This is a genomic window from Nocardia brasiliensis ATCC 700358 (assembly GCF_000250675.2).
Lineage (GTDB): Bacteria > Actinomycetota > Actinomycetes > Mycobacteriales > Mycobacteriaceae > Nocardia > Nocardia brasiliensis_B.
The window spans coordinates 2,870,861-2,986,203 of sequence record NC_018681.1 but is presented as its reverse complement, the minus strand read 5'-3'; the positions used below and the strand labels follow the sequence as shown (position 1 = coordinate 2,986,203).

The window sequence follows — 115,343 nt, the reverse complement described above, 5'->3', positions numbered from 1 at the left end:
CGTGATCTGCACCATGACTACATCGGCGCCGAGCATATGCTGCTTGCTGTCCTCGACCTGTGCGAGCGCGAACCGACCCTCGGCGCCGCAGAGGCGTTGGCGCAGCTCGGCATCGAACCGAAAGCAGCGCGGGCCCGGATCGCGCTGCAGCCGGGACCAGATAACCTCAACGTGTCCGGCTACATCCCGTTCACCAAACAGGCCAGGAAGGTACTGGAGAACAGCCTGCGTGAGGCGCAGGCCCTCGACGACGCGCACATCGGTCCGAGCCATCTGCTCCTGGCGCTGACCAGCGCGGCGGCCGCCGATCCCGAAACACCCATCGGCACCGCGATCACGGCGTTGGCGCTTTCACACGAGAACCTCCGCGCGGCGCTGCGGGCCGGCACCGCGGCACGGGCCGCCGCCTTGGTGACGCCGCAGTTCGCACCGCAGGCGATCAAGGCGCTGGCCGTCGCCAAGGTGCACGCCCAGCAATCCGGCAGCAGCACAGTCGATCTCGGTCACCTGCTGCTCGGCCTGCTCGCACTGGACGACGACGTGGTGCGCCCGGCTCTCGACGCCGTGGAGGTGGATCGGGACCGGCTCGCCGACGAGGTGCTCGGCAGGCTGCCGCGCCGCGAATGACGCGGTTCTAGTGTTTGTGCACCACCCGCTCGCCCTGTCCCGGCTTCCAGATCGTGATGTCCAGGTGATCATCGATCACCTCCACCGTGGAGGCACTGCTCAGGTCGGCGATGTAGAAGTGGTCGAACTTCTGGCCGCGGATGTCGAACCCGGATTCGTCGAACAGGTGCTGGGCGAACCGCTCGTGCAGTTGCTGGTCGGGTAGATCGACCACGGTGCCGAACAGTTTGGCGTCACCGTCGCCGACCTGGGTGTCGACCGTGGCGGTGTGCAGGCAGAACCGCGGATCACGCGCCAGGTCACGGAATTTCGTCGTGTCGGGCATCCCCGAGATCACCAGATTGCCCTCGAAGAACCGCGGTTCCACCGGGCTGATCCGCGGGAATCCGTCCGAGCGGAGCGTGCCCAGCATGCACAGGTTGCCGGTCGCGGTGTGCCGGCGCACGAACAGTTCGGCGATATGCGGTGCTTCTTCGGCGAAATCACTCCAAGTGGTCATGCGCTGGACAGTACGCGCAATCCTTGTCATCTCCTGTCAACTTTTCCGGTTAGTCTCGAATCCATGCGCGCGAGCCGATTGGTGCAACTACTGCTGCTGTTGCAGACCAGAGGGCGATCGACCGCCGGCGAGCTCGCCAAGGAACTCGAGGTGTCGGTGCGCACGGTGTACCGCGATATCGAGGCGCTGTCCGCGGCGGGCGTGCCGGTGTACAGCGAGCCGGGCCGGGCGGGCGGCGTACAACTGGTGCACGGCTACCGAACCCGGCTCACCGGGTTGACCATCGACGAGGCCGACGCGGTACTGCTCACCGGATTGCCCGGCGCGGCAGCCGATCTCGGCCTCGGTACGGTGCTCGCGACCGCACAGCTCAAGGTTCTCGCCGCGCTGCCACCCGAATTACGCGGCCGCGCGACCAGAATCGCCGAGCGAATCCACATCGACGCACCGGGCTGGTTCCATCGCCCCGACGAGACGCCCACCCTCAACACCGTCGCGGACGCGCTCTGGCACGACCGCCGCCTGCACCTGCGCTACGGCCGCAAAGACAAGGTCGTCGAGCGCCTGCTGGATCCGCTCGGCCTGGTCATGAAGGCGGGCACCTGGTATCTCGTCGCCCGCGACGGCGGCGCGGTCCGCTCCTACCGGGTCAGCCGGATCGTCTCGGCCGAGCCGAACGGCGAAACCTTCACGCGGCCGGACGATTTCGATCTGGCCGCGCGTTGGTCCGCGGCGGCGGACGATTTCGCGCAGTCGATGTTGCGGGTCCGGTCCCGCTGTCGGATGGCCGCGACCCAGCTGCGACTGCTGCGCCTGTGGCACGAGCCCGCCGCGGTCGCGGAGGCGCTGGCGTCGGCGACCGAACCCGATGCCGAGGGCTGGGTCGAACTGACCCTGGCCTCGGAAGCCTGGGACGTTCTCGCGCACGCCATCCTGCCGCTCGGTGAGTTCATCGAGGTGCTGGACCCGCCGGAACTGCGCGCGCGGTTGGCCGAGACCGCCGCCCGCATGCACGCCCGCTACCATCCAGGTTAGGACCGTAACGTTCCTAAGCCGATGGCAAGGTGAAGCAATGTTGGAGACGTCGGCACGGCTGCTGAAACTGCTGGCCCTGTTGCAGACGCACCGGGACTGGACCGGAGCGGAACTCGCGCAGCGGCTCGGCGTCACCGGGCGCACAGTGCGCCGCGATGTCGAGCGCCTGCGGGAACTCGGCTATCCGGTGGACGCCACGCAAGGGACCGGGGGCTATCGGCTCGGGGCGGGCGCGACGCTGCCACCGCTACTGCTCGACGACGAGGAGGCCGTCGCGGTGGCGGTGGGGCTGCGCAGCGCCTCGGACGGGACGGTGGCGGGCATCGAGGAGTCCTCACTGCGCGCGCTCACGAAGCTGGAACAGGTGCTGCCGCCGCGACTGCGGCATCGGGTGCGCACCCTGCGCGCGGCCACAGTTCGGGTCGGGACGCCGGGCGCGGCGGTGCGGCCGGAAACCTTGATGGCGGTCGCGGAGGCCTGCCAGCGGCACGAGGGTCTGCGCTTCGACTACCGCGCACACGACGGCACGTCGACCCTCCGCAAGGTCGAACCACACAGCCTGGTCCATTTCAGCCGCCGCTGGTACCTGGTCGCGTGGGACATCGATCGGGCCGGCTGGCGCACCTTCCGGGCCGACCGCCTCACCCCGCGCATCCCGACCGGCCCCCGCTTCACCCCGCGTGAGCCACCGGAAGGCGATGTGGCCGAGTATCTTTCGCGGCAATTGTCCACGAACGCCTGGCCGTGCCGGGCGACCGTCCTGCTGCATATCTCCGCGGCGGCCGCGACCGATCGCATCTGGCCGGGCATGGGCGTGCTGGAACCGGTGGACGCCGATTCCTGCCGCCTGCTCGTCGGTGCCGAAACTCCCGCGGACCTGGTTTGGATGATCACGTCGAGCAATCTGGACTTCACGCTGCTCAGCGGCCCACCGGAACTGGTCGCCGCGTTGCGTACCCAGGCCGCGCGCTGCACCGACGCCCTGCGCGATTTTCCCGGCTAGCCGGGTCAGCAGGTCCAATCGAGGACCGGGGCGAACGATTTCGTCTGCACTGCGGCGGGCGTCAGCCGCAGTAGCAGGTTGCGCGCGAATACCGCAGGCGCCGAAGACAGTTGAGCGACGGTGCCGACCCGGCGCGAGCGGGTGACGATCATCTGGGTGCGCGGCCTGCGTTCCCGGTCGTACCGGGCGAGGCCGGTATCCGTGGCGGCGACGCGGGCCAGGATCACCGCGTCTTCCAAGGCCTGGCAGGCACCTTGACCGAGGTTGGGGGTCATGGCGTGCGCCGCGTCACCGAGCAATGCGATGCGGCCCGCGGCGAAGGTCGGCAGCGCGGGCAGGTCGTAGAGATCGTGCTGCAGCACGGCGGATTCCGTTGCGGCCGCGAGCAGTTCCGGAATCGGCGCGTGCCAGTCGCCGAATCGGCGGCGCAGTTCGGCGAGTCCCCCGCCCGGTGCGCCCGCGGGCATATCGGCGGTGGCGAAACAGTAGACGCGGCCATCGGCCAGCGCACCGTAGCCGAAACGTTCACCGCGACCCCAGGTTTCGGCCATCCCCGAGATCGGCTCGGTCGGCGTCACCACGACCCGCCACGCGGTGTAGCCGCTGTAGCGTGGCGCGACGTCGCCGCACACCGCCCGCCGCACGACGCTGCGGATACCGTCCGCGCCGACGACCAGGTCGCCCGTCGAGGTGCCCGCGTCGTGCACGACGGTGCCGTCGAGGCGGGCCTCGCGCACCGAAATGCCGGTGCGCAGCACCTTTTCGGGCAGCTCGGCGCGCAGGAGATCGAGCAGGTCGGCGCGATGCAGCATGATCGGGCTGCCGTAGCGCGCCCGGATCGCCGCACTGTCCACGCGCGAGAGCCAGACTCCCCGGCTGTCCCGGATCCCGGCCGAACCCCCTTCGATCGCCCGGGATCGCACCCGCGCGCCCAGGCCCAGCGCATCGAGCGCACGAAGGGCGTTGGGCCACAGCGAGAGTCCCGCTCCGACCGCGGTGATCGCGGCGGCTCGTTCGAGCACCTCGACCTCCCACCCTTGCCGGGTGAACGCGACCGCGGTCGCCAGTCCCCCGATGCCACCGCCGACAATGATCACCTTTGCCATCGCCCGACTCCTCCCGCTCTCAGCTGACGACAAAGTTACTACATATGTAGTTCAAAAACTACTTTTGTAGTGCAATTCACTACCGATGTAGTATCCCTGACGTGCCTACGAAGCGGGAAATCGTCCTGGATGCCGCGATCGAACTGCTGGGATCGCGTGGTTCCCGCGCGCTCACCCACCGCGCGGTCGACGAGGCGGCGGGCATGCCGTCCGGCTCGACCTCGAACTATTTTCGCTCGCGGGACGCCCTGCTCTCCGGTCTGGCCGAGCGCCTGGAAGAGCGCGACTACGCCGACTGGGACGCGCTGAGCCGGGTACCGGCGCCGAGCACCGTCGACCAGCTCATCGACAGCCTCGCCCTGTTCGTCACGCATGCGATCACCACCGACCGCACCCGCACCCTCGCCAGATACGCCCTGTTCCTGGAGGCACAGGCCGCCCCGGCAGCGCAGGCCGCGGTGCGGCGCGGAAACGAACGGCTGACCGACTGGATTCGCACCATGCTCCGCAACGTCGACGCGGGGCCGGACGTGGCGAAGCTGCTCGTCGACTGTCTCGACGGCGTGGTGCTGCACCAGTTGGCCGGCCCCGCAACGGAGTTCGACGCTCAGCGGGTGGTGGACCGGTTGGTCCGCGCGCTGCTGCTCAGCTGACGATGGCGAACAGCACCGCGGCGACCGCGAAACTCACCACCGAGAGGATGGTTTCGAGGACGGTCCAGGTCTGCAGGGTCTGCTTGACGGTCAGGTTGAAGAACTTCGCGATGATCCAGAAACCACCGTCGTTGACGTGGCTGAGGATGATCGAGCCCGCGGCGATCGCCATGGCGATCAGCGCGATCGACATCTGCGAGTAGCCGTGCTCGGTCACCAGCGGCGCGACGATGCCGCCGGTGGTGACGATGGCGACCGTCGCCGAGCCCTGCGCGATGCGCAGACCACAGCTGATGATGTAGGCCAGCACGATCACCGGCAGCCCGGCCGCGGACATGGTGTCGGCCAGCGCGGTGCCGATCCCGGTGGCGGAGATGACCTTTCCGAAGAACGCGCCGGCGCCGACCACCAGCAGCAGCATGCCGACCGGTCGCAGCGATTCGGCGGTGAGCTCGCTGAGCTCCTGCACGGTGGAACCACGGCGCACGCCGAGCACATAGAACGCGATGAGCACCGCGATCAGCAGCGCGACGGCGGGTGTGCCGAAGAAGGTCAGCACCTGCAGCAGCTGAGAGTCCTTGTCCAGCAACTGGGTACCGAAGGTGGCGCCGAGGATCAGCACCAGCGGGATCGCGATGATCGCGCCGATCAGGCCCACCGACGGCGGTGTGGCCGTCACGGTCCTGGTGGCCGTGCCGGTGCCGCCGCCGGCGCCGTCGGAAATCCGCTCCCCCTCATCGGGAGCGGTTTCCTTCTCCTTGGTGACCAGGAACTCGTCCGGCACCTCGACGTGCACGCGCTTGCCGATGTAGCTACCCCAGACGATGCCCGCCGCGACGAAACCCGGTAGACCGCAGACGAATCCCATCAGGATCAGCCAGCCGAGGCTCACCCCGAGCAGGCCGCCCAGCGCCACCGGACCCGGGTGCGGCGGCAGGAACGCGTGCGTCATCGACAGACCCGCCAGCATCGGCATCGCGTACAGCACCAGCGAACGCCCGCCACGCTTGGCCGCCACGTAGATCAGCGGCGCGAGCACGAAGATGCCGATATCGAAGAAGACCGGGATACCGAAGATGAGCCCGAGCAGTCCCATCGCGAACGGGGCGCCCTTTTCGCCGAACAGGTTCAGCAGCTTGCCGGTGAGCACGTCGGCGCCGCCGGAGCGTTCCAGGATCGCGCCGAGCACCGTGCCGAGCCCGATGATGACGGCGATATGCCCGAGGATGCCGCCGAATCCGGTCTCCAGCAAGGAATCACCGGCTTTGATCGCCGTGCCGACGATCTTCGACACCGGCAGACCGGCGGCCAGCGCCAACCCGAGCCCGGTGAGCAGCAGCGCAATGAACGGCTCCAGCTTGACCTTGATGATGGCGAACAGCAGCACTGCGATCGCGAGCCCGCAGAGCACGAGCAGCCCCGGGGTACTGGTGCGCAGCCAATCTACGGTGGCGCCCATGGGTAGACCTCTCAATTCATGGATCGAACGAACGAGGCCGCGCGGTCGGCGATTTCGGTCCACCGGCCCGCCGCGACATCGGAAGGGGCAACGACGTCGGTGCCTGCCGTGACGGCGATTGCGCCGGCGGCCAGGAATTCGGCGGCGTTGCCCGCGTTGACGCCACCCGACGGGATGAGCGCCACATCTGGAAACGGACCACGCAGGTCCTTCAGGTAGCCGGGCCCGAGTGCCCGCGCGGGGAAGATCTTCACCGCAGCCGCGCCGAGATCGAGCGCGGTGAGCACTTCGCTCGGCGTGAAAGCGCCCATCACGACCGGAATGTCGTGCTGCGCGGCCACCTCGGCGACCTCGGTGCGCAGACCCGGCGTGACCAAGAACTGCGCGCCACTGTCGATCGCGGCCTTGGCCTGTTCCCCGGTGAGCACGGTCCCGACGCCGAGCACCGCGTGCGCGGCGGCCCGCGCGGCCGTGAGATAACCCAGCACACCCGGCGTGGTGAAGGTGAGCTCCAGCGCCCGGATACCGGACGACGCCAGCGCCTCCGCCAGCGCCACCGGATCGGGAATCTCCGGCGCGCGAACCACACTCAGCACCCGGTCGGCCCGGATGGCCGCCATGGCGGCACTGCTCGAGGTCATCAGACTGTCTCCTTTCGCGCGGCGTCCATGCGCAGCGCCCGCCCGGCGAGCGTGCCGGTGGGTGCGCCGTCGTCGATGGCGAAGCGCCCGTTGACGAGCACGTGCGTGATGCCGCGCGCCTGCTGTTTGGGGTCGTCGAAGGTGGCCGTATCGATCACCGAGGCCGGATCGAACACGACGAGATCCGCGGCGTACCCGGTGGCTACGAGGCCGCGATCGCGCAGTCGCAGGCGTTGCGCGGGCCGGCCGGTCAGGTGGTGCACGCAGTCCTCCAGCTCCAGCACGCCGAGCTCGCGCACGTACCGGCCGAGGTAACGCGGAAAAGTGCCCCAGGCGCGCGGGTGCGGACGGGCGGGCGCGAGCAGCGCGTCACTGCCGCCCATGTGCCCGGGGTGCACCATGATCACGCGCACGTTCTCCTCGTGCCCGACGTGCTGCAGGATGCCGGTCGCGAGCTGATCACGTTGCAGCAGTTCGAAGAACACCTCGACCGGCGCCACCGCGCGTTCGGCGGCGATCTCGTCGATCCGCTTGCCGACGTACTCGTCGAGGTCCGCGTTGCCGACCCCGCTGATCTGGATGGTCTCCCATTCGACGGTCACGCCGTGACAGCCGTCGGACCCGTGCACGTCGACATCCTCGGCGATGCGCGCCCGGGTCGCCGGATCGTCGAGCCGGGCCAGCGCCGCGTCCGGACCGCCGGACATCGCCCAGCTCGGTAGGAGTGCCGAAAGCGTTGTGGCGCCGGGCAGGTAGGGGTAGGTGTCCAACGTGATGTCGCAACCTTCGGCCCTGGCTTCGTCGATCAACGCCAGGAACTCCGGTGCGCGACCGCGGTTCACGTGGAAGTTCATGGTGGCGTGCGTGAGGTGCAGCGCGCAGCCGGTGCGCCGGGCCAGGCCGATCATCTCCGCGTACGCCTCGAGCGCGCCCGCACCGTAGGAGCGGGTGTGCGGCGCGTAGAAGCCGCCGAACTCCGCGACCACCTCGCACAGGGCGGCCAATTCGCCGGTGTCGGCGTACATTCCGGGCGTGTAGGTGAGCCCGCTCGACATGCCGACCGCGCCCTCGCGCAGTCCCTGCGCGAGCAGCTCCCGCATGCGCCGGATCTCGTCCGCGGTCGCGGGACGCTGATCCGCGCCGACCACCAGCAGCCGCAAGGTGCCCTGCGGCACGAGATAGGCGGCGTTGGGCGTGATTCCGCGGTCGAGACGGTCCAGGTACTCGGCCACGCTGCGCCAGGAGAAGTCGAGGTCCGCGGGATTGCCGTTCCACCCGGCGATCTGGCGGCGCACCACGTCGAGGGTGGCGTCGTCGATCGGGGCATAGGACAGCCCGTCCTGTCCGATCACCTCGGTGGTCACACCCTGGCTGATCTTGGCGAAATGCCCTGGCTCGGTGAGCAGATGCAGATCCGAGTGCGCGTGCATGTCGATGAAACCGGGGCACAGCACGGCACCGGGCCCGGTCTCGACGACCCGGTCGGCCTCGGCGAACGAGCCGGGGGCGGTGATCTGGGTGATGCGACCGTCGGCGACGCGCACGTCGCCGCGGAAGCGCGGCAGACCGGTGCCGTCGATGATGTCGATCTCGCGAAAAAGTATGTCCGTCATGGCATCCGGCTCGTCAGAAGAAGGTGTGCAGGAAGTCGACCACGCGCGGGGACTCGGCATCCGCGTCGTCGATCACCGGGACGAGCCGCCACTTGTCGAACGCGGTGCACGGGTGCGAGAGCCCGAAGCGCACGACGGTGCCGATCGGCAGGTCCGCGTCCTCGGGCAGGCGCAGGAACAGGTGCTGGTCGTTGAGCGCCGACGTCCGTGCCGCCGGGTCGACCGGCGTATCTTCCGGTCCCGCAATACGTTGCGGGACCGGAAGACCCTCATCGAAGGGCAGATCACGTTTGCCCGCGTCCAGCAGGGCCAGTCCCGGCTCCGGCCGGGAAATGGTGCGTGCCCAGCCGTGCATGGCCGAGCGCAGCGGCTTGTCGCTGCGCGCCGCCGCCAGCGGTGAGATGCCCGCGTAGAAGCCGTCGTCGTGGATGAGGTACGCGCCGGAGCGCAGCACGACGGTGGTCGGCACACCCTGCGCGCCTTGCTCGTCGGCCGATCCGGCGAGTCGCTCCACCACCAGGTCGGGGTAGGCACTACCGCCCGCGGTGATGATCGCCTCGCCCGGATACTTTCCGGCGGCGGCGATTTCGCGGTGCAGGCGGGCGAGCTCGTCCAGGTAGTGCCGCACGGTGTCCACCGCTTCGGGGGTGCGATCGTGCGCGAGCGCGCCTTCGTAACCGCCGACCCCGCCCAGCGTCAGCCGCTGCGCGTCGGCGATGGCGGCCGCGATGGCGTGCGCCTGCTCGACCGTGCGCGCACCCGTACGGCCGTGCGGCCCACCGAGTTCGACCAGCACCCGGACCCGTGCCGCGCCGGGCGCGGTACTCAGGTGCCGGTCCATCAGGGCGACCGTCTCGACACTGTCCGCCCAGCAGACGAACTCGAACGCCGGGTCGTTCGCCAATTCCTCGGCCACCCAGTGCAATCCGACCGGATCGACGAGCGCGTTGGCCAGCAGGATCCGGCGCACGCCGAAGGAGCGGGCGACCTGGACCTGCCAGATGGTCGCCAGCGTGATGCCCCAGCAGCCGGCGGCGAGCTGTTGGGCCCACAGCTGCGGCGCCATCGTCGTCTTGCCATGTGGCGCGAGTTGCACACCCGCGGCGCTCACCCAGTCGGCCATCAGGGCGAGGTTCGACTCGACGGCCGCCCGGTCGATGGTCAGCACCGGGGTTTCGAGTTGCGCGAGCGTCGGTGCGGTGGCGAGGAATTCGCGCACGGTGCGCCCCCAGGCGGCGGGCGGCAGCCCTTTGTGCTCGGGACCGAGCCTCCGGTCTCCGAGTGCTGCTACGACGTCGTCGTCGATCACCACGGCGTTCCTTCCCGCGAATTCCCGCATCAATCTACATAGCTTCTCGCTATTGCATATTCTGCAATGCTTGTTGCGTATCGTGTTTCGTGTGGTTATTCTGCACGGGATGGCCTCTGGCCGCAAGCACAGGAAGGAGATCGGTGTGACGTGGCCTACGTCGACCCGCCCACGAGCGGTGACCGTCGGCGAGGGACTCGCCGTGCTGGTGGCACAGCCGGGTCCGCTGGAAGAGTCGGACACCTTCGAGCGGACCGCGGGCGGCGCCGAAGCGAACGTGGCCACCGTGCTGCCGCAACTGGGGGTCGACACCGCCTGGCTGTCGCGGATCGGCAGCGACGGCTTCGGCCGATACCTGATCGCCCACCTCGCGGCGCGCGGCGTCGACGTGTCGGCGGTCGTCACCGATCCGACCCGGCCGACCGCGGTGTACGTCAAAGAGCGCGGCAGTGGTTCCGGCAAGGCGACCGACCTCGCCGAACGCGCCAGCCGCATGCTGTACTACCGCACCGGCTCCGCGGCCAGCGCGATGTCGCCCGCCGACCTCGGCGCGACCGCCGCGGCCCGCTTGCTCGCCCACTGCGACCTGGTGCACTTCACCGGGATCACCACGGCACTGTCCGATTCGACGACCGAGCTCACCGAGGCTTTGCTCGCCCTCCCCCGCAACGGCCGGCTGGTGAGCTTCGATCTCAACTTCCGTCCCGCGCTGTGGGCACAGCGACTCGATCTGGCCGCGGAGGTGCTCGCGCGACACGTCCGCGGCAGCGACGTGGTGTTCCTCGGCGCCGACGAGGCCGCCGCCGTCTTCGGCACCGGCGATCCCGACGCACTGCGGGCCCAGTTCCCGGAACCCGCGCAGCTCATCGTCAAGAACGACGAGCACACCGTCACCGGATTCGCGGGGGCCGAACGCGTCGAAGTGCCCGCGCTCGGCCTGGAGGTCACCGAGCGGATCGGCGCGGGCGACGCGTTCGCGGGCGGCTACCTCGCGGCCCTGCTGCACGGCAGGCCGCTCGGCCAGCGGCTGCGCTTCGGGCACCTGTGCGCTGCCGCCGCACTCACCGGCACCGGCGACGGCGCCGAGCTACCCCACCCCTCGGTCCTGGAACGGCTCGCCGGCCTGGACGAAAAAGGTTGGGCCGAACTGCATTACAACGAGACCGTCATCGAGAATGTGGTCCTGTGAACCACCCTAGAGTCTGTGAGACGCCGTCATGAGTCAGAGTTTGTCGCGTGCCTTGACCATTCTGGTTGCGCTCGGCGAGGATTCGCGGTCGCTGGACCAGCTGGCCACCCAGCTCGGCGTGCACAAGTCGACCGTGCTGCGGTTACTCCAGACGATGGAGGCGCAGCGCTTCGTCACCCACGACAGCCAGCACCGCTACATGCTGGGGTCGCGGCTGTTCGAACTCGCCAACCGCACATTGGAACAGCGCGACGTGCGCACCCTGGCTCGGCCGCATCTGAGCGCGTTGAACGCCGACACCAGGCAGACCATCCACCTCGCCACCTACGAATCCGGTGAGGTCGTCTACATCGACAAGCTCGACGCCACCCAGAGCGTGCGGATGTACTCCCGGGTCGGCAGGCCCGCGCCGCTGCACTGCACCGCCGTCGGCAAGGTGCTCATCTCGTCGCTGCCCCGCGCCGAATGGCGGGTGATCGCCGAGAAACTCGACTATCACCCGTTCACCGAACGCACCATCCGCACCCCCGAGCGGTACCTGATCGAACTGGAAAAGGTTGCCGCCCTGGGCTATGCGGAAGACCACGAAGAACACGAGAGCTTCGTGAACTGCATCGGCGTGCCCGTGCGCAACGGCACCGGGGCGGTCGTCGCCGCGGTCTCGATGTCAGTGCCGGACATGCTCCTCGACCACGACCAGGTGTTGGCCGAACTACCCCGCGTGCGCGCGGCCGCCGACGCCATCTCCGCCGAACTCGGCTGGGCACCCAGCCGCACCCCCACCGCAACGAAAGGCTAACTGTTCCATGAGTGAAAAGATCGCCGTCCGCACCACCGATGCACCCGCGCCCGCGCACACCTTCTCCCAGGGCGTGCGCAAGGGACCGTTCGTGCAGGTCTCTGGACAGGGTCCGGTGGACCCGGTCAGCAACGAATACCTGTTCCCCGGCGACGTTGCGGCACAGACGATCCGGACCCTGCAGAACGTGAAAGCGATCATCGACGCGAGCGGTGCGACGTTCGATGACGTGGTCATGCTGCGCGTCTACCTGACCACCCGCGACGACTTCGCCGCGATGAACGAGGCGTACGGCGAATTCGTCACCGCCAACACCACCGGCGACGTCCTCCCCAGCCGCACCACCGTCTTCACCGGTCTCCCACGCGCCGAAATGCTGGTCGAGATCGACGCGATCGCCATCGTCACCGAATAGGTCCTTCTGTCCGGCTCGACCAGCTCCCCGGCCGGTCGAGCCGGATCGGCCGGTCCAACCGAGCCGGTCCAACCGGAGCCAGCCGGTCGAGCCTGACCCGGCCACTCGAGCCGGGCCCAACCGGTCCAACCGGGCCAGGCCAGCCGGTCGCGCAGGAGTCGACCTCAGCTTTCCATGGTCGAGCCGGATCGGCCGGCTGTTGTAATCCCTTGCCGTCCCACGGCTCGTCGCTGGGAACACGCTCGGCCCCGGATGTTTTCGGTAGCCGACCCGACCGGTCCGACCCGCTCGTGCGGCGGGTCGGGCCGGTCCGGCCCTCAGGCTTCCGTGGGTGACCCGCTGCCTGGGGAGGCAGCCTCCTTAGGGTCGCCGGGGGAAGCCGGCTTTTCGGCTGCGGGTGCTGCGGCCTTTTTCGCGGGGGTCTTCTTTGCTGCGGGAGTCTTTTTTGCGGCCGCGGTCTTCTTAGCTGCACCAGCCGATTTGGTTGCGCCGGCGGACTTGGTCGCACCGGCAGATTTGGTGGCAGCGGTCGTCTTGGCCGCACCCGTCGCCGTGGACTTCTTTGCCGCAGTGGTCTTCTTCGCTGCGGCTGTCTTCTTCGCCGCACCGGTCGACTTCGCTGCGCCAGTCGACTTGGTTGCCGCCGCCGACGTGGTTGCCGCCGATTCGGACGCTGCCGACGGTTCGGCCGCTGCCGCAGATGTCGTCGCTGCTGCGGCTCCCGCGGATTCGGGCGCGGTGGGTGCCGCGGCAGCGCCGGTCGCGCCCGCTGATGCGGCAGCACCTGTCGCGGTCGCTTTCTTCGCCGCCGTCTTCTTTGCCACGGCAGTCTTCTTGGCCGGGGCCGCCTTTCGCGCAGTCCCCGTCGCCGTGGTCTTCTTCGCCGCCGCGGCCTTGCGTGGGGCACGCCCACCCGCAGCCTTCTTCGCAGCCGCACCACCGGCTGCCGCAGCCGCACCGCCGGCCAGGGCCGCTACCTCGGGAGCACCGGAAACATCCGCCCCCGTGGCCTTTTCAGCGCCCTCGGCTTCCGTGGACGATTCCTCGACCACAGCCGCACCACCGGCCACGGCCTCAGGAGTACCGGAAGGATCGGCGCTCGTGGACTTTTCATCCGCAGCAGCCTCGGCAGTGGTCTCCTCGACTACCGCCGCGCCGGGCTCAGTCGCCGCGTCACCATTCACCGCGACAGGTTCTGCCGCGACGTGCGGGTCGGTACCAACTGCCGACGCCGAAACCGTCTCCGCACCGGACTCGGCAGGCGCGACCGCCTCCGCAGCATCCACCGCGTTGTGCCCGGCGGCTTTTTCGGTGGACGTCACCGAAACCGACTCGGCGACAGCAGCTTCAGCCGCATCGGTGGCGGTGCCGGTCTCAGCGCGGCCGACCCCGTTCTCCGCCGCAGCAACCTCCGGCTCGGTGCGACCCACGCCCGACGCTTCGCCCTCAACAGCGACGCTCTCAGCGGGAAGGTCAGCAGCAGCAGGGGCCTGCGCTGGCTCGGCAGCCGTGTCCGCCTCGTCGGACTCGACCACGGTAGCCGAACCATTTTCCGCCGCAACCTCTTTGGCGGACCCAGCCGCGACGGCGGTCGAACCGGACTCGGCCGAAGCCGCACCGTTTTCCACCCCAATCGTGGGCGTCGCAACCACTGCGGCGTCAGGTCCGGCGGTGCCGTTCGCCGACACGTGGTCGGTGGCAGGCGCTTCCGGCTCTGCGGCGGCACCGTCGGCCGGGACGTCTTCGGCGAAGGCTTCTTCGAGTTTGGCGAGGGCGGCGGCTTTGGCCGAGTCGACCTCGGGGACGACCTTTTCGGTCACGGCGGTCGATGCCTCGGTGGGCTTCACCTCGGCGGCGGGCTCGTCCGCTGGGGCAGCATCCTCGTCCGGCACCACCGCGACCGAATCCGACTCGGCGTCACTCTCCGCCGGGACGACCGCGGCCGTACCCTGTGCCGAATCCGCTTCGGCGACAGCCTCTTCCGCCGAGAACGCGGCAACGTCAGCCTCCTCTTCGGAGACGACTGCGGCCGCCGCCTCCTCGAGGGAGGGAAGCTCGCCGAGGTCGATGTCGTCGACCAGGCTGACGCCGGGGATCGCGTCGAGGAGCTGGCGGGTGTAGAGGTCGGACGGGGTGGAGAGGACCTTCTCGACCGGGCCCTGTTCGACGACCTTGCCGTTGCGCATGACGAGGACGTCGTGCGCGACGGCCCGCACGACCGCGAGGTCGTGCGAAATGAACAGGTAGCTGACGCCTAGCTGCTGTTGCAGCGAGGAGAGCAGGGTCAGGATCTGGTCCTGCACGAGCACGTCCAGCGCGGACACGGCTTCGTCGCAGACCACCAGCGGCGATCCGACGGCCAGCGCGCGGGCGATGGCCACGCGCTGGCGCTGCCCGCCGGACAGCTCGTTCGGATAGCGGTGCGCGACCGCCACGGGCAGTGCGACTTGCTCGAGCAGCTCGGCGACCCGCGCCCGCCGGGACGCGCGATCGCCGACCCCGAAGGCCCGCAGCGGCTCGGTGATCAGCTTCTCCACGGTCCACATCGGATCCAGCGAGGCGTACGGATCCTGGAACACCGGCTGCATCGCACGCCGCGCCGCACGCAGTTGCGCGCCGCGCAGCCCACCGAGTTCGGCGCCGTCCAACCGCACGGTGCCCGCGGTCACCGGCACCAGGCCGAGCACCATCCGCGCGGTCGTGGTCTTGCCCGATCCCGATTCGCCGACGATCGCCGTGGTGCGCCCGCGCTCGATCGTGAACGATACGTCGTCCACCGCCTTGAGCACCCCGCCGCGCCCGCGGATCCGGTACTCCTTGCTGATGTGCGAGACCTCCAGGATCGGAGAAGTCTTGGCGGACTTGCCGGTTGGGGCGACACCGTTGCGCGAGGCGGTCTCCCCGTCGGCGAGCGCGGACGCCGTATCGCCGGCCGTCTCGTCGGTGTCCACGCTGCCGACTGCGACGCCCTCATCGCGCCGCGGTCCGATCAGCGCGGGCGCGGCCGCGACCAATCGCTGCGTGTACTCCTCCTGCGGTTCGGTCAGCACCTGCCGGGCCGGTCCGGTCTCGACGATCCGCCCGTCCGACATCACGATGACCCGGTCGGCCCGCTCGGCAGCCAGCCCGAGGTCGTGGGTCACCAGTAGCAACGCGGTACCGAGTTCCTGGGTCAGCTTCTCCAGGTGGTCCAGGATCTGCCGCTGCACGGTGACGTCCAGGGCCGAGGTCGGCTCGTCGGCAATGAGCAGGTCCGGCCGGCAAGCCAGGCCGATCGCGATCAGCGCGCGCTGGCGCATACCGCCGGAGAACTCGTGCGGGTACTGCCGGGCGCGGCGCGCGGGTTCGGGCAGCCCGGCCTGGCCGAGCAGTTCGATGGCCCGCCCCTTCGCCTCGCGACGCGAGCAGAGCCGGTGTGCCAGCAGGGTTTCCGATACCTGGCGACCGACCCGCGACACCGGGTTCAGGTTCGACATAGGGTCCTGCGGGACGAGTCCGATCTCGCGGCCGCGCAGCTTGCGTAGTCGCTTCTCGTCCGCGTGCGTGATGTCCTCGCCGCGCCACCGCAGGGTGCCGCCGGTGACCCGGCCCGCGCCGGGCAGCAGACCCATGATCGCGTGTGCCAGTGTCGATTTCCCCGAGCCGGACGCGCCGACCACGGCGACCCGCTCGCCTGGCTGGATGACCAGATCCGCGCCGTGCACGGCGGTCGTGTCCCCGAAGGCCACGCGCAACGCACTGACCTCGAGTAGTGGTTGTGTCATAGTCGTTTTTCCCTCAGCGCCTTGTCTTCGGGTCGAGCGCGTCCCGCAGGGCGTCGCCGAAGAGGTTGAATCCCAAGCAGATGATCGCCAGTGCCACACCGGGGAAGATGCCGGGCCACGGCGTGCGGAGCAGGTACTGCTGCGCGTCCGACAGCATGATGCCCAGGCTGGGCGCGGGCGGTTTGATGCCGAGCCCGAGGAACGACAGGATCGCCTCGCCGAGCACCGCGGTCGGCATGATCACCGTGGCCTGCACGATGATCGGGGCCAGCGAGTTGGGCAGGATGTGCTGGCCGAGGATGCGCAGCGGCCCGACGTGCATGGCCTGGGCGGCGAGCACGAAGTCGGTTTCCTTGAGCCGCAACGTCTCCGCGCGCACCACCCGCATCATCACCGGCACCTGCGCGATGCCGAGCGCGATCGCCGCGTCGGTGAGTCCGCCGCCGTTGATGGCGGTGAGCCCCACCGCCAGGATGACGAACGGGAACGCGAGCAGCACGTCGGAGACCCGCGACAGCACCATGTCGAACCCGCGCCAGTACCCGGCGAGCAGGCCGAACGGCACGCCGATGATCACCGCGCACAGCACCGAGAGCACGCCGACCTCGAGCGAGGCGCGGGTGCCGTAGAGCACGCGGGACAGGATGTCGCGGCCGAGATCGTCGGTGCCCAAGGCGAATCCGACGGTGCCGGGCTGCTGGAACGGGGTCGAGAAGTGCACCTCGGCGGGCGAGTACGGGGCGAGCAGCGGCGCGAACACCCCGACGAAGATCACGATCAGCAGCAGCACCGCGCCGACCATGCCGAGCGGGTTGCCCCACAGCTGGCGCAGCACGCGCCCGCGCACCGCGGTCAGCGGCGGTGTCGCCACGGCGGGCGCGGGCCCGGTGTCGGTGACGGTGGGGCGGGGTTCGGTGACTGTCATTGCGCCCTCCCGGACACTCGAACGCGGGGGTCGATCACCGTGTACAGCACGTCGACCAGCAGATTGATCACGATGTAGGCGGCGGCGATGACCAGCACGACCGCCTGGATCACCGGATAGTCGCGGGTGAACACCGAGTCGAGGGTGAGCTTGCCCATGCCGGGCAGGCTGAAGATGCGTTCGGTGACCACCGCGCCCGCGATGAGCCCGCCGAGCTGCAAGCCGACGATGGTGGTCACCACGATCAGGCTGTTGCGCAGGCCGAAGCGGAAGATCACCGCGCCGCGGCCCAGGCCCTTGGCCCGCGCCGTGCGCACGAAGTCGGCGGTGAGCGTCTCCACCATGGACGAGCGGGTCTGGCGCTGCACCACCGCCGCGTGCGCGAGACCCAGGATCAGCGCGGGCAGGGTCAGGAAGTAGATGCCCCGCAGCGGATGTTCCAGCGGGGACACATATCCCGAGGCCGGGAACCAGTTCAGCTGCACCGAGAGGTACAGCACGGCGAGGATGCCGACCCAGAAGGTGGGCACCGACAGGGCGACCAGGGAGAAGCCGTTGGCGGCCCACTCCGGCCAGCGGCCGCGGTACACCGCGGCGATCACGCCGCCGATCACGCCGGCCAGCACCGCGATGAGCATGGCGTAGACGGCCAGCTGGAAGGTCACCGGCAGGGTGGTGCCGATCATGTCGCGTACGGGGGTGCCGGTGCGGATCGAACGCCCGAAATCACCGGTGGCCGAATGCTTCACGAACTCGATGTATTGCGCGAACACCGACTTGTCCAAGCCGAGATCGGCGCGAACCGCGGCGATGGCCTCCGGATTCGCGTCCTCGCCCGCCATCGTGGTGGCCGGATCGCCGGGCAGCGCCCGCACGCCGGCGAAGACCACCATCGAGGCGAGCACCAGCGTGACGGCGGACTGCCATAGCCGATGGAACACGTACTGCAGCATGGGTTTTCAGCCCTTCCGATCAGCGACGTATGCGGCCTTGCCAAGCCGCACCGTGTCGTCGGCGTATACCTCGATGCCGGTCACCCAGGTCGAGTGCACGGTGAGGTTACGCAGACGGTAGGTGTAGATATAGGGGTTCTCCCGCTGGATGAGCCGTACCGCCTGCTCGTACAGCGCGCCGCGTTGCGCGGCGCTGGTGCTGTGCGCGGCCCAGCCGAGCAGATCGTCCAGGGTCGATGAGTTGAATCCGCTGTAGTTACCGGACGAACCGGTGGTCAGGAAGCGAGAAGTGTTGCCGTCCGGGTCGAGTCGGCCCGACCAGCCGAGATACAGGATCTCGTAGGTGCCCTTCTTCTGCGCGTCCAGCATGCTGGAGTATTCGGCGGGCACGAGCTTGAGGTCGAATCCCCCCTCCGCGACGACCGCGCGCATCTCCTGGGCGTACTCGAGCTGATCGGCGACGTTCATCACCTGCATCGTCACCGGATACGGAATCTGCACGCCCGCTTCGGCGAGCAGCTCGCGGGAGCGCTGTGGATCGAAGGTCGGGCATACCGTGCTCGCCTTGGTGGCGTAGGAGGTGCGCGGCGCGATCGGGGTACACGCGGGCTCGTACCAGTTGTGGAAGGCCTTGTCGACCAGGGCTTCCCGGTTGATGCTCAGCGAAAGCGCCTGCCGCACCTTGGCATCGCGCGCGATCGGGGTGTTGATCTGCTTGACCGGCTTGCCCGCGCCGTCGACATTGCCGATGTTGATATAGAGCCCTTGGAAACCGAACGATCCCGATTGCAGCACCCGCAACTGCGGCATTTTCGACAGGGCGTCGATATCGTCCGGGGACATCGTGTCGGCGACCTGGATGTCACCGGCGCGCAGGCTCTGCGCGCGCATCTTGGCATCCGGCATGATCCGGTAGGTGATGCTGTCGAAGTGCACGTTCTTCGCGTCGTAGTACAGCGGATCGCGGGCCACGGCGATCGAGGTCTGCGGCACCCGCTTGACGAACTTGAACGGCCCGACGCACACCGGGTTGTCGCCGAAGTTGTTGCCCGCCTCCTTCAACGCGGCGGGTGACATGATCATGCCCGCGCGGTCGGCGAGCGCCGCGGTGATCGGCGCGAACGGCTGGTGATACCGGATCACCACGTGCGAGGAATCCTCGGTGTCGATCTCGCTGATCGGGCCCATCTCACCGGTGCGCTGCGAACCCGGCATCGTGAGGTGACGCTCCAGGCTGGTCTTCACCGCGGCGGCGTTGAACGGTGTGCCGTCGGCGAATTCGATGCCGGTGCGCACCGGAATGGTCACCGACAAGCCGTCCGGGGAGATGGTCGGCAGCGCGGTCGCCAACTGCGGCACCAGATTTCCGGAGGAATCGTTGTCGTAGAGCTTCTCGCAGATCGTGCTCATCACGTAGCGCATGTAGAGCGAGCTGGACGTGGTCGGATCGAGCTTGTCCGGATCGTTCGACAGACCCATGATGAGGTCGCCACCCTCGCGGACCGGCTGCGAGCCGACCGGCGTGCCGTAGTCGTCGACGTGCGTGACGATCGGGGTGACGGGTTGCGGCGATGCACAGGATGCGAGCGCGACGGCTACCACGCCGAGGATCGCCATCCGTGTGAAGCGAGCGAGCATGCGCTACAAGATACTTCACCTTGTTGCACTTTTCTCACTCTCTATTCCTTTTTGTACATTGTTCTCATTATGGTCATCGGATGAAATCGGCCGAGCCGAAAAGAATGGTACGGAAAACAGCGATCCGGCGTTTGCCGGACCGCTATTTCCTGAAACAGGTGAAGCTAGCGTCCCCCGATTCGACTGTTCAGCTTTTCCCGCCTGCGACGAAGGCGGCCTTGCCGAGCCGCACCACGCCGTCCTGGTACGCCTCGATGCCGGTCACCTGCTTCGAATGCACCGTCAGCACGCGGATGCGATAGGTGTAGACGTACGGGTTGTCCTGCTGGATCAGCGCGGTCGTCTTGCCGTACAGCTCGGCGCGCTGCGCGGGATCGGTGCTGCGCGCGGCCTTTCCGAACAACTCGTCCAGCTCGGGATTGCTGTATCCGGCGTAATTGCCGTTCGAGCCGGTGGTGAGGAATTTGGTGATGTTCGCGTCCGGGTCGAGCCGGCCCGACCAGCCCAGGTACAGGATCTCGTAGGTACCGCGCTTCTGCACGTCGAGCAGGGTCGCGTATTCGGTGGGCACGATCTTCAGATCGAATCCGCCCTCGGCCAGGCTCGCCTGCCAGGCCTGCGCGTAGCGCAGCTGATCCGGGGTGTTGGTGACCTGCATGGTCACCGTGTACGGCAGCTGCACGCCCGCCTCGGTCAGCAGTTGCTTGGCCCGCTCCGGATCGTAGGCGGGGCAGGCGATCCCGGCCTCGGTCGCGTAGGTACTGCCCGGCACGATGCCCGAGCAGGCCGGTTCGAACCAGTTGTTGAAGACGGTGTCCACCAGCGTCTTACGGTCGGTGGCCAGCGAGAACGCCTGCCGGATCCGTGGATCCTTCGCGATCGGGGTATCGATCTGCTTGGTCGGCTTACCCACACCGTCGACGTTGCCGATATTGATGTAGGCGCCGTAGAAACCGAGCGAACCCGATTGCAGCAGCCGCAGATCCGGGTCCTTGGCCAGCGCGTCCACATCCTGCGGCGAGATCGTGTCGGCGACCTGGATATCGCCCGAACGCAGGTTCGCCGCACGGATATTGGCGTCGGTGATGATCCGATAGGTGACCTTGTCCAGGCGCACCTTCTTCGCGTCGTAGTACAGCGGGTCGCGGACCACCTCGATGGAGGTCTGCGGCACCCGCTTCACGAACTTGAACGGCCCGACGCAGACCGGGTGATCGGCGAAGTTCTTGCCCTCGTCCTTGGCCAGCGCGGCGGGCGACATGATCATGCCCGCGCGGTCGGCCAGGGCCGCGGTGAACGGCGCGAACGGCTTCTTGAACTTGACCACCACGTGCGCCGGATCGGCCACCTCGATGCCCGCGATCGGCCCCATTTCGCTGGCTCGCTGCGAGGTTTTCATCGTCTGGTGCCGCTGCAGGCTGGTCTGCACGGCGGCGGCGTCGAACGGTGTGCCGTCGGCGAATTGGATGCCGGTGCGCACCGGGATGGTGACGGTGAGGCCGTCCTCGGAGATGGTCGGCAGCGCGGTCGCCAGCTGCGGCACCAGCTTGCCCGCGGAGTCGTTGTCGTAGAGCTTCTCGCAGATCGAGCTCATGACGTAGCGGGTGTAGAGGGAGCTGGAGGTGGTCGGGTCGAGCTTGTCGGGTTCGTTGGACAGGCCCATCACCAGGGCACCGCCGTCGCGGACCTGCTGCGTACCCACGGGCGTGCCGAAATCGTCTGTATGCGTTGCGGTTCCAGCGGGATGCTGTACCGGTGCGCAGGAAGCGAGCGCGGCGGCGGTGACGCCGAGCACGATCATCCGTGTGAAGCGAGCGAGCATGCGCTACAAGATACTTCAATACGCCGAATTTTTCGCACCCACCATTCCTTTTCGTACATTGTTCTCCCGGCGGTAGCGGCGGGAAACCACGCGGGCGAAAGAATGGCACGAAAAATAGCGGTCCGGCTGTGCCGGACCGCTATTTTCATGACGTGTTGAGTTATCGCCCCGCGGCGTAGCCCTGCATGCCGCGCGGATTGGCGCCCGCGGAAAGGACCCCGGCCTCGGGATCACGGGCCACCGCGCACAACCGGCCCTCCGACCACGGCGGCCCCACGTTGACCTGGTGGCCCCGTCGTTCCAGGTCCGCGATCACCTCCGGATCCATCCGGGACTCGACGAACACCGCACCCGGGCTCATCGCGCGGGGATAGAACGACCCGGGGAAGCTTTCCTGGTGCCAGTTCGGCGCGTCGATCGCGCCCTGCAGATCCAGCCCGCCGCGCACGCGCTCACGCAGCACCACCGACAGGAAGAAATGCACGCTCCACTGATCCTGCTGATCGCCGCCCGGCGTGCCGAACGCCATCACGGCTTCCCCGTCGCGCAACGCCATCGAGGGGCTGAGCGTGGTGCGCGGACGACGGCCCGGCTGCAGCGAATTCGGTAGTCCCGGCTCCAGCCAGGACATCTGTAGTCGGGTGCCGAGCGGGAAACCCAGTTCGGGCACAACGGGATTGGACTGCAACCAGCCACCGCTGGGCGTCGCCGCGATCATGTTGCCCCAGCGGTCGACGATATCGACCTGACAGGTGTCGCCCTTGGTGGCGCCGGAGGTGGCGACCGTCGGTTCGCCCGCGCCGAGCGGAACCTCGGTCGCGCCAACGGAATTCGTCTGGACATAGCCACTGAGTCGGGGCCGCAGGCCGTCCGGGCTGCCGGGACGCAGCTCGAAGGAGGCCTGCGGCCCGATCAGCGCACTGCGTTGTGCGTTGTACCAAGGAGAAAGCAGTGTCGACATCGACACCTGTGCGCTGTCCCCGTACCACGCCTCTCGATCGGCCATCGCCAGTTTCGAGCCTTCGATGAGAGTGTGGTAGTACTCCGGCGTGCCGTATTCGAGCCGGTTCGGCAGCAATGCCAACTGCTGCAGGAACACCGGACCCTGGCTCCACAGTCCCGGCTTGGCCACGGTCCAGCCATTCCAGGTGTAGGTCACCGGATTTTCATACGACGCAGTGAAGTTCGCGAGGTCGTCACCGGTCAGGGTGCCGACGTGCCGCTCGCCCGAGGTGTCCATGGTCGGGCGGTCGCTGGCCGCGACCAACGCCTCCGCGATGAACCCCTCGCGCCAGATCTTGCGCGCGGCCTCGATCTGGCCTTCCCGGTCGCTGCTCGCCGCCTCGGCTTCGGCGATCAGGCGGCGCCAGGTGGCGGCCAGCACCGGGTTGCGCAGCAACGCGCCCGCGGCGGGCGGCTTTCCGTCACGCAGGTAGAGCTCGGCGGAGGTGGTCCACTCGTGCTCGAACAGCTCGGCGACCGTCGAGACGGTCTCGCCGACCCGCTCCACCGCCGGGTGGCCGCGCTCGGCGTTCCAGATCGCGAACGACAGCACCTCGGACAGGCGCTTGGTGCCGTGGTCGCGCAGCAGCAGCATCCAGGCGTCGAACGCGCCGGGCACGGCGGCGGCGAGCGGGCCGGTGCCGGGCACCAGATCGAGACCGAGGGCGTTGTAGCGCGCGATCGTCGCGGCGGCGGGCGCCGGACCCTGACCGCAGAGCACCCGGGGCGGCAGGCCGGCGGGCGCGAGGATGATCGGCACCTCACCGGCCGGGCCGTTCAGATGCGGCTCGACCACATGCAACACGAAACCCGCGGCGACCGCCGCGTCGAAAGCGTTGCCGTCGTCCTCGAGCACCGCCATGGCGGCGGCGGAGGCGAGCCAGTGGGTGGACGACACCATCCCGAAGGTGCCCTGCAGGGTCGGTCGCGTGGTGAACACCTGATGAGTATCACCCGACGATCTTGGTTACGTCCAAGACATCTATTGCACCAAACCGATAGCCTATGGTTATGGAACGCCAGCAGCTCGAGTACTTCGTCGCGATCGTCGAGCACGGTGGATTCACGCACGCCGCACGGGCGCTACGGGTAGCCCAGCCGTCGCTGTCGCGGGCCATCGGCAAGCTCGAGCGCGAGCTGGAAGTGCCGCTGTTCCACCGGGTCGGCCGCAATGCCGTGCTGAGCAACGCGGGCCAGCTGATGGTCGACCGCGCACGGCAGGTGCTGCGCGATCTGGACGCGCTGCGCGCAGCCGCCCAGGCCGTCGGCGCTGGTGTCGTCGGTCGGGTGGATGTGGCGGCCACCTCATCCTCCACCTTGGAGCCGGTGATCGGCACCATAGCCGCGCTACGCGAGCATCACCCCGGCGTGACGGTCGGCACCTGGTCCGCGCTGTCCGCCGCCGAGGTGGTCGCCATGGTGTTGCGCGGACGCTGCGAGGCGGGTGTGTGCGGCAGCGCGGAGCGGCCCGCCGGACAGGGTTTGGTGGCCCATCACCTGCGCGACGAACAGTTCCTGCTCGTCGCGCCGCCGGGTACCGAGATCGGCACGGACGGCACCGTGGCGCCGAAAGATCTGCGCGGCATGAGCTTCGTGCTGCCGCCGCCGGCCACCGCGGTCCGCGCCCGCTTCGACCGGCTCGCCGCGACCGTCGGCGATCTGCGCATCGTCGCCGAGGTGAGCGACCGCAGCGTGGTGCTGCCGATGGTGCTGCGCGGCATCGGCGCCGGCCTCATGCCCGACGGGTGGCACGACCTGGCCTGCCGGGCCGGCGCCGCGGTCTACCGGTTCTCCCCGCCCGAACAGCTGCCCCAGTGGCTGGTCTATCGCAGCGGACCCTTGACCGCGGCAGCCCAAGCCTTCGTCGAAACCACCCTGACCCAAGCCGCGGCGGTGCGGACCCCCACCAAATCGCCCGCCTGAGCCCGTCCCGCCGCCGGGCTCTCGCACCCCTTCTGACCTCCCGCACCACTTCCGCGTTCGCGCACCCGCTACGACCGGCCACAGCGGGTGCGGGAACACGAAACCGGTGCGCGAACCACCGCGACGCGGGCCGTGCAGTCCGGGGGCGCGCAGGTGCCTAACCCGAGTTGCGCAGGGCGGTGGCGAGGCCGTTCATGGTCAGCAGGATGCCACGCTTCACCAACTCGGAGTCGTCGCCGGCGCGGAGCCTGCGCAGCAGTTGGACCTGCATCTGGTTCAGCGGCTCCAGGTACGGGAAGCGGTTGTGGATCGATTCGGCCAGTGACGGGTTGTCCGCGAGCAGATGGTCGTTGCCGGTGACCGCGGCGTGCATGCGGATGGTCCGGGCGTGCTCGTCCTTGATCATCCCGAAGATCTGCTCGCGCAACGCGACGTCGTCCACCAGTTCCGCGTAGCGCGCCGCGATAGCGAGATCGCTCTTGGCCAGCACCTGCGCCAGATTCGACAGCACGGTGCGGAAGAACGGCCAGCGCTCGTACAGGTCGGTGAGCGTCGCGAGGCGCTGCGGATCGTCGCCGATCCATTCCTCCAGCGCCGTGCCGGTGCCGTACCAGCCGGGCAGCATCACCCTGGCCTGGCTCCAGGACATCACCCACGGGATGGCGCGCAGGTCCGCGACCGAGTTCGTCGGCTTGCGCGAGGCGGGCCTGCTGCCGATGTTCAGATCGCCGACCTCGGCGACCGGGGTGGACTGACGGAAGTACTCGACAAAGCCCGGAGTGTCGTGCACCAGCCGGGCGTAGGCGGCGCGGGCGCGCTCGGCGAGTTCGTCCATGAGTTCGTAGGAGGGCTCCGCGTCCGGGCCGAGGCCTTCCACGTCTAGCAGCGTCGATTCCAGCGTGCCCGCGATCAGCGACTCCAGGTTGCGATGCGCCGCACCGGGTTCGGCGTACTTGGCCGCGATCACCTCGCCCTGCTCGGTCAGCCGCAGCGCACCGCGCACCGCGCCCGCGGGTTGGGCGAGGATGGCGTCGTAGCTGCGGCCGCCGCCGCGGCCCACCGTGCCGCCGCGACCGTGGAAGAGCCGCAGCCGGATACCGGACTTGCGCGCCACCTCGACCAGCTCGAGCTCGGCCCGGTACAGCGCCCAGTTGGCGGCCAGATATCCGCCGTCCTTGTTGGAATCGGAGTAGCCGAGCATCACCTCCTGGCGCATCCCGCGCGCGGCGACCAGGTCCCGGTAGACCGGAACATCCAGCGCCGCAGACAGTGTCGCCGCCCCGGCGGCGAGATCCTCGATCGTCTCGAACAGCGGGACGATGCCCACCGCACAGCTCGGCGGCCCGTCCGGCTCGCCCGGATCGAGCAGCCCGCCCTCCTTCAGCAGCAGCGCCGCCTCCAGCATGTCGCTGACCGAGGTGCACATGCTGATGATGTAGTTGGGCACCGCCTCGCTCCCGAAGGTGCTCACCACATCCCGTGCGGCACAGACGATGTCGACTTCCTTGCGAGCCAGCTCGCTGAGCCTGGCGTGCGGGCCGAGCAGCGGGCGCCTGGTCCGCAGCTCCGCGGCCAGCAGCTCCACCCGCTCGGGCTCGGACAGGCTCGCGTAGTCGGCGTGCACCCCGGCCCAGGCCAGCAGCTCAGCCACCACCTGCTCGTGGATCTCCGAGTTCTGCCGCATGTCCAGCCCTTGCAGGTGGAACCCGAAGGTCTCGATCGCATGCCGCAACGCGGCCAGCCGGTGATCGGCTAGCAGGTCGTCACCACTGGCCCGCAGCGAAGCGTCGACGGCGTCGAGATCGTCCAGCACATCCTGCGGGGTTCGATACGGCTCGGCGCCGACGTCGAGACCGTCCGCCGGTACCTCTCCGAGCGCACGCACCGCCGTAGCGGTCAGCCGTCCCCGGATACGATGCAGCGCACGACGATACGGCTCGTCGGCATGCGTGGCCGGTTCCGGATAACCGGCCTCGGCCAATGCGGCGACCGCCGGCGTCACCGGCACCAGCCGTACCGAGAGCGCCAGCACCTTCTCCAGTTCGACCAGGTCGCGCAGATAGCGCGAGAACGCCACCGTGGCCGCCTGCTGCCCGGCCTGGCGCACCACATCGGCGGTGACGTACGGGTTTCCGTCCCGGTCGCCGCCGATCCACGAGCCCGGCCGCAGGATCGGGCGCGGCAGCAGTTCCACGCCGGGCCAGCGCGACCGCAGCGCCGCCCGCACCTCGGCGTTGATCGCGGGGATCACGTCGAACAGTGTGATGTCGTAGTAGCGCAGGCCCACCGAAATCTCGTCCTGAATCCGCAAGCGGGCCAACCGGATCAGCGCGGTGCGCCACAGGCTGAGCACCTGACGACGGATCTGCTGCTCGAAATCCGCGCGCTGCCGCTCGGTTTCGGTGTAGCGCTGCCGCAACCGCATCAGCTCGGTGATCCTGGTCTGCGCGTCGAAAACGGTGCGGCGGCGGGTCTCGGTGGGGTGCGCGGTGATCACCGGCGACACCAGCGCGTCGGCCAGCAGGTCGGCCACCTCGGCACCGTCGAGCGCCGCGGCGTCGAGCTTGCGATAGGTGGCGGCCAGCGACGAATCCTGCGGCGGTTCACCGGCGGCCTCGTGCGCCGCGCGACGACGATCGCGCTGGATGTCCTCGGCCAGATTGGCCAGCAGCACGAAATAGCTGAACGCGCGGATCAGCGGGAGCGCGACCGCGATGTCGACGCCGTCGAGCATCTCCGCGACCGCGCTGCGGTCGACCTCGGCGCGCCGCACCCGGAACGCCTCGATCCGCACCTGCTCGATCAGGTCGAACACCTCGGGGCCCTCGTGATCACGGATGGTGTCACCGAGGACGCCGCCGAGAAACCGGATGTCGTCGCGCAGCGGCCGGATCGCGTCCTGCTGCGCCTCGCTCGTCGATTCGCCCATGATCAAACAGTATTGCCGCAGGCGCGACGGTGGTATGCGACGGATCCCACACCCGATCCCCCGACGCCCTCGCCCCGCGGGCAAGGCCGGCCGGTCGGCCCCCGAGACACCAAGGGGGCCACCGATTTCCGCCGCTATCCGGCCAAGACCTGGGAGAACCGCAGGTGGTTGCCCCACGGGTCGCGGAAACCGCAGTCCCGCATCCCGTACGGCTGGGTGATCGGGTCCTGGGTGACCTCGACGCCCGCGTCGCGCAGCCGGGCGAAGGTCTCGTCGACCGCCTCGGTGGTGAAGATCAGCATGCCCGCCGCCCCGTTGGCGAGCCGGGCCTGCATCGCGTCGCGGGCGGCCGGATCCGGGTTCATCGAGGGCACCTCGAGCAGGAATTCCAGGCCCGGCTGTCCGGCGGGACCGACCGTGAGCCAGCGGCCGCCGGGGAACGGCATATCCTGGCGCAGCTCGAGACCGACCACGTCGCGATAGAACTCCAGCGCCTTGTCCTGGTCGCCGACCAGCAGCGCGACGTGGGTGAGTGCGAGATCTTTGCCGTTGCTCATGTGCGTGTTCTCCTCGATAGGTGGGTCGAAAGTACTGACGGCGGGGCCCTGCCGAATTCATCGAAGCGTATGGAGTCGCCGACCACCACCGATCCGGACGGCCCGCGGAACCGAATAAGCAGCTGTAATGACCCGTGCAGCCCAGGAGGCCTGTGATGCGTAAGTTCGCCGTTGCCGTCGTCATCGGTGTGGTCGTCGTCGCCATCGGACTGTTCGTCAGCGGCGGACCGGCGCTGGCCGGCGCCGAATAAGCCGCTACCGCTTCGGCCAATACCAAGGCGGCTGATCCAGTCGGCCTTGGCCCGCGATGGTGGTCGCGCCGTGCTCTTTGACCAGTTCCACCGTGTGCGGCTCGTCGGCCCTGCGCGCCAAGGCCCGCACCAGCGGCTGCGCGTGCGTGACCACCACGACCTGCGTCTCCTCGGCGACCGTGGCGATGAGTTCGGCCAGTGGGCCGAGCAATTCGGGATGCAGGCTGGTCTCGGGCTCGTTCAGCACCAGCAGCTCCGGTGGGCGCGGGCTCAGCAACGCCGCGACCAAGAGCAGATAGCGCAGTGTGCCGTCGGAGAGTTCGGCGCCGCCCAGCGGACGGACCAGTCCGCGCTGGTGCAGCGCCAGCTCGAAGCGGCCGTCCCGGTCGCTGATGTCGATCCTGCTACCGGGGAACGCGCGGTCCACGGCTGTCGCCAACCCGTCGGCGTCGCCGATCTCGCGGATGGTCTGCAGTGCCGCCGCGAGGTCGGCGCCGTCGTGGGCGAGCACGGTGGTCCTGGTGCCGACCTGCGGCGCGCGGGCGGGCGCGTCCGCGTCGGTGCGCAGGTGGTCGTAGAAGCGCCAGGACCGGATCCGCTCGCGCAGCACCAGCAGATCCGGGGCGCGTTGCGGATCCGCCAGTTCGCTGAGCATGCTGTCGAACGGCTGCAGGGTATGCGGCACCATCGTCCACCCGCCGTCGTCGTCGCGCAGCTGCGTCACCGGGCCGCCGCGCTGCGCCAACAGGGTCGACGGCCGCAGTACCGGCCCGGCCCAGACCGCCTCCGCCTTGATCTCCGGGTCGAGGTTGAACATCGAGGTGCCGTCCGGCACCGGCGTGCCCAATTCGGCCGCGTAGCCGAAGTCCGCGCCCGCGAAGCCGACCCGCACCCCGGCCGTGTCCGGTTTACTCGCGCTGTCCCCGCCCTGCCCGGCCCACAGCGTCGAGGCCACCCCGCCCTCTTTGGCCAGCGCGGCGATCGCCCCGTTCCTGGAGAAGTCCGCGAGCAGCCGCAACGTGCGGTACAGGCTCGACTTGCCGCTGCCGTTGGCCCCCGTCACCACATTCAGCCGCCCCAGCGGCATGATCACCTGCCGCAGCGACCGGTAGTTCTCGATAGCCAAGGTCTGCAACATGCCCCCAGGCTAACGATTCGCTACGACAGCGGACCGGCTACAACTCCCGGATCACCCGGGCCGGGTTACCGGCGGCGAACACCCGCGACGGCAGATCCCTGGTGACCACGCTGCCCGCGCCGACCACCGTCTCGTCGCCCACCGCGACACCCGGGCACACGATCACGCCGCCGCCGAACCACACGTTGTTCCCGATCCGGATCGGCGCCGCCGATTCCCAACGCTGCCTGCGCAATTCGTGATCCGTCAATGGATGCAACGCGGTCAGCAACTGGCACCGCGGCCCGATCGACACATCGTCACCGATGCTGATCGGCGCGCAATCCAGCAGGATCGCATCGTAATTCAGGAAGCTGTTCGCCCCGATCTCGATGAGATACCCGTAGTCGCACTGGAACCGGGGCATGATCCACGACCCCTCTCCCAGCTTGCCGAGCAGCTCGCGCAGCAGTGCGTCACGCCGGTCGGTCTCCTCGGCCCCCGTGCGATTGAACTCGTCGCACAACCCCTGCGCGCGCCGCCGCTCGGCGACCAGCTCCGGATCGCTGTCCCGGTACAACTCCCCGCGGAGCATCCGCTCCTTCTCCACACCCACCCGCCCACCGTAACGAATGGTGATGCCATAGGTGGGGGTCACAGAGGATGCGTACGGTTCACAGGGGTTGTAGACCCTGTGAAGAGTGTGGACGGTCTGTGGAACCCGCTCGATTGCAGCGGGGCCCGACGGCGGGGTGCGCCGGTCGGGCCCCGTGCGCGCGGGGATCAGGCGGGCATGCCCTGGACGGACAGGCGGTGGAACAGGACCTGCTCCAAGAGGGCGACCAGCACCTCTTTGACCGACTCGCGGTCGCGCGCATCGCATTCCAGGACCGGGATCCAGTCCTCGAGCTCGAGCGCCTCGCGCACCTCGGCGAGGTCGAAGTGGGTGCCGTTGTCGAAACGGTTGACCACCACCACGAACGGGGTCTGCTTCTCCTCGAAGTAGTCCAGCACCGGGTAGCAGTCGTCGACCCGTCCGGTGTCGACCACGATGACCGCGCCGAGCGCGCCGTCGACCAGGTCGTCCCACAGGAAGACGAAGCGATCCTGCCCCGGGGTGCCGAACAGGTAGAGAATCAGGGACCGGTCCAACGTGATTCGCCCGAAGTCGAGCGCGACCGTGGTCTGGGTCTTGTCGGCGCGCCGGCCCGGATCGTCCACGCCGACCGAGACCTCCGTCATCGCGGCCTCGGTGACCAGTGGCTCGATCTCGGAGATCGCCCCGATGAATGTTGTTTTACCGACGCCGAATCCACCGCTGATCACGATTTTCACCGACGACGGCATAGTCGGACCCGACGGCGGCGGGGGGCTCATGTCAGAGTGCCCGTACAAGATCTCTGATCCTCTCGATGGCAGCGGTGGACAGTTGATCGGACTCGCGCACGGTGACGTAGCCCGCGGCGGCGAGGTCGCTCACGACGACCTTCGCGACACCGACCGGAACACGCAGCGCGGTACCGATCTCTGCGATGGAATGCGGCTGCTGGCACAGCTGCACCACGGTGCGCTGCTCGAATTGCAAGGGGGCCGACAGCGCCGAAGGCGGTGCCTGCACCAGAGTTTCGATCCGCAGACCGTCTACCAACGGCGTCGTGCGCCCCGCCGTGACGACAAAGGGACGCACGAACTGTTCATCACTGTCGACAACTTCTTCAGCCGGAGCGGGCTGGCCGGGTCGATCCGGATCGAACCATCCGAACATTCGGTTCATCGGGATCATCCGCGGGTCCGGCAACCGCGGCCGGTCAGGATCTCTCATCTTCGTAACGTCTCTCGCAACTCGGAAATCAACGCCGGATCAAGGAGCGACCCGGCGCGTTCGGCAAGCACAGCCATTTCGTAGCCGACCAGACCGATATCGCAGTTGCCGTCGGCGATGACGCCGAGGCAGCTGCCGTCACCCATGGCCGAGACGAGCAGGAACCCGCGCTTCATCTCGATCATGATCAGTTTGAGCCCGTCGAACGAGTAACTGCGCGAAGCGCTTTTGGCGAGGCTGGCCAGGCCGGACACCATGGCGGCGAGCCGGTCCGCCGAGGTGCGGTCCAGACCGTCGGACATCGCGATGAGCAGACCATCCGAGGACACCGCCACGGTGTCGCGCACACCGTCGGTCTCCCGAACGAAGTTGGCGAGCATCCAGTTGAATGTGTGCGGGTCGGCGCTCGGTAAATGGGTGGTCACCGGTTCTCCTCTGCGATGGACGGGGCGGTCGGCGCCGGATCGTCGGCGCGGGTGTCATGGTCGCGCGCACCGACATACGGCCGCGTCGTCGACGGCGCGGGCGGAGCGCCCCGCTCGTGACCGGCCCGGAACGACGACAACATGTTTCGGGTCTCCTCGGGCGAGCGCTCGGTGACCGGCGCATGATCCTGGCGTGGCGGGGTGCCGCCCGCATCCCGCCGCGGCTCGGTTCCCGGTGCCGTGCCCGCGGAGCGAGACTTCTTGTTGCGCTTGACAAGTCCGTTGCGCGTAGTGCGCGGTACCGGCCCGGTCGGTGGCGCAACAGATGTTACCGGGGCCTCCACCGGCGCGTCCCCGGATTCGAAGATCCGCCACATGGTTCCGGTGTCGGTGGCCGTCTCCGGCGCGAATTCCGGTTGCGGAGAAACGAAATGGGAGTATGCGGAGGTGGGCCCGGACGGCACGGCGGGCATGTTGGTGCTCGTGTCGTACCGCACGGCCTCGTGCCGCCCGGTCCGCTCGGTGGGCAGTTCATCGCCGTAACGCGCGGAGTCCGCCGGATACCGATGCTCACTCGGGGGTCGGCCCGTGCCGTTCTGCTGCGGGGCGGACGAGGCGTTCGGCAGGGCGTGCGCCGGGCCGGGCAGGCTCGGCGTCCGCGCATTCGACGCCGAATTACCCTGCAGCGCAGGACCGTTGTGCAAGGGATCGAGCTCCGGGGTGGCCGCCGCGTGCAGCTCCGCGTCCGAACCCCAGGACGGTTCGACGCCGGTGCCGGAGATCTTGCCGCGCACACCAGCACGCTGATCTTGTTCCTGCGCAAGGATTTCCAGGGGCAGGGCGAGCCGCGCGACGATGCCGCTGACCGGCGAGACGTTGAGCTCGACCGCGATGCCGAGCCGTTCCGCCAGGCGGCCGACCACGTAGTGGCCGAGGTACCTGGTCGGCGCGACGATGAAGTCCTGCTCGCCGCGCAGCCTCGCATTGGACTGTGCGAGCTGGTCGGCGGGCATGCCGATACCGTGGTCGACCACGGCCAGCAGGTAACCCTGCGGCACCCGGCGCCCGTAGATCTCGACCTCGAGATCCGGTGGCGAGAAGGCGAGCCCGTTCTCGATCAGCTCGGCGAGCATGTGCGCGAGCTCGCTGACCACCGACCCGGCGATGAGCACGTCGTCCACCCGGCGCAGCACCACGCGGCGGTAGTCGTCGACCTCGGACAGACCGGCGCGGATGACGTCGCTCAGCGCGATCGGCTGCGCCCACCGGCGCGGGCTGGCCTCGCCGACGAGCACCAGCAGGCTTTCGGCGTTGCGGCGCATGCGGGTGGCCAGGTGGTCGAGCTCGAACAGGTTGGACAGACCCTTCGGGTCGAGTTCCTCGCGCTCGAACTCGCTGATCAGGGCGAGCTGGCGGCGCACCAGGTTCTGGTTGCGCCGGGCCAGGTTGGCCATCGATTCGGTGGTGTTGCGGCGCACCAGCGCCTGCTGCGAGGCGAGTTCGAAGGCGGTGGTCTGCACCCGGTCGAGGGCGCCGGCCACGGCCGCGATCTCGATACTGGAGCCGGCCGGAACCTGTACTGCGGCAGGCGCTTCCGGACGACCCTCCTCGGTGTGCGACCACGCGTCGATGACCTGGGGCAGGCGGCGCGAGGCCACGTCGTCGGCCTCGCCGGCCAGCGCGGCGAGCGGGCGCACGATGGCGCGCACTGAGGTGATCACCAGCACGATCATCGCGACGATGGCGATGGCCGCGCCGACGAGGAAGCCGATCAGGTTGAGCAACGCGGCACCGCGCAGGTCGTCGGCGCGGGCCTGCACGTCCGCGCCCACCGCCTGCTGCACGTTGCCCTGATCTTCGAGCGCTCCAGACATCTGGGTCCACCAGGCCATCGGGTCGACCTCACGGACCAGCGGTCCGTCGCTGGAGGCGATCGCGACGTTCTCGGCTTGTTCGGCCTTGGTGGCGTTGTCGCTCAGCAGCGCGGCGTCCAGTTTGGCCTGCTGACCCTTCGTCGCGTAACGGGAGAAAGCGGCCAAGCCGTTCAACTTGCTGGAGCGGATCTCCATGAACTGCACGTATTCCCCGCCGTTGAACCGGCCGGCGACGAAGACGCCGTTGAGGAAGCCGCGTTCCTTGTCGAGCTCGGCCTTGGCCTCGCCCAGTGCGTACAGCGCCTGCAGACCACGCTGGATCTGCGGGTCACGCGCCTGGTCCAGGCCGAGGGCCAGGCGGTTCAGCGCGGCGACGGCGTCGGTGTAGAACTGGAACACCACCTGCCTGCTTACCCGGCGCGTGTCGATCTGCACGCGGGTGTTCGCCAGCAGGTTCAGCTGACCGAGCGCGGCACGCACCTGATCGGCGCCGGGCGCGTCGCCCGAGGCGGCCTCGGTCAGCTGAGCGAGCGTCGCGTCGACCTTGCCGCGCTGGTCGAGCAGCGGCTGCTGCAGGCGGTTCTCGCCGCCGAGCAGGCCGTTGCTGAGCCCGAGCTCACGCTGGATCTGATTGGTCAGGTCTTGGACGCTCAGCGCCAACTCCACGGACTTCACCGTGTCATTGGCTTCGCGGTAGTCCGAAATCTGGCCGTAGACGGTGACGCCGAGCAGCGCGAGCACCAATATCAACGACAGCGCGAGAATTCGGGACAGCTGACCGCCGATCGTGCGCGGCCGGACGATTCCCGACATTCTGCTGTTCGCCGACGGATTCTCGCCAGAGGCAACCGCAGGTTGGAAATCCGGTGTGTCCCCGGGCTTTTGTTGCCGTAGACGTAGACGCACCAACCTGCTACTCCTCCGAAAAGCCAGCCGTGACAGCTCCACGACGAGCGCACGGAAAGTCTCCGAGCAAAATCCCATATGCCCGGTGCCGCGTCAACTCGAGGACGCGCCGACCCGGGCTTTGTTCATACTTTTCAACCGCAGCGCACCCGAGGGCTACCAACTGGCCAGTTTGTGGCCACCCTGAAGCGATCCGGCCGACATACGGTGCTGGTCAGGACATTCGGCCGCACCTGCGGCGCACATCGCCCCGTCGAGCCGGAAAACAGCGTCGGCACGATCACTCGAAGCCCTTGCGAAACGGGCTGATTCGATCGTGCCGACGCGCCCGACGGTGACCGGGAAAGCGATCCGCCAACCGACAGCAACTGTTCAGCTAGTTACTGTCGGAGTTTCAGTTCAGCTTACAAACCATATACTTCGTTATGCTTCGCCGAGGATGGCGAGCACCTCGTCGGACCGGAAGAACGGCTCGAGCCGCTCGCGAATCAACTTGGCCAGCACGCCGTTTCGTTTCGCGCCCTCGATGACCGCAGGTCCATAGCGCAGGATCTCGGTGGCGATGTCGTCGCCGGAAAGACCGAGTTCGGGCAGCATGGCGGCGAGGGTGTAGTCGCCGTACTTGGTGAAGAACACCTCGACGCACTCGTCCACGAGCAGCCCGAAGTATTCCTTTTCCCTTGTGGTGACGGCGATTTCGTAGCAGATGAGGACCAGTTCGTTGAGATCCTTCTGGCTCAGGTAATCGCGCAGCCCGCTGACCGGCTCGTCGGCGTGCAGGTCCCAGAACTCCATCGCGGCGTCGTGCACCGGCGCATCGCGCAGCATTTCACGGATCGCGTTGTTGGTGCGCTTGAGCGCGAACACCGCGCCCTTACCCGCCATGTCGCCGATGAACGTGCTCTCGGTGGCCTTCTTGGCGGTCTTGGCGGCCGACTGCCCCATCGAGATCAGCGAGGAGACGCCGGGAATCTTGCCCGCGATCTGCCGGTTGGCCTCCATGAAATCGGAGATCAGCTTGTCCACGAACTTCGACGCCACGGTGGCGACCAGCGGCGATTCGGTGAGCCGATCCAGGATGCGCTCCTGCGCCTGGTGCATCCCGAAGATCTTCTCCAGCAGCGCCTCGACCGGCTCGCGGTCGACGACCTGCCCCAGGGTGTAATCGTTGTTGTTCGCGATGTGGTCGTAGATCGAATCCGCGAAGACCCCGACCATGTCGGCGATCACCGGGCTGCCGCCGATCAGGTCGATGATGGTGGCGACGGTCGCCTTGGCCTGCTCGAGCTCGACGATATCGCGGAAGATCAAGGTGTCTGCGACACCCAGCACCGATTCGACGTCGCGGGCCACCACCTCGGCGAAACGCTCGCCACTCACCTCGGCGAGCACGAATTCCACCTGGGCATCGAGTAGCCGTTCCGAAATTTTACGCGGCTCGCTCATCCGGGTTCCACCCATCACAGTCGTAGTACGGTACGCCCGGCCAGATTACGGCCCCTAGGTTTCGGTATCGTTGCCGCGCAACGACTTCCGAATCTGGTCCAGGCGCTCACGCGCGGCTTTCTCGCGCGCGTCCCATTGTTCGTCGGCGCTGCGGCCCGCCGGGGTCTGCTGATCGAGCTCGCCCATCCCCTGCGCGGTGCCGAAGCGCTGCTCGACTTTATCGCGAACTGACCCCCAAGTAGGGACACCCGACGGCGAATATCCACCCGTCTCAGTCGGTGCGGTGGTACCGGTCGGCGGTACCGGTACCGCGGGTACCGGAGAAGTGCCCGCGACCTGGCCGGATACGTCGCGGATGGTGGGCGCGTCATGCACCGGCAGCGTGGGCGTGGCAGGAGTCACACCGGGCAGCGGCGGCGAATCGCCCGCACCGACGAGCCCGAGCAGCGCCGCGTGCACCACCTCGAAGCCGGGCCGTTCCGCGGTCGCGACCAGCAGCACTCCGATCAGTTCCCGGTCGGGCAACGCCGTCAGCCGGGCCAGGATCTCGCTGTTCTCAGTCATATCGCCAGGCTACGCAGCACCGGATGCCGAGCGGTCGGGTTCGCGCCGCGCGCTACGGCCGCACGACCGCCCGCGCCCAATCGCGGACCAGTTCGAACCACGCGCGGCCGCCCACCAGAATCAGGTCGTTGTGTCCCGCGCCCGGGAACACCTTCAGCTGCTTGGGCTCGCGAGCCGCGGCATAGAGGCGTTCGGCGTGCCGCAGCGGCAGGAGTTCGTCCTGGTCGCCGTGCATGATCAGCACCGGAACGCGCAGCCTCCGGATGCGTCGCTCACTCGGGTACGCGTCGGGAATCAGCGGGCGCGGCAGGAACGGATAGATCGAGCGGGCGGCGTCGCGCATGCCGGAGAAGGTCGACATCAACATGAGCCCGGCGGGCGGATACGCCTCCGCGAGCTCGAGCAGCACCCCGCCGCCCAGCGATTTGCCCAGGTAGAGTACGCGATTCGGGTCGATACCCGGCTGTTCGAGCAGCACCCGGCGCGCGGCGCGGGCGTCCTGGTAGGTGCCGTGCTCGGTCGGACGGCCGGTGCTGCGGCCGTATCCGCGATAGTCGAAGGCGAGCACGTCGAACCCCGCCTCGACGAGCAGCGCGAACAGCGCCACCCGATCCCCCACGTTGCCGCCGTTCCCGTGCGCGAACAGGATGTGCCCCACCGAATTCGGCGCGGGCAGCCACCACCCGTGCAGCGTCTCCCCGTCCGCGGTGCCGATCGAAAGATCGGTGTACGTCATGCCCAGGATCGCCGGTGTCTGCAAGATCTGCCGCTCCGGCAGATATGCCAACGCATTCAAGATCGAACTGGCCGGATGTCGCATGCCTAAGTTCTTACCGCTCGCGACCGGCCGCCTGCCACCCGGGCCGCCCGTCGCCCGGACCTGCCCCGATGCACCCGCGGGCGGGGATCTTGGTTTGCCGGGCGGGGATCGGGTATCCCGAGGGAGGTTTTGCTCATCGAGGAAGGGAAATGGTCAATGCGGAGAACTGTTCTCGTGGTAGCTACGCTCGTCACCTCGCTCGCTGGCTTTACCGCCGCGGCCGGATCGGCGGGTGCGGTCGATGACACCCAGACGTGCACGTCGGTGCGCGAGATGGCTACCGAGTTGAACAGCGGGATCAACGGGGCCAAGAGCAAGGACGCCGGAGCTGCGGACGAGGTGCGCAGCGTGTTCTCCACCGCCGCGACCAAGTTGGAGAGCACGCGCGATCTAGCCGACGACGGCCCGGTGAAGACCGCGATCGACCCGGCCGTCGCACAGATGCGCCGGGTGGCCACGGCCTCGGACACGGAGCTGGGCACCGTGCTCCAGGATCAGGCCTTCCACGACGCCATGTCCGGGCTGGACAAGGCCTGCGGCATCTGACGCCGATACACGACAGGCCCGCAAGCATGCGCTTGCGGGCCTGTCGTCTTTCGGATCAGCCGCGCAGCACCGCGCCCACGGCGTCCGCCGCGGCGGCGACCGCGGCGTCGCGGGCGGCGCTCGCCTCGTCCTCGGTGAGCGTGCGGTCGGTGGCCCGGAAACGCAGGGCGTAGGTGAGCGACTTGCGGCCCTCACCCGCCTGAGCACCCTCGTAGACGTCGAACAGCGCGATGTCTTCGAGCAGTTCGCCGCCGCCGCTGCGCAGCGCGGACTCCACCGAGGCGGCCGGGGTGGCCTTCTCGACGCTCACCGACACGTCCTGCAGCACCGCCGGGAACGGGGAGATCGTCGGCGCCGGACGCTGCTCGCGCAGGGGCAGGGCGTCGAGGTCCAGCTCGACGGCACACGTGCGCGGCGGCAGACCGGAACGTTCCAGCACCGCCGGGTGCAGTTCACCCGCATGGCCGACGACCACACCGTCCACCACCAGCTCGGCACAGCGACCCGGGTGCCACGGCAGGTGCGCGGCGGTGCGGCGCTCGATCGTGACGCCCGCCGCGTCGGCCACCGCGTCGGCGAGCGCGAACGCGTCCGCGGCCTCGGCCGGTCGGCCCTGTCCCCACGGCCCGCGCGGCTCGCGGCGACCGGTGAGCACGGCGGCGACGTGCACCGGCTGCGCAGGCAAGGAATCGATCAGTTCGGCGATCTGGTCGTCGCTGGGACGGCGATCGACCGGCAGCGCCTCGACCGGACGCACGTTGTCGCCGGGCAGCACCACCTGGGCGATGCCATAGATGGCGAGATCGCGCGCGCCGCGAGAGATGTTGCGGGCGGCCACTTCCAGCAGGCCGGGCAGCAGCGTGGTGGCCAGCTCGGACCGCTCGACATCGAGCGGATTCAGCACGCGGGTGGTCGCCCGGCGCGGATCGTCGGCGTCGAGCCCCCAGGTGTCGAACACACCGGCGGCCAGGAACACCGGCGCGGGTACCTCGACCGCGCCCGCGAAGGCCAGCGCCCGGCTCACCGCGCGGCGGCGGCGCTGGGTGGCGGTGAAACCACGCCCGGCGGGCGCGGTGGGCAGCACCGACGGGATCTGTTCGAGCCCTTCCAGCCGCAGCACCTCCTCCACCAGGTCGGCGGGCTGCGCCAGATCGGGCCGCCAGCTCGGCGGGGTGACGACCAGCTGGCCGTGCCCGGTGGACTCGTCCACACCGACCTCGACCGTGCAGCCGATCTGGGCGAGCCGGCGCGCGGAGGTGCCGGTCGGGTAGACCACCCCGGCGACGCGGTCGGCCAGATCGATGTCCATCCGGATCGGCGCGGCGGCGGGCACCGGGACGCGCACGTCGGTGAGCGCGGATTCGACGGTGCCACCGGCGATTTCGGCGAGCAGCGTGGCGGCGCGATCGAGCGCGGCGACGTTGATCTCCGGGTCGACCACCCGCTCGTAGCGCTTGCCCGCCTCGGAGGACAGCTTGTGCCGGCGCGAGGTCCGGTAGACCAGCAGCGGATTCCAGGTGGCGGCTTCCAGCACGATATCGGTGGTCTCGGCGCCGACCTCGGTGCTCGCCCCGCCCATCACGCCGGCCAGCGAGACGACGCCGGAGTCGTCGGCGATCACCACGTCCTCGGCGTCGAGGGTGCGCTCCACCTCGTCGAGGGTGCGCAGCGTCTCCCCCTTGTTCGCGGCCCGAACCACCAAGCCGCCGTTCAGCTTTCCGCCGTCGAAGGCGTGCAGCGGCTGACCGAGTTCCAGCATCACGTAGTTGGTGACGTCGACCGCGGGCGAGATCGGGCGCACGCCCGCGAGCAGCAGCCTGCGCTGTAACCACCAGGGGCTCACCGCCTTCGGGTCGATGCCGGTGACCCGGCGGACCGCGAAGCGGGTGCACTTCGACTCGGGTTCGAGCCGGACCGGCCAGGCGTCCGCCTCGTCGTCGGGCAGGGTGCGCACGGCTGGGTCGGCATAGTCGAGATCGAAGCCGCAAGCCAGTTCCCTGGCCAGGCCGCGCACCGAGAAGCAGTAGCCGCGGTCGGGGGTGATGTTGAGTTCGATCACCGTATCGTCCAGGCCCAGCAGCACATTCGCGTCGGTGCCCGGCTCGGCGGTACCCGGCTCGAGCACCAGGATGCCCGCGTGATCCTTGCCGATACCGAGTTCGGCGACCGAGCAGATCATGCCGTTGGACACGTGCCCGTAGGTCTTGCGCGAGGAGATCGCGAACCCGCCGGGCAGCACACCACCCGGCAGCACCACGACGACCAGGTCACCGACGGCGAAGTTGGTTGCGCCGCAGACGATCTCCTGCAAGTCTGGGTTGCCGACATCGACCTTGCAGAACCGGATCGGCTTCTTGAACTCGGTGAGTTCGGTGATCTCGGCGACGCGGCCGACGACCAGCGGCTTGTCGATGTCGCCGGTGACGGGCCGGAGCTTGTCGAGCTCCTCGACCTCCAGCCCGACCCGGACGAAGCCCGCGTCGAGTTCCTCCGGCGTCACCGACCAGTCGGGGACGGTGCGCTGGATGATGTCGGTCAGCCAGGACTGCGCTACTCGCACTTGAGGTTTCGCTCTCTCGATCGAAGGGGCCGGAAAAGACGGTGGGGGCTCAGGACCGCACGCCGAACGGCAGCGTGAAGCGCACGTCGCCCTCGACGATGTCGCGCATGTCCGGGATGCCGTTGCGGAACTGCAACGTCCGCTCCAGGCCCATGCCGAACGCGAACCCGCTGTACACCTCGGGATCGATCCCGCTGGCGATCAGCACCTTCGGGTTCACCATGCCGCAGCCGCCCCACTCGACCCAGCCCGCGCCGCCCTTCTTGTCCGGGAACCAGACGTCGACCTCGGCGGAGGGCTCGGTGAACGGAAAGTAGTTGGGCCGCATCCGGGTTCGGGTGTCCGGGCCGAACAGCGCCCGGGCGAACGCGTCCAGGGTGCCGCGCAGGTGTGCCATGGTCAGGCCCTTGTCCACCGCCAGCCCCTCCACCTGGGAGAAGACCGGGGTGTGCGTGGCGTCGAGCTCGTCGGTGCGGAAGGTGCGGCCGGGGCACACCACATAGATCGGCAGTTCGCGTGCCAGCAGCGAGCGCACCTGGACCGGCGAGGTGTGCGTGCGCAGCACCTGGCGCGATCCCTCGGGAGCGATGTGGAAGGTGTCCTGCATGGTGCGGGCCGGGTGGTCGGGCAGGAAGTTGAGCGCGTCGAAGTTGAAGTGCTCGGTCTCCACCTCGGGCCCCTCGGCGATCTCCCAGCCCATCGCGACGAACACGTCCGCGATCTGCTCGGAGATGACGGTGATCGGGTGCCGGGCGCCGGCCGGTTGCCGGGTGGCGGGCAGCGTCACGTCGATCGCCTCGGCCACCAGCACCGCGGCGTCCCGCTCGGCGAGCAGGACCGAGCGGCGCGATTCGAACGCCTCGGACACGCGGGCCCTGGCCACGTTGACGCGCTTACCCGCGTCGGCCTTCTCGGATTTGGGAATGCTGCCCAGTGCGCGTTGTGCCAGCGCCAGCGGCGCCTTGCCGCCGAGATGCTCGGTTTTCGCGACCGCGAGCGCATCCAGGTCGGCGGCAGCGGCAAAGGCCTTCTCGGCGGCCGCCGCCGCAGCGGCCAGTGCCTCCTCGGTCAGCGTCGCGTTCTGCTCGACTGCGTCGTTGTCGTCGGCCACGATGGTTCGACTCTCCCCTGGGGATCGGTTCGCGAGTACGGCTCATTCCCTACCCACATTGCTGCTGGTGGAATCCTATTGGATGCGTCTGTTCCGATTCACCCGGATTCCCCGCTCCCGCCGCGAACCCTGTTCTCCCTGGTCCGGAGCTCCCGGCAGCGGTGCAGGCGAAACCGGACGAGCCGCATCCCGTCGGGTGACTGCGCACACGACGGGATGCGGCTCGCGGGATCCGGCGCTCAGCGCACCGGGGTGATGCGGGCGGGCAGCAGGGCGGAGAACAGCGCGCCCGCGGCCACGATGGCCGCGCCCACCCAGACCGCTGGGGTGAGTCCGTCGACGTAGGCCTGCGGGCTGAGATATGAACCGTGCGAAGCGAAGACGGACGCGAGCACCGCGATGCCGATGGCGATGCCCACTTCGCGCAGCGTGCTGTTGGTTCCCGAGGCGATCGCCCGGTCGTCCGGGCCGGCGCTGGCCATCACCACCGTGGCGCTCGGCGCGAAGGTCAGGCCCATCCCGATCCCGCCGAGCAGGAACGGCGCGATGAAGGCCGGATACGCGACGTCGACGCTGGAGATCGCGGCCAGCCACACCAGCGACGCGGCCAGAAATACCTGACCGGCGGTCAGCAGGGTGCGCGCACCGACCCGATCGACGATCAGACCCGCGAGCGGAGCGACCACCATCGGCGCCATCGTCCAGGGTATGGTGCGAATGCCCGATTCCAGCGGACTGTAGCCCTGCACCACCTGGAAATACTGGACGAGCAGGAAGATCGAGCCGAAGACGCCCGCGGAGAAGGCGAAACTCGTCGCGTTGCTCAGCCCGTAGGCACGCGAACGGAACAGGTGCAGCGGGATCATCGGTTCGGGCGTGCGCAGTTCCCACGCGACCAGCGCGACGAGCAGCACCGCGCCGCCGATCAGCCCGCCGAGCACCGTGGCCGAGGTCCAGCCGTCGTCGGCGCCGTGGATCACGCCCCAGACGATCGCGAGCACACCTCCCGCCGCGAGCAGCAGCCCGACCGGATCCAGCCGCCTGGTCCCGCCGAACGACTCGCCGAGTACGCGGGCGGCGAACGGCAGCACCAGCAGACCGATCGGTACGTTGAGCCAGAAGATCCACTGCCACGACAGCCCCTCCACCACGGCGCCGCCGACCAGCGGGCCGAGCGCGACGCCGAGTCCGGTGATCCCGCCCCAGATGCCGATGGCCGCATTGCGCATGCGTTCCGGCACTGCCGCGGTGAGCAGTGTCAGCGACAGCGGCATCACGCCGGCCGCGCCGAATCCTTGAATCGCCCTGGCGGCGATCAGCATCCACGGTTCGGTGGCCAGCGCACACAGCGCGGACGCGACGGTGAACAGCGCGATACCGGCGAGGAAGACCCGGCGGCGCCCCAGCCGGTCGCCGATGGCCGAGGCGGTGAGCAGCAGCGAGGCGAACGCGAGCGTATAGGCGTTGACGAACCATTGCAGATCGGTCAGCGAGGCGCCGAGTTCGGTGCGGATCACCGGCAGCGCATTGGTGACCACAAGGTTGTCCAGCGTGACCATGAACATCGGGATGCCGACCGCCGCGAGGACCGCGGCGACGCCGCGGCCGCTGGTCACGGGCATCTTCCCCGAGGCCGCGGCGGTGCCGGGCGGTGCGGACGCGGCCGCGAGTGGTTCCAGGATTTCGGTCATGTCCAACCCTTGTTGTAATTGACTGATAACTAACGAATTGGAGAGTATGCATCGGCTGATAACATGTCAATACCGGGGGCGAGAGAACGGAGTTCGAGCGCGATGGCGAGTTCGACCAGGGTCCGGATGACCGCCACGGAACGCGGCGAGCAGGTGCTGCGCGCGGCCGTCTCGGCCTTCGCCGAAGGTGGCTACGCCGCCACCAAAACCGACGAAATCGCCAGGCGGGCAGGAGTATCCCAGCCCTACGTGATCCGGCTCTTCGGCAGCAAGCAGCAGTTGTTCATCAGCGCGCTGCACCGGGTCTGCGATCGGATCGAGGAGGTGTTCCGCGAGGCCCGCGCGGCCGCCGGCCCCGACGCCGATCCGCCCGAGGCGCTGCACGCCCTCGGCCACGGGTTCAAGGTGTTCCTGGCCGATCGGGAACTGCTCCAGCTCTTCCTGCACGGCTTCACCGCCAGCTCGGAGCCCGCCATCGGCGGCGAGGTGCGCGCCCGGTTCGGCGGCATCTACGAGCTGGTGCGCGAACTCACCGGCGCGAACATCACCGAGGTGCGGGAATTCATGGCAACCGGGATGCTGCTCACCGTCCTGAGCGGGATGCAGCTGGTCGGTCCCGGAGCCGTCGCCGAACCGTGGGCGGTGGAGTTGCTGAACGACTGCACCGGCTCGGTCGACTGAGTTCGGTTATCCGGCAGTTCCGGCGGGATCGACGCCAACCGCGCGCTCGGCCGGGGCAGGTGGTTGCGCGGCGGGCACTCGCTCGGCGGCAGTGGGCGGCGCGGGAACTCGCTCAGCCCCACTGGGCGGCACCGGCACTCGCGCGGTCTCACCGGGCGGCACCGGCACTCGCGCGGTCTCAGCAGGCGGCACCGGCACTCGCTCGGTCTCACCGGGCGGCACCGGCACTCGCACGGTCTCACCGGGCGGCACCGGCACTCGCGCGGTCTCAGCAGGCGGCACCGGCACTCGCTCCGCCGCGGCAGGTTGCGCGGGAACTTGTTCGGCTCCGGCGGGCGGCGCGGGAACTTGTTCGGGTGCAGGCGGTTCCGGCTCCGGCAGCTGCTGCTCGATCTGCACGACGGCCAGATACTTGCTGTGCGTTTCGATCGGGATGACGCCGAAAACCCACGGACGCTTCACCTCCACGGGACTGCCGCTGCGCTGTTGGAGCCGCACCCATTTCCGCACCGCCTTGCGCTCCGCGCGGTAACGGCGTCGCTGCGCCCCGCGCTCGATCGGCACGCCGTGCGCGCGTTCGAGCTGCTCGATGATCGCGCATTCGTTGCGGCGCTTGCGATGTCGCGGAATGTCCAGCAGCGTCAGCGGGACGAAAAGCACGACGGTCACCGCGAGCGGCAGCGCGTTCGCCTGCCAGTGGCCGCCTTTGTCGCCGCTCACCGTCGTCGCGAAAAGCCCTGCGATGCAATACAGCAGCCAGAACAGCGTGGGCAACAGAAACCACGGGTGCAGCCATTCGCTCGGCAGCGGACGTTCCGCGCCGCGGAAGGCGCGCGGGTCCCGGCCGTAGAGCCGCATCAGCGGACCCACCCGGCGGCGACCCTCGTCGGACCAGGAGTCGGCGAGCGCGTCGGCGGCGTCGCGCATCGCCTTGCCCGCCCACCAGTTGGAGAACAGGCAGGACGCGTTGCTCAGCGCGCCCGCGATGCAGATGATGATGAGCGCCCCGGTCAGTACCGCGGGCCCGGCGAAGCGGTCCCGGTTCGCGGACAGAATGGCCGCGCCGCCGATCAGGAAACCGTTGAGCGTCATCAACCAGGACATCCGATGACCGATGATGTCGTGCTCGAACTTGACCCGGTCCGCGAAGACCTCGACCAGCGTCGTCTCGAGCTCGATGCTCGCCGCGGGATTGTCCGGAGGCTCAGCTGCTGCCATGTCCGCGAACCACCAAACTGCCTAGATCGGGAAGTAATTCGGGCGACAGCGGGGCGACGAGTGTCATGATCAACGCCCGGACCTCGGCCCGGGCCAGATACCCCGCCAGCACTCGATGAGACGAGTCTAGAAGAAGCAACTCGTCCGCGACCCGGTATGTCGGCAGCAGCAGCACGAATGGCTCGGTCGACGCTTCGAGCTGCGCACGGAACGCGGCGACCCGCTCCTGCCGGGCCCGCGGCCACGAATCATGCAATGCCGCAGCCTCGCGCACCGTCAGCGCGGTCGCGCCCGGCTCGAACCAGTCGGCCGGGCGGCCCGCCGCGTCGACGTGCCACACGGTGCGCAGCTCGCCCAGCGCGGCCCAACCGACGGTCACCTGCTGGGTCACCGGCACATTCAGCTCCGCGAGCGCACGCCAGTCGAGCTGCGCACGGATGCTGCCGGAGAAGAGCCGGGCGAAGTCGTCGAAGTCGGTCACCCGGTCTAGTTCACCAGATCCGGCGGGTCCGCGGCAGTGATCGCCCTCCGCGCGCTCCGCATCCGCGCGAAAGGTCCCGTGCGCCGGACCGTCCGACTACCGGCTGTTAAGCGAACTAGCCGGTTCGCCTTAAGTCCGCGGATCTACCGTCACGGCGTGCTCGAAGGAGGGGGTCCAGTGACGGACACGGAGGTGCGCGGCCCGGCCGAGTCGGCGGATGCGCAGACCGCTGCAACGGCGGAGACGGTCCCACGCGGTGCGACAGAGACCGTCGCGCCCGGTGCAACGGAGACGGCGGTACTCGGTTCAGCGGAGACCGTCGCACCCACTTCAGCAGAGACGGCGGCACTCGCTCTAGCCGAGGCCGTGCCAGCCGCTACCGCAGCCGCAGCCGCAGCCGCAGCCGCAGCCGCGACGACGCCCGCTACAGCACAGGCCGCGGCACCCGCTACAGCGGACGCGGCCACACCCACTCCAGCAGACGCGGCCACACCCACTTCAGCAGACGCGGCCACACCCACTCCAGCAGACGCGGCCACACCCACTCCAGCAGACGCGGCGACACCCGCTACCACGGACGCAGCGACACCCGGTACAGCGCAGGCCATGGCACGCGCTACAGCGGACACGACGGCACCCACTCCAGCACAGGCCGTGGCGCTCAGTGCAGCGAAGGCGGCGGCACACGCTTCAGCAGAGACCGTGCCACCCGCTACAGCGGACGCGGCGGCACTCGATACAGCAGCAGCGGCAGCACCCACTTCCGCAGAAGCGGCAGCACATGCCGCGGCACTCGGCGCGGCGGAGGCCGGACCGGGACGGTGGCGGTTGCCGACGCGTATCGGATTCCGGTTCGGTGTCGCCTATTTCGGTTTGTTCGGCCTGGCGGGACTGGTTGGGCTGATGCCGATTCTGTTGGCGGGCTTGGGGATCGATGCGGGGTGGGGCTCGGTGCTGAATATCCTGCGGTTGGTCCGCCCGCCGATCGAGTGGACGGCCACGCAGGTGCTCGGCCTGCGGGTGGTCAGCACTCAGGTGGGCAGCGACAGCGCGTTCCAGTGGACGGCGCTGTTTCTCCTGGTCGTCATCGCGGCGGTGGTCACGGCGGTGTGGTCGGTGCTGGATCGGCGCCGACTCGCTTACGACCGGCTGTTCGCCTGGGTGCAGCTGTATCTGCGGTTCGTGCTCGCGCTCGCGATGTTCTATTTCGGGATGGCGAAGGCGATTCCGACGCAGATGCCGTTCGTGCTGAATCGGTTGGTGCAGCCCTTCGGCGATTTCAGTCCGGCCGGTGTGCTGTGGGCGCAGGTCAGCGTGTCGCAACCGTACGAAATCGCCCTGGGCGTCGCGGAATTGCTGGCCGGTGTGTTGCTGGTGATACCGCGCGCCAGGGCCGCCGGCGCGCTGCTGTGCGCCGTGGACATGACCCAGGTGCTGCTGCTGAACCTGACCTACGACATCCGCCTGAAGTCGGTGTCGGCACAGCTCCTGCTGCTGAGCCTGTTCCTGCTCGCACCGCACGCACGCCGCTTGTTCGTGGTGCTGTTCTCCGAGCGCGCCGCGCCCGCGATCCGGCGAATTCCGTTGTTCGGCACCGCAAGAGCCAATCGCATCGCGCTGGTGGCGCAGCTGACGGTCGGCCTGCTCCTGCTCACGGTGACCGGCGTGCAGAACTGGCGACAGTGGGCGAACCCGGTGCCGGAGCTGTACGGCATCTACCAGGTGGACGGATTCTCGTCGGAGGGTTATGCCCGCGATCCCCTGCTGACCGACGAATTGCGTTGGCGCCGAGTCGTTGTCGACCGCCCGTTCCATGTCTCCGACCCGGTGGTGGTCACCATCCAGCACATGGACGATTCGTTCGAGGTGTACGGCGGCACCATCGACGCGAAGCGCCACTTCATCGACCTACGCCATCGAATCACCGTGGGCACCTTCGAGGAAACACCGGTGCGCGTGCGCCTCAGCTACTGGTGGCCGAGGAACGGCCGGATGGTAATCGACGCCGACGACTATGCGGGCCACCGCATCCACGCCTGGCTCACCCGCCTCGACCCGAAGTCTTTCCCGCTGCTGGAACGCGGCTTCAGCTGGGTCCAGGAACAGCCCTACAACCGCTGAACACGCTACTGCGCGTAGCGAACACGGGAATTGGCGTAGAGGCAGATGGCGGCCGCGGTGGCCAGGTTCAGGCTCTCCGCGCGGCCGCGGATGGGAATGCGCAGGCGATGGTCGGCGCGGCGGGCGACCGCGGGGTCGAGACCGTGCGCCTCGTTGCCGAACAGCCAGGCCACCGGGCGGGTGAACAGCTCGTCGGCGTCGTCCAGATCGACCTCACCGTGCGCGGCCGTCGCCAGGATCGTGATGCCCGCTCCGGCAAGGGCATCCAGCGTCTCACCGATATCGCGGTGCCGGGCGATCGGCACATGGAACAGGCTGCCCGCACTGGCGCGCACACATTTGCCGTTGTGCGGATCGACCGAATCACCGGCCAGCACAACGCCGTCCGCGCCCACCGAGTCGGCGACCCGGATCAGCGTGCCCGCGTTGCCCGGTTCGGCCATCTCGACCGGCACGGCAAGCATCCGCGGCGCGGTGCCGAGCACCTCGGCCAGCGGCACGTCGAGCAGCTCACAGACCGCGACCAGCCCCGGGGCGGTGACGGTTTCGCCGAGTTGCGCGGCCGCGCGGTCGCTGACCAGCGTGGTGCGCACGCCGGTCGCGGCGGCGCCGGCAACCAGCTCGTGTTCCCGGGCCGCGGCGCCCGCGGAGTAGAACAGTTCCCGCACCCGCCCGGTATCCAGCGCCGCGGCAACGGAATTGGCGCCCTCGACCAGGAACAGCCCGGTCTTGCGCCGCTGCGCGCCGCGCTGCAGTTTGACAGCGGAAACGACCCGCGGATTGCGCTCGGAGAGCGCGTCCACGGGTCGTTCCGAAAGGTGTCCGCTGGTCAACGTCAGCTTATGCAGCCGGCGCGTTGACGTCCTGCGGCAGAGCGGCCTTGGCGACGGCGACGAGACCGGCGAACGCCTCGGCGTCGGAGACGGCGAGCTCGGCGAGGATCTTGCGATCCACCTCGACACCCGCGGCCTTCAGGCCCTGGATGAAACGGTTGTAGGTGATGTCGTTCAAGCGCGCCGCGGCGTTGATGCGGGCGATCCACAGCTTGCGGAAGTCACCCTTGCGCGCCCGGCGGTCCCGGTAGGCGTAGGTGAGCGAGTGCAGCTGCTGTTCCTTGGCCTTGCGGTACAGCCGCGAACGCTGGCCGCGGTAGCCCTTGGAGGCCTCGAGGATGGAACGACGCTTCTTCTGAGCGTTGACGGCCCTTTTGACGCGTGCCATGGGTCAGTCCTGTCGATCTAGGGGGCGCATGCGGGGCACCCGGGGGTTGGTCGGTGGGTCGGCGTCCGGAATCCGGAACGCGGTCTGCTGCTACGAACCGGTCTCAGAGACCGAGCAGCCTCTTCACGCGCGGGACGTCGACGGACGCGACGGCCTCCGTGCCATCCAGACGACGAGTCCGGCGGGTCGACTTGTGCTCCAGGAGGTGGCGGCGGTTGGCCTGCTGGCGCAGCAGCTTGCCCTTACCGGACACCTTGAATCGCTTCGAGGCACCGCTGTGGCTCTTCATCTTCGGCATGGATTCCTCTAATCTGTCTCGTCCCGGCGGTCCTTGCGGACCGCCGGCTCTTATCGGTCTTACTGCGGCGGGGCGGCCTGCTCGGCCGGAGCCGCGGCGGGCGCGCTGTCTGCGGGCTCGGCGCTCTGCTGCGCAGCGGGCTGCTGCGGTCGCGGGGCCGAGGACTCCTGCTGGGCTTTCACCCGCGTCTTCGCACCCTTGTGCGGGGCGAGGACCATAGTCATGTTGCGACCGTCCTGCTTGGCCGAGGTCTCGACGAACCCCAGGTCCGCCACGTCCGCGGCGAGCCGCTGCAACAGCCGGTAACCCAGTTCGGGCCTGGACTGCTCGCGACCACGGAACATGATGGTCACCTTGACCTTCGACCCGGCCTCGAGGAAGCGCATCACGTGGCCCCTCTTGGTCGCATAGTCGTGGTCGTCGATCTTCGGGCGGAGCTTCTGCTCCTTGATCACGGTCTGCACCTGGTTCTTCCGAGACTCGCGCGCCTTCTGCGCCGTCTCGTACTTGAACTTGCCGTAGTCCATGATCTTGCAGACCGGCGGACGTGCATCCGGAGCGACCTCGACGAGATCGAGATCTGCCTCCATGGCGACGCGTAGTGCATCTTCAACACGCACGATCCCAACCTGCTCGCCGCTGGGTCCGATGAGCCGGACCTCGGGAACACGGATGCGATCGTTGATGCGGGTCTCAGTGCTGATGGGGCCTCCTAGGTCAAGCGGTGTCGTCAAGACGACCGCACGCAATAACTGCAACCCCTTTTCAACACGAAAGCCCCGGTGCGGTATTCCGCAACGGGGCCCGAGTCGACCGGTCGACCGCACGCGAATACGCGCGTTCGGTCTCGCACGCGCGGCTCTCCTGAGAGAACCCCCGCACAAGAAACCCGCCTCCGGGGAGGCGGGTGACCGGACCGTTTGACCTGACGATCGCTCGTCGGCAACGGTGGGAGTCGGGCTCCACTTATCAGCCCCGGGCTCGAAATCTTGGTAGAAGACACAACCTGGGGCGGTCGTCAGCGGAAAGTCTAACATTCCGTTCGGCTATCGCCGAATCGGGTCCCCGACCGCGCGCCGAGCTCGGCCGATGGCCGCGCGCATCGGGCGGCCGAACCACCCCACTAGGGTCACCAGTATGACTGATGAGCTCGACGACGCCGTGCGCGAACTGGCCGACATCCCCGCGGTGGAGGTGATCAGCCGGGCCGCCGTGATGCTGATGAGTTCGGCGGCGGAGAAGCTCGGGCTCGCGGACGAGGATCCGGAGAACAGCGCGCGACGCGATCTGGACGAGGCACGCCGGGTGATCACCGCACTGGCCGGACTGGTCACCGCGTCGGTGGAGTACCTCGGGCCGCACGCGGGACCGATCCGGGACGGTCTGCAGTCCCTGCAGCGCGCGTTCCGGGAGGCGTCGGCGCACCCGGACGAGCCGGGCAAGGGCCCGGGCGAGAAGTACACGGGACCGGTCTACTGAGCCGGGTCGACGAACAGCCGCGCGGCGCTGAGCAGTTCAGCGCTCGCGGCGCACACGTGACAGAAAAATTTCCCGTCGGGAAATTTTGCCCACCGGGCAGGTTTTTGCTCTAGACTCGTGCCATGGCCGAGGAATTGAGTCTGCGCGAACGCAAGAAGCTCGACACCCGTCGCGCCTTGAGCGACGCCGCGCTGCATCTGGCGTTCGAGCACGGCCTGGAGAACGTGACGCGAGAAGACATCGCGTCCCGGGCCGGGGTGTCGATCCGCACCTTCAACAACTACTTCGCCGGCAAACACGAGGCCCTGGCCTACCGCAATGTCGACCGAATCCGGCGCAGTCTCACCGAGTTTCGCGATCGTCCCGCCGATGAGCCGCTCTGGACCGCGATCACCGAGGCCATCGTCGCACCGTTCATCGCCGACGGCATCCGCGATACGCCGCCGACCAAGGCCCAGCTGGCGGCGGTCCGCACGATGGTCGAACTATCGAAGACGCATGTGGCGATCAGCAAGGAACTCGTCGACGAGTGGGTCGCGGCCATCGCGCAACGTACCGGAACTGATCCCGCGCGCGATATGTATCCACACCTGGTGACCGGCGTACTCATCGCCGTCATGCAGTCCGCCGCCGTGGCGTATGTGCACGCCGATCCGCCCGTGGTCATCACCACCCTGCTCCGGCGCGGCTTCGGTGACGTGGCCGCCGGACTACCCGAACCTTCCGGTCGCTGACCGGCACAACACCGCAGAGTTCCAGACACGAAGAGGGGTCTATTCGTCATGCCCGAAAACTCTTACGACGTAGTCATTTCCGGTGCCGGACCGAACGGCTTGCTGCTGGCGGGGGAACTCGCGCTCGCCGGAATCCGTCCGGTCCTGCTCGACCAGCTGCCCGGGCCGAGCAACGAACCGAAGGCCAACGGCCTTGTCGGCCAAGTGGTTCGGCTGATGGACATGCGCGGACTGTACGACGAATCCGGCGCGGCGCCGCAGCCGGCGCTCGGGTACATGTTCAGCGGGCTACCCCTGTCGTTCGCCGACATGCCGGACAAGGTCCTGTACGGAAAGATCATCTCGCAGCCGAAAGTCGCTCGGCAGCTCGAGAAATGGGTGCTCGGGCTCGGCGTGGACCTGCGCTGGGGACACCGGCTCACCGAGCTGACACCTTACGACGGCGGTGTCGGGATCACGGTGAACGGGCCCGCAGGCGACTACCACCTCGACACCACCTACCTGGTCGGCGCCGACGGCGGCAAGAGTTTCGTCCGCAAACAGCTCGGCATCGGGTTCCCGGGCAGCACCAACACCGACGACATCGCGCGGCTGGCGCACGTCTGGCTGCCCAATGAGCTGCGCACCGCCGACGGCGCACTCGACATCCCCGGATTCGGGCGTATCGAATTCGGGCACAACAGATTCGACAACGGCGGCGTGATCTACGGCGAGCTGGAGCCGGGCCGGACCCTGTTGGCGACGAAAGAGAGCGGCGGTGGGTCGGCGCCCGCGGACACCCCGATGTCCATCGCGGAACTACGCGCGAGCCTGCGGCGGATCCTCGGCGTCGACGTGCCGATCGAAGCGCCCCGCTCCCCCGGCCCGAACGCGTTGCGGCGCATCGACAATCAGAACACCCGGCAAGCCGAGCGGTACCGGGAGGGGAACGTCTTCCTGGTCGGCGACGCCGCACACGTGCATTCGGCGATGGGGGGACCCGGGCTGAACCTCGGCATGCAGGACGCCGCCAACCTCGGCTGGAAGCTGGCCGCGCAGATAAACGGCTGGGCCCCAGCCGGATTGCTCGACACCTATCACACCGAGCGTCACCCCGCCGGGCTCCGCGTCATGATGAGTTCACTCGCCCAATCCGCGCTGTTCGCACCGGGACCGGAGGTGGGGGCGCTGCGCGAACTGTTCGGTGAGCTGCTCGAGCTGCCGGGCAACGCCGCCCACATCGCCCGGCTGATGGCCGGTGCGGACATCCGTTACGACACCGGCGACCACCACCCCCTCTCCGGTTACCTCGTCCCGGAGTTCACCGTCGAAACCGCAACGGGCACAGTCCGAGTAGCCGAACTACTCCGCAAAGCCCGCCCGATCCTGCTCACCCTCGGCGGAGACGGATCCTTCGACGAGGTAGCGGCCCCGTGGCGCGACCGCGTCGACCTCGTCCCCGCCACCGGCCCCAACGCCCCCGCCACCGCACTCCTGATCCGCCCGGACGGGTACGTCGCCTGGGCCACGAACACGGCGACACAATCCGACGCGGCCCACCTCGGCACCGCTCTGACCCGCTGGTTCGGCACCCCGAACCCATGAGAACGCACGCAGTGTGCGGCACACCCCACCGACCCGCCGCACACCAGTCGCGCTCGCGCACATGGCAACCGCTCCCACGCCGCAGTCCCGCCACCCATCCGTCGAACGCACGGGAAGTCGACGCCGCGCGCACCAGTTCACACGGCGCGCACCAGTTCACACGGCGCGCACCAGTTCACACGGCGCGCACCAGTTCACACGGCGCGCACCAGTTCACACGGCGCGCACCAGTTCACACGGCGCGCACCAGTTCACACGGCGCGCACCAGTTCACACGGCGCGCACCAGTTCACACGGCGCGCACCAGTTCACACGGCGCGCACCAGTTCACACGGCGCGCACCAGTTCACACGGCGCGCACCAGTTCGCGCGGCGCGCACCAGTTCGCGCGGCGCGCACCAGTTCGCGCGGCGCGCACCAGTTCGCGCGGCGCGCGCGGATTCGTTGACGAATCCGTGCGCGCGGTGACAAAACGTGCGCGGGGTGACGAAACGTGCGCGGGGCTCGGGGTCAGGTGGTGAGGAAGTCGGCGACGGTGGCGGTTTGGTTGAGGATGGCGTGGCCGGTTTCGGGGAGGACGTGGACGGTGGCGTGGGGGACGCAGCGGCGGATGCGGTTGGCGGTGGCCGCGGAGTCGAGCATCACGTCGCGGGCGCCGACGATCACCAGGAGGGGCATGGTGAGGGTGCGTAGTTGGTCGTCGGAGAAGATCGGCAGCCGTTCGGTGCGCGGGTTGAAGGTGGCGAAGGTGAATACCACGTGGTCGAGGGCGGCGTCGGTCTCCGGCGAGTGCAGCCCCGTCACGAGGCGGGCGGTCCGGCGCACACCCCAACTGCCGAACATGCGCAGGAACAACGCTTTCGGCAACCATCCCATCGTCTGCTTGCCGATCCCGCTGGGGCACAACAGCGCCAGCTTGGTCACCCGCCCCGGCCTGCGGGTCACGTAATCCAGCGCGAACCACCCGCCGAGCGACGACGCCACCAACGAGAACTGTTCGATACCAATGGCTTCGAACACGTCATCGAGCCACAGCGCGTACGCCTCGGAGCCGAGCTGCGGCCGCACCGGCGCACTACCGCCGGGTTCGCCGATGATATCGACCGCGTAGACCCGGAAATCCGTTGCCCACGTGGCGATATCACCGAGCCACATGGTCGCGTTCGCACCCGAACCGTGCAGCAGCACCAGCGGCGGCGCGTCCGGCGGACCGGAGACCACGACGAAGGTCTCCCCCGCCCGGGTCGGAATCCGCAGTTCTTCGGCCGGAACCGGCCAGGCCGTCAACGCTTCTCGATAACGCTGCTGAATCGCGGCCGCGCCGCGCTCGGTCTTGTAGATCGTGGTCATTTCCCCACCTCTGTCGTGCGATGACTCGTCATGCGGCGAGCACCGCTTCCATGTATTCGAGCAGCCGTGCCGTATCGGCCAGACCGCCGAGGACGATGACCTTCATCCGCGCCCGTTCCGCGTCGTAGACCGTCTCGACCCGTAACCGCTGGTCGCCCGGCCCGCGATGCGCGGCCGCACCCATGACGAGCGAGGTGAGCCGGTCGGCGGTCGCGGCATCGACCGCGTCCACCTCGACGATGCTCGACACCTCGCTGTGCCGTTGCCACCCAACGGTTTCCCGCAGCGGTGCGGGCACCGGACGGCCGGTGAACGCCTCCAGGTCGGCCGCCGAGATGCGGTACTGCTTGCCGATCCGGACCGCGGTGAGCCGCCCGTCGCGCACGTAGTTGCGGATGGTGCGCACATGCAGGCCCAAACGCTCGGCGACCTGCTCGACGGAATAGAAGGCATCAGGCACAGAACTACCTTAAACAACCCTTTAATAGTGCGCAATAGGGATGTTTAGGGCGTGATAGGGAACATCCCAGCGAACAGCAACAGGCCCCGGTGGCAGAGAACCACCGGGGCCTGAGTCAGCGAGCCGCTACTTGATGAGTCCGCCCTTGTAGGCGTTGTCCTTCCCGCGTTGCTGCGTGCCCGCCTTCGTGGCCGTGCCGCCACCGAGCGGGTTGTCGCTGAACGCGTAGGTGGCGATCGAATAGGCGATGCCGCCGGTGTTCACGGCCAGCGCCTTGTCGCTGATGTTCTTCGTGGTGTCACAGGCACCGTGGTAGCAGGCGTCATAGGGCTTGCCCGCTTCGCCGCCGAACATCTTCTGTTCTTCGGGTGTCTTGACGCCCTCCGCGCCGGTGAACAGGCCACCCGCCGCGATCCCGACCGCGATGAACGGGCCGTAATCGGAGCGACCGTCGAACGGCGTCGGCACGTGCGGCAACCGCAGCATGTCGAAGTAGCGTTCGAAGGTCTTCTCGATCTCGGCCGAACCCGGGGTGCCTTCGCTACCGTCGTAGATCTTGTAGGCGAAGTTCGGCGAGCCGATCATGTCGAAGTTGAGGTAGAGCGCGATCTTGGCGCGATCGGCCTCGGACAGGTTCGCGACATAGTGCTCCGAGCCCAGCAGCCCGAGTTCCTCCGCACCCCACCAGGCGAAGCGGACCTTGTTCTTCGGCGGGAACTTGGCCATCTGCAACGCGACCTCGAGGATTCCGGCGCTGCCGGAACCGTTGTCGTTGATGCCCGGGCCGGCCAGCACCGAATCCAGGTGCGCGCCGGCCATGACGACCTTGTCGGCCTTGCCCTGCTTGCTCTCGGCCAGCACGTTCGAGGTCGAACGGACCTTGCTCTCGGTGTCGGTCTTGAGCCGCACCACCGTGTCGGCGGGCGAGGCGAGATCCTCGCCGACGGCGAAGCTGGCGCCGACCACCGGGATGGTGAAGCCGGGCCCGCCCAGGGTGCCCGCGAAGGCGTCGGTGCGGCCGGGCTGGCCCTCGTTGAAGATGATCACGCCGGCCGCGCCCGCGGTCTGCGCGTTGCGGGCCTTGTCGGCGAATGGGCAGGTGCCGCGTTGCAGCAGCGCGATATTGCCCGCGGTGAAGTTCGCGAAGTCCGCGGCTTCACAGCCGGAGGTCGAGCTCGGCTCCGGCGTCGGCGGCAACGTCAAATCGACGGCTTGGACCTTCGCGTTCACGTCGCCCGACCCCGAATAGGTCAGCGTGACGAAGTCGCCGAGCGCACTGCCGCCGGGCGGAGTCGGCTTGTAGGTCTTGGCATCCGGAGAGACCTGGTTAAGCACCGCGGTCGATTTCTCTTGGAAGAACGGGAAGTCGAACTTCTGCACCGTCACCTGGTAGCCCGCACCGCGCAGTTTCTTGACGACATAATCGCGAGAAGCGTCGAAGCCGGGAGTGCCCGCGGCGCGAGTACCGCCGTTGGCGTCGGCGATCTTCTGGAACTCCGCCAAGTGGCGTTTGATGTTGGGCGCCTGGACCGAATCGGCCAGTTGTCGTTCGGGCGGCGCGGGTTCGGCGTTCGCCGATCCCATCAACACGAGTGACAGAGCGAGCGGCAGCGCGGTAGCGGTCGCGAGAACTCGACCGGTATTGGCGCGGTTGAAGATACGGGGCATGTCGGTTCCTCCAAGGGACGGATGAATCCCGGTGGTCGGAGGTTAGGGCGATATGTCGCGCTACCGGAAACCCCAGTTGCGAACTGGGGAACCGTTTTCCCCAGCTGTGCCGTGATAGAAATATGTACCCAAACCGACGGTGAATACCAGGATTCCGTAGATCGAATGCTCGACCGACGCGGTGTACAGCGACTGCGTCCGCTGATATCGGATGGCGAATATCGCGCCACCCGCGGCGCTCAGCGCCACCGATATCCAACTACCGAACATGATGTGTACATACGCGAAAGCCGCGGCACTCGCGAGGACCATCCCGGCGCCATTGCCGAAGACCGGTGCGTACCGGTGGAACAGGAATGATCGAAAGATCAATTCCTGCGGATAGACGCTGACCGCCGGATACAGCACCAGCACCGCCAGCCACAGCCGCGGATTACGCCGGGGAAGATCGAACAGATTGTTCCGCTGCAGCAGCGCCGCGAGGCCGGTGAGCGCCACCGCGCTCGTCCCCGCCAGTTTCGCCATCGATCGCCCCTCGCCGCGCAGCGCATCCGCCCGCCACAGCGCCCCGCGATCGAATTCCGCCTGCCGCCGCAGATACCTCGTCGCCACCGCGGCCGCGCCGACCAGGCCCGGAATCGGACTGGTCCCGCGCAGATACCTGCTGTACAAGGCCGCTCCACCGAAGAACAGCCCTGCATACTCCGCCGTCAAATACGCCCGCCGCCACCGCCGCACCCGCACGCCCCCAGCCTAAGCACCACCGGGGGGATCTGCACTAGTTGCAGGGTCCGCCTAGCCTCAGTGCCCCGGTCGGGGCAACGGTGCGGGTTCGCCGTCGCCGCTCAGGCGAGGATGCGGGTGAGGGTGCGGCGGCCGAGGCGGCTCATGGGTGGATTGCTCTCGACGTAGTACCAGACGAGGCCCATGGCTTGCTGGAAGGCCCAGGCTCGGCCGCGGTGCCATTCGAGGTCGTCGGTATCGAGGTGGGCGCGCAGGATTCGGCGAGGGGTGGGTTCGAGCAGGTGCCAGGCGCTGACCAGGTCGAGGGCCGGGTCTGCGGGGGCGAGGCCGCCGACATCGATGACGCCGGTGAGACGGCCGTCGGCGACGAGCACGTTGCCCGGGATGAGGTCGCAGTGGTTCATCACGTCTGGTGTTGTGCCGCGCGGTAATTCGCGCATCTGCGCCCAGAGGCGGCGGAGGGCGGGCACGTCGAGCAGGTCGGTGCTGCGCTCGAAACAAGTCTGCATCCAGGCGTCGTGGGTGTGCAGCTCGCCGCCGCGGCCGCGCCCGGCGAAGGTACGGCCGCGGGTGTCGATGGCGCGTACGCCGCGAATGAACTCGGCTAGATCGCAAGCGAATTCGACGGAACCGCCGGGATCCGCGATGGTGGCGACCGTCCCGCTCAGCCAGGTCTGCACCGCCCACGGCAGTGGATACCCCGCCCCGGGCTCGCCGATCGCCACCGGCTCAGGTGTGCGAAAACGAGTGCGACCGAACAATTCCCGCGCGGCCGCCGCCTCGTCCTGCAGCGAGCGCCGTACAGACTCGACATCCCTGGCGCGCAACGGGAACCGCGCCGCGAACCGATCCCCGATCCGGAAGAGCGCATTCTCCGTACCAGCGGAAGCGACCGCCCGGATCGGCAGATCACGCCAAGCGGGGAACTGCTCGTCGACCAGCGCCCGCACCGTCTCGAGCGAGACGGCCAGTTGATCGGCATGCATCGTCACCTCCGCAGCCTGACAAACCGTCACCCGCACCCACAAGCGATTTCCCTAGCACGCAGCCCTCTCGCCGCTACCCGCCCGCGCGGCTCCGGACCACAATCGACGCGACCATCAGCAGCACAACATGTGACCACAGGACCGCGTGACGACGGACCACCGGACCACACGGTGCAGCAGCACGACCGTGCCGCACCACGACCCTGAACATGTGTTTTCCGCCCACAGAAGCTTCGACTTGACCTTGCCCCTAGGGCAAGGTTCGAGGATAGTTTCCATGAACAGCAACGCACTGAACGACATCGCGACTCAGATCAGCGAACAGGCCGCCGGCTTCTGCGAGACCAACCTCGTTCCCGGCTTCGTCGCCGGTGTCTATCGAGCCGGGGAGCAGGTTGTCGTGGCGCACGGCACGGCGAATGCCCGGACCGGCGCGCCGATGCTCGAGCACACCGGATTCCTTTTCGGCTCGGTCACCAAGGTGCTCACCACCACGCTGGTGCTGCAGCAGGTCGAGCGCGGCACCCTCGATCTCGACGCGCCGGTGGTGCGGTACCTGCCCGAATTCGCGCTGAACGCGCCGGGCGCGGCGGACAAGATCCTGGTGCGGCACCTGCTCTCGCACACCAACGGCATCGACGCGGACCTGTACTTTCCCGACGCGAAAGGCAGTGCCGCACTGCGCACTTACGTCGCGGGCCTGGCCGAGGGCAGCGGCGTCCTGTTCGAGCCGGGCGAGCAGCTCAGCTATTCGAACGGCGGCATGATCGTCGCGGGCCGGCTGCTCGAAGTGGTGACCGGCCTGTCCTTCCACGCGCTGCTCGAGCGCGATATCTACGGCCCGGTCGGCATGGGCGATGCCGGCACCTCGGCCGAACAGGCCATCCTGCGCAGCACCGCCGTCGGCCACTTCCCGAACCCGGAGACCATGACCGCCGAACCCACCGGCATGTTCACGCTGCCCGACACCTGGGGTCCGGCGGGCGGCACACCGATCGGCACCGTCGCCGACCTGCTCGCGTTCGGCCGCACCCACCTCGCGGACGGGGTGTCGCCCGCCGGGGCTCGCGTCCTGTCGGCCGATTCGGTCGCCCTGATGCAGCAGGTTTCGCACGACATGGGGACGCCGAACGTGCCGCCGATGGGCATGGGCTGGGTGCGATACCCGTTCGGCGACACCACGGTGCTCGCCATGTCGGGCGCCTCGCCCGGCGGCGTTTCGCTGCTGTGCGTGGTGCCCGAACACGATCTGGTCTTCGCCGCGTTCGGCAACAGCTCGGACGCGATCATGCTGCAGGATCAGCTGCTGCAGTGGCTGCTGCGCACGCAGCTCGGCGTCGAGATTCCCACGCTGGTCACCGAATTCGCGGAGGACGTCGACCTCACCCCGTACGTCGGCACCTACCGTTCCGACCAGCTCCGGATCGAGGTCGGCATCGTCGACGGTCAACTCGAGGAACGGATGACCTACGAGCCCGCCGACGAATCGCAGGAGCGGATCTTCACCGAGTTCGTGGGTGGCACGACCGCGGCCCCGCCGCAGCGGTACGTGGCGATCCGGCCCGGCCTGTTCGCCCCGGCCGGCTACCCGCTGGAGACGTTCGACGGCTACCTGCGCCTCCTGCTGGTCTCGTTCCACGATATTCAAGACGGCCGGGCCCGTTTCCGCAACGGCGGCGGCCGGCTCACCCGCCGAGCCTGACCGTCGCGGCCAGGCGGTACGACGAGTGGAAGGATGACCCGCATGATCACGATCGGCCGGCTCGCGGACTTCGCCGGGGTGAGCACCAAGGCCATCCGCCACTATCACGAGCGCGGTCTGCTCCCCGAACCCGACCGCGACTCGTCCGGCTACCGGCGCTACACCGCCCAGGACGCGATCGATCTCGTCAAGATCAGGACCATGGCCGAGGCGGGCGTCCCGCTGGCCCGCGTCAAGAACCTGCTCGACGCCGACCCCGAGACGCTCGCCGCCGCGATCGCCGAGATCGACCGCGACGTCCGCAAGCGGATGACCCAGCTGCGCCGCACTCGCGAGCACCTCGCCCAATTACGCGGCGGCGACCGGCTTTTCGTCTCCCCCGAGGTCGCCGACTTCCTCGATGAACTCCGCGAGCTCGGTGCCAGTGCCCGCCAAATCCAACTCGAACGCGACGGCTGGATTCTTTTGCAGACCGCCAGCCCCGCGGACGCGGCGTTCTGGTTGGCCGAAAAGCGTGAACTGCTCGCGGTTCCCGAGTTCCGCGCCCTCTACCTGGCGCACGACGCCGCGTTCCACTGGTCCCCCGATGACCCGCGCCTGCCAGCTCTCGCCGAGCGCAGCCGCACCTGGTTCACGACCTACCACAGCCGCTCCGAGAACCGGCCGGTCCAAAACCCGGCCATCGCCCGCCTGGCCGCCCAATCCCAACCCGGCGCTACCTCCCCCGCCTGGGACCGCCTCGCCCAACTCATGCGGAGCTGATCGCATGAACCGGCCCCCGGACGGACAGATCCGGGGACCGGCTACGCGTGATCAGCGCAGGGCGGCGGCTTTGCGCGAAAGGCGTTTGGTCGCGGCCTTGGCGGCCGCTTGGGCTTCGCTCGGCTTGTCGGGGGTGGCCTTTGTTGCTTTGGTGGCAGGGGCCTTCTTGGCGGAAGCCTTTGTCGCCGAAGCTTTTTTGGCCGGAGCCTTTTTGGCGGGCTTGGTGGCGGGGGGTGCGGCCAGGGCTTCGCGGAGGAACTGTCCGGTGTAGCTTTCCGTCACGGCGGCAACGTCTTCGGGGGTGCCTTCGGCAACCACGGTGCCACCACCGGAACCGCCCTCGGGGCCCATGTCGATGATCCAGTCGGAGGTCTTGATCACGTCCAGGTTGTGTTCGATGACGATGACCGTGTTGCCCTTATCGACCAGACCGTTGATCACCTTGAGCAGCTTGCGGATGTCCTCGAAATGCAGGCCGGTGGTGGGCTCGTCGAGAATGTAGACGGTGCGCCCGGTGGACCGCTTCTGCAATTCGGCCGACAGCTTGACGCGCTGTGCCTCACCGCCGGACAGGGTGGGCGCGCTCTGGCCGAGCCGGACGTACCCGAGGCCGACATCCACCAGCGTCTTCAGATACCGGTGGATCGAGCTGATCGGTTCGAAGAACTCCGCGCCCTCCTCGATGGACATGTCGAGGACCTCGGCGATGGTCTTGCCCTTGTAGTGCACCTCGAGGGTTTCCCGGTTGTAGCGCGCACCGTGGCAGACCTCGCACGGGACGTACACGTCGGGCAGGAAGTTCATCTCGATCTTCAGGGTGCCGTCGCCGGAGCATGCCTCACAGCGACCGCCCTTGACGTTGAACGAGAATCGGCCCGGCTGGTAGCCGCGCACCTTCGCCTCGGTGGTGGACGCGAACAGCGTGCGGATCTTGTCGAACACGCCCGTGTAGGTGGCCGGATTCGAGCGCGGGGTGCGGCCGATCGGCGACTGGTCGACCTGGACGAGCTTGTCCAGGTTGTCCAGGCCGTTGATCCTGGTGTGCCGGCCCGGCACCTGCCGCGCGCCGTTGAGCTTGTTCGCGAGCACCGTCGCCAGGATGTCGTTGACCAGCGTCGACTTACCGGAGCCGGAGACACCGGTGACCGCGGTGAGCACGCCGAGCGGGAAGCTGACGTCGATGCCGCGCAGGTTGTGCTCGGTCGCGCCGACCACGGTGAGCTGGCGCTTCTTGCTGATCGGGCGGCGCACCATCGGCACCTCGATCCGCTCCCGGCCGGAAAGGTATGCGCCGGTGAGCGATTCGGGATCGGTGAGCAGTTCCTGGTACGGCCCGCTGTGCACCACGCGGCCGCCGTGCTCGCCGGCCAGCGGGCCGATGTCGACCACCCAGTCCGAGGCCCGGATCGTGTCCTCGTCGTGCTCGACGACGATCAGGGTGTTGCCGAGATTGCGCAGCCGGGTGAGGGTTTCGATGAGCCGTCGATTGTCCCGCTGGTGCAGGCCGATGGACGGCTCGTCGAGCACGTAGAGCACACCGACCAGCCCCGACCCGATCTGGGTCGCGAGCCGGATCCGCTGCGCCTCACCACCGGACAGCGTCGCGGCGGCCCGCGACAGAGACAGGTATTCCAGGCCGACGTCGAGCAGGAACCCCAGCCGCGCCTGCACCTCCTTGAGCACCTGCCCGGCGATCGCGGCCTCGCGTTCGCCCAGCGTGAGCGAGTTCAGGAACGCGGAGCAGTCGCCGATGGACAGATCGCTGACGTCGGCGATGGACTTGTGGTCGCCGCCCGCGCTGATGGTGACCGCGAGGATCTCCGGGCGCAGCCGGGCCCCGTCACAGACCGGGCACGGCACGTCGCGCATGTACCCGTCGTAGTGCTCCTTCATCTGCTCGGACTCGGTGCTCTCCATGCGCCGCTGTAAGAACGGCATCACGCCTTCGAAATCGGCGTAGTACGAACGCTTCCGGCCGTAGCGGTTGGTGTAGGAGACGTGCACCTGATCGGAGCTGCCCTCCAGCACCGCCTTGCGCGCCTTGAGCGGCAGATCTTCCCAGGCCGTGTCCATCGAGAAGCCGATGGACTCGGCGAGCCCGGACAGCAGGCGGGTGAAGTACTCGGCGGTCTGGCCGCGCGACCACGGGGCGATCGCACCCTCGTTCAGGCTGAGCGCCGGGTCGGGCACGACCAGTTCGGGATCGACCTCTTTGCGGATGCCGAGACCGGTGCAGTCGGGGCAGGCGCCGTAGGGCGAGTTGAACGAGAACGACCGCGGTTCCAGGTCTTCGATATCGAGGGCGTGCCCGTTCGGGCAGGCCAGGCGCTCGGAGAAGCGGCGCTCCCGATCGTGCGCGTGCTCGTCGCGATCGACGAAGTCGAGCACCACGATGCCGTCGGCCAGGCGCAGCGCGGTCTCGATCGAATCGGTGAGGCGCTGTTTGGAATTCGGCTTCACCGCGAGCCGGTCGACCACGACCTCGACGTCGTGCTTCTCCTGCTTCTTCAGCTTCGGCGGGTCGGTGAGCGGATACACCACACCGTCGACCCGCACGCGCGAATAGCCCTGACTGTTCAGCTGGTCGAACAGGTCGACGAATTCGCCCTTGCGGGTACGCACCACCGGGGCGAGCACCTGGAACTTGATGCCCTCCGCCATGGCGAGCACCTGGTCGACGATCTGCTGCGGGGTCTGTTTGGCGATCAGTTCGCCGCAGACCGGGCAGTGCGGGGTGCCCGCGCGGGCGTACAGCAGACGCAGGTAGTCGTACACCTCGGTGATGGTGCCGACGGTCGACCGCGGGTTGCGGTTGGTGGACTTCTGGTCGATCGACACCGCGGGCGAGAGGCCCTCGATGAAGTCGACGTCGGGCTTGTCCATCTGCCCGAGGAACTGCCGCGCGTAGGCCGACAGCGACTCCACGTAGCGCCGCTGTCCCTCGGCGAAGATCGTGTCGAACGCCAGGCTCGATTTCCCGGAGCCGGACAATCCGGTGAACACGATGAGACTGTCGCGGGGCAGATCGAGGTCGACCCCCTTCAGGTTGTGCTCCCGAGCTCCGCGCACAGTGAGGCGTTCCGCCACCTGGTGAATCCCTTCTCGATCGTGTTCGGGTGAACCGACAAAACGGCGTCCAGACCTATCCCGCCGCCATGCTAGGCGTGCCCACCGACAAGTTTCGCTCGCGCGGCTCGCGCGGGATAGTGCGGCGGGGTCACGGCCGCGTCAGCTGCGGGGATGCGCGGGCAACGCACCGGAACTCGACGGGTACGACAGCACGCACACCCGCGATATCGCGATCCGCGGCTCGTACTCCGACACAGGTCACCGGCGATGCCGCCGACCCCCTCCGGAACACCCGGCCCCAGCAAACCCATCGTACGCAGCTTCGCCACCTCCCCGCCGCCGGGCCATAGCTCGACCGCAGCGCCGGTGAGCCGGACCACGCCGGTGCGTAATCCGCTGCGCCGGATACCTCTTCGCGGCGATCCGGCCTGCGCGCGGGCGGACCCGGCTAATTTGAGCAGGGCATGCGGGGATCGATCGGGCTCGCGAGGTCGAGGAACCGAGACGGCAGGGCGGCAGGAGGGTTGCGTGATCACCGTTTTCCTGGTGGACGACCACGAGATCGTCCGGCGTGGCCTGATCGACCTGCTCGACAGCGACCCGGAACTGCGGGTGATCGGCGAGGCCGGTGACGTGGCGCAGGCGCTGGCCCGGATCCCGGCGCTACGCCCCGATGTCGCCGTGCTCGATGTGCGGCTACCCGACGGCAACGGCATCGAGCTGTGCCGCGACCTGCTGGCCGAGATCGAGGGGCTGCGCTGCCTGATCCTCACCTCCTACACCGACGAGCAGGCGATGCTCGACGCGATCCTGGCGGGCGCGGGCGGCTACGTGGTGAAGAACATCAAGGGCATGGAATTGGCCGCGGCGATCAAGGCAGTCGGCGCAGGCCGCTCACTGCTGGACAATCGCGCGGCCGCCGCACTGCGGGCGCGACTGCGGGCGGGCACCGCGGAAGACGGCGCGCTGGCGGGGCTCACCGAGCAGGAACGCAGGCTGCTCGCACTGCTCGGCGAGGGACTCACCAACCGGCAGATCGCCGCCCGCATGTTCCTGGCCGAGAAGACCGTGAAGAACTACGTGTCCCGGCTGCTCGCCAAACTCGGCATGGAGCGCCGGACCCAGGCGGCGGTGCTGGCCAGCAAGCTCGGCGAACGCTGAACCGGGCCATGGCCGAGATCCCGCACACCGTGCTGGACACCCTGCGCGCGGTGGTCGACACGGCGACCCGGGTCGCGATCGACCACGCCAGGCTCTACGAATGGGCCCGCACCAGACAGGCCTGGATCGAGGCGACCAGCGATATCGCCACCGAATTCCTGGCGGGCACCGCGCCGGACCGGGTGCTCGCGCGGGTGGTCGAGCACGCGCGCACGCTGACCGGTTCGCAGCGCGCGCTGCTCGCGGTGGTCGAGCCAGGCATCCCACCCGAGGAGGCCACCGAACTCGTGGTGGCGCAATGCACCCACGCCGCGGCACCGGTCGCGCGACATACGGTGCGGCTCACCGACACCGCGGCCGGCAAGGCGTTCACGGAGCGCACGGCGGTCCAGCTCGCGGACGCGCGGGACGTCGATCTCGGGGCGCCCGGCGCGGCGGCCGGTCCGGCCCTGATCCTGCCGTTGCAGACCGCGGGTGTGGTGCTGGGCGTGCTGATCATCGTGCGCGGACCCGAATCCGGGCCCTACTCGGCCGAACTCGTCGCACTGGCCTCGGCGTTCACCGACCAGGCCGCCCTGGCCATGCAATTGGCCGAGGCGCAACGCAAGGCGCGCGAACTGGACGTACTCGCCGACCGCGACCGCATCGCCCGCGATCTGCACGACCATGTCATCCAGCGGGTCTTCGCGGTCGGCCTCGGCCTGCAGGGCCTGGCCACCCGGGTCGACGACGAGCAAGTCCGGCAACGACTTTCGGACGAGATCGACCGGCTCCAGGAGATCGTGCACGAGATCAGGACGACGATCTTCGACCTGCACGGCGGCGCGGGCGCCTCGCTGCGCAGACGACTGGAGGACGCGATCCGGCAGCAGACCACCGACACCGCGATCCGGGCCCGGCTGCGCGTCGACGGACCGCTGTCGGTGGTCGGTCCCGCGCTGGCCGATCACGCGGAAGCCGTTGTGCGCGAATCGGTCAGCAACGCGGTACGCCATTCCGGCGGGGACTCCGTGACGATCGACATCGCCATCGGTGACGAATTGACCATCCTGGTCCAGGACAACGGCCTGGGCCTGCCCGACAACGTGATCCCCAGCGGCCTGACCAATCTCGCGCAGCGCGCGGCCGAATCGGACGGCCGCTGCCGGATCGAGGCGGGTGCGCACGGCGGCACGGTGGTGCAGTGGTCGGTGCCGCTGAGCTGAGTCACCCGGCGAACCCAGTCTCCCGGCGAACCCAGTCTCCCGGCGAACCCAGTCTCCCGGCGAACCCAGTCTCCCGGCGAACCGGGCCTTCCGACGAGCCCCTTCTTCCGGCGCGCCGAACCTTCCGACGAACCGAGTCTTCCTGTGCGCGGGGCGGTCCGGCGCGCTACTACGCGGGACCGACCAGCGTGAGATCGCCGTCGTAGCGCCGGTACAGCAGCTGACCGCGGCCGTGGTCCTCGTCGGTGTAGAACAGGAACGGCAGGCCCTGCCGACACAGGATGCCCGCGGCCCGCTCCTCGTCCAGGACCGGCGCGGGTTCGGTATCAACGGTCAGCGCAAGCAGATTCACGGTTCCGGCGGCGTGCTCCGGCGCGCCGCACTGGCGGGACAATCGCACACCGAGCGGATCGCCCCAGTGCACCACGGCGTCGGCGCCGGTCGCCTCGTCCACGAACAGATACGCGTCGTAGTCCATCGCGTCCATCACCGCCGTCGCCTCGGCCGGTGTCCCGGTCAGCAGCGCGCAGTACTTGCGGCGCACGATCGGTCGCGGCCCGGTGACCCGTGCCAGCGGCGGGCGCGCCGGGTCCGGCCAGTCCCGCGCCGCCGCCGTCGCCAGCCGGGCCAGTTGCCGGTCGAGTCGTTCGGCGGCGAAGGTCACCGCGAACCCGCCGGGCCCGGTCACCTGCACCCGGGTCGCGACGCCATGGCTGCGAATGTTGGCCTGCACCACCGTCGGATCCTCGGCGTCGACCGGAGCGGTGACCCGGACCCTGGTCGCCGCGTCGAGGTGATGGCGGCGTAGCACCCGCCCGATCGCCCGGACCGCCCGCGTCACGTCCATCGCCGGAACCGCGCCGCAGGTGGTGACGGCGAGGTCGAGTTCCCCCGCGGTGTGCCAATACTGCGCCGGCGACGATCGCAACAGCCCTGACGACTTCATGTGGCACGTCCTTCGATTCGAACCCGAGCCACCATGTCACCATCGCGACGCCACCGCGAACAGGGCCGAAAGTCCCCGATCGGCGAACTAAACTGGCGCGAGGCGCAGTTCACGCGCCCGCCACAAGGGGAAACCGAGATGACCGACGAGCAGGGCAACGACCCCTACTCGGTCCGTGACACCCTCTCGCAACTGCGGTTACGGGAACTGCTGAGCGAGGTCAAAGAACGGGTCGAGCTCATTCTCGACTCCCGCGACCGGATGGACGGTCTGGTCGAGGCGATGCTGGCCGTCACGTCGGGCCTGGATCTGGACGAAACATTGCGCACCATCGTGCGCACCGCGATCAGCCTGGTCGACGCCCGCTACGGCGCGCTGGCCGTGCGCGGGCACGACCAGCAGGTGGTGCAGTTCATCGACGAGGGTATGGACGAGGCGACCCGCCGCGCCATCGGGCGCTTGCCGGCCGGGCACGGCGTGCTCGACGTGGTGTTCCAGCAGTCCAGGCCGTTGCGCCTGGATGATCTGTCGAAACATCCTGCCTCCGTTGGGCTTCCGGAGAATCATCCGCCGATGCGTACCTTTCTCGGGGTGCCGGTGCGGGTGCGCGGCGAGGTGTTCGGCAGCCTCTATCTGACCGAGAAGGCGGACGCGCAACCGTTCACCGACGATGACGACGTGCTGGTGCAGGCGCTGGCGGCGGCCGCGGGCATCGCGGTGGACAACGCGCGACTCTACGAATCGGCCCGCACCAGGCAGGCCTGGATCGCGGCCACCCGCGATATCGCGACCGAGTTCCTGGCCGGTACCGAGTCCGACAGCGTGCTCGGCCAGGTGGTCGAGCACGCGCGCACGCTCACCGGCTCGCAGCGCTCGTTCCTGGCGGGTCCGGGCAGTGCCGCGGGCGAGCTGGTGATCACCCAATGGTGCGGTCCCGGAACGGGTTACGAGGGCACGGTGGTACCGGTCGAGGGCACCGTGCTCGGTGAAGCGTTCACCCGCCGCACCCCGTTGCGGTTCGACGACGCCAGCGCGGTCGGTCTCGGTTTCGCCCGGCCGGAGAACGGGCCGCTGCTGATCCTGCCGCTGTGCACCCCCGACACCACACTCGGCGTGCTGACCACGTTGCGCCCCGCGGGCGCTGCGCCGTATTCCGACGAATTGGTCGAATTGACCGCCGCTTTCACCGATCAGGCGGCGCTGGCCATGCAGCTCGCCGATGCCCAGCACCGGATGCGCGAGATCGATATCCTGGCCGATCGTGACCGCATCGCGCGCGATTTGCACGATCAGGTCATCCAACGGCTGTTCGCGATCGGGATAACGCTGCAGGGTGCGGTCGCGAAGGCTACGGTTCCGGTAGTGCGACAGCGACTTTCGACGGTGGTGAACGATCTGCAAGAGGTGGTCCAGGACATTCGTACCTCGATCTTCGATCTGCACGGCAGCCAGGGCAACCCGCTACAGCAGCGGCTGGAGCGCGCGATCCGCCAGCAGACCGCCGAAACTCCGCTGCACGCAACATTTTCGGTGTCCGGCCCGCTGTCGGTGCTGGCGGACGAGCTGGCCGATCACGCGGAAGCGGTGGTCCGCGAGGCGGTCAGCAACGCGGTCCGGCACTCGGGGGCGGACACCCTCGCGGTACAGGTCACCGTCGACGACGATCTGACCATCGTGGTCACCGACAACGGATGGGGAATTCCGAATCACGTGGTACGCAGTGGATTACGCAATCTGGAGCAGCGGGCCGAAAAGGCCGACGGCGAATTCACCGTTGCCACCGCGGGTCTCGCGCCCGACGAGCGGGACGGCAGCGCGATGCCCGGCACCAGGCTGTGCTGGTCGGTGCCGCTGCCATGATCGGACGCCATAGTCGACGGCCGGTGCCGATGGTGGGACCGTCCAACCGGTTGCCGGCCGCGTGTCATGGCGCAGGTGCGCACCGCACAGTCGGGCGTGCGCCCGGCGCGTGCCCATCGATCTGCCCCGATCGCGGGAGCGAGGCCGCCGCACACCAGCGAAGCCCAGGCATCCGCGTGCCCTCCCAGCCTGCACCGCGACGGCCCGGAGGCCGCCGACATGCCGAGGAACAAGCCGTATCACCGGCCCGCGTGTCGCCGAGCACGGGCGGTGACGACCCGATCCCGGGAAACGTCCTATGATCTTGAAGGCGGTATCGGTTGTCGGGTCGCAGCCGGTCCGGCCCGGGATTCCCCGGCTGAGCAGTATCGGCCGGATATTTCCCGGAAAAGACGGTGCTGTAATGATCGGCGGACCGAGCCCGATCAAGTGCGCGAACTGTGATCGAGGCAATAGCGTCGGCGCTGTGATCTCGTACGCGCCGATACCAGAATAATCCCATGTTCCAATGGCCATAATCGGGTCGACGATCGGGGGTTCGAGTGGGTGAGGACAAGGTAGCCGCTGCGGTCGACGCCGCCGAGCAGCTGGCCGAGCGCTACCGTTCCCTGGTCGAGCACTCACCCGACGGCATCTGCGTGCACGAACGCGGCGTCCTCGTCTATGCCAACCCCGCTGCCGTCCGTTTGCTGGCCGCCGGCACCGCCGACGACGTGATCGGCAAGCCGCTCACCCAATTCGTCCACCCCAGCTCGGTCCCGGGGATGCTGGAGCGGATCAGCCACCTCACCACCAAGGGCGCCGCCTCCCGGCCGACCGAGATGACGCTGGTCCGCCTCGACGGCGCCCCGGTGCCGGTGGAGACCGTCTCGGTGCTCACCGCCTGGCACGACCGGCTCGCCTACCAGGTGGTCATCCACGACCTCACGGCCCAGCGGCACGCCGAGGCCGCGCAGCGATTGGCCGAGCAGCACTTCACCACGGTCGTCTCGCAGCTGGAAGAGGGCGTGGTGGTGATCGACACCGAAGGCCGGATCGAATCCATCAACCCGGCGGCCCGGCGCATCTTCGGCGCCGAGGACAGCGACGCCATCATCGGGCAACCGATCGATGCGCTGCCGCTGACCCTGCTCGACGCGAACGCGCAACCGCTGCCGCCGCACCGCCATCCCATCGCCCGCACCCTCGCCACCGGCGAGACCATCACCGGCTACGTCTTCGGCGTCGACCGGGTCGACGGTCAGCGGCGCTGGCTCTCCGGAAGCAGCAGGCTGCTCAACCCCGACGACAAGCGCTCGTCCGCGGTGTCCTCCTTCGCCGACATCACCGAGTTCCGGGCCAGCCGGCGGCAACTGGAGTACCAGGCCACGCACGACTCGCTGACCGGACTGGCGAACCGCTCGCTGATCCTGTCCCAGCTGGCCGGCGCGCTGGCCACCAGTGAGGACCTGCCGGTGTCCACCGTGTTGTTCATCGACCTGGACGGATTCAAGGCGATCAACGACACCCTCGGGCACGCGATCGGCGACACGGTGCTGCAGATCGTCGCGCAACGGCTGCAGCGCGCGTTGCGCGGCGACGATATCGTCGGGCGGCTCGGTGGCGACGAATTCCTGGTGCTGCTCTCCGGCCGGACCCGGCGGGTGGATATCGACGCGCTGGTGGAACGCCTGCGCACCACCATGGCCGAGCCGATCATCGCGCGCGGGCATCGCATCGAGGTGAACGCCTCGATCGGCGTCGCCCCGCTCAACGTCGGCGACCGGCGCACCCCGGAGGCGGTGCTGCACGACGCCGACCTCGCCATGTACCGAGCCAAGCCGTCCGGGCACCGCGAGGGCACGGTCACCAAGGGCCGCAGACCCAACAGCACGCACGCCTCCTAGGCGAAGGCCGCGCCGATGACCTCGATCACGCCCGCAACTCGAGGACCAACACGCCCGGCGCTGCGACCTGCACCGGAGTACTGGACGGCATGATTTCGGGTACACCAGCGGTTACGGCGAGCGCGCCGCAATCGCAGTAGACTCGACAACTCTGTTTTCCGAGCGTTCGCGTGCGCGGTGTCGACCGCGTGTACCGTTCGCCCGGCTTCATCGCGGTGACAAGGAGTTCAGTTTGCCCGACCTCACTCAGGACCGAGCCGGCTCGCCGGGTCAGGGCAACAGCACCGCGTCGCCCGCCCGCGCGGACGGCCCGGAGCTGACCCGCGAGACCGAACAGGAGCAGGCGTACCTCTCGGTGCTCTACGACCGGCTCGATGAGATGCGCGACTACGCGCGCAACCGATTACGCACCGTGCTGCTCGAAACCGGCGGCACCCCGCAGGCCCGCAGCGAACGCGAGTCGTTCAGTCAGCTCTACACCGAGGATCTCGCCAAATACGATGCGGCCGAACACGGTCTGTGTTTCGGTCGGATCGATCTGGCCGACGAATACCGCTACATCGGCAGGCTCGGCATCCTCGACGAGAAGGACGACTACGAGACGCTGCTGCTGGACTGGCGCGCGCCGCTGGCCCGCCCGTTCTATCTGGCCACCACCGCGGCGCCGGACGGCGTCACCCGGCGCAGGCACATCCGGTCGCGCAACCGCAAGGTCACCGCGATCAACGACGAATACCTCGACCTGGATGCCGCGCGCCAGGCGGGCGCCCGCGAGGACGACGGCGGTGTCGGCAGCGAAAGCGCGCTACTCGCCGCGCTGAACGCCGCCCGCACCGGCCACATGAACGACATCGTCGAGACCATCCAGCACGAGCAGGACGCGATCATCCGGTCCGAGCACAAGAGCGTGCTGGTGGTGCAGGGCGGCCCCGGTACCGGTAAGACGGCCGTCGCGCTGCATCGCGCCGCGTACCTGCTCTACACCTTCCGCCAGCAGCTCGCGAAGAGCGGCGTGCTGATCATCGGGCCGAACGCCACCTTCCTCGACTACATCGGGCAGGTGCTCCCCTCGCTCGGCGAGACCGGCGTGCTGCTGTCCACCATCGGCGATCTGTACCCGGGTGTGAAAGCCACCCGGGAGGATTCGCTGCGCGCGGGCGAGATCAAGGGCTCGCTCGGCATCCTGGAAGTGCTCAAGCAGGCGGTCCGCGATCGGCAGGAGGTGCCCGCGGAACCGATCCGGCTCAGCTTCGACGGCTACCCGGTGACGCTGGACCGCAAGATCGCCACCAAGGCGCGCGGCCGGGCTCGCTCCTCGCGCCGCCCGCACAACCTGGCCAAGCCGATCTTCACCAGTTCGGTGATCGATGCGCTCACCGACCAGCTGGCCGAGACCATGGGCGCGGATCTCTCCGGTGGACCGAGCTTACTCAGCCGGACCGATTTGGCCGAGATCCGCGACGAGATGCGGGCCGACCAGGAGATCCAGCGGGCCATCGGCAAGCTGTGGCCACTGCTGTCTCCGCAGGAGGTCCTCGCCGACCTGCTGGCCGACCCGAAACGGCTCGACCGCGCGGGCAGCAGCCTGGACCCGGCCGACCGCGCCGAACTGGTGCGCTCCGACGACGGCACGTTCAGCGCGGCCGACGCGCCGCTGCTGGACGAGCTGGCCGAACTGCTCGGCGTCGACGATGCCGAGGAACGCGAACGAGCCCGCCGCCGCTGGCGCGCCCAGCTGGCCGAGGCACAGGACGCGCTCGACATCCTGACCGGTTCCGCGCCACAGGATCTCGAAGACGAACTCGACCCGGAAATCCTGATGGCCTACGACCTGATCGACGCGAGTCAGCTCGCCGAGCGGCAGGACGTGCGCACCAGGCAGACCACCGCCGAACGCGCCGCGGGCGATCGCACCTGGACCTACGGCCACGTCATCGTGGACGAGGCACAGGAACTTTCGGAGATGGCGTGGCGAATGGTGATGCGGCGCATCCCGAATCGCTGGATCACCGTGGTCGGCGACGTCGCGCAGACCGGCGACCCGGCCGGTGCGTCCTCCTGGCAGCGGATGCTGGAACCCTATGTGGCCAAACGCTGGAAGCTCACCGAGCTGACGGTCAACTACCGCACACCGGCCGAGATCATGGACGTGGCCGCGGACGTACTCGCCGCGATCGATCCGGACGCGACGGCGCCGCGCTCGGTCCGCGAAACCGGAAACCCGCCGCGCGGGCATCACGTGGCTCCGTCCGGCGTGCGCGACGAAGTGGCCAGGCTGATCGCGACGGAAACCGGCCCGGGCACCACCGCGGTGATCGCGCCGCACACGCTGATCGAGGAGCTGGCCGAACTCGCCGGCGAATCGGTGCGGGTGCTGACCGTGCACGACGTGAAGGGTCTGGAGTTCGACGCGGTCTATCTGGTCGAACCTCAGGCGATCCTGGACGAGTCGCCGCGCGGACTCAACGACCTGTACGTCGCGCTGACCCGCGCGACCCAGCGGTTGGGCGTGGTCCACAGCACGGACCTGCCGGAAGTGCTCGGCGCGCTGCTGGTCGGATGATCACCAGGTAATGGTGGCGGAGGCCGCTCGGGCCGATGCCGCCACCGTTACCTGGTAATCGCATGTCCAGATGACGCGAAAGGCTCCGCATCGGGTGCGATGCGGAGCCTTTCGGGTAGTGCGAGGGTCAGCGCACGGTGTGCACGATGAGCACGTCCGAGCGGGACTTGCGGGCCACGTCCGAGGGGACGGAGCCGAGCAGGCGACCGGTCAGGGTGTTCAAGCCACGGTTACCGACGACCAGCAGGTCGGCGTCGACCTCCTTGGTCAGCGTCAGCAGGGACTCGACCGGCTCGCCGACCACGGCGCGCTCGACGATGTCCACCGCGCCCGCGGCGGCGGCCTTGTCCCGCGCGGTGCGCAGGATCTCGTTGGTGGGGGCGGACCCGCGCACCTGGTAGGCCTCTTCCTTCAGGACATCGGCGGCCGCGGCCACGTCACGATCGTCGGTCGGGTAGTAAGCACACGCGATGACCAGGGTCGCGGCGGACACTCCAGCCAGCGCGGCGGCCTTCTCGACGGCGACGTACGACGAGTCCGAGCCATCGGTACCGACGACAATCGTCCGGTAGGCGGTCATTCTCTCCTCCAAGTTATGAAGTGGTCACGTTGCCCACGCCGGTGCACCCGCACAGACGCGGCACCGGCGCAGCGACTTGCGTCGACCCTAGCGGCAAACGGAGTGGAAATATCAGAAATCGCAACACATCACATCGGCGGTGTCCGGGCATTCATGCCACAGGTTCGCGGGGAAATGTCACGGGGGCCCGAGTAACCAGGCCGGACACAAATGCGGCATCGGCAAACTGTGATCCAGCACAACAATGGTGAACCGTCTTGTCCCCCTGGGATATTCGTCACACACCAGGGGCGATGGAACGCCGATCGGCCCGCCGCGACGCGTAAATCACGCGCCGGGACGGGCCGATCGGGCTCGGTACTGCCGAGCTATCAGGGCCACTGTCGGTAGTTCGCCCAAAATAAGCCCAGAATCGCTCCGATGATGTCCATGCCTACCTTCTCCCTGCACTAAAAGGACGCGCAATATTAGCGCGTCGCACAGGGTTCAGAGGTCGAAAAGCGGTCCGGTGATGGTCAATCCGAGGTCGTCGACATGGGCGAAGAACGCGAACAGCATCAACGCGGCGCCGCCGAGGGCCACGTCCTTGTTGAAGCTGATCATCTCCATCTGCTTGGCCTGGGCGTCGGTCTCCTTCCAGAACGCGTGCATCAGCACCGCGGTGACCACCAGCAAGACCGCGAGCACCAGCGCGCCGAGATCCGCCCACACCCCGAGCAGAATGCTGAGCCCGCCCAGCGCGAACAGCGCACCCGACCCGAGCACCGACAGCTTGGCCATCGGCAGACCCCGGCTCTCGGCATAGCCCGCCATCGCGTCGGTCTGCATGAAATGCCCGACGCCCGAGCTCAGGAACAACACCGCGAACAACACCCGTCCGATCAACACCACGACATCCATGTCCAGCTCCTTGTTTGGCTGACGGTAGGTAGTGCAACATTCAACTAGCAGCTCGGAGGGGGTATTTCCCAGCCCCGGTCGAATGGTCGAATACGGTCGGCTCGGCAACTACATCCTGGTCGGCAGGACCTTCGCCGTAACCTCGTTGCGCGAGCGTAGCGAATTCTTGGCGTATTCCAGTGGAGCCATTCCGACTTCCGCGGTGAACTCGCGCGAGAAGTGCGCCTGATCGAAGTATCCCAGTTCGGCGGCCAACATGGCGAGATCTTCGGTGCGGCCGCGAGCGAGCAGTTCCGCGCCGTCCTGCAGGCGGTAACGCCGCAGCACCCACTTGGGTCCGGCGCCGACGTAGCGGCGGAACATGCGCTGCAGGGTGCGCATCGAGACATCGAAGCGTTCGGTGATCTGGTCCACCCTGGTCAGCTCCTGGTCCCGGGCGATCGCCTCGACGATGCGCAACACCAGCAGATACGTCGGGTCCGCCGGCGTGCAACGCGGCGCGAGGAAATCCTCGAGCACGCCGCGGCGCTGCTCGTCGGTGGTCGCGTCCAGAACACGCTCGATCAGGTCACCCGTGCCGGGCAGCACCTCGGTCAACGGGACGGAGTTATCGCGGAACGACCCGACAGCCAAGCCTGTGAACGCGCCGAAACCACCGGCTCGGAAACGCACACCGAACGTCTCCCCCACCCCGCTGAGCTCGCGGACGAACTTCGTCGTACACACTCCGGTGACGAAACCGCCTGTGCGCGTTGCGGATCGCTCGAAGGTGACGTTCACGCTGGGATACGGCAACACCTGCGCGTGGTATGGCGGCCGGTCGCGCAGATCCCAGTGCACCGACCAGTACCACTCGACGAAACGACCGACCACCGGCCCCGCGGGCAGCCGCGCCAGCGAGCGGTACTTCGCCTGCTCGTCCGGGTGCAGGATGCCGGTGGTGTCCACCGGCGTCACCGGGTTGGGTGCGGGCGGATCGAACGCGGTGCTACCGGACATCGTGCTGTCGCTTTCTTACAAGACCGGCCGGTCGTGGGCGACCAGTATCGCTGTCATGACCGACACCGTGAATCCCATCGCCGACGGCTACCACTCGATCACCTGCTTTCTCGCGGTCGGAGACGCGAACAAGGCCATCGACTTCTACACCGCCGTGTTCGGCGCCGAACTGCTCAGCCGCAACGACCTGCCCGACGGGCAGCCCGCGCACGCCGAACTGAAGATCGGCGATTCCACCTTGCAACTCGGCATGCCGATACCCGACAACAACGTGCTCGCCCCCAACGGCGAATGGGTGCACACCTCGATCGTGCATTACTGCCCCGACGTGGACAGCGTCATCGCCCGCGCCATCGCACACGGCGCCCGCTGCGCCGAAGAACCCCAGACCTTCGTCACCGGCGACCGCTTCGCCGTCATCATCGACCCCTTCGGCCACCGCTGGGCCGTCCTCACCAAGGTCGAAGACGTCTCCCGCGAAGAAGCCGACCGCCGCGTCAACGAATGGCTCGCCACCCAGTAGCGCCCGCGCACCCGGTCCACTCCCGCACCCCTTCTGCACCGACCCCCGGCGTGTCTTACGGCAAGTCGGGGTGCGCGAACACAGAAAGGGTGCGGATGCACCCCAACCCCGCGCGCCACAACACCACACCGCCAAACGCAGCCCAGCCTCCAACCCCCGCACCCTAGCCCCGCCAGCCGGTCGACCAGCCTGCCTGGGCAGTACAACTAGCCCCGCCACCTACACCCACCTCCGCACTAGCATCTGCCTCCGACCTGGCACTTCCAAAGCCGCACACCCCTTCTGCACCTAACACCGCGTACCCCACAGCGAGTCGAGGTGCGCGAACACCGAAAGGGTGCGGACGCACCACTGACCGCGCGGCACATCGCAGCGCCACCAGCCGCGGCCCAGCCTTCCGTTCCCGCCCCGCACCTGCACTCGCACCTGCCCACCACCTGCACTAGCACCCCCGCCTACTCCTGCCTCCGACCGGGCACTTCCACCGTCCCGCACCCTTTCTGCACCCAAACACCGCGTGTCGTACGGCAAGTCGGGGTGCGCGAACACAGAAAGGGTGCGGGGTTCTGCTCGTGGCTGGCGCTCAGCGCCGCCGGGCGCGTGCAAACCCCGGGCGGGCGCTCAGCGTCGACTGTCCATCCAGCCGAGACCGTTCGCCAACTGCTCCCCTGCGGCGTCGAACAACCTGTCGGCGGCCACTGACACATCCTCGGCAGCCACCCGTCGGTGGCGGACGCCCCTCGGACGCGGGCCGACCCCCTTCGGGGACCAACCCTTCGGGCGGCCACTTTCTCCGGAACGGAGAAACCTCAGCTGAGGCCGGCTGCGTCCATGCCGCGTAGTTCCTTTTTGAGGTCGGCGATTTCGTCGCGGAGGCGGCCGGCGAGTTCGAATTGGAGTTCGCGGGCGGCGTTCATCATTTGGGCGGTGAGTTCCTTGACGAGGTCGGCGAGTTCGGCGCGGGGCATGGACTTGATGTCGCGGCCCTCGTAGACGCCGGCGCTGACCGCGCGACCGGGCTCGCCCTGGGCGCGGCGGCCGCGGCTGGCGTTGCGGCCGGAACCGCCGACCTCGACCTCGGTCTCGTCGGCTTCCTTGTAGACCTGGTCGAGGATATCGGCGATCTTCTTGCGCAACGGTTTCGGGTCGATGCCCATCTCGGTGTTGTAGGCGACCTGCTTGGCCCGGCGCCGATCGGTCTCCTCGATCGCGTGCTGCATCGAGTCGGTGATCTTGTCGGCGTACATATGCACCTCGCCGGACACGTTGCGCGCCGCGCGGCCGATGGTCTGGATCAGGCTGGTGCTGCTGCGCAGGAAGCCTTCCTTGTCCGCGTCGAGGATCGCGACCAGCGACACCTCGGGCAGGTCGAGACCCTCGCGCAGCAGGTTGATGCCGACCAGCACGTCGTACTCGCCGAGGCGCAGCTGCCGCAGCAGTTCGACCCGGCGCAGCGTGTCGATCTCCGAGTGCAGGTAGCGCACCCGCACCCCGAGCCCGAGCAGATAGTCGGTGAGGTCCTCGGCCATCTTCTTGGTCAGCGTGGTGACCAGCACGCGCTCGTCCCGCTCGGTGCGCACCCGGATCTCGTGCACCAGATCGTCGATCTGCCCCTTGGTCGGTTTGACCACCACCTGCGGATCGACCAGGCCGGTCGGCCGGATGACCTGTTCGACCACTTCACCGCCGACCTGCCCCAGCTCGTACGGACCCGGGGTGGCCGAGAGGTACACCGCCTGCCCGATCCGGTCGGCGAACTCCTCCCATGTGAGCGGCCGGTTGTCCACCGCGGACGGCAGCCGGAAGCCGAACTCGACCAGGTTGCGCTTGCGCGACATGTCGCCCTCGTACATGCCACCGATCTGCGGCACGGTCACGTGCGACTCGTCGATGACGAGCAGGAAGTCGTCCGGGAAGTAGTCGAGCAGGGTGGCGGGCGCCGACCCGGCCGGGCGGCCGTCGATGTGGCGCGAGTAATTCTCGATGCCGGAGCAGAAGCCGACCTGCCGGATCATCTCCAGGTCGTACTGGGTCCGCATACGCAGGCGCTGGGCCTCGAGCAGCTTGCCCTGCCGTTCCAGTTCGGCGAGCCGTTCTTCCAGTTCGGCTTCGATATCGCGCACCGCGCGTTCCATCCGCTCCGGGCCGGCCACGTAGTGGGTGGCCGGGAAGATGCGCAGCATCTCGACCTGCCGGACCACATCGCCGGTGAGCGGGTGCAGGTAGTACAGCGCCTCGATCTCGTCGCCGAAGAACTCGATGCGCACCGCGAGTTCCTCGTAGGACGGGATGATCTCGACGGTGTCGCCGCGCACCCGGAACGAGCCGCGGGTGAAGGCCATATCGTTGCGGGTGTACTGCACGTCGACGAGCAGGCGCAGCAGCGCGTCCCGGTCGACCTCGGTGCCGACCTCCAGCTGGATCGAACGATCCAGGTAGGACTGCGGGGTGCCGAGGCCGTAGATGCAGGACACCGACGCAACCACGACCACGTCGCGCCGCGACAGCAGGCTCGAGGTCGCCGAATGCCGCAGCCGTTCGACGTCGTCGTTGATCGAGCTGTCCTTCTCGATGTAGGTGTCGGTCTGCGCGATGTACGCCTCGGGTTGGTAGTAGTCGTAGTACGAGACGAAGTACTCGACCGCGTTGTTGGGCAGCATCTCGCGCAGCTCGTTGGCCAGCTGCGCGGCCAGCGTCTTGTTCGGCGCCATCACCAGCGTCGGGCGCTGCAACTTCTCGATGAGCCAGGCCGTGGTCGCCGATTTGCCCGTACCGGTGGCGCCGAGCAGCACGACGTCGCGCTCCCCCGCCGTGATCCGGCGTTCCAGCTCGGCGATGGCAGCCGGCTGGTCACCGGCCGGCTGGTGGTCGCTGACCACCTGGAATTGCCCCTCGGTGCGCTCGATCTCGCCGACGGGTCGATGCTCCGAGTGGGCCAACGGGGTCGCGCCGGCGGCCCTGTCCTCGTAGCCCTCCGTCGGAATCTCGGTTGCAAATGCCATGATGACCAGCCTAGGCCCAGCCACCGACAGATTCCGCTGGTCCGGTGGCCCGAACCACACCTCAGTGCTGGATCAGCCCGCCGACCGGCACCGCAGCCACATGACCCGTCGCCGGCCTGGTCCGCGCCATGGCCAGCCCGACGTCCACGAGCGACGATCGCCGCAGGCCCGCGACGGCGCCGACCGGGGTCCAGGTCGGCTCGGCGGTCGCACCGTTCGGCTCGGCCCGCAGCCGGCCACCGGTGACCCGCACCAGGTAGTAGATGCCGACGTTCTGATGCTCGACCCCGGCCCGCGCGACGTCCGCGGGGATCACCCTGGAGTCCACGCCGAGCAGCCAGTCGACCTCCCCGCGGCAGCCCGTTTCTTCGGCGAGCTCCCGCAGCACCGCGTCGTACGGATCCTCACCGTGCTCGATCCGGCCGCCCGGCAGGGTCCAGGTGGATTGACCGCTCGGGGGCACATCCCGGGCGAGCAGCAGCCGCCCGTCGTCGAGGCATACCGCGTACGCCGCCAGCCGAAAACTCATGCGGCCCAACCTACGGACCGGTCGTCCACCCCGGCCGAAAGCGGGGTTTTCGGCGGGGACGGGCGGGGCATTCTTTCCGTTGTTACGGCGGCCGTTCCACGAGGGGGTGGAATTCGGCACACCGTCGCCCGCCCAAGAGCGGTAAAAGGGACGGTAAAAGCGGCACGTCCGCCGTGCCGCACCACGTCTATTTCACTTTACGAATCCCACCGATGTCCGAATTTCCCTCAGTAGCAACAGGTTTCGTGGCGAAAATGATGCTCGCGCATTACACCCCGTGACCCATTCCCAGGTGTACTCTGATTTGGTTGTTCGGACAACGAGTTCGGATGCGGCGAAGGACAACAGCCATGAGAGGTCTGATTCCATTGCTTAATACCGCGCCCACGACGGGCTTCGCAGGAAACCTCGCCAGGCATCTCCGCGCGGCGGTACCCGGCCTTAATCACAGCGGCCCGGCCGCCAACCCACCGAACTCGTTACCCCCGGGTCAGCCGCCCCACCGGCCGCACGTCGAGTTCTTCAACCTGGCCGAACTCACCAGCACCGACAACAAGGGTTTCGTCCGTCAGGTCGAGCGCTACCACCACGAACCGTGGGGCCTCTACATGGCGCGCATCGTGCCCGTCCCGCACCACCACTACCTGGAGTGCTGGCTGCTGCCGGAGCTGTCGTTGCGGGTGACGGTCACCCGCCGTAACCCGGCGCACCACGTGGACCACGACTTCCACCTCGACATCGGCGAGTTCACCGAGATCGCGCCGAAGCGCTGGAAGGCGATCGACCACTACCTCGACATCGAGGTGCACCGCGGCCGCGACGTCGAGCTGCGCGGCGTGGACGACCTGCTGGCCGCGCACGCGGCCGGCCTGGTGGACTCGACGCAGGCGCATCGGGCCTTCGAGTGCGCGACGGCCGCGCTGGACGGACTGGCCGTCAACGACCACTGCGTCGAGGACTGGCTCGCCACCCGCGGCATCACGCTGACCTGGATGTGACCGCCACACCGCTCGACTCGGTCCACGCGCCGGTAGATTCTGGATGCATGACGCAGGCACCCTCTGTCGACGTGCATCGGCCCAAGGTCGAATACTTCGACCTCGCGGACCTGACCAACACGGATCCGAAGGGCTTCGTGCGACCGGTCGAGCGGTACCAGGTGGCGCCATGGGGCCTGTACATGGCGCGCACCTCGGACCATGAACAGTTCCACTACATCGAGTCCTGGCTGCTGCCCGAGCTCGCGCTGCGCGCCAGCGTGTTCCACTACCACCCCGAACATCGGCGGGATCAGGACTTCTATCTGGACCTCGGCGAGTTCGGCCAGGTGGCGCCGGACAAGTGGCAGTCGGTGGACCACTACCTCGACATCGTCGTGCGCACGGGTCGCGAATGCGAGCTGCTCGATGTCGACGAGCTGCTCGCCGCGCACGTCGCCGGGTTGATCACCGCGGCCGCGGCCGAGGCGGCGATCGCACACGCCACCGCCACCATCGACGGTCTCGCCGCGCACGGTTACGACCTGAACCGCTGGCTCGAATCGCGCGGGATCACGCTCACCTGGAAGTAGCCGACACGCGAAACTGGATCGAATCGGTTGCGGCCCAGGCCCCTAAGCGTTTCGTTCCGCGAGCCGGTGGTATGCGGAGTCGAACCAGGGTTCCTTGACGTCCAGATAAGCAGTCATCGCCGCCGCGCCGTCGAGCCCGGCCGCCTTCGCCTCGCCGGTGCGCTTGACCTCGAGGTATTCGGCGCGCGCTGCGGCATCGGCGCGCAACCAGTCGCGGAAGGCGAGTGCGAACCGCTGCCCCGGCGAACCGTCCACGCGCACATGCACGTTGGCGAGGCGGCCGGGGTCGGCGCTCTGGTGGTATCGCTTGGTCCACAAGGTGAGATCGGTGCCGTCCGGATCCGCGGGCGTCGGTTTCGGACTGTCCTGGACGACCTCCGGCCGCACCGGAAAGCCCGCCGCCCCCAACGCATCTCGCAGCCCATCCGCCGCCGCCAGGTCGGCGACGGTGATCTGGAGATCGATCACGTCCTTCGCGGGCAGCTCCGGCACCGAGGTCGAGCCGATGTGATCGATCCGCGAGGCGGCCTGGCCGCAGGCCACCCACAGCCGCGCGATCAGGCGCTGCGCCTGCGCCGCCCACTCCGGGTTCGCCGGTACGAGCCGCAACTCCTTGCGCCGGGCGGAGGTCCCGGTACGCAGGTTGTGTTCGAACGGCACCAGCCGCTCGTCCCACAGCGCGCGGACCGTCTCCTCGATATCCGCCGGCGCGCCACTGTTGTCCAGCAGCACATCGGCTACCGCACGCCGCTGCTCGTCGGTGGCCTGTGCCGCAATTCGAGCCCGCGCGTCTGCTTCGGCGACACCGCGGAATTCTACCAATCGGCGCAGCCGAGTTTCCGCGGGCACGTCGACGACCAGCACGAGATTCATCAACGGGGCGAGACCGTTTTCAACCAGCAGCGGAATATCCTGCACCACAATGGCGTCCGGCGCCGCGGCGGCAATCAATTCCGCAGTGCGTTTACCCACCAGCGGATGCGTAATGGAATTCAGCCGCGCCCGGGACGCGTCGTCGGCGAAAGCCTTGGCGGCGAGGGCGGGGCGGTCCAGGCTGCCGTCGGCCGAGAGGATGCCGGAGCCGAACGCGTCCACAAGGGCCGCGAGGCCTTCGGTGCCAGGCGCGACGACCTCCCTGGCGATCAGATCGGAATCGACGATCACCGCCCCACGGTCGGCAAGAATCCGCGCCACCGTCGACTTGCCCGCTCCCATGCCTCCGGTGAGGCCGATCCGCAACATTCGACCAGTCTTACATCCGGCGTTCACACGCGCCGCGCCCCACCCGTGCCCGCGGCCGCCGACGGGACACAATCAGCCCGATTACCCACTGGGGGCTGACTTTCCACCTGCCCTCGCCGCATTTGTTCGATCCGTGACGAGGCCGAGACCGATTCGCAACAATTCCGGTCGAACCGGGTCACGCGGCGACAACTTTCCGACACGCCGAGCCAATTACTTGCGCAAAATACTCTGCGCGGCACTTTCGTTCGGCTAATCTTCGCCGTGGCGATCCAGGCGCCAGCACCAGCAAGCAAAGGAACACCATTGGGCACCAGAAACAACCAGACGGGTCGCCACCGCCTGGGTATGGCGGGCGGCGTGCACTGCACCCAGATTCCCGCCGTCGCGGAGGCGCTGGCCGAGCACCGCCGCACTTGGTTCACCGCGTTGATCAGCCCGGCCCGGCACAGTTTCGCGGCCATGCGCAAACGCTCCACCGTCCCCTCGGTCCGGTGGGTGCCCGCGACCGCGAGCTGACCTCACACTTCGAGCAGTGGCCCAGCCCCCGCCAGGGCTGGGCCACTCTCATGCCCGAATTAACCCGCTCGGCCTGCGCCGGGTACCGGGTTGTTGCGTCGGCATGGCATTCGGCGGCACCGGATAAGGAACTCCGGCGGTCGCCGTTCCCAGGGCGACATTCGGGCCGCATTGGGCGATCGCGGCATCCATTTTCGGTTTCGGATCGGGCAGTACGGGTTTCGCCGAATTCGGCGCGGAGCCGAAATCGAACGTGGAGGTCATATCGCCGGTCACGCCGCGCCGCCACGCTGTCAGGTTGGGCACGTCGACGCCGAATCTGGCTTCCAGCAGGCGCAATTGCGAGGTGTGATCGAAGGTCTCGGACGCGACGAGTCCGCCACGCGTGTAAGGCGAGATCACCAGTGCCGGAACACGATAGCCGAGACCTATCGGGCCGGCCGTGCCGTCCGCCGCCTCGACGCGGTCGAGCGGCACCGTGAGGAACTCGCCCGGAGTGCCCGGCGGCGCGGTCGGCGGGGTGACGTGATCGAAGAAGCCGCCGTTCTCGTCGTAGCTGATGATCAGCGCGGTCTTCTCCCACACCTTCGGGTTGGCGGTGAGGATGTCGAGCAGCTGCACAATGCCGAAGGCGCCGAAAGCCGCAGGCAGCGCCGGATGTTCACAGTTGAGCAGCGAGGGGATCACCCAGGACACCGCGGGCAGCGTGTCGTTGGCGACGTCGGCCTGAAAATCGTTGGGGTACACCGGCGCCATCCCGCGGCGCGCCAAATCCGAAGCAGGGTCGGCAGATTGGGTAAAGCAGCCGAGCATGCCGTCCAGGAGCACCGAGGACAGCGGGCCGACATCGCGGTTGTTGTAGATCTTCCAGCTCACCCCGGCCTCGGTGAGGTTCTCCGGGTAGGTGCGCCAGCTGTACACGTGCTGCGGGATGAGCGTCGGCGTCCGTACCAGCGGACCGCCCGCGTAGCCGTCCGGATCGATAGTCGCGCTGATCCAGTACAGCCGATTCGGATCGGTGGGTCCGAGCACCGAGCAGTGGTAGTTGTCACACAGCGTGAAGGCGTCGGCGAGCGCGGTATGGATCGGAATGTCTTCCGGCAGGTAGTAACCCATCGCGGCGGGTGCGTTCGCCGGGCCGACGCTGTCCACCGACATCGGCATCCACCCGTCGTTGCGGCCGCCGTTCCAGGCGCGATGCATGCCGCCCCAGGAATGATCCGGATCGTTGATGCATTCGCCGTCCAGCGTGGCGCCGCGGGTGGTGTCGAGCCGGAACGGATGCACGAAACCGTCGGGCGTGGGGCCGATTCCGGGCGTCCACCCGTACTGCCGCCAGGATTGCGACGGGTCGTCGAAGCCGCGGACGCCCGACAATGTGCCGAAATAGTGGTCGAAGGAACGGTTCTCCTGCATCAGCAGCACGAAATGCTCGATATCGCCGAGCCCGCCCGTGCCCGCCGGGTCGGCGGCGTAGGCCCGCTGGATGATCGGGTCGGCCCAGGAGGCCAACGCGCCCACCGCACCGGCCGCGGCCGCCTTCGCTAGGAATTGTCTGCGGTTGAGTCCGCTGAACGGCCCCGCTGCGCACATCGTGTCGGCCGACCTTTCCGCCAGGGCTGTCGAGCAGAATTTCGCGATCCGCGCCGACCCTACCCGAGGTGCGGTGACGCCGCAGAGAAAGATCAACAGGTGCTGCCGATCCGGTGATCTGGACCACGTTCACCACCGATCGATGCTGAACAATTGCCGTCGATTGCCCGAATTGCCGGACTGTCGATGAACTCAACGCAACGTACCCGAGAATCCCAGCGGTACAGCCGGTTTCATACGCTTTGCCGTATTCCTCCCGTTCATCCGGTGACGGGCACGGGTTCCCGTGCGGCCGCGGTCAACTCGGCGACCCCGCGCAGAAACCTGCGCCACACCAGGATCGCGGTGGTACCGAAGCCCACGCACAAGCCCAGCCAGATCCCTGGCCCGCGCAAATCGAGCGTGAACGCGAACAGCGCCATCGCGGGCACACCGAGCACGAAGTAGCCGATCAATGTGCTCTGCATGCCCGCCTTGGTGTTTCCGATGCCGCGCAGCAGGCCGATGCACAGATTCTGCGAACCCTTGCAGTACTGCTGGACGATCGCGAACCACAGCAGCGTCGACGCCGCTGCGACCACCGCGGTGTCGTCGCGGTCCGCGCCGAGGAACGGCGCGAGCACCGCACCCGGGACCACCACGTACACCAGTCCCACCACCGTCATGAAGCCGAAGCCGAGCGCGAAAGTGCGCCGGGCGATGCCGGCGACCGCGTGCTGATCCCCTTGCCCGACGGTGCGACTCACCAGGATCGAGGAGCCCTGCGAGAGGCCGATGTTCACCTGGTAAACGATGTAAGCCAGCTGGTTGACGATATTGCTCGCGGCCAGCGCCACCGGCCCGAAACCACCCATCAGCACCGTCGCGATGGACGTGATCGCCGCTTCCGCGCCGTAGGTGAGCGAGATGGGCGTGCCCATCCGGACGATCCGCAGCACCGTGGCGCGGTCGGCGATCCACACGCGCAGCGAAAGCAGTTCGCCTAGTACGGGATCGCGCCGGACGGTGCGCAGGTAGGTGCCGAAGGTCCAGGCCTGCACCAGCGTCGTGGACAGACCGATACCGGCCAGGCCCAGCTGCGGACTACCGAACCAGCCGAAGATGAACAGCGCGTTCAACAGCGCGTTCACGCCGATCGACAGCAGCGTCACCCGCAGCAGCGAGCCCGCGCGGCGCAGCCCGACGGCGAACTGCCGCAGCACATTCAGCCACAGCATCGGAATCAGTCCCGGCGCGAGCGCCCAGATGATCGGCCGCGCCAGCGCGAGCACCGCCGGGTCCTGCCCGAACCAGCGCAGCGCGTAGCCGAGCGCGACGAGGATCAGCGCGCCCACGATCGACACCACGGTGGCCACCGCGGCGGCGGCGCGCACGTACCCGCGGATCTCGGCGCGTGCCTGTTCATCGAGTCGGCCACTGCCGGTGCGCTTTTCGCCCCGCCCGGCGGCCGCGGCGATCATGTTCCCGACACCGGTGACCATGCCGACGCACATCGTGCGCAGCTGGTTGTACAGCAGCAGCGCGAGCCCGCCCGCCGCGACGGCCGCGATGCCGAGCAGTCCCATCATCGCCAGATCGACCGTGGTCAGTGCCACCTGGGCGAGCTGGATGCCCGCGATCGGCGCAGCCAGCGCGACGATGGCGCGATACTCCCGAATTGCCATAGCTTTACGCCCTCGCCCGTTCCAGGTCGTCGGCCGCCAACCGTACCGATTCGTCATAGGCCGTGAGCAGACGCGTGATCCGCTGTTGCGCCGCGCGGTCGTACAGCCCGCGCGCGTGCAGCCAGTCCTCGTCGTAGACGGTGTCGAGGTACTTCTCGCCCGCGTCGCACACCAGCACCACCACGGTGCTCGCCGCGGGGACGTGCACCAGGCGGCGCAGTGCGATGTGGATCGCCGCGCCACCGGTGCCGCCCACCAGGATGCCGGTACGCCGCGCCACCACGCGCGCGGTGGCGAACGCATCGACATCGTTCACCCGGCAGTCCTCGTCGATCGCGTCGTATTTCACGTTGCCGCCGACCGGGAACCCGGCGGGGCTGCCCGCGCCGGTCTGCCAATAGCTGCCGCCCGCGCCACCGAAGATGATCGAACCGACGGGCTCGACCCCGATCGCGTGCACCCGGGAGCCGAGCCTGCGCAGCTCTTCGACTGTGCCGCAGAGTGATCCGCCGGTGCCGACCGCACCGACGAGATAGTCGACATCGGTGTTGAGATCGGTGAGCAGTTCGCCGGCCAGGTCCCGATAACCCGCGTTGTTATGCGGATTGTTGTGCTGATCGGGGCGATACGCACCGGTGCGCGCGGCGATCTCGTCGGCGATCCGCCTGCGCTCGACCGTGCTCGGGCCACCGCTGTCACCGCTGTCCACCGAGACCAGCTGCGCGCCCATCGCTTTCATCGCACGCAGCTTGTCCTTCGCGGCGTGGTCGTCGACCACCGCGGTGAACGTGTAGCCGCGTTCCAGCGCGATCAGGGCGAGCCCGGTACCGGTGTTGCCGGACGTGGGTTCGACGATGTGCCCGCCCGGCCGCAGTTCGCCACTGCGTTCGGCCTGCAACACCATTTCGCGCGCCATGCGCACCTTCGCCGAGCCGGTCGGGTTGAACTGCTCCAGCTTCAACAGGATCCGGGTGCCGGTGCCGGTGCGCACCAGTTCGAGCAGCGGGGTCGCGCCGATGAGCTCGGACGCGCTGCGGACGACGTTCTCCCGGAGCCGGGGCATCGGCCGCACGCCGGCCGGATGCACGGTGGCGCGGCCGACCGGACGCACCGTCGTCGCGTCCGCTTCTACTTGTCCAAACGCCACAACCACCGGTCCTCCTGTTCGGTGACGACAACCTTGGGCGGCAACGGGAGCTGATGGAACTCGCTCTCGTTCTTGTCCATCTGATAGCCCGCCGTGTTCGGATACAACAGCAGGTCACCGGGTTCGGGTCGCTGCGCCACACGGACCTTGCGCCAGGTGAGCACGTCGTACTCCATGCAGCTGGCGCCGCCGACACAGGTGGCGACCGGTACGGCGGCGGCGATCTGCTTGCGCGGCACCAGGATCGGGTCGGGCAGGAACTCGCTGCCCTTCCACTGCTCGGAGACGCTCATGCTGAGCCCATGCACGGTCGTGATGCCGTAATCGGCGTTCTGTTTGTAACCGAGCACCGGGAACACCGTGAATCCCGCATCGATCAGCAAGGCGCGGCCCGGCTCGATGAAGAGCTGAATATCGTTGTCCCGCAAGTTCTCCGCCAGGGATCGGGCACCGAACCGGGTGGCCAGCACGGCGTCGAGCATGGCGGCGCCGGTCGGGTCCTGGGCGTAGGGATAGAACTTGTCGAATTGTCTTCCGGCGTGGAACCAGTCGTCGCGGCGCTGTTCGACGAAGGTACGCCAATCGTCGTCGCGCACATACCGGCAGGCGAATCCGCCCCCGATCGAGATCGTGTCGACGGGCACTCCCCGCGCCCGCGTCCGCACGCACAGCTGGATCAGCTCGTCGGCGAGCTCGGCGCGTGGCGCGACCGCGTAGCCGTCCAAATGGAACGAGAACCCGATCAGTTCCACCCGCGGCCGCAGCCGCACGCACAACTCGATCGCGCGATCGAGATCGGTTGCGGACAAACCGAACCGGCTGTGCGGGGCGTTGGGCGGCAGCCGCCGCAACAAGATCCGTACCGGCCCGGCCTGCCGGGCGATCTCGGCGATCCGATCCAGTTCGTCGAGCGCGTCGATGGCGATCACGCAGTCGTGGCGGGCGGCCAGGCGCAGCAGCGCATCGGTTTTCGCGGCACCCGTCACCCCGATGTCGCGCCCGCGGACACCGTGCGCCAGCGCGTGCACCAGTTCCGGTTCGCTCGCCACGTCGACCGCCCCGCCCAGATCGGCGATCTCGGACAGCCAGCAGCCGGCCTTGTTGGCCTTCTTGCCGTAATAGACCTGGCCGCGCACACCGCGTGCGGTGAAGATCCGCTGGAACGACCTGAGGTTGTCGGCGAACTGCTCCGGGTAGACGACGTGGAACGGGCCACCCAGCGCGTGCCGGATATCGAAGAGCAGGTGCCGGTCCGCGCGCACCCGCTGCTGCCACTTCTGTTCCAGCGCAGGCAGACCGGGGAGTTCGACCGGTGCGGTGTTCACGACCACAGTTCCACCCGCTGTCCGCGTCCCGCCGCCACCGCCCGGGTCGCCAGCGCGTGCGCGACCGGGATATCGGTGATGATCATGCCGCTGGCGAAGGCGAACACCCGATCGTCCGCGCCGATCCGCCCGCGTGCCCGTCCGGCCACGATGTCCGGAAGTTCGGCGTCGATCACCGGTCCGTCGGGCCCGGCCAGCCGGGTGCCGGTGACGCCCAGCTGCCCCGCACTGGTCGCGATCGCGTAGTCCGCCGCGCGCAGCGCGCCGCTCTCGACGCCTTTGCTGGCCACCGAGATCAGCAAACCGCCCGGCGGCAACCACTCGGTGCGTACCTTCGGATGCGCTGCCCGCCCGGAGGCGACGACGACGATATCCGAATCGGCGACCGCGGTGGGTACGTCGCCGACCAGCTCGATCTTCCGGTCCGGATACCAACGCCGCATGGTGGCAAGGGTTTCCGCGATACCGTCCGGATGGGTACCGAACAGGCGCAACTCCTGAAGGTCCGGTAGCGCGGTGAGCAGGTACGGCAAGGTGTTGCGCCCCTGTACCCCGGTGCCGATCATCAGGGCCTTCGTCGCGCCCTCGCGGGCACAGTGTTTCGCGGTGATGGCCGTCGTCGCCGGGGTCCGGGCGGCACCGACCCGCTGGCAGTCCATGAAGGCGAACGGCAGCCCTGTGGTGTCGTCGTACAGGCTGATCGTGGTGTAGTACTTGTCCGCGCTTTCACTGCCCTGTCGGTAGGACGTCTTGAAACCGATCTGTTCCAGCGAACTGTCGTAGCCCAGCATCGAATACGACACCGCGTCCCGCTCCACCTTAGGAATCGGCATCATCAGCTTGACCGGGCACCGGGATTCGCCGCGCGCGTACGCCAGATAACCCTCCTCGACCAGATCGATGACCTCGGCGGGCGTCAGATCGATATCGGCCAGATCGGTGCGGGTGAGGATATGCAGTGCGTTGCTCATAGAACTCCGATGTCGTCGGTCGAATCAACGGTCGGTCCGGGCGACGACGTTGCCGCCCCGGACACGGGAGAAAGGTTGTCCCCCAAGCGCACCAGCCGATCCGCGCACACGCTCAACAGGGGGATGTCGTGACTGATGAAGAGCACGCCGACACCCGTGGCCGCCAAGGCGGTCACGGTGCGGGCGACCGAGGCGGTGGTAGCCGGGTCGAGCATCGAGGTCATCTCGTCGCACAGCAGGTAGTCGGGCTCGGACGCGAGCACCCGCGCGACGGCGGCCCGTTGCAACTGACCGTCGGAAACCTGCGCCGGATACCGGTCGAGCAGATCCGGTGTCATGCCGACGGATTCGAGCACGCTCTCCCAGGCCACCGGCCCGCGCGCGAGTTCGGCGATGGATTGGCGCAAGGTCAGGCGCGGATCGCAGGACCGCCGCGGCGACTGGAACAGCATCGCGATGCGTCCGGTGTGCCGCCGGGGCAACGGACTCCCGTCACAGACGACCCGGCCGCCGCTGGGTTTGCGGAGGCCCGACAGTACCTGCGCGAGTGTCGTTTTGCCGCTCCCGGAGGGCCCGGTCAACCCCACGACCTCACCACGAGCCAGCTCGAGCGAGATCCGGTCGAGCACCGGGCGACCGCCCAGTCGCACCGAAACAGCTTCTGCCGCAAGAAATCTTCTGGTCATGTCGCTCCATAGCGGAAGTCCGCGGGCAGGTTCACCAGTTCCGGTGTGCGATGCGGCAGTGGGTGCAAACCGTTCTCGGGCAGCGCGGCCAGCAGATCCTTCGGGTACGGGTGCGCAGGCGCGGTGAGGATCCGCTCGGCACTGCCGGTTTCGACGATCCGGGACGCGTACATCACCGAAATGTCCGTGCAGATCTTCGCGGTGCGCAGGGCCGTCAGGTCGTGCGTGACGAGCAGTACGCTGCCGCCCGCCGCGGCGAATTCGCCGAGCAGGCCCAGGATCGCGGCCGCCCGCGCGGCATCGAGCGCCGAGGTCGGTTCGTCGGCGATGATGAGCGCGGGATCACCGGCCAGTGCGAACGCCAGCGCCGCCCGCTGCGCCATACCGCCCGAGAGCTCGTGCGGGTACCGGCGCAGCACGTCCGCGGTCAAACCGACCCGGTGCAGCAGGTCGCCCGGCTCGTGCGCGGTGCCCAGGTACCGGATCGTTTCGGCCAGTTGCGGTCCCAGCCGCCGGACCGGCGTGAAGTACGTCATCGCCGACTGCGGGACCCACGCCACGGTGCGTCCCCGTGCCTGCCGGATATCCGCTGCGGAGTAGGTCCTGCCGTCGGCCTCGAGCGCGACGGTGCCGGTCATGCGGGCTCGTTTCGGCAGCAATCCGGTGACGGTCGCGGACAGCATGGATTTCCCGGAGCCCGATTCGCCGATCAATCCGTGTACCGTGCCGCGCGCGACGACCAGGTCCGCCTCGGTGACCGCGTGCACGATGCGGCCGGGACCCAGCGGGATTCGCACAGACACACGCTGCAACGTCAACGTCGCCCCCGTCATGCCGACACCTCGTGGCGCAGTTGACCGCTGCGCTGCCAATGCCTGCCGACCACCGATACCGCCAGCGCGACGAGCACCAGCACCCCGGCCGGAAAGACCAGTAACCACCAGTCCCCCAGCAGAATCGACGCCTGCGCGTCCGAGAGCAGCGTGCCGAGCGAGGCCCGGTGCGGCGGCAGGCCGACGCCCAGGAACGACAGCGTCGACTCGTGCCAGATCGCGTGTGGGATCAGCAGCACGACGCCGACCAGCGCCTGACCGAGGGCGGGCGGGATGAAGTGCCGCCGGACGATGCGCCATCCGGGCAGGCCGCGCAATCGGGCCGCCTGCACGAATTCGGCGTGCCGCAGCGCCAGCACCTCACCCCGCACCACCCTGGCCACCGAGGTCCAATGGGTGAGCACGAGCGCGACGACGATGGCGAGCACCGAGCCGCGATACATGGCCACGACCAGCAGAGTGAGCAGCAGGCTCGGCAGCGAGTTCATCGTGTCCACCGCGCGCATCGCGATCCGATCCCACCAGCCGCCGAACGCCCCCGCGCTCACCCCGACCAGCAGGCCGAGGAGCGCCGATCCGAGCGCGGCGGCCGTCGCGATCAGCAGCGAGACGCGCATGCCCTCGGCGACGCGGACGAACACGTCACGCCCGGCGCTGTCGGTGCCGAACGGGAAGTCCAGACCGGGCGGCCGCCTGCTGATCGAGAAATCGACCAGCGCGTTGTCGACCGGCCGCAGCAGCGGCACCAGCCCGGCGTACAGCACCGCGAGCACCAGCACGCCCACCGCGAGCACGAGAACCGTTGCACGCCACTGTTTCCGGGACGACCGCCGGGCGGTCAGCAGCTCATCCATCGGCGTCGATCCGCGGATCGATGGCCACGCCGATCGCATCGGCGGCCAGATTGCCGAGCAGCACCACCGCCGTGACGAGCAGCGTCAGCGCGGCGAGCAACGGGAAATCCAGTGCGCGGGCGGCGGTCACGGTCGCCGCGCCCACACCCGGCCAGCTGAACACCGTCTCGATCACCGTGGCGCCGACCACCAGCTCCGGCAGCCTGGCGCCGCACAGCGCGAAGAACGGCGCGACCGACACCGGGAGCACATGCCGGAAAGCGATGACCCGCCACGGCAATCCCCGTGCTCTAGCCCCGGTGACGGCGTCGCTGTCGAGGCTGTTCGCCACGGTCTCCCGCAGGCCGAGCACCAGCCAGGGCAGTTGCGTCACCCCGAGCAGCACTGCGGGCAGCACGAGATGCCGGGCCGTCGATCCGACACCGACGCCGCCACCGGGGTCGGTCAGACCCGAGGCCGGAAACCAGCGCAGGGTGGTCGCGAAGACCAGCACCGCGCCGAGCGTCAGCACGAACGGCGGAACGGACTGCAACACAACGGCACTCGCGCTGATGATCCGATCGGCAAAGCCGTCGCGGCGCAGCCCGGCCCACGCGCCGAGTGCGGCGGCGAGCACCAGCGCCACCGCGCCGCCGAGCACGCCGAGCAGCACACTCCAGGGCAGCCGCTCGGCGAGCACCTCGGCGACGGGCTGCCGGTAGGACCGGGAGGTGCCCAGCTCGCCCCTCATCAGGTCACCGAGCCAGGACCACCACGCGTCGAACCAGCTGCGGTCCAACCCGAGTCGCTCGCGCAGCGCCGCGCGCTGCGCCTCGTCGAAGCCGTCCCCGTGCGCGCCGAGGTAGGCGTCCAGCGGGTCGAACGGACTGGCCGCCGCGAGCGCGAACACGGCGAGCGAGACCGCTCCGGCCAGCGGTACCGCGACGATGAGCCGGCGCACGATCAACCTGCCCGCTCTACCACCCATCACCGGGTCCAGCGCGCGAGCCCGTACCACGGACCCCACGCGACGCCGTGCGAATGCGGTTCCAGCGCAGTCGGTGTGACCCGCCAGCCATTGTCGCGCAGCACGTAGACGTGGTTCGTACTGACCAGCGCGAGCATCGCGGGATCGCTGTGGTATTCGGCCTGGAGCTGCCGGTACAGCTCGGCCCGCCGCTGCCCGTTCGTCTCGCCGCGGGCAGCATCGAGCAGTTGATCGATCTTCGGGTTCACGTAGTCCGAGGCGTTGTCCCACTTGGAGCCGACACCCGGTGCGGCGTAGCGGGAATGCAGTTTGGTGTAGAGCTGACTGTCCACCGTGTAGGGCTGGCCGCCGCCACCGAGCATGAAGGGGGTCTGCGCCAGGTACTCCGGCGTCATCTTCTTCTTGTCGACCGCGACCGGGGTGATCTCGATGCCGACCTTCTTCGCGTCCGAGACCACGGCCATCGTCAGATCGCGGCGCAGCACTTCCGTCGGATAGTAGGCGATCTCGAAACTTGCGCGCCGCCCGTCCCGTTCCCGGATGCCGTCCGCACCGAGCCGCCAACCCGCTGCGTCCAGCAACCGCGCCGCCTCGCCCCGGTCGAAGCCGAAATCCTGTGCGGGGTCGTAGTTCTCGCCGTATACCGGGCCCATCAGGGTGGACATCGGCGCACCGTGCCCGCCGAGGATGTGCTCCACCATGGCCTTACGGTCCACGGCGAAGTTCAAGGCCTTGCGGACCGCGGGGTCACCCGCGACCGGATTGCCGGTCGGCAGGGTGATGGCGCGCCAATCGTCGGCCACCGCCGAAACGACCCGATAGCCGTCCTTGGCCGCCGCGGGGGCCAGCTCCGGCGGCAGCACCGTGCCGTCGGCCCCGTCACGCAGTTGACTCGCTCTGGCGTTGTCGTCGTCACTGCGGCGCACCACGAACTTTCGCACCTGGGCGCGCTCGCCCCAGTAATCGTCACGGGCGGTGAGAATGATTTGATCAGGGCGGGATTCGGTGAGGACGTACGGTCCGGTCCCGATCGGATGCCGGTTCAGCTCGGCCCGATCCGCGGGTCCCGGGGTGGCGAAAGCTTCGGACGGCGCGATCGCCAGGAACAGTCGATGGTCGAAATCGGCGTAGGCGCCGGACAATTCGAACTCGACGGTATCCGGCCCCGTCTGCACTGCCCGTTTCAGGAAGTCGTAGTCCGCGGCGATCGGTGCGGCGAACGCCGGGTCGATCAACGAGTTGTAGGTCGCGACAACGTCTTCGGGCCCGAACGTGGTGCCGTCCGAGAAACGCACCCCGGTTCTGGTGTGCACCCGCCAGCGGGACAGGTCGCCGCCGACCGGCTCCGGCGCGCCCACGGCCAGCACCGGCACGGCCGCCGGGATCCGATCCGTCACGCCCTCCTCGATCCGGTACAGGCTTTCGAAGATCTTCGACTCGCCGTTCTTCCCCGCGCCGAGCAGCGGGCTGAAGTCGCCGAGTTCCTCGGTGTCGATCACCACGAATTGATCCGGATCGCTTGATTTTTCCCCCGGCGCCGAGCATGCGGTCAGCCCTACTACGAATGCCGTTGCGGCAGCACACATCCCGATCCGAAACAAAGCCATGTCAGCATCGTAGACTACTGGTAATGATTTTCATTAGCATTTTCAGTGAAACCGGACACACCCGTCGAGCCGGACGCGACATGTCCGCCGATGTCCGAATACCGCTCGATCGGCTACTGGCGAGCTAATCTCCAGGCTGTGCCGATCAGGGATGCGGTCTCGGGCTTGGTATCGAAGTGGAAGCTGCTGCTGTGGCTCGCCGCCACGGCGGTATCCCTGCTGCTGGCCGCGGGCACCGTGTACTCGTGGACGCACGCGGCGAGCAAGCACGCACCGGTCGCGGAGATCGGCACCACGGTGTCGTCCTACGCCGAGGCCGAGGCGGCGGTGCGGCCGAACCTGCCGCAGGACCGGCACGTCCCCCGGCTCTCCACCGGCGTGCTGGTGAACTCGCTGCAGTTCGTCAACGCGCACAACGTCAAAGCGGTCGGACACATCTGGCAGCACATACCCGCCGACTTCCCGGCGGAGATCGAGATCGGCGTGCAGTTGCTCGAGGCCGAGGACCCGCACAGCCCCAAGAAGGTGTTCGAGTACCCGCTCGGCGACTGGCGCGTGGTGGTCTGGTCGTTCTCCACCGTCATCCGCCAGCAGTTCCACTATCAGGACTACCCGCTCGACCACCAGGACATCTGGCTGCGCATGCGCCCGGTCGACATGATCCATCAGGTGCAGCTGGTGCCCTCGTTCGAATCGTTTCCGCCGTGGGACCCGCACGCGCTCAACGGATTGGACCCCGGCCTGGTCTTCGGCGACTGGGAGCCGGAGTACACCGTGTGGAGCCTCAACCACCAGGCGTACAGCATGCTCACCCATCCCGGGCTGGCCAATACCGACGAGCTGTACTTCAACGTCGGCGTCACCCGCGGGCTGCTCGGACCGCTGCTCGGCCGGATTGTGCCGGTGCTGCTGCTGGCGGTGCTGATGTTCCTCTCGCTGTTCGTCATCACCACCGACCCGGACCGGCGGCCGATCTCCGGCTTCACCGCGTTCGCGATCATCACCTTCTCGGTGTCCACCGTGCTGGTGGTGGCGGTCAACGACAACGCGGCCCGCACCGAGGTGGGCTCGGCGGGCATCTCCTACATCGAATACTGGTACTTCACCCTGTACGTGATGACCCTGCTCGTGGCGCTCAACGCGACCCTGCTGCTGCACGGCACCTTCGGCAAGGCGCTGGCCTGGCGGGACAACCTGCTGCCCAAGGTCCTGTTCTGGCCGCTGTTCACCGCGATCATGTTCGCGGCCACGGTCGGGTACCTCGGCATCTGACCGGCCCACTCACCGGGCCAGCAGCAACCATCCAGGCAACAGCAGCAGCGCCACCAGCGAGGTCTTCGCGACAATCGACGCCGCCAGATCGATATCCGTCTCATAGCGCTGGGCGAAGATGAACAGATTCTGCGGCGACGGCATGGCGGCGATCAACACTGAATACGTCAGCCAGGCACCGCGAATACCGAAGAGATACTTGCAGACCAGCAGCGCGAGCAGCGGAAAGACCAAACATTTGAAGGCGATCAGCGCGTACTCGTCGCGCGCCGCGGCCCGCAGGCGCAGGCCGGAACCGCCCAGGTGCAGGCCGATCGCGAACAGCGCGATGGGCGCGGCCGCGTTGCCCGCGAAGGCCAGCGTGTCCAGCAGCCATTGCGGCACCGGCACTTCGGCCACGTTCGCGCCGATACCGAGGTAGCAGGCCACCACGATCGGCGTCAGCAGCGCGGCGCGAATCCCGCGCACCGCGGCGGCGATCGGCCGCTGCCCGCCCGGATCATTCTGTCCGGCACCGAATTCCATGACGGCGATGACCACGACGGTGAGCACGCAGACCTGCAGCAGGATGATCGGGAAGATCGGCGCGGCGTCACCGAACAGCAGCACGAACACCGGAATCGCGAAATAGGTGGTGTTCACCTGCACCCCGGCCATGATGCGCAGCGCGATTCCCCTGCTGTCCGCGCCGGTCACGCGCCGCGACCAGAACCCGACGATTAGCGTGCCGGCCAACGCGGTGACCAGGTACGCGGCGATGGCGCGCGGATCGAACAGCCGCCCGAGGTCGCTCGAATACAGGGCCCCGGCCAGATAACAGGGAATCGCGAACAGAAACGCGAAGTCGGAGAACGCCTTCGAGACCTCGGCGCCGATGATCTTGCGCCGCGCGAAGACGACGCCGCCGCCGAACACCAGCGCCACCGGCGCGAGCTTGCCGATAGTCGTCGCGATCTCGCTCATCCCGGCTAGAGCCCGAGCGACCGGACCAGGTCCAGCATTTCGGCGTGATAGAGCTTCGCGGGATCTTGCGATTGCGGCACCAGGTGACCGTAGACCTCGAGTGCGATCAGCCCGTGCATCCGGCCCCACATCCGCAGCGCCAGGCTCAGCGCCGCGGGCGGCAGGTCGGGAAAATCGTTGCGCACGTGGGTGACCAGGCCCGCATCGAAATCGGACCAGTCCTCGTCGCCGGCCGTCTGCCGTGCCGCGGCGCGCGGCCAGGCCGCCGCGGCCAAGCCGACGAGCCCGGTGCACGCCCGCAGTTCGGCTGCCGTCGCGGGCCCGCCGGGCGGTGGCTGGTACCCGGCCACCGGATCGCCATAGATGAGCCGGAACTCCGCGGCGTGCGCGACCGCCCAGTCGCGCACGGTCTCCCCCCACGCGACAATTCGTCCCGCGGGGTCGGCGGCGGGAACCGCGTCGCGCGCGGCCTCGACCCGATCGACCAGCGCGGTGTAGACATCGGAGATCAGCGTGGAGATCAGGTCGTCCCGGGTGGCGTAGTAGCCGTAGATGGCGCCCGCGGTCATACCCATCTCGCGGGCGATGGCGCGCAGCGAGACCGCGTCCGGACCACCCTCGGCGAGCAACCGCAAGGCGATCGCCTTGATCTCGTCGGACGCTTGCGCACGTAACCGCTCTCTGCGACTCCTGACTGCCTCGACCACGGTTTGACACTCTACAGCGTTTGGCTACTATCGTCCGTGCTGTTACTGAACGGCGTGTAGTAAATGAACAGCGTTGAGGGAGAGTTCGTGGAAATCGGAATTTTCGGGGCGACCGGTGTCATCGGCAGCCGGGTCGTCGCCGAGGCCACCCGGCGGGGACACCGCGTGACCGCGTTCACCCGGGACGCGGCCCGGATCCCGGCCGAACAGGCCGGAGTCAGCTGGCGGGTGGCCGACTGGCTCGACGCCGACAGCATCGCCACCGCCATCACCGGCGCCGACGTGGTGATCAGCGCCGTGAACGCCGGGCGCGACATCGCCGACACCATCGCCCACGCAAGCGATTTCGTCACCGGCGCGCAGGCCATGGTGCGCGCGCTCGAACGGCAGCCGCGGGTCCGGGTGATCGCCGTCGGCGGCGCGGGCAGCCTGGAGGTCGCGCCCGGTCGCCAATTGGTCGACACCGGAACGGATTTCACCCGCACCCTGACCGAGGTGCTGGCGGTACCGGCGGAATACATCGAGGTCGTACGCGCATTGCGGGACAGCCTGAACGTCTATCGGCTGTCCGATCGCCACTGGACCTACCTCAGTCCGTCCGCGGGCCGGATCGAACCCGGCGAGCGCACGGGGCGCTTCCGCGTCGGCGGCGACCAGCTGCTGTCCCCGGCTCCCGGCGCGGGCGACATCTCGGCCGAGGACATCGCCGTCGCGCTGCTCGACGAAGCCGAACAACCACGGTTCGTCCAGCGGCGCTTCACCGTCGGCTACTGAGCGCCGAAACTTGTCGTACCCCTAGGGGAGAATAGTTCTCAGGTCGGACGTCGATCGAGTTGCCGCGAAAGGTAATTGGCACTCGAACGAGGAGGCGCAATGCCTGATGTCCCAGCTTCGACACCCGACCCGCGCGACCCGATGCATGTCGATCTCGAGCGGCTGGTGGAGCTGGCGGCAGAGATCGAGCGGCATCGGTACCTGCTCCGCGCCGCCGCCGAGGACTATCGGTGGCGGGTGGCGCAGCGGGTGGAGTGGATGGAACCGGACGATCGGGCGATGCGGCTGGCACATGCCGAGCGGCTGATCGAGGCGATGATGATCGACCCGGTCCAGCACACCACCCTGGATCTCGACGCCTACCGCGCGGTGCGCGACGGTGCGCCGCTCGAGTTCGACCTCGAACGGCGGACCTACGTGCTGCGCCGGCCCGGCCGGGAACCCTTGGCGGTCCGCCCGGGGTTGCCGGAACACCGGCTCGGCGTGATCGCCCGGCTGGCCGGGCTGGGGCTGCGGTTGGAGCAGATCCAGGTCGTCGTGCTCACCACGGCACAGCCGGTCGGGTGGACCAGCCGGCCGACCGGCCCGCCGGAGGTGACCCGAGGAGGCACGACGAAACCGTCGCGGCGCGTCCAGCCCCGGCTGATGCACCACGCGGACAACTGAATTCGAGCCCGCCGCCGGCGTGCCGGCGATCCGCGACTGCACCTGCCGCACCGGATCATGCCACGTCGGCGGCGGGCTCATTTCACCTATCGGCGGCGGGCGGATCACGGTCCCACACGGCCGCCGATCGCGGTTCCACACCATGGCCGATCGCGACCGGACGGATCGTCCGGCGGCAGCACGCCGTCAAATGGCACGAGCCCGGGCGCGCACTGCTCCAGCGAATCGGACCACTGCCACAAGCTGAGAGTCTCTTGCTTCTACTCCCTCAGTATTCGTATGCTGGCCGAAAGAACCTGATAGTGACTGTCAGGTAGCGAACCCTGGGAGGGGCGATGGCGCAACCGACCATCCTCGAACGGCCGCAACCCCCGCGGGCCACGCCGCGCTGGGGTGCCGCCGGTCGCTGGGGCATGGCGATGGCCAGGCATCGCCGGATCGTGCTCGCCGTCTGGGTGCTGCTGGTCATCGCCTGCGGCGCGACCTACCCCGCCCTGCACGCCCGGCTCGGCACCCCCGACTACTCCGTGCCGGGTTCGGACTCTGTCGCGGCGAGCAAGCTGGTCGCCGAGCACTTCGCCCAGTTCGGCACCGAGCAGGACCTCATCGTCTTCCATTCCGACACCGCGACGGTGGAGGCGCCGGAGTTCCGTGCGGCGATCGAGCGCACCCTGGCCACGGTCCGGCAGACCGACGGCGTCGCCGGCGCCGTCGGCCCGTTCGACGGCAATGCCGCCCAGATCGCCGCCGACCGGCACACCGCCTTCGCCGTCGTCGGCCTCGACGGCGACATCTCCGAGCGGGTCGACGTCGTCCGGGAACTGCGCGCCGCGCTCGCCGCCGGATCCGACGCGAGCGCACAGGCCGTGCTCACCGGCTACGCGCCGATCCAGGCCGATCTGATGGAGATCGAAACGGCGGATCTGCAACGCGGCGAGGCGCTCGGCGTGCCCATCGCCGCGGTGCTGCTGGTACTGGCACTGGGCGCGGTGGCCGCCGCGGCGCTACCGATCAGCGTCACCGCCGCCGGTATCGCCGTGGCGGTCGGCGCGCTGTTCGGTCTGACCACGTTCCTCGCCTTCGACTCGCTGGTGCTCTCGGTCGCCACCATGATCGCCACCGGCACCGCGATCGACTACGGCATGTTCATCGTCAGCCGGTTCAACGAGGAATTGACCCGGCGCGGAGTCCGAAACAGGCAGGAGCACAACGCCATCGCGCAGGCCGTCGGCGCGGCGATGGACACCACCGGACGGACCGTGCTCGCCTCCGGGCTCATCGTGATGATTTCGCTGTGCTCCCTCGTCGTGGTCGGGCTGCCCATGCTGAACGGAGTCGCGATCGGCGTGGTGACCGCGGTGATCGCCACGATGGCGGCTGCGTTCACGCTGCTGCCCGCCCTGCTCGCCTCGCTCGGGCCCGCGATCAATCGCGGTGCGCTCCCCGAACGCCTGCGGCCCGCCGAGGTGCGCGCGGCCACGGCGTCGAGCGGTTGGGCGCGCTGGGCCCGCATCGTGATGGCGCGGCCGGTGCTGTTCGGCACGGCCGGGGTCGCGCTGCTGCTGATCGCGGCCGCTCCGCTGACCGGCCTGCGCTACGGCGTCGACGTGGGCCTCGGATCACTCACCGATCGGGCGTCGGGCCAAGGGCTCACGTTGGTGAAGCAGAACTTCACGCCCGGTCTGGTATCGCCGATCGAGGTGGTCGCGACCGGCGCCGCCGACACGCCGCTGACCGCCGACGCTCGCGACGAAGCGGACCGGCTCATCGGCGAATTCTCTCGCGACCCGCGGATCGCGGCGGTACTGCCGCAGTACGCGCAGGGCAGGATGTTCGCGGCCGTGGTGCCCAAAGCCTCCTTCGAGTCGACCGAATCCGCCGATCTGGTGACCGATATCCGTTCCCGCGCAGCGACTCTGACGCACGCCGAGGTGAAGATCGGCGGCACGTCCGCGTTGTTCGTCGATGTGTCGCACCGGATCACCGACCGCTTCCCGTGGGTGATCACGCTGGTGCTCGCGATCTCGCTCGGCTTCCTCGTCGTCGCGTTCCGCAGTATCGTGCTCGCGCTCAAGGCGATCGCGATGAACCTGCTCGCCACCGGCGCGGCCCTCGGCATCACCGTCGCGGTGTTCCAGCACGGTGTCGGCGCGGGCGTGCTCGGGTTCCAGAGCACCGGGTTCTTGCAGATCTATCTGCCGATGCTGGTGTTCGCGGTGCTGTTCGGTCTCTCGATGGACTACGAGGTGTTCCTCATCCGGCGGATGAAGGAACACTGGGATGTGCACGGGGACAACGCCGCCGCCGTCGCCGACGGTCTGCAACGCACGGCTCGGCCGATCACCGCCGCGGCCGCCATCATGGTCGCCGTGTTCGCCAGCTTCGTGACCGCGGACGTACTGGAACTCAAGCAGATCGGCTTCGCACTCGCGGTCGCCATCGCGATCGACGCGGTGCTGGTGCGACTGGTACTGGTGCCGGCCTTCATGCGGCTGTTCGGCCGCTGGAATTGGTGGCTGCCGCAACGCAAGTCGCGCGTGCAGCGGGTGACTACCTGAACATGGTCTCGACCTGGTCGATGATCGATCCGAACGCCTCGGCGTAAATGTCTTTCAGTCGTCCGGCGAAACCCGTTCCGGCCCAATGGTCCAGCGCCGCGACGCAGCCCCAGACCGCGGTGGCCGCGGCCATCCGCACCCGAAGATCGTTGGGGCCGAAGCCGGTTCGCTCCGCGACCAGCGTTCGGAACTCGTCTTCCAGCTCGCGCATCTGTTTGGTCTGCCCCGCCCGGATCTCGGGCACCGCCGCGATGAACTGCAGCCGCTGCCGGATTCGGTGCTCGGCCTCCGCCGTTAACAGCGACTCGAGCAACACCGGGACCAGCAGCCGCCCGACCGCGATCAGCTCGGCCGGGGCGACGGTCTGCGGCCCACCCGCGGTCCGGACCGCCTCGAGTACCTTCGGATCGGCCTCGTCGTACAGGACGAGCATCTCCTTGGTGCCGAAATAGCGGTAGACCGAACTCGGGGACACCTCGGCCGCGGCGGCGACCCGTTCGATCGTCACATTCCGGTACCCGTGCGCGTCGAACAGATCCAGGGCGACCCGCTGGATTCGGCCCATCGCCTCGATCTTCCTGCGTTCCCAGGAGGTCGAGGAAAGCTCGGCAATGGCATCGGACATCACACCAACGATACCGGCCGCCGCTCCCTGCCACGGCATTCCGCCGCGGTCCGGCCACCTGCGAAAAGGGCGAAGGCCCCGGTCCAGCGGACCGGGGCCTTCGTCGTGCTGGGTCTATCAGGCGTTGCCGGAGAGCTTCTCCCGCAGGGCCGCCAGCTGCGCGTCGCTGGCCAGCGAACCACCGGCCGACTCGGACGAGCTGGAGGACGAGGAGGCCTGCGAACCGCTCTCGGAGGAGTAGTTCGAGGAGCCGCCGCCGTTCGCGGCCTCGGCCGCGGCGTCGGCCGCCATCTTCTCCATCTGCGCGGTGTGCATCTTGTGGCGACGCTCCGCCTCGGCGTAGCGGCCTTCCCACTCTTCGCGCTGCTTGTCGAAGCCCTCGAGCCACTCGTTGGTGTCGGGATCGAAGCCCTCGGGGAAGATGTAGTTGCCCTGCTCGTCGTAGCTGTCGGCCATGCCGTACTTCGACGGGTCGAACTCGGCGTGGTAGTCCTCGTTCGCCTGCTTCAGCGACAGCGAGATCCGGCGACGCTCCAGGTCGATGTCGATGACCTTGACCATCGCGTCGTCGCCGACCGCGACCACCTGGTCCGGGACCTCCACGTGGCGCTCGGCCAGCTCGGAGATGTGCACCAGGCCCTCGATGCCCTCTTCGACGCGCACGAACGCGCCGAACGGAACCAGCTTGGTGACCTTGCCCGGCACGATCTGGCCGATCGCGTGGGTGCGGGCGAACTGACGCCACGGGTCTTCCTGGGTCGCCTTGAGCGAGAGCGAAACCCGCTCGCGATCCAGATCGACGTCGAGCACCTCGACGGTGACCTCGGTGCCGACCTCGACGACCTCGGACGGGTGGTCGATGTGCTTCCAGGACAGCTCGGAGACGTGCACCAGACCGTCGACGCCGCCCAGGTCCACGAAGGCACCGAAGTTGACGATCGAGGAGACCACACCCTTGCGGACCTGGCCCTTCTGCAGCTGGTGCAGGAACTCGCTGCGCACCTCGGACTGGGTCTGCTCCAGCCAGGCGCGGCGGGACAGGACCACGTTGTTACGGTTCTTGTCCAGCTCGATGATCTTGGCCTCGATCTCCTTGCCGACGTACGGCTGGAGGTCGCGGACGCGACGCATCTCGACGAGCGAGGCGGGCAGGAAGCCACGGAGACCGATGTCGAGGATCAGGCCGCCCTTGACGACCTCGATGACGGTGCCCTTGACGGCCTCGTCCTTCTCCTTGAGCTCCTCGATCGTGCCCCACGCGCGCTCGTACTGCGCCCGCTTCTTCGACAGGATCAGGCGGCCTTCCTTGTCCTCCTTGGTGAGAACAAGAGCCTCGACCTCATCGCCCACGGAAACGACCTCGTTCGGGTCGACATCGTGCTTGATGGAGAGTTCGCGGGAAGGGATGACGCCTTCGGTCTTGTAACCGATGTCGAGCAGGACCTCGTCGCGGTCGACCTTGACGATGGTTCCTTCGACGATGTCGCCGTCGTTGAAGTACTTGATCGTGGCGTCGATGGCGGCGAGGAAATCCTCGGCGGAGCCGATGTCGTTGACGGCTACCTGCGGCGAGGTGACGGTGGTGGGCATATGTCGGTTTGCTCCGGACGGATTGTGGTCGGTTGCGGACATTGGAACTTTCGGTACGCTGGCGAATTCACCCGCGGTGAAGTGAAGACGGACACAAGGAACGTACCGCACGTAACGCACGTGAAACTCAGCACGGGTGGTTGACTCCGGTACGGCTGTACAGAAGGCACTCGCGCGTTCAGCGTACGCGACCTTGGTCCGGCCGGGCAAACCGGTCCGGCCGCCACGCCGTCGAGCCATTCTTCCGACCGGGCACAGCAAGCGGGCGGCTATATATATGCGCGTACCGCGACCGACCTCCCGGTCCGCGCGCCGAGCCCCGCACCCCCGGTCGATAAGCTGACACCCGTGTCGGAAGATCGCCATGCAGAGGCAAACACACTGCTCGGGACCGCGGGAACGGCGCGAACCCGGATCGGCTCGGCCGCCAGCCAGCAGGCCAGCCGGCGCTGGTGGGACGCGGACGCGGGCCAGTACCACCAGACGCACGCGGAGTTCCTCGGCGTCGATTCCCCAGACGGCGAATTCGTCTGGTGCCCGGAGGGCCTGCACGAGGGCGATATGCGTTTTCTCGGCGAGGTCGCGGGCAAGCGGGTGCTCGAGATCGGCTGCGGGTCGGCGCCGTGTTCGCGCTGGCTGGCCGGGCATGGCGCGCAGCCAGTCGGGCTGGACCTCTCGATGGGCATGCTGACCCGCGGGCTCGACGCGATGCGACGCGGCGGACCGCAGGTGCCGCTGGTTCAGGCGGGCGCGGAAGCGCTGCCGTTCGCCGACGCCTCCTTCGACCTGGCCTGTTCGGCGTTCGGCGCGATTCCGTTCGTCGCCGATTCGGCTCAGGTGATGCGCGAGGTGGCCCGAGTGCTGCGACCCGGCGGCCGCTGGGTCTTCTCGGTGAATCACCCGATGCGCTGGATCTTTCCCGACGATCCGGGCCCGGCCGGGCTCACCGCCGCCATCCCCTATTTCGATCGCACCCCGTATGTCGAGGTGGACGGCGCGGGCGAGCCGACCTACGTCGAACACCACCGCACCGTCGGGGATCGCGTCCGCGAGATCGTGTCCGCCGGCCTGCTGCTGGTGGACCTCGTCGAGCCGGACTGGCCCGAATGGCTGGACCGCGAATGGGGTCAGTGGAGTCCGCTGCGCGGTGAGATCTTCCCCGGAACCGCGATCTTCATCGCGCAGAAGCCCTAACCGGCGTTCGGCCCGGGGAACGGGGGCAGCGCCGCGAAACCGGGATCGACCTTGGCGGTGGGCACCGTGCGGGCGACCCAGCGGCGGGCCCGGCTCACCGGATGGTCGGGAAACTGCTCGTCCCAACGGACTTCGTCGGCGATGTTGTAGGGCAGCTTGCCGCGCAGGCCGGGGGCGTACGGGTGCGGCGGGAACATGTGCTGCGGGCCGAGCTGGGCCATCAGCGCCGCCTCACGCAGGCCGGTGGTACCGAACTCCGGGCACAGGATCTGGAACACCGCGCTGCACCGATCTTTCGGCACCACGATCGAGGCCGCGAAAACCAGGCCGTGGTCCCGGTTGGGCAACGGCAGCTTCTCGACCCGCAACAGGCCGGGCAACTTGTCGACCCAGACGAGGAAAGCCTCGACCAGACAACCTGATTCGGCGGAGATCTGCGCGAGCCGGGTGCGCAGCGTGTCGAGGTCTTCCAGCGGCGCGGGCAGGTCGGGCACCATATCGTGGTAGGTCAGCGTGACGATGTCGCCGGTGCTGTGATCCCCCCAGGTGTTGGTGTCCATCTGTTGCAGTCCGCTGATGTCGAACGAGATTGGCACCCGCCCACCGTAACGGCGAACACGGCACGGCCGCACACCGAATTTTCGATGTGCGGCTCGGTGCCCCTATTTCGGTTTGCGGCCCGCCTGTTCGAGCGCCAGCCGCAGCGCGTATTCGATCTGGGCGTTGACGCTGCGCAGGTCGTCGGCGGCCCACTTGGCGATGGCCTCGTGGATGCCGGGGTCCAGTCGCAGTAGTAGCTTTTTGCGCTCAGCCATGGGCTTCAGCGCTCAGTTGTAGAGCGAGCCGGTGTTCACGACGGGCTGGGTCGCTCGGTCGCCACAGAGCACCACCAGCAGGTTCGACACCATCGCGGCGCGGCGTTCCTCGTCGAGTTCCACCACACCCTGCTCGGTGAGCCGGTCGAGCGCGAGGCTCACCATGCCGACCGCGCCCTCGACGATCTGTGTGCGGGCGGCGACCACCTGTGAGGCCTGCTGCCGGACCAGCATGGCCTGGGCGATCTCCGGTGCGTAGGCGAGGTGGGTGATGCGAGCCTCGAGTACCTCGATGCCGGCCAGCTCGGTGCGGTCGCGCAACTCGACGGTGAGTTCCTCGGCCACCTCGCTACCGTCACGCAGGCTGGTGCGGGTGTCGTCGTGTGAGTCGTACGGGTGCGTGGTGGCCAGGTGCCGCACCGCGGCCTCGGACTGGGTCTGCACGTACTCCTCGTAGTCGTCGACCGAGAAGGCGGCCTTGAAGCTGTCCACCACCCGGTAGACCACGACGGCGGCGATCTCGACCGGGTTGCCGTCGGCGTCGTTGACCTTCAGCTTCTGCGTCTCGAAGTTGCGCACCCGCAACGAGATCCGCTTGCGGTCGGTCAGCGGGAGCACCGAGAAGAAGCCGGGTTCGCTCACCGACCCGATGTAGCGGCCGAAGAACTGGACCACCTGGGCCTCGTTCGGGTTGACGATGGTCAAGCCGGTCGCGCCCAGCAGCAGCACGAGCACCAGGAAGCTCGCGACGATCGCCCCGACCAGGGCGGGCACGTTCTGATCGTGCGCCATCGCGATATACCCCAGCGCCGCGCCGCCGCCGAGCAACAGGGTGAGCACCAGCCAGGCCACCAGCACCAGGAAGCCGTTGACATGGAATGCGGGACGTAGCTTCATGACATCCTCCAACTATCAAAGTGATATCACCAAGATAGCAGACGGTCGGCGCGGTCCCGCATCACGACTTCGCATCCCCTCTTCGCACGACCCAGGCACGGCCGCCGGACGGTCAGCGCCGCGCCGGGCGGATGTTGCGGTTGAACCGGAACATGTTGTGCGGGTCGTACTTTGCCTTCAGCTCGGCGAGCCGGGTGTAGGTGCCGACGGCGTAGCCGCCCCGGGTCTGCGCCTCGTCGGCGTCCGCGCCCGCGCCGTAGAGGAAGTTGAGACTGTGGCCGAGCGTCCACGGTGCGAGCGCCGCCCGGATCGCCGCTTGGCTTTCCGGCGCGGTGCCCGCGTTCCCGGCGTCCGTGATGACCCGGACGACGTAGGCGGCCTCGCGATGGTCCACCGCGATCTCGGCGCGCGGCTTCGCCAGGGCGCCCCCGAGGTGGCGGATATCGATCACGGCAGCGGCATCGGAGTCCGGCCCGGCGGCGGCGAGCAAGGCGGACAACGTTTCTCCGGTCAGCGCGGTGAGCAGCGCGTTGGTGGCCGCGTACGCGTGCGGATGATCGGGGTCGCTGTGGATGGTGTGCGATTCGGTGTACGGCATGACGCGCAGGTCGTCCTTCAGCCGCTCCCCCACCGCCCGCAACGGGGCGACCAAACGCTCGCCATCGGCGGCGCTACCGTGGTACGCGATCCGGAACGACACCACGAACCGCCCGCGCAGCGGCGCGGGCACCTGCGGGATATCGGGGAAACGCAGCATGGCCACGGTGGAGGTCAGCTCGTCGGGCACCGTCGCGGTCCAGTCCCGCCAGACGTCCAGTGCCCGCTCCACCAGCGGCGTATCGAACATCAACTGGCCGCCATACACCTCGGTGACCGGCAGCAGGCCCAACTCGACCGCCGTGACCACACCGAAGTTGCCGCCACTGCCGAGCACCGCCCCGAACAGTTCATCGCCGGGCAGCACCCGGCGCACCCGTCCGTCCGCGGTGACCAGTTCGATCGCCCCGACGTGCTCGGCGGCGTAGCCGAATTCCCTTGCCAGCAGGCCGATTCCGCCGCCCAAAAGGTAGCCGACCACGCCGACCGACGGCGAGGAGCCGGTCAACGGCGCGAGCCCGTGCGCGGCGGCGGCCTCGACCAGTGCGCCCGCCCGCACCCCGGCGCCGACCCGGGCGGTGCGCGCCGCCGCATCGATCTCGAGACCGGTCATCCGGCTGGTGCTGATCAGCACTCCCCCGTCCGCGGCGACCGACAGACCGTGACCGGTGGCCTGCACCGCGACCGGCAGCCCGTGCCGGGCGGCGTATTCGACGGCGGCGCGGACGTCCTCGGCGTGCCGGGCGCCGACGACCAGCGCGGGGCGATGCGGGTAGGCGGTCTGGAAGCCCGCGATCTCCTCGTCGTATCCGGCGTCACCCGGACGGAAGACCGGGCCGGTGCAGGTATCGGTGATGTTTTCTACGGTGTTTTCCATGACTTCGACCCTGCCCGCGCCGCAATGAGAAGTACAACAGATAGATCTTCTCGCAACTAGAATCATCAGTTATGGAACTGCGTCAGCTGCGCTACTTCGTAACGGTGGTCGAGGAGGCGAACTTCACCCGCGCCGCCGCGCGGCTGCACCTCGCCCAGCCGGGACTGAGCGCGCAGATCCGGCAGCTCGAACGCGAACTCGGCCAGCAGCTGCTCGACCGCGGCGCCCGCACGGTGACGCCCACCGAGGTCGGCACGGCGGTGCTGGCCCACGCCCGCGATGCGCTCGCCGCGACCGAGCGCATCGCCGCGACGGTGGACGAATTCGCCGGCCTGCTGCGCGGCCAGGTCCGGGTCGGCTTGATCTCGGGCGCGGCCACCGAGGCGTTCGATGTGGCCGGTGTGCTCGCCGACTTCCACGACGACCATCCCCAGGTCGGCATCAGCCTCACCGAGGACACCTCCGAACGCATGCTCGCCGCCCTCGGCCGCGGCGACCTGGATCTCGCGTTGATCGGATTGACCGGCGCGCCAATGGATTCCGGAATCGGCATGGATGTGGTGCTGGAGACCGCGGTGGTGGCCGCGGTCGCGGTCGCGGACCGGACGTACGGCGCGGAGATCGCTCTCGACACACTGCGCGAGCAGCCGCTGATCTGCCTGCCACCCGGTACCGGACTGCGCGGCGTCTTCGAACTCTCCTGCGCGGCAGCCGGTTTCACGCCGAATATCGCCTTCGAGGCGGCCGCTCCGCCGCTGCTGCTGCAACTGGCGGCCCGCGGCCTCGGCATCGCGGTCGTCCCCGAACTCACGCCCGCACAAGCGGCTGCGTTCGGGGTCCGCGTGGTCCGGATCGTCCGGCCCGAGATGCACGGCAGGCTCGCACTGGTCTGGCGGGCCGACCGGCCGGGCACTCCGGCCGCCAAAGTGCTGCTCGGTCAGCTACGGATCGCGCTGGGCGGCAAAACGACCCCGTCTGAGGCGTAGGACCGGACTACTCCCGCACCCGAATTCGAGTGCGGGAGCACGACGACTCAGAGCAGCCGGGACAGGAACGTCTTGGTGCGTTCGTGTTTCGGGTTGGCGAGCAGCTCGCGCGGTGCGCCGGCCTCGACGATCACACCGCCGTCCATGAACACCAGCTTGTCGGCCACCTCACGGGCGAAACCCATTTCGTGAGTGACCACGACCATGGTCATGCCCGACTCGGCGAGCTCGCGCATGACCGTGAGCACCTCGCCGACCAGTTCCGGGTCGAGCGCGGAGGTCGGCTCGTCGAACAGCATCAGCTTCGGATCCATCGCCAGCGCGCGGGCGATCGCCACCCGCTGCTGCTGCCCACCGGACAGCTGAGCCGGATAGGCATTCGCCTTCTCCGCCAAGCCGACTCGCTCGAGCAGCTCCTTCGCCTTCGCGATGGCGTCGGCCTTGCGCACCTTCTTGACCTGGGTCGGCGCCTCGATCACGTTGTCCAGCACCGTGCGATGCGGAAACAGATTGAAATGCTGGAACACCATGCCGATTTCGCGGCGCTGCCGGGCCGCCTCACGCGGGTGCAGCTCGTAGAGCTTGCCGTTCTTCTCCTGGTAGCCGACGAGTTCGCCGTCCACGTAGAGCCGTCCGGCATTGACCTGCTCGAGATGGTTGATGCAGCGCAGGAAGGTGGACTTGCCCGAACCGGACGGCCCGATGACACACAGCACCTCGCCCCGGCCGATCTCCAGCGAGACGCCCTTGAGCACCTGCAACGCGCCGAAGTTCTTGCAGACCCGGTCGGCGACGATCATGGGGAGTCGAGCGGTCTGCTCGACGTCGACGCTGCTCATTTCGCCTTCACAATCGTCTGGGCGTCGGCCAGCTCCTGCAACTGCTTACCGGTGAGCTGGCGGGACAAGCCGCGCGAGTAGTAGCGCTCCAGGTAGAACTGACCGACCATCAGCACGCTGGTGATCGCGAGGTACCAGGTGGCAGTGACCAGCAGCAGCGGAATCGGCTGAAAGTTCACGCCGTAGATCTCGCGGGCCCGGCCGTAGAGGTCGGTACTCAGCGGCAACGCCGTGACCAGCGAGGTGGTCTTCAGCATGCCGATGAGCTCGTTGCCGGTCGGCGGGATGATCACCCGCATCGCCTGCGGCAGCACCGTCCGGCGCATGGTCTGGCTCCACGACATGCCCAGCGCGATCGAGGCCTCGCGCTGGCCCTCGCCGACGGAATTGATGCCGGCGCGGACGATTTCGGCCATGTAGGCGGCCTCGTTGAGGCCCAGGCCGATCACCGCGAAGGTGAAGGCGGCCTGCATGTTCTGCACGTTCAACTCGAACAGGTGCGGCCCCCACGGCACCCCGAGCACGATCGTCTTGTACAGCGAGGGGAACAGGCCCCAGAACACCAACTGCACGAAAACCGGTGTGCCGCGGAAGATCCAGAGGTACACCCAGGCCGCCGAACGCAGCACCGGGTTGGGCGAGAGCCGCATCACCGCGAGCAGCGTGCCCAGCAGGACGGCGATCGCCATGGCGAGCACGGTCAGTTCGAGGGTGACGACCGCGCCCTGCACGATCCGGCTGTCGAACAGGTACTTACGGTAGGTCGACCATTGATACGCCTCGTTCGTCGCGGCACCGTAGACGAACAATCCGACCAGCACCAGGATGACCGCGGCGGCGATCCACCGGCCGGGTCTGCGTAGCGGAACCGCTTTGATCGGCTCCGGTTCCATGGTGCCCGCTGCCGCGCCGGGCCCGGGATCGCCGGGCACCGGCATGGTTTCGTTCGAACTCATCGGGTCAGCTCGCGGCGCCGTTGACGACCGACTTGGTGATCGCGCCCTGCTCGACGCCCCAGTTCTTGGCGATCTCGAGGTACTTGCCGTTGTCGATCAGGCTCTGCACGGCCTTCTGCAGCACGCCGGCCAGCGGCGAACCCTTCGCGACCGCCCAGCCGTAGAGGGCCTCGCCGTACGCCGTGCCGGAGATCTCGATCTTGCCGTCGCTCTTCTGGATCGCGTACACCGTCACCGGCAGGTCCGCGGCCATGCCGTCGACCTGGCCGAGCACCAGCGCGTTGGTCGCGGCGCTCTGCTCCTCGAACGACTTGATGTCGATCGCGGGCTTACCCTCCTCGACGCACTTCTTGCTCTTGGCCGGGAGTTCGTCGGTGTCCTGAATGGTGGTGGCCTGCACGGCGACCTTCTTGCCGCAGGCGTTGTCCGGATCGATCGGCTTGCCCTTTTGCTGGGCCCACTGGGTGCGCACGTTGAAGTAGGTCGTGAAGTCGACCTGCTGCTCGCGCTCCTTGGTGTCGGTGATCGACGACATGCCCACGTCGTAGGTGCCGGCCTGAATGGTCGGAATGATCTTCTCGAAGGCGGACTCGAGGTACTCGGCCCGCACGCCCAGCGTGGCGGCGACGGCGTCCATCAGGTCGACGTCGTAGCCGACGATCTTGCCGCTCGGATCCTTGTACTCGTTCGGCTGATACGGAATGTTCACGCCGACGACGAGCTTGCCGGACTGCTTGATCTTGTCGGGGAGCTGCGCCGCGATCGAGTCGACCTTGTCGACCTTCACCTTGTCGACGGCGGGTCCGGAGTCTTCGGTATTACTACAGCCCGTCAGCAACAGTGCGCCTCCTGCGAGTACACACATCGCCTGCAGGGCGCGCCTGCCAAGAACCGATCGAACAGACACAGCAGCCCTCCACATTTCGGATTCAAGAAACCCGGGTGTCACCACCCGTTGGCAATCTAAGCGACCGAGACGCTTCGTGCTGGACAGTAACGGAAGATTGATCCGTTCCGTGCTGAACACTCCGAGCTACAACACCATGACTACCGGCGGTGGACCCTAGCACAAACCTGTTCGGTGAACTCGCTCGTCGAGGCCAGTCCGCCCAGGTCGGCGGTGGCGATGCCGGCCTCGAAGGTGGCGGCGACGGCGCGTTCCACCCGCTCAGCGGCCTGTCGCAGCGCGCCGCTGTTATGGCCGTCACGGTCCTGAGTTCCCAACCAGCGCAACAGCATTGCCGCCGACAGTTGCAGCGCCGCCGGATTCGCGCGGTTGTGCCCGGCCAGCGCGGGCGCCGCGCCGTGCACCGCCTGCGCCATCGCGTGCGTGGCCGAGCAGTTCAGCGAAGCGGCCAGACCGAGCGATCCGCTGAGCTCTCCGGCGAGGTCGGACAGGATGTCACCGAAGAGATTCTCGGTCACCAGCACGTCGTAATCGGCGGCGGCGCGCACCAGATGCGCGGCCGTCGCGTCGACGTGTTCGTCGTCGACCTCGACCCCCGGATAGGCGTGGGCAATTTCATAGCACACATCGCGGAACAGCCCCATGGTCATCGGCAACACGTTCGCCTTGTGCACAATGGTCAGTCGTTTGCGCCGCGTCGCGGCGAGCCGGAGAGCCTCGTGCGCAATCCGCTCACACGCCTGCCGGGTCACCACGCCGACCGCCATGGCGACATCCTCGGTGGCGCGGAACTCCCCCGATCCGGCGAACATATTGCGATCGGCGTAGAAACCTTCACTGTTCTCCCGGACGATCACCAGGTCGATGGCGGGCGCGAGCGCGCGGACCCCGGTGAACGCGCGAGCCGGCCGGATATTGGCGTACAGCCCGAACCGTTTCCGAATCGCCCCGCCCGGCGCCGCGCGATGGTGCTGCGGATAGGACGCGTTGTCGTGCGGGCCGAGAATCCAGGCGTCGACCTCGGCCAGCGCGTCGAGGGTCTGCGGCGGCAGCGGGTCACCGTATTCCTCGATCGCCCGATGCCCCATGAGCAGCGGCACCCATTCGATCGGCGGCGCGCCCGCCGCCGCCACGGCCTCGTCGACGACCTGCCGGGCAGCCCGCACCACTTCCGGTCCGATGCCGTCACCGTCGATCAGTCCGAGCCGTACCGGCCCGTTGGTTCGATCCGTCACCGTCTCATCCTCGTCTCGCCCGGCGCGGGTCCGCGCACCGCCCCACCACCTGCGGCGACCCACGCGCACTGCCGCCGTGATTTCGCGGCGACGGACGTGGGTATCCGGCGAGAGGACGGCGATTAGGGGTGGGCGTCCGTGCAGCCCATGGAAGATTAGAGCAACGGTCGGCGTTATAGCCGACATACCGAATGAGAGGACGTCATGGCCACCCAGACGCTGACCCAACAGAATTTCGAAGAGGTAGTCGCCGGAAACGACGTGGTACTCGTCGATTTCTGGGCTGAGTGGTGCGGCCCGTGCAAGAGCTTCGCGCCCACCTTCGAGGCCTCGTCCGAGAAGCACAGCGATGTCGTACACGGCAAGGTCGACACCGAGTCCGAGCAGGGGCTCGCGGCCGCCGCGAACATTCGCTCGATCCCGACCATCATGGCCTTCCGCGAGGGCGTGCTCGTGTTCGCCCAGCCCGGCGCACTGCCGCCCGCCGCGCTCGAAGACCTGGTCACTCAGGTGAAGGGTCTCGACATGGACGAGGTGCGCAAGCAACTCGCCGAGCAGCAGGCCGGTGCGGAGCAGTAATTCGCACGAACCGCCGACCGAACAGGGCCGTCCCTCCCCGCGGAGGGACGGCCCTGTTCTTGCCGGTAAGGGTCAGTGACCGAGCAGGTTGACGCCCGCGATCATCGCGCGCACCGTCGACTCGGCGCCGTCGTCGGCCAGAGCCGCGCTCCAGCCGCGCCGACCGTTGTATTCGCACTGCACGAAGGTCGCGGTGCCCTCCGGGGTGCGCCGCTGATGGAACTGCAGGATCTCGACCGGGTAGCCCTCCTCGTAGAGGGCCGAGGTCATCGCCGCGACCGGGCTGCCGGAGGCGATGACGGTGCGCAGGTGGTCGGAGAACTCCAGTGTCGCAGTGAATTCCGCGCCCCTGCTGCCCGCGGGCGACCAGTCGCCGAGCCGGATCGGCCCGGTGTGCTCGCAGTAGCGATCGTGGAATTGCGCCGGGGTGAGGCCGATGCTTTCGGCGCGCAGACCCCTGGGCGCGGCGGACTGGAACGTGTCTGTATCAAGCGTGAGAATGGTCATTGAAAGTTAGGTCTTCCCGAAGAATGTCGTGGCTCAGTTGACAGAGGGGACCAGCAAGTAAAAGTCTTCAGCCCGCAGCGAGGGGGCCGGTCCGAATCAGACCCCGCTACGGCGGGGTACTACGAGAAGTCGCCGCCGCGCCACCATCGCGGTGAGCGGAATTAGCACGGCGCTGTCGCGGTCTGCGACGTTGAGCGCTGCGCTGTGGCGGTCGGCGGGATTCGGCACGCGATCGAGGATAGGGACATCGCGGCGCGATCGCAACCATATTCGGCGCCCGTTTTGTCTACCCGCCGGTAGCGTTCACGCAGCTCAGGCGTGTTCCGCGCCGCCACGCCGGATAACCGGGTGCGACGCGGCTCATGTTCGCCGGCCCGTCACGCAGCAGACACCTTCGGCGGCGTGTCGTGTCGCGCGTGGCGACAACGAAAAATCCGGGCACTGCGGCCCGGATCTCGTGCGGCGCGCGGCCGCGTCAGTCGGCGAGCACCTCGTTCAACTTGCCCGTCGCGACGTCGAAGATGAAACCGCGAATGGCATCCTTGTGTACGACGAACGGACTCGCGACGATGCGCGCGATCGATTGGCGCACATCTGTTTCCAGATCACCGAACGCCTCGGCCGCCCATTCGGGCTTGATGCCGGTGTCCTGCTGGATCGAGGCCTTGAAGTCCTCGTCGGTGAAAGTCAGCATGCCGCAGTCGGTGTGGTGGATCAGGATGATCTCGCGGGTGCCGAGCAAGCGCTGACTGATCGCGAGCGAGCGGATCTCGTCGGCGGTGATGACGCCGCCCGCGTTCCGGATCACATGCGACTCGCCCTCCTGGATGCCCAGCGCGCCATAGACATTCAGTCTGGCGTCCATGCACGCGACCACCGCGACGTGCTTGGCGGGCGGCAACGGCAGCGGTCCGGTGAAGGTGCTCGCGTAGACGGCGTTGTTCTGCAGATACTCGTCGGTCACGGTCATCGGTCGATCCCCTGCGCTAGGTATGCACGGCTGCTGCTTATATGTGGCATGGCCCACGATAGGCAGCAGCACCGCGGAGCGGACCGGTCGCGCTCACCGTGATTCCTTTACTGGCGCGGCGAGAGCGACACAGACTCGCCTCACA

100 protein-coding genes and 1 pseudogene (1 of these 101 cut by a window edge) are annotated in these 115,343 nt (G+C 68.3%); 32 read left to right on the top strand and 69 right to left on the bottom strand.

Annotation, left to right across the window (positions count from 1 at the left end):
* Window positions 1-627: the 3' portion of a Clp protease N-terminal domain-containing protein gene (locus O3I_RS42605; RefSeq protein WP_014983472.1), read on the top strand. The gene continues 60 nt to the left of window position 1, outside the view; only the last 627 of its 687 coding nucleotides appear in the window; its start codon lies off the left edge, out of view; the stop codon is at window positions 625-627.
* 7 nt (window positions 628-634) lie between these two features.
* On the opposite strand, the gene O3I_RS13445 is transcribed toward O3I_RS42605, so the two are convergent.
* On the bottom strand, window positions 635-1,126 hold the full coding sequence (locus tag O3I_RS13445) for a pyridoxamine 5'-phosphate oxidase family protein (protein ID WP_014983471.1): 492 nt from the start codon (window positions 1,124-1,126) through the stop codon (window positions 635-637).
* 63 nt (window positions 1,127-1,189) lie between these two features.
* On the opposite strand from O3I_RS13445, the gene O3I_RS13440 reads away from it, so the two are divergent.
* Entirely contained in the window at window positions 1,190-2,161 is a 972-nt protein-coding gene (locus tag O3I_RS13440) for a helix-turn-helix transcriptional regulator (protein WP_014983470.1), read from the top strand.
* A gap of 37 nt (window positions 2,162-2,198) precedes the next feature.
* Window positions 2,199-3,164: a helix-turn-helix transcriptional regulator gene (locus O3I_RS13435; protein ID WP_014983469.1), complete on the top strand. Its 966-nt coding sequence runs from the start codon at window positions 2,199-2,201 to the stop codon at window positions 3,162-3,164.
* Window positions 3,165-3,169: 5 nt separating this feature from the next.
* Here O3I_RS13435 and O3I_RS13430 read toward each other — a convergent pair whose 3' ends face one another.
* Entirely contained in the window at window positions 3,170-4,270 is a 1,101-nt protein-coding gene (locus O3I_RS13430; protein WP_014983468.1) for an FAD-dependent monooxygenase, read from the bottom strand.
* 101 nt (window positions 4,271-4,371) lie between these two features.
* On the opposite strand from O3I_RS13430, the gene O3I_RS13425 reads away from it, so the two are divergent.
* Window positions 4,372-4,923 (top strand): TetR/AcrR family transcriptional regulator, encoded by a 552-nt coding sequence (locus tag O3I_RS13425; RefSeq protein ID WP_014983467.1) that lies wholly within the window; start codon window positions 4,372-4,374, stop codon window positions 4,921-4,923.
* Here O3I_RS13425 and O3I_RS13420 read toward each other — a convergent pair.
* Genes O3I_RS13420 through O3I_RS13405 form a run of 4 tightly spaced genes read right to left on the bottom strand, consistent with a single transcriptional unit; the run spans window position 4,916 to window position 9,975 of the window.
* Entirely contained in the window at window positions 4,916-6,382 is a 1,467-nt protein-coding gene (locus O3I_RS13420; RefSeq protein WP_014983466.1) for a GntP family permease, read from the bottom strand. The two genes, O3I_RS13425 and O3I_RS13420, sit on opposite strands and share 8 nt — an antisense overlap.
* A gap of 11 nt (window positions 6,383-6,393) precedes the next feature.
* On the bottom strand, window positions 6,394-7,023 hold the full coding sequence (locus O3I_RS13415) for a bifunctional 4-hydroxy-2-oxoglutarate aldolase/2-dehydro-3-deoxy-phosphogluconate aldolase (RefSeq protein WP_014983465.1): 630 nt from the start codon (window positions 7,021-7,023) through the stop codon (window positions 6,394-6,396).
* Window positions 7,023-8,636, bottom strand: coding sequence for an N-acyl-D-amino-acid deacylase family protein (locus O3I_RS13410; RefSeq protein WP_014983464.1), 1,614 nt, complete (start codon window positions 8,634-8,636; stop codon window positions 7,023-7,025). Before O3I_RS13410 ends, O3I_RS13415 begins: the two co-directional genes overlap by 1 nt.
* A 13-nt stretch (window positions 8,637-8,649) precedes the next feature.
* The gene (locus O3I_RS13405; protein WP_014983463.1) at window positions 8,650-9,975 is read right to left on the bottom strand and encodes an alanine racemase; all 1,326 of its coding nucleotides are present in this window, start codon (window positions 9,973-9,975) and stop codon (window positions 8,650-8,652) included.
* Between the two features lie 115 nt (window positions 9,976-10,090).
* Between O3I_RS13405 and O3I_RS13400 the strand changes: the two genes are divergently transcribed.
* From O3I_RS13400 to O3I_RS13390, 3 genes are read left to right on the top strand one after another with little or no spacing between them, the layout of a single operon-like run.
* Window positions 10,091-11,134 (top strand): sugar kinase, encoded by a 1,044-nt coding sequence (locus O3I_RS13400; RefSeq protein ID WP_237748294.1) that lies wholly within the window; start codon window positions 10,091-10,093, stop codon window positions 11,132-11,134.
* A gap of 28 nt (window positions 11,135-11,162) precedes the next feature.
* Complete coding sequence (locus tag O3I_RS13395) at window positions 11,163-11,933, top strand: IclR family transcriptional regulator (protein WP_041562593.1); 771 nt, start codon at window positions 11,163-11,165, stop codon at window positions 11,931-11,933.
* 7 nt (window positions 11,934-11,940) lie between these two features.
* Window positions 11,941-12,348: a RidA family protein gene (locus O3I_RS13390; RefSeq protein ID WP_014983460.1), complete on the top strand. Its 408-nt coding sequence runs from the start codon at window positions 11,941-11,943 to the stop codon at window positions 12,346-12,348.
* Between the two features lie 2,087 nt (window positions 12,349-14,435).
* On the opposite strand, the pseudogene O3I_RS46275 reads toward O3I_RS13390, so the two are convergent.
* From O3I_RS46275 to O3I_RS13355, 6 genes and pseudogenes are all read right to left on the bottom strand, one after another.
* A pseudogene (locus O3I_RS46275) lies at window positions 14,436-16,112 on the bottom strand (dipeptide ABC transporter ATP-binding protein); the annotation flags it as partial.
* A gap of 13 nt (window positions 16,113-16,125) precedes the next feature.
* Window positions 16,126-17,037, bottom strand: coding sequence for an ABC transporter permease (locus O3I_RS13375; protein WP_014983458.1), 912 nt, complete (start codon window positions 17,035-17,037; stop codon window positions 16,126-16,128).
* Window positions 17,034-17,990: an ABC transporter permease gene (locus O3I_RS13370; protein WP_014983457.1), complete on the bottom strand. Its 957-nt coding sequence runs from the start codon at window positions 17,988-17,990 to the stop codon at window positions 17,034-17,036. The genes O3I_RS13375 and O3I_RS13370 overlap by 4 nt, the downstream gene beginning before the upstream one ends.
* Window positions 17,991-17,996: 6 nt before the next feature.
* Window positions 17,997-19,628, bottom strand: coding sequence for an ABC transporter substrate-binding protein (locus O3I_RS13365; RefSeq protein WP_014983456.1), 1,632 nt, complete (start codon window positions 19,626-19,628; stop codon window positions 17,997-17,999).
* A gap of 187 nt (window positions 19,629-19,815) precedes the next feature.
* Window positions 19,816-21,450 (bottom strand): ABC transporter substrate-binding protein, encoded by a 1,635-nt coding sequence (locus O3I_RS13360; protein ID WP_014983455.1) that lies wholly within the window; start codon window positions 21,448-21,450, stop codon window positions 19,816-19,818.
* 160 nt (window positions 21,451-21,610) lie between these two features.
* Window positions 21,611-23,392 (bottom strand): gamma-glutamyltransferase family protein, encoded by a 1,782-nt coding sequence (locus O3I_RS13355; protein WP_014983454.1) that lies wholly within the window; start codon window positions 23,390-23,392, stop codon window positions 21,611-21,613.
* 71 nt (window positions 23,393-23,463) lie between these two features.
* Here O3I_RS13355 and O3I_RS13350 point away from each other — a divergent pair, with 71 nt between their 5' ends.
* On the top strand, window positions 23,464-24,375 hold the full coding sequence (locus O3I_RS13350) for a LysR family transcriptional regulator (RefSeq protein WP_014983453.1): 912 nt from the start codon (window positions 23,464-23,466) through the stop codon (window positions 24,373-24,375).
* 157 nt (window positions 24,376-24,532) lie between these two features.
* Here the strand turns inward: O3I_RS13350 and ppc are convergent, their stop codons facing one another.
* The 11 genes from ppc to O3I_RS13295 form a co-directional block, all read right to left on the bottom strand.
* The gene (gene ppc / locus O3I_RS13345) at window positions 24,533-27,304 is read right to left on the bottom strand and encodes a phosphoenolpyruvate carboxylase (protein WP_014983452.1); all 2,772 of its coding nucleotides are present in this window, start codon (window positions 27,302-27,304) and stop codon (window positions 24,533-24,535) included.
* 134 nt (window positions 27,305-27,438) lie between these two features.
* Window positions 27,439-27,861 carry a VOC family protein gene (locus O3I_RS13340; RefSeq protein WP_014983451.1) on the bottom strand — a complete coding sequence of 141 codons (423 nt, stop codon included), beginning with the start codon at window positions 27,859-27,861 and terminating at the stop codon, window positions 27,439-27,441.
* Window positions 27,862-28,116: 255 nt separating this feature from the next.
* Window positions 28,117-29,250 carry an AAA family ATPase gene (locus O3I_RS13335; RefSeq protein WP_014983450.1) on the bottom strand — a complete coding sequence of 378 codons (1,134 nt, stop codon included), beginning with the start codon at window positions 29,248-29,250 and terminating at the stop codon, window positions 28,117-28,119.
* Window positions 29,251-29,287: 37 nt separating this feature from the next.
* The gene (locus O3I_RS13330) at window positions 29,288-29,824 is read right to left on the bottom strand and encodes a sugar O-acetyltransferase (protein ID WP_014983449.1); all 537 of its coding nucleotides are present in this window, start codon (window positions 29,822-29,824) and stop codon (window positions 29,288-29,290) included.
* 188 nt (window positions 29,825-30,012) lie between these two features.
* Entirely contained in the window at window positions 30,013-30,555 is a 543-nt protein-coding gene (locus O3I_RS13325; protein WP_396922277.1) for a GTP-binding protein, read from the bottom strand.
* 52 nt (window positions 30,556-30,607) lie between these two features.
* Window positions 30,608-31,012 (bottom strand): DUF742 domain-containing protein, encoded by a 405-nt coding sequence (locus O3I_RS13320; RefSeq protein WP_014983447.1) that lies wholly within the window; start codon window positions 31,010-31,012, stop codon window positions 30,608-30,610.
* A 35-nt stretch (window positions 31,013-31,047) separates the two neighbouring features.
* Entirely contained in the window at window positions 31,048-31,431 is a 384-nt protein-coding gene (locus O3I_RS13315) for a roadblock/LC7 domain-containing protein (RefSeq protein WP_042256143.1), read from the bottom strand.
* Between the two features lie 41 nt (window positions 31,432-31,472).
* Window positions 31,473-34,163 (bottom strand): sensor histidine kinase, encoded by a 2,691-nt coding sequence (locus tag O3I_RS13310; protein ID WP_014983445.1) that lies wholly within the window; start codon window positions 34,161-34,163, stop codon window positions 31,473-31,475.
* A gap of 516 nt (window positions 34,164-34,679) precedes the next feature.
* On the bottom strand, window positions 34,680-35,702 hold the full coding sequence (locus O3I_RS13305; RefSeq protein WP_014983444.1) for a hypothetical protein: 1,023 nt from the start codon (window positions 35,700-35,702) through the stop codon (window positions 34,680-34,682).
* A 54-nt stretch (window positions 35,703-35,756) separates the two neighbouring features.
* Complete coding sequence (locus tag O3I_RS13300; protein WP_014983443.1) at window positions 35,757-36,266, bottom strand: hypothetical protein; 510 nt, start codon at window positions 36,264-36,266, stop codon at window positions 35,757-35,759.
* A 52-nt stretch (window positions 36,267-36,318) separates the two neighbouring features.
* Window positions 36,319-37,062, bottom strand: coding sequence for an alpha/beta hydrolase (locus O3I_RS13295; RefSeq protein ID WP_237748293.1), 744 nt, complete (start codon window positions 37,060-37,062; stop codon window positions 36,319-36,321).
* Between the two features lie 297 nt (window positions 37,063-37,359).
* Here O3I_RS13295 and O3I_RS13290 point away from each other — a divergent pair, with 297 nt between their 5' ends.
* Complete coding sequence (locus O3I_RS13290; RefSeq protein WP_148282688.1) at window positions 37,360-37,632, top strand: hypothetical protein; 273 nt, start codon at window positions 37,360-37,362, stop codon at window positions 37,630-37,632.
* A 55-nt stretch (window positions 37,633-37,687) separates the two neighbouring features.
* On the opposite strand, the gene pheT is transcribed toward O3I_RS13290, so the two are convergent.
* From pheT to O3I_RS13275, 3 genes are all read right to left on the bottom strand, one after another.
* Window positions 37,688-40,192, bottom strand: coding sequence for a phenylalanine--tRNA ligase subunit beta (gene pheT / locus O3I_RS13285; RefSeq protein ID WP_014983440.1), 2,505 nt, complete (start codon window positions 40,190-40,192; stop codon window positions 37,688-37,690).
* A gap of 49 nt (window positions 40,193-40,241) precedes the next feature.
* The gene (gene pheS, locus O3I_RS13280; protein ID WP_014983439.1) at window positions 40,242-41,303 is read right to left on the bottom strand and encodes a phenylalanine--tRNA ligase subunit alpha; all 1,062 of its coding nucleotides are present in this window, start codon (window positions 41,301-41,303) and stop codon (window positions 40,242-40,244) included.
* Window positions 41,304-41,542: 239 nt separating this feature from the next.
* Window positions 41,543-42,994, bottom strand: coding sequence for an MFS transporter (locus O3I_RS13275; RefSeq protein WP_014983438.1), 1,452 nt, complete (start codon window positions 42,992-42,994; stop codon window positions 41,543-41,545).
* 102 nt (window positions 42,995-43,096) lie between these two features.
* Between O3I_RS13275 and O3I_RS13270 the strand changes: the two genes are divergently transcribed.
* Window positions 43,097-43,675, top strand: a complete 579-nt coding sequence (locus O3I_RS13270) for a TetR/AcrR family transcriptional regulator (protein ID WP_014983437.1) — start codon at window positions 43,097-43,099, stop codon at window positions 43,673-43,675.
* Between the two features lie 6 nt (window positions 43,676-43,681).
* Here O3I_RS13270 and O3I_RS45510 read toward each other — a convergent pair whose 3' ends face one another.
* The gene (locus O3I_RS45510) at window positions 43,682-44,893 is read right to left on the bottom strand and encodes a hypothetical protein (protein WP_014983436.1); all 1,212 of its coding nucleotides are present in this window, start codon (window positions 44,891-44,893) and stop codon (window positions 43,682-43,684) included.
* Window positions 44,880-45,374: a hypothetical protein gene (locus O3I_RS13260; protein ID WP_014983435.1), complete on the bottom strand. Its 495-nt coding sequence runs from the start codon at window positions 45,372-45,374 to the stop codon at window positions 44,880-44,882. Before O3I_RS13260 ends, O3I_RS45510 begins: the two co-directional genes overlap by 14 nt.
* A gap of 828 nt (window positions 45,375-46,202) precedes the next feature.
* Between O3I_RS13260 and O3I_RS13255 the strand changes: the two genes are divergently transcribed.
* Window positions 46,203-47,495 carry a hypothetical protein gene (locus O3I_RS13255; protein ID WP_014983434.1) on the top strand — a complete coding sequence of 431 codons (1,293 nt, stop codon included), beginning with the start codon at window positions 46,203-46,205 and terminating at the stop codon, window positions 47,493-47,495.
* A 5-nt stretch (window positions 47,496-47,500) separates the two neighbouring features.
* On the opposite strand, the gene O3I_RS13250 is transcribed toward O3I_RS13255, so the two are convergent.
* From O3I_RS13250 to infC, 4 genes are all read right to left on the bottom strand, one after another.
* The gene (locus O3I_RS13250) at window positions 47,501-48,298 is read right to left on the bottom strand and encodes a TrmH family RNA methyltransferase (RefSeq protein ID WP_014983433.1); all 798 of its coding nucleotides are present in this window, start codon (window positions 48,296-48,298) and stop codon (window positions 47,501-47,503) included.
* A gap of 37 nt (window positions 48,299-48,335) precedes the next feature.
* Window positions 48,336-48,716, bottom strand: coding sequence for a 50S ribosomal protein L20 (gene rplT / locus O3I_RS13245; protein WP_014983432.1), 381 nt, complete (start codon window positions 48,714-48,716; stop codon window positions 48,336-48,338).
* 103 nt (window positions 48,717-48,819) lie between these two features.
* Window positions 48,820-49,014, bottom strand: a complete 195-nt coding sequence (gene rpmI, locus O3I_RS13240) for a 50S ribosomal protein L35 (protein WP_014983431.1) — start codon at window positions 49,012-49,014, stop codon at window positions 48,820-48,822.
* A 59-nt stretch (window positions 49,015-49,073) separates the two neighbouring features.
* Entirely contained in the window at window positions 49,074-49,772 is a 699-nt protein-coding gene (gene infC, locus O3I_RS13235; protein ID WP_014983430.1) for a translation initiation factor IF-3, read from the bottom strand.
* A 379-nt stretch (window positions 49,773-50,151) separates the two neighbouring features.
* Between infC and O3I_RS13230 the strand changes: the two genes are divergently transcribed.
* The 3 genes from O3I_RS13230 (at window position 50,152) to O3I_RS13220 (ending at window position 52,811) form a co-directional block, all read left to right on the top strand.
* Window positions 50,152-50,493 (top strand): DUF1844 domain-containing protein, encoded by a 342-nt coding sequence (locus O3I_RS13230; protein ID WP_014983429.1) that lies wholly within the window; start codon window positions 50,152-50,154, stop codon window positions 50,491-50,493.
* Window positions 50,494-50,615: 122 nt separating this feature from the next.
* The gene (locus tag O3I_RS13225; RefSeq protein ID WP_014983428.1) at window positions 50,616-51,227 is read left to right on the top strand and encodes a TetR/AcrR family transcriptional regulator; all 612 of its coding nucleotides are present in this window, start codon (window positions 50,616-50,618) and stop codon (window positions 51,225-51,227) included.
* A 48-nt stretch (window positions 51,228-51,275) separates the two neighbouring features.
* Window positions 51,276-52,811: an FAD-dependent monooxygenase gene (locus O3I_RS13220; protein ID WP_014983427.1), complete on the top strand. Its 1,536-nt coding sequence runs from the start codon at window positions 51,276-51,278 to the stop codon at window positions 52,809-52,811.
* Between the two features lie 510 nt (window positions 52,812-53,321).
* On the opposite strand, the gene O3I_RS13215 is transcribed toward O3I_RS13220, so the two are convergent.
* From O3I_RS13215 to O3I_RS13195, 5 genes are all read right to left on the bottom strand, one after another.
* On the bottom strand, window positions 53,322-54,161 hold the full coding sequence (locus O3I_RS13215) for an alpha/beta fold hydrolase (protein WP_014983426.1): 840 nt from the start codon (window positions 54,159-54,161) through the stop codon (window positions 53,322-53,324).
* Between the two features lie 28 nt (window positions 54,162-54,189).
* Window positions 54,190-54,621 carry a helix-turn-helix domain-containing protein gene (locus O3I_RS13210; RefSeq protein WP_014983425.1) on the bottom strand — a complete coding sequence of 144 codons (432 nt, stop codon included), beginning with the start codon at window positions 54,619-54,621 and terminating at the stop codon, window positions 54,190-54,192.
* A gap of 126 nt (window positions 54,622-54,747) precedes the next feature.
* The gene (locus tag O3I_RS13205; protein WP_014983424.1) at window positions 54,748-56,289 is read right to left on the bottom strand and encodes a M28 family metallopeptidase; all 1,542 of its coding nucleotides are present in this window, start codon (window positions 56,287-56,289) and stop codon (window positions 54,748-54,750) included.
* 60 nt (window positions 56,290-56,349) lie between these two features.
* Window positions 56,350-56,961, bottom strand: a complete 612-nt coding sequence (locus O3I_RS13200; protein ID WP_237748292.1) for a CPBP family intramembrane glutamic endopeptidase — start codon at window positions 56,959-56,961, stop codon at window positions 56,350-56,352.
* A gap of 173 nt (window positions 56,962-57,134) precedes the next feature.
* Window positions 57,135-58,019, bottom strand: a complete 885-nt coding sequence (locus O3I_RS13195) for an aminoglycoside phosphotransferase family protein (protein ID WP_014983422.1) — start codon at window positions 58,017-58,019, stop codon at window positions 57,135-57,137.
* A 277-nt stretch (window positions 58,020-58,296) separates the two neighbouring features.
* Here O3I_RS13195 and O3I_RS13190 point away from each other — a divergent pair, with 277 nt between their 5' ends.
* Window positions 58,297-59,721, top strand: a complete 1,425-nt coding sequence (locus tag O3I_RS13190; protein ID WP_014983421.1) for a serine hydrolase domain-containing protein — start codon at window positions 58,297-58,299, stop codon at window positions 59,719-59,721.
* Between the two features lie 42 nt (window positions 59,722-59,763).
* Window positions 59,764-60,483, top strand: coding sequence for a MerR family transcriptional regulator (locus O3I_RS13185; protein ID WP_014983420.1), 720 nt, complete (start codon window positions 59,764-59,766; stop codon window positions 60,481-60,483).
* A gap of 51 nt (window positions 60,484-60,534) precedes the next feature.
* Here the strand turns inward: O3I_RS13185 and uvrA are convergent, their stop codons facing one another.
* Window positions 60,535-63,570: an excinuclease ABC subunit UvrA gene (uvrA, locus tag O3I_RS13180; protein ID WP_014983419.1), complete on the bottom strand. Its 3,036-nt coding sequence runs from the start codon at window positions 63,568-63,570 to the stop codon at window positions 60,535-60,537.
* Window positions 63,571-64,080: 510 nt separating this feature from the next.
* Here uvrA and O3I_RS13175 point away from each other — a divergent pair.
* Window positions 64,081-64,713, top strand: a complete 633-nt coding sequence (locus O3I_RS13175; RefSeq protein ID WP_014983418.1) for a response regulator — start codon at window positions 64,081-64,083, stop codon at window positions 64,711-64,713.
* Window positions 64,714-64,721: 8 nt separating this feature from the next.
* A complete protein-coding gene (locus O3I_RS13170) occupies window positions 64,722-65,918 on the top strand; it encodes a GAF domain-containing sensor histidine kinase (protein WP_014983417.1) in 1,197 nt (398 codons plus the stop codon).
* A 169-nt stretch (window positions 65,919-66,087) separates the two neighbouring features.
* Here O3I_RS13170 and O3I_RS13165 read toward each other — a convergent pair whose 3' ends face one another.
* Entirely contained in the window at window positions 66,088-66,864 is a 777-nt protein-coding gene (locus O3I_RS13165; protein ID WP_014983416.1) for a sigma 54 modulation/S30EA ribosomal C-terminal domain-containing protein, read from the bottom strand.
* Window positions 66,865-67,002: 138 nt separating this feature from the next.
* Here O3I_RS13165 and O3I_RS13160 point away from each other — a divergent pair, with 138 nt between their 5' ends.
* The 3 genes from O3I_RS13160 to O3I_RS13150 all read left to right on the top strand — a co-directional run bounded on the left by O3I_RS13160 (window position 67,003) and on the right by O3I_RS13150 (window position 73,173).
* Entirely contained in the window at window positions 67,003-68,724 is a 1,722-nt protein-coding gene (locus tag O3I_RS13160; protein ID WP_014983415.1) for a GAF domain-containing sensor histidine kinase, read from the top strand.
* A gap of 542 nt (window positions 68,725-69,266) precedes the next feature.
* A complete protein-coding gene (locus O3I_RS13155) occupies window positions 69,267-70,610 on the top strand; it encodes a diguanylate cyclase domain-containing protein (protein ID WP_014983414.1) in 1,344 nt (447 codons plus the stop codon).
* 316 nt (window positions 70,611-70,926) lie between these two features.
* Window positions 70,927-73,173: a HelD family protein gene (locus O3I_RS13150; RefSeq protein WP_041563740.1), complete on the top strand. Its 2,247-nt coding sequence runs from the start codon at window positions 70,927-70,929 to the stop codon at window positions 73,171-73,173.
* A 127-nt stretch (window positions 73,174-73,300) separates the two neighbouring features.
* Here the strand turns inward: O3I_RS13150 and O3I_RS13145 are convergent, their stop codons facing one another.
* The 3 genes from O3I_RS13145 to O3I_RS13135 form a co-directional block, all read right to left on the bottom strand.
* Entirely contained in the window at window positions 73,301-73,753 is a 453-nt protein-coding gene (locus O3I_RS13145; RefSeq protein ID WP_014983412.1) for a universal stress protein, read from the bottom strand.
* 486 nt (window positions 73,754-74,239) lie between these two features.
* A complete protein-coding gene (locus O3I_RS13140) occupies window positions 74,240-74,653 on the bottom strand; it encodes a DoxX family protein (RefSeq protein ID WP_014983411.1) in 414 nt (137 codons plus the stop codon).
* 108 nt (window positions 74,654-74,761) lie between these two features.
* Entirely contained in the window at window positions 74,762-75,652 is an 891-nt protein-coding gene (locus tag O3I_RS13135) for a helix-turn-helix domain-containing protein (protein WP_051066592.1), read from the bottom strand.
* A 55-nt stretch (window positions 75,653-75,707) separates the two neighbouring features.
* Between O3I_RS13135 and O3I_RS13130 the strand changes: the two genes are divergently transcribed.
* Entirely contained in the window at window positions 75,708-76,175 is a 468-nt protein-coding gene (locus O3I_RS13130) for a VOC family protein (protein WP_041563739.1), read from the top strand.
* Window positions 76,176-76,984: 809 nt separating this feature from the next.
* Here the strand turns inward: O3I_RS13130 and uvrB are convergent.
* Complete coding sequence (gene uvrB / locus O3I_RS13125; RefSeq protein ID WP_014983408.1) at window positions 76,985-79,177, bottom strand: excinuclease ABC subunit UvrB; 2,193 nt, start codon at window positions 79,175-79,177, stop codon at window positions 76,985-76,987.
* A gap of 61 nt (window positions 79,178-79,238) precedes the next feature.
* Window positions 79,239-79,706 carry an NUDIX hydrolase gene (locus O3I_RS13120; protein WP_014983407.1) on the bottom strand — a complete coding sequence of 156 codons (468 nt, stop codon included), beginning with the start codon at window positions 79,704-79,706 and terminating at the stop codon, window positions 79,239-79,241.
* Between the two features lie 350 nt (window positions 79,707-80,056).
* Between O3I_RS13120 and O3I_RS13115 the strand changes: the two genes are divergently transcribed.
* Both O3I_RS13115 and O3I_RS13110 read left to right on the top strand, forming a co-directional pair.
* Complete coding sequence (locus O3I_RS13115; protein WP_014983406.1) at window positions 80,057-80,704, top strand: DUF402 domain-containing protein; 648 nt, start codon at window positions 80,057-80,059, stop codon at window positions 80,702-80,704.
* A 47-nt stretch (window positions 80,705-80,751) separates the two neighbouring features.
* The gene (locus O3I_RS13110; protein ID WP_014983405.1) at window positions 80,752-81,276 is read left to right on the top strand and encodes a DUF402 domain-containing protein; all 525 of its coding nucleotides are present in this window, start codon (window positions 80,752-80,754) and stop codon (window positions 81,274-81,276) included.
* Window positions 81,277-81,318: 42 nt separating this feature from the next.
* On the opposite strand, the gene coaE is transcribed toward O3I_RS13110, so the two are convergent.
* A complete protein-coding gene (gene coaE / locus O3I_RS13105; protein ID WP_014983404.1) occupies window positions 81,319-82,518 on the bottom strand; it encodes a dephospho-CoA kinase in 1,200 nt (399 codons plus the stop codon).
* Between the two features lie 306 nt (window positions 82,519-82,824).
* On the opposite strand from coaE, the gene O3I_RS44805 reads away from it, so the two are divergent.
* Window positions 82,825-83,037, top strand: coding sequence for a hypothetical protein (locus O3I_RS44805; protein WP_141692293.1), 213 nt, complete (start codon window positions 82,825-82,827; stop codon window positions 83,035-83,037).
* A gap of 48 nt (window positions 83,038-83,085) precedes the next feature.
* Here O3I_RS44805 and O3I_RS13100 read toward each other — a convergent pair whose 3' ends face one another.
* The 10 genes from O3I_RS13100 to O3I_RS13055 all read right to left on the bottom strand — a co-directional run bounded on the left by O3I_RS13100 (window position 83,086) and on the right by O3I_RS13055 (window position 94,684).
* On the bottom strand, window positions 83,086-84,630 hold the full coding sequence (locus O3I_RS13100; protein ID WP_014983402.1) for a phospholipase C: 1,545 nt from the start codon (window positions 84,628-84,630) through the stop codon (window positions 83,086-83,088).
* 260 nt (window positions 84,631-84,890) lie between these two features.
* A complete protein-coding gene (locus O3I_RS13095) occupies window positions 84,891-86,294 on the bottom strand; it encodes an MATE family efflux transporter (RefSeq protein WP_014983401.1) in 1,404 nt (467 codons plus the stop codon).
* Between the two features lie 4 nt (window positions 86,295-86,298).
* On the bottom strand, window positions 86,299-87,357 hold the full coding sequence (locus O3I_RS13090) for a PLP-dependent cysteine synthase family protein (protein WP_041563738.1): 1,059 nt from the start codon (window positions 87,355-87,357) through the stop codon (window positions 86,299-86,301).
* Between the two features lie 65 nt (window positions 87,358-87,422).
* Window positions 87,423-88,772, bottom strand: a complete 1,350-nt coding sequence (locus O3I_RS13085; RefSeq protein WP_014983399.1) for an alanine racemase — start codon at window positions 88,770-88,772, stop codon at window positions 87,423-87,425.
* Window positions 88,763-89,737, bottom strand: coding sequence for an ornithine cyclodeaminase (locus tag O3I_RS13080; protein WP_014983398.1), 975 nt, complete (start codon window positions 89,735-89,737; stop codon window positions 88,763-88,765). Before O3I_RS13080 ends, O3I_RS13085 begins: the two co-directional genes overlap by 10 nt.
* A complete protein-coding gene (locus O3I_RS13075; protein WP_051066590.1) occupies window positions 89,734-90,423 on the bottom strand; it encodes an ABC transporter ATP-binding protein in 690 nt (229 codons plus the stop codon). The genes O3I_RS13080 and O3I_RS13075 overlap by 4 nt, the downstream gene beginning before the upstream one ends.
* Window positions 90,420-91,256 (bottom strand): ATP-binding cassette domain-containing protein, encoded by an 837-nt coding sequence (locus O3I_RS13070; protein WP_014983396.1) that lies wholly within the window; start codon window positions 91,254-91,256, stop codon window positions 90,420-90,422. The genes O3I_RS13075 and O3I_RS13070 overlap by 4 nt, the downstream gene beginning before the upstream one ends.
* Window positions 91,253-92,110, bottom strand: a complete 858-nt coding sequence (locus O3I_RS13065; protein WP_014983395.1) for an ABC transporter permease — start codon at window positions 92,108-92,110, stop codon at window positions 91,253-91,255. The genes O3I_RS13070 and O3I_RS13065 overlap by 4 nt, the downstream gene beginning before the upstream one ends.
* Complete coding sequence (locus O3I_RS13060; protein WP_141692347.1) at window positions 92,103-93,077, bottom strand: ABC transporter permease; 975 nt, start codon at window positions 93,075-93,077, stop codon at window positions 92,103-92,105. The genes O3I_RS13065 and O3I_RS13060 overlap by 8 nt, the downstream gene beginning before the upstream one ends.
* Window positions 93,077-94,684, bottom strand: coding sequence for an ABC transporter substrate-binding protein (locus tag O3I_RS13055; RefSeq protein WP_041562590.1), 1,608 nt, complete (start codon window positions 94,682-94,684; stop codon window positions 93,077-93,079). Before O3I_RS13055 ends, O3I_RS13060 begins: the two co-directional genes overlap by 1 nt.
* 138 nt (window positions 94,685-94,822) lie before the next feature.
* On the opposite strand from O3I_RS13055, the gene O3I_RS13050 reads away from it, so the two are divergent.
* Entirely contained in the window at window positions 94,823-95,956 is a 1,134-nt protein-coding gene (locus tag O3I_RS13050; protein ID WP_141692292.1) for a hypothetical protein, read from the top strand.
* 9 nt (window positions 95,957-95,965) lie between these two features.
* On the opposite strand, the gene O3I_RS13045 is transcribed toward O3I_RS13050, so the two are convergent.
* Together O3I_RS13045 and O3I_RS13040 are read right to left on the bottom strand one after the other, a co-directional pair.
* A complete protein-coding gene (locus tag O3I_RS13045) occupies window positions 95,966-96,919 on the bottom strand; it encodes an AEC family transporter (protein ID WP_014983391.1) in 954 nt (317 codons plus the stop codon).
* Between the two features lie 5 nt (window positions 96,920-96,924).
* Window positions 96,925-97,626 carry a TetR/AcrR family transcriptional regulator gene (locus O3I_RS13040; RefSeq protein ID WP_014983390.1) on the bottom strand — a complete coding sequence of 234 codons (702 nt, stop codon included), beginning with the start codon at window positions 97,624-97,626 and terminating at the stop codon, window positions 96,925-96,927.
* A gap of 87 nt (window positions 97,627-97,713) precedes the next feature.
* Here O3I_RS13040 and O3I_RS13035 point away from each other — a divergent pair, with 87 nt between their 5' ends.
* From O3I_RS13035 to O3I_RS13025, 3 genes are all read left to right on the top strand, one after another.
* Window positions 97,714-98,400: an NAD(P)-dependent oxidoreductase gene (locus O3I_RS13035; RefSeq protein WP_014983389.1), complete on the top strand. Its 687-nt coding sequence runs from the start codon at window positions 97,714-97,716 to the stop codon at window positions 98,398-98,400.
* Between the two features lie 99 nt (window positions 98,401-98,499).
* Complete coding sequence (locus O3I_RS13030) at window positions 98,500-99,066, top strand: hypothetical protein (RefSeq protein WP_014983388.1); 567 nt, start codon at window positions 98,500-98,502, stop codon at window positions 99,064-99,066.
* A 335-nt stretch (window positions 99,067-99,401) separates the two neighbouring features.
* Complete coding sequence (locus O3I_RS13025) at window positions 99,402-101,624, top strand: MMPL family transporter (RefSeq protein WP_014983387.1); 2,223 nt, start codon at window positions 99,402-99,404, stop codon at window positions 101,622-101,624.
* On the opposite strand, the gene O3I_RS13020 is transcribed toward O3I_RS13025, so the two are convergent.
* Complete coding sequence (locus tag O3I_RS13020) at window positions 101,617-102,249, bottom strand: TetR/AcrR family transcriptional regulator (protein WP_167829135.1); 633 nt, start codon at window positions 102,247-102,249, stop codon at window positions 101,617-101,619. The two genes, O3I_RS13025 and O3I_RS13020, sit on opposite strands and share 8 nt — an antisense overlap.
* A 117-nt stretch (window positions 102,250-102,366) precedes the next feature.
* Entirely contained in the window at window positions 102,367-103,839 is a 1,473-nt protein-coding gene (rpsA, locus tag O3I_RS13015) for a 30S ribosomal protein S1 (RefSeq protein WP_014983385.1), read from the bottom strand.
* A 348-nt stretch (window positions 103,840-104,187) separates the two neighbouring features.
* Between rpsA and O3I_RS13010 the strand changes: the two genes are divergently transcribed.
* A complete protein-coding gene (locus O3I_RS13010; protein ID WP_014983384.1) occupies window positions 104,188-105,033 on the top strand; it encodes a class I SAM-dependent methyltransferase in 846 nt (281 codons plus the stop codon).
* Here O3I_RS13010 and O3I_RS13005 read toward each other — a convergent pair.
* From O3I_RS13005 to O3I_RS12995, 4 genes are all read right to left on the bottom strand, one after another.
* The gene (locus tag O3I_RS13005) at window positions 105,030-105,629 is read right to left on the bottom strand and encodes a hypothetical protein (protein ID WP_014983383.1); all 600 of its coding nucleotides are present in this window, start codon (window positions 105,627-105,629) and stop codon (window positions 105,030-105,032) included. The two genes, O3I_RS13010 and O3I_RS13005, sit on opposite strands and share 4 nt — an antisense overlap.
* A gap of 66 nt (window positions 105,630-105,695) precedes the next feature.
* Window positions 105,696-105,848 (bottom strand): hypothetical protein, encoded by a 153-nt coding sequence (locus O3I_RS45505; protein ID WP_014983382.1) that lies wholly within the window; start codon window positions 105,846-105,848, stop codon window positions 105,696-105,698.
* Between the two features lie 12 nt (window positions 105,849-105,860).
* Window positions 105,861-106,745, bottom strand: a complete 885-nt coding sequence (locus O3I_RS13000; protein ID WP_014983381.1) for an SPFH domain-containing protein — start codon at window positions 106,743-106,745, stop codon at window positions 105,861-105,863.
* A gap of 112 nt (window positions 106,746-106,857) precedes the next feature.
* Window positions 106,858-108,219 (bottom strand): FAD-binding oxidoreductase, encoded by a 1,362-nt coding sequence (locus tag O3I_RS12995; RefSeq protein ID WP_014983380.1) that lies wholly within the window; start codon window positions 108,217-108,219, stop codon window positions 106,858-106,860.
* A 71-nt stretch (window positions 108,220-108,290) separates the two neighbouring features.
* Between O3I_RS12995 and O3I_RS12990 the strand changes: the two genes are divergently transcribed.
* Window positions 108,291-109,205 (top strand): LysR family transcriptional regulator, encoded by a 915-nt coding sequence (locus O3I_RS12990; protein WP_014983379.1) that lies wholly within the window; start codon window positions 108,291-108,293, stop codon window positions 109,203-109,205.
* 47 nt (window positions 109,206-109,252) lie between these two features.
* On the opposite strand, the gene O3I_RS12985 is transcribed toward O3I_RS12990, so the two are convergent.
* From O3I_RS12985 to O3I_RS12970, 4 genes are all read right to left on the bottom strand, one after another.
* Window positions 109,253-110,005: an amino acid ABC transporter ATP-binding protein gene (locus O3I_RS12985; RefSeq protein ID WP_014983378.1), complete on the bottom strand. Its 753-nt coding sequence runs from the start codon at window positions 110,003-110,005 to the stop codon at window positions 109,253-109,255.
* Between the two features lie 35 nt (window positions 110,006-110,040).
* Window positions 110,041-110,982 carry an amino acid ABC transporter permease gene (locus O3I_RS12980; RefSeq protein WP_051066937.1) on the bottom strand — a complete coding sequence of 314 codons (942 nt, stop codon included), beginning with the start codon at window positions 110,980-110,982 and terminating at the stop codon, window positions 110,041-110,043.
* A 22-nt stretch (window positions 110,983-111,004) separates the two neighbouring features.
* A complete protein-coding gene (locus O3I_RS12975; protein WP_041562588.1) occupies window positions 111,005-111,865 on the bottom strand; it encodes an ABC transporter substrate-binding protein in 861 nt (286 codons plus the stop codon).
* Between the two features lie 182 nt (window positions 111,866-112,047).
* On the bottom strand, window positions 112,048-113,142 hold the full coding sequence (locus tag O3I_RS12970) for an isocitrate/isopropylmalate dehydrogenase family protein (protein ID WP_014983375.1): 1,095 nt from the start codon (window positions 113,140-113,142) through the stop codon (window positions 112,048-112,050).
* 204 nt (window positions 113,143-113,346) lie between these two features.
* On the opposite strand from O3I_RS12970, the gene trxA reads away from it, so the two are divergent.
* Complete coding sequence (gene trxA / locus O3I_RS12965) at window positions 113,347-113,721, top strand: thioredoxin (protein ID WP_014983374.1); 375 nt, start codon at window positions 113,347-113,349, stop codon at window positions 113,719-113,721.
* Window positions 113,722-113,793: 72 nt separating this feature from the next.
* On the opposite strand, the gene O3I_RS12960 is transcribed toward trxA, so the two are convergent.
* Window positions 113,794-114,228 carry a 2-keto-3-deoxygluconate kinase gene (locus tag O3I_RS12960; RefSeq protein ID WP_014983373.1) on the bottom strand — a complete coding sequence of 145 codons (435 nt, stop codon included), beginning with the start codon at window positions 114,226-114,228 and terminating at the stop codon, window positions 113,794-113,796.
* A 475-nt stretch (window positions 114,229-114,703) separates the two neighbouring features.
* Window positions 114,704-115,198 (bottom strand): beta-class carbonic anhydrase, encoded by a 495-nt coding sequence (locus O3I_RS12955; protein ID WP_014983372.1) that lies wholly within the window; start codon window positions 115,196-115,198, stop codon window positions 114,704-114,706.
* Window positions 115,199-115,343 lie beyond the last annotated feature (145 nt).

Excerpts from the sequence above, each read along its gene's own strand:
- O3I_RS13375 (WP_014983458.1), bottom strand. The coding sequence starts at position 17,037 with ATGACAGTCACCGAACCCCGCCCCACCGTCACCGACACCGGGCCCGCG.
- O3I_RS13120 (WP_014983407.1), bottom strand. The coding sequence starts at position 79,706 with ATGAGTTTTCGGCTGGCGGCGTACGCGGTATGCCTCGACGACGGGCGG.
- O3I_RS12975 (WP_041562588.1), bottom strand. The coding sequence starts at position 111,865 with ATGTGTGTACTCGCAGGAGGCGCACTGTTGCTGACGGGCTGTAGTAAT.
- O3I_RS13075 (WP_051066590.1), bottom strand. The coding sequence starts at position 90,423 with ATGACCAGAAGATTTCTTGCGGCAGAAGCTGTTTCGGTGCGACTGGGC.
- O3I_RS13220 (WP_014983427.1), top strand. The coding sequence starts at position 51,276 with ATGCCCGAAAACTCTTACGACGTAGTCATTTCCGGTGCCGGACCGAAC.
- ppc (WP_014983452.1), bottom strand. The coding sequence starts at position 27,304 with ATGGGCGAATCGACGAGCGAGGCGCAGCAGGACGCGATCCGGCCGCTG.
- O3I_RS13410 (WP_014983464.1), bottom strand. The coding sequence starts at position 8,636 with ATGACGGACATACTTTTTCGCGAGATCGACATCATCGACGGCACCGGT.
- O3I_RS13090 (WP_041563738.1), bottom strand. The coding sequence starts at position 87,357 with ATGCCCCGGCTCCGGGAGAACGTCGTCCGCAGCGCGTCCGAGCTCATC.
- O3I_RS13225 (WP_014983428.1), top strand. The coding sequence starts at position 50,616 with ATGGCCGAGGAATTGAGTCTGCGCGAACGCAAGAAGCTCGACACCCGT.
- O3I_RS13360 (WP_014983455.1), bottom strand. The coding sequence starts at position 21,450 with ATGCTCGCTCGCTTCACACGGATGATCGTGCTCGGCGTCACCGCCGCC.
- O3I_RS13415 (WP_014983465.1), bottom strand. The coding sequence starts at position 7,023 with ATGACCTCGAGCAGTGCCGCCATGGCGGCCATCCGGGCCGACCGGGTG.
- O3I_RS13045 (WP_014983391.1), bottom strand. The coding sequence starts at position 96,919 with ATGAGCGAGATCGCGACGACTATCGGCAAGCTCGCGCCGGTGGCGCTG.
- O3I_RS13420 (WP_014983466.1), bottom strand. The coding sequence starts at position 6,382 with ATGGGCGCCACCGTAGATTGGCTGCGCACCAGTACCCCGGGGCTGCTC.
- O3I_RS13135 (WP_051066592.1), bottom strand. The coding sequence starts at position 75,652 with ATGTCCGGTAGCACCGCGTTCGATCCGCCCGCACCCAACCCGGTGACG.
- O3I_RS13320 (WP_014983447.1), bottom strand. The coding sequence starts at position 31,012 with ATGATCCCGATGAACCGAATGTTCGGATGGTTCGATCCGGATCGACCC.
- O3I_RS13300 (WP_014983443.1), bottom strand. The coding sequence starts at position 36,266 with ATGACTGAGAACAGCGAGATCCTGGCCCGGCTGACGGCGTTGCCCGAC.
- O3I_RS13115 (WP_014983406.1), top strand. The coding sequence starts at position 80,057 with ATGAGAGGTCTGATTCCATTGCTTAATACCGCGCCCACGACGGGCTTC.
- O3I_RS12990 (WP_014983379.1), top strand. The coding sequence starts at position 108,291 with ATGGAACTGCGTCAGCTGCGCTACTTCGTAACGGTGGTCGAGGAGGCG.
- O3I_RS13350 (WP_014983453.1), top strand. The coding sequence starts at position 23,464 with ATGGAACGCCAGCAGCTCGAGTACTTCGTCGCGATCGTCGAGCACGGT.
- rplT (WP_014983432.1), bottom strand. The coding sequence starts at position 48,716 with ATGGCACGCGTCAAAAGGGCCGTCAACGCTCAGAAGAAGCGTCGTTCC.
- O3I_RS13095 (WP_014983401.1), bottom strand. The coding sequence starts at position 86,294 with ATGGCAATTCGGGAGTATCGCGCCATCGTCGCGCTGGCTGCGCCGATC.
- O3I_RS13370 (WP_014983457.1), bottom strand. The coding sequence starts at position 17,990 with ATGCTGCAGTACGTGTTCCATCGGCTATGGCAGTCCGCCGTCACGCTG.
- O3I_RS13195 (WP_014983422.1), bottom strand. The coding sequence starts at position 58,019 with ATGCATGCCGATCAACTGGCCGTCTCGCTCGAGACGGTGCGGGCGCTG.
- O3I_RS13440 (WP_014983470.1), top strand. The coding sequence starts at position 1,190 with ATGCGCGCGAGCCGATTGGTGCAACTACTGCTGCTGTTGCAGACCAGA.
- O3I_RS13205 (WP_014983424.1), bottom strand. The coding sequence starts at position 56,289 with ATGCCCCGTATCTTCAACCGCGCCAATACCGGTCGAGTTCTCGCGACC.
- coaE (WP_014983404.1), bottom strand. The coding sequence starts at position 82,518 with ATGTTGCGGATCGGCCTCACCGGAGGCATGGGAGCGGGCAAGTCGACG.
- rpsA (WP_014983385.1), bottom strand. The coding sequence starts at position 103,839 with ATGCCCACCACCGTCACCTCGCCGCAGGTAGCCGTCAACGACATCGGC.
- O3I_RS12955 (WP_014983372.1), bottom strand. The coding sequence starts at position 115,198 with ATGACCGTGACCGACGAGTATCTGCAGAACAACGCCGTCTACGCGAGC.
- O3I_RS13160 (WP_014983415.1), top strand. The coding sequence starts at position 67,003 with ATGACCGACGAGCAGGGCAACGACCCCTACTCGGTCCGTGACACCCTC.
- O3I_RS13165 (WP_014983416.1), bottom strand. The coding sequence starts at position 66,864 with ATGAAGTCGTCAGGGCTGTTGCGATCGTCGCCGGCGCAGTATTGGCAC.
- O3I_RS13310 (WP_014983445.1), bottom strand. The coding sequence starts at position 34,163 with ATGTCGGGAATCGTCCGGCCGCGCACGATCGGCGGTCAGCTGTCCCGA.
- O3I_RS13060 (WP_141692347.1), bottom strand. The coding sequence starts at position 93,077 with ATGGGTGGTAGAGCGGGCAGGTTGATCGTGCGCCGGCTCATCGTCGCG.
- O3I_RS12980 (WP_051066937.1), bottom strand. The coding sequence starts at position 110,982 with ATGCCGGTGCCCGGCGATCCCGGGCCCGGCGCGGCAGCGGGCACCATG.
- O3I_RS13070 (WP_014983396.1), bottom strand. The coding sequence starts at position 91,256 with ATGACGGGGGCGACGTTGACGTTGCAGCGTGTGTCTGTGCGAATCCCG.
- O3I_RS45505 (WP_014983382.1), bottom strand. The coding sequence starts at position 105,848 with ATGGCTGAGCGCAAAAAGCTACTACTGCGACTGGACCCCGGCATCCAC.
- O3I_RS13340 (WP_014983451.1), bottom strand. The coding sequence starts at position 27,861 with ATGAGCAACGGCAAAGATCTCGCACTCACCCACGTCGCGCTGCTGGTC.
- O3I_RS13290 (WP_148282688.1), top strand. The coding sequence starts at position 37,360 with ATGGCTACCGAGTTGAACAGCGGGATCAACGGGGCCAAGAGCAAGGAC.
- O3I_RS13315 (WP_042256143.1), bottom strand. The coding sequence starts at position 31,431 with ATGCTCGCCAACTTCGTTCGGGAGACCGACGGTGTGCGCGACACCGTG.
- O3I_RS13430 (WP_014983468.1), bottom strand. The coding sequence starts at position 4,270 with ATGGCAAAGGTGATCATTGTCGGCGGTGGCATCGGGGGACTGGCGACC.
- O3I_RS13365 (WP_014983456.1), bottom strand. The coding sequence starts at position 19,628 with ATGCTCGCTCGCTTCACACGGATGGCGATCCTCGGCGTGGTAGCCGTC.
- O3I_RS13270 (WP_014983437.1), top strand. The coding sequence starts at position 43,097 with ATGGCGAGTTCGACCAGGGTCCGGATGACCGCCACGGAACGCGGCGAG.
- O3I_RS13190 (WP_014983421.1), top strand. The coding sequence starts at position 58,297 with ATGAACAGCAACGCACTGAACGACATCGCGACTCAGATCAGCGAACAG.
- O3I_RS13330 (WP_014983449.1), bottom strand. The coding sequence starts at position 29,824 with ATGCTCCGCGGGGAGTTGTACCGGGACAGCGATCCGGAGCTGGTCGCC.
- O3I_RS13395 (WP_041562593.1), top strand. The coding sequence starts at position 11,163 with ATGAGTCAGAGTTTGTCGCGTGCCTTGACCATTCTGGTTGCGCTCGGC.
- O3I_RS13275 (WP_014983438.1), bottom strand. The coding sequence starts at position 42,994 with ATGACCGAAATCCTGGAACCACTCGCGGCCGCGTCCGCACCGCCCGGC.
- O3I_RS13100 (WP_014983402.1), bottom strand. The coding sequence starts at position 84,630 with ATGTGCGCAGCGGGGCCGTTCAGCGGACTCAACCGCAGACAATTCCTA.
- O3I_RS13405 (WP_014983463.1), bottom strand. The coding sequence starts at position 9,975 with ATGCGGGAATTCGCGGGAAGGAACGCCGTGGTGATCGACGACGACGTC.
- O3I_RS13335 (WP_014983450.1), bottom strand. The coding sequence starts at position 29,250 with ATGTTGCAGACCTTGGCTATCGAGAACTACCGGTCGCTGCGGCAGGTG.
- trxA (WP_014983374.1), top strand. The coding sequence starts at position 113,347 with ATGGCCACCCAGACGCTGACCCAACAGAATTTCGAAGAGGTAGTCGCC.
- O3I_RS13025 (WP_014983387.1), top strand. The coding sequence starts at position 99,402 with ATGGCGCAACCGACCATCCTCGAACGGCCGCAACCCCCGCGGGCCACG.
- O3I_RS45510 (WP_014983436.1), bottom strand. The coding sequence starts at position 44,893 with ATGGCAGCAGCTGAGCCTCCGGACAATCCCGCGGCGAGCATCGAGCTC.
- O3I_RS13020 (WP_167829135.1), bottom strand. The coding sequence starts at position 102,249 with ATGTCCGATGCCATTGCCGAGCTTTCCTCGACCTCCTGGGAACGCAGG.
- O3I_RS13080 (WP_014983398.1), bottom strand. The coding sequence starts at position 89,737 with ATGAGCAACGCACTGCATATCCTCACCCGCACCGATCTGGCCGATATC.
- O3I_RS13305 (WP_014983444.1), bottom strand. The coding sequence starts at position 35,702 with ATGAGCGAGCCGCGTAAAATTTCGGAACGGCTACTCGATGCCCAGGTG.
- O3I_RS13390 (WP_014983460.1), top strand. The coding sequence starts at position 11,941 with ATGAGTGAAAAGATCGCCGTCCGCACCACCGATGCACCCGCGCCCGCG.
- O3I_RS12995 (WP_014983380.1), bottom strand. The coding sequence starts at position 108,219 with ATGGAAAACACCGTAGAAAACATCACCGATACCTGCACCGGCCCGGTC.
- O3I_RS13130 (WP_041563739.1), top strand. The coding sequence starts at position 75,708 with ATGACCGACACCGTGAATCCCATCGCCGACGGCTACCACTCGATCACC.
- O3I_RS13445 (WP_014983471.1), bottom strand. The coding sequence starts at position 1,126 with ATGACCACTTGGAGTGATTTCGCCGAAGAAGCACCGCATATCGCCGAA.
- O3I_RS13030 (WP_014983388.1), top strand. The coding sequence starts at position 98,500 with ATGCCTGATGTCCCAGCTTCGACACCCGACCCGCGCGACCCGATGCAT.
- O3I_RS12960 (WP_014983373.1), bottom strand. The coding sequence starts at position 114,228 with ATGACCATTCTCACGCTTGATACAGACACGTTCCAGTCCGCCGCGCCC.
- O3I_RS13215 (WP_014983426.1), bottom strand. The coding sequence starts at position 54,161 with ATGACCACGATCTACAAGACCGAGCGCGGCGCGGCCGCGATTCAGCAG.
- O3I_RS13055 (WP_041562590.1), bottom strand. The coding sequence starts at position 94,684 with ATGGCTTTGTTTCGGATCGGGATGTGTGCTGCCGCAACGGCATTCGTA.
- O3I_RS13110 (WP_014983405.1), top strand. The coding sequence starts at position 80,752 with ATGACGCAGGCACCCTCTGTCGACGTGCATCGGCCCAAGGTCGAATAC.
- O3I_RS13170 (WP_014983417.1), top strand. The coding sequence starts at position 64,722 with ATGGCCGAGATCCCGCACACCGTGCTGGACACCCTGCGCGCGGTGGTC.
- O3I_RS12985 (WP_014983378.1), bottom strand. The coding sequence starts at position 110,005 with ATGATCGTCGCCGACCGGGTCTGCAAGAACTTCGGCGCGTTGCAGGTG.
- O3I_RS13230 (WP_014983429.1), top strand. The coding sequence starts at position 50,152 with ATGACTGATGAGCTCGACGACGCCGTGCGCGAACTGGCCGACATCCCC.
- O3I_RS13140 (WP_014983411.1), bottom strand. The coding sequence starts at position 74,653 with ATGGATGTCGTGGTGTTGATCGGACGGGTGTTGTTCGCGGTGTTGTTC.
- O3I_RS13185 (WP_014983420.1), top strand. The coding sequence starts at position 59,764 with ATGATCACGATCGGCCGGCTCGCGGACTTCGCCGGGGTGAGCACCAAG.
- O3I_RS13435 (WP_014983469.1), top strand. The coding sequence starts at position 2,199 with ATGTTGGAGACGTCGGCACGGCTGCTGAAACTGCTGGCCCTGTTGCAG.
- O3I_RS13065 (WP_014983395.1), bottom strand. The coding sequence starts at position 92,110 with ATGGATGAGCTGCTGACCGCCCGGCGGTCGTCCCGGAAACAGTGGCGT.
- uvrB (WP_014983408.1), bottom strand. The coding sequence starts at position 79,177 with ATGGCATTTGCAACCGAGATTCCGACGGAGGGCTACGAGGACAGGGCC.
- O3I_RS13145 (WP_014983412.1), bottom strand. The coding sequence starts at position 73,753 with ATGACCGCCTACCGGACGATTGTCGTCGGTACCGATGGCTCGGACTCG.
- O3I_RS13000 (WP_014983381.1), bottom strand. The coding sequence starts at position 106,745 with ATGAAGCTACGTCCCGCATTCCATGTCAACGGCTTCCTGGTGCTGGTG.
- rpmI (WP_014983431.1), bottom strand. The coding sequence starts at position 49,014 with ATGCCGAAGATGAAGAGCCACAGCGGTGCCTCGAAGCGATTCAAGGTG.